This is a genomic window from Sphingobium sp. FG125 (assembly GCF_057809795.1).
This window is the reverse complement of record NZ_JBMDKQ010000002.1, coordinates 230,687-321,378: the sequence shown is the minus strand read 5'-3', so window position 1 is coordinate 321,378 and position 90,692 is coordinate 230,687. Positions and strand designations below refer to the sequence as shown.

63 protein-coding genes and 16 pseudogenes (1 of these 79 cut by a window edge) are annotated in these 90,692 nt (G+C 58.7%); 42 read left to right on the top strand and 37 right to left on the bottom strand.

The window, feature by feature from the left end:
• The 3 genes and pseudogenes from ACODSR_RS03165 to ACODSR_RS03155 form a co-directional block, all read right to left on the bottom strand.
• Nucleotides 1-245 (bottom strand): transposase zinc-binding domain-containing protein (locus ACODSR_RS03165; protein WP_489073644.1); only part of this gene is annotated, 245 nt, incomplete at its 3' end.
• 9 nt (nucleotides 246-254) lie between these two features.
• Nucleotides 255-1,124, bottom strand: a complete 870-nt coding sequence (locus ACODSR_RS03160; protein ID WP_489073642.1) for a tyrosine-type recombinase/integrase — start codon at nucleotides 1,122-1,124, stop codon at nucleotides 255-257.
• A 115-nt stretch (nucleotides 1,125-1,239) separates the two neighbouring features.
• A pseudogene (locus ACODSR_RS03155) lies at nucleotides 1,240-2,194 on the bottom strand (IS3 family transposase); the annotation flags it as partial.
• 371 nt (nucleotides 2,195-2,565) lie between these two features.
• Here ACODSR_RS03155 and ACODSR_RS03150 point away from each other — a divergent pair.
• The 9 genes and pseudogenes from ACODSR_RS03150 to ACODSR_RS03110 form a co-directional block, all read left to right on the top strand.
• Complete coding sequence (locus ACODSR_RS03150; RefSeq protein WP_489073640.1) at nucleotides 2,566-3,078, top strand: nuclear transport factor 2 family protein; 513 nt, start codon at nucleotides 2,566-2,568, stop codon at nucleotides 3,076-3,078.
• 112 nt (nucleotides 3,079-3,190) lie between these two features.
• Nucleotides 3,191-5,410, top strand: coding sequence for a TonB-dependent receptor (locus tag ACODSR_RS03145; protein ID WP_489073638.1), 2,220 nt, complete (start codon nucleotides 3,191-3,193; stop codon nucleotides 5,408-5,410).
• Nucleotides 5,411-5,569: 159 nt separating this feature from the next.
• Nucleotides 5,570-6,316: an NADPH-dependent F420 reductase gene (locus ACODSR_RS03140; RefSeq protein WP_489073636.1), complete on the top strand. Its 747-nt coding sequence runs from the start codon at nucleotides 5,570-5,572 to the stop codon at nucleotides 6,314-6,316.
• 175 nt (nucleotides 6,317-6,491) lie between these two features.
• Nucleotides 6,492-7,739 carry an MFS transporter gene (locus tag ACODSR_RS03135; RefSeq protein ID WP_489073634.1) on the top strand — a complete coding sequence of 416 codons (1,248 nt, stop codon included), beginning with the start codon at nucleotides 6,492-6,494 and terminating at the stop codon, nucleotides 7,737-7,739.
• Between the two features lie 69 nt (nucleotides 7,740-7,808).
• Nucleotides 7,809-9,734 (top strand): DUF3604 domain-containing protein, encoded by a 1,926-nt coding sequence (locus ACODSR_RS03130; RefSeq protein WP_489073632.1) that lies wholly within the window; start codon nucleotides 7,809-7,811, stop codon nucleotides 9,732-9,734.
• 53 nt (nucleotides 9,735-9,787) lie between these two features.
• Nucleotides 9,788-10,690: a peptidyl-prolyl cis-trans isomerase gene (locus ACODSR_RS03125; protein ID WP_489073630.1), complete on the top strand. Its 903-nt coding sequence runs from the start codon at nucleotides 9,788-9,790 to the stop codon at nucleotides 10,688-10,690.
• Nucleotides 10,687-11,679 carry a HupE/UreJ family protein gene (locus ACODSR_RS03120; protein ID WP_489073628.1) on the top strand — a complete coding sequence of 331 codons (993 nt, stop codon included), beginning with the start codon at nucleotides 10,687-10,689 and terminating at the stop codon, nucleotides 11,677-11,679. The genes ACODSR_RS03125 and ACODSR_RS03120 overlap by 4 nt, the downstream gene beginning before the upstream one ends.
• Before the next feature lie 256 nt (nucleotides 11,680-11,935).
• Nucleotides 11,936-12,867 (top strand): annotated as a pseudogene (locus tag ACODSR_RS03115) (IS5 family transposase).
• 54 nt (nucleotides 12,868-12,921) lie between these two features.
• Nucleotides 12,922-13,635 (top strand): annotated as a pseudogene (locus ACODSR_RS03110) (IS1 family transposase); the annotation flags it as partial.
• A 4-nt stretch (nucleotides 13,636-13,639) separates the two neighbouring features.
• Here ACODSR_RS03110 and ACODSR_RS03105 read toward each other — a convergent pair.
• From ACODSR_RS03105 to ACODSR_RS03080, 6 genes and pseudogenes are all read right to left on the bottom strand, one after another.
• Nucleotides 13,640-13,894, bottom strand: a pseudogene (locus ACODSR_RS03105) (ATP-binding protein); the annotation flags it as partial.
• Complete coding sequence (locus tag ACODSR_RS03100; RefSeq protein ID WP_489073627.1) at nucleotides 13,846-14,205, bottom strand: DUF1963 domain-containing protein; 360 nt, start codon at nucleotides 14,203-14,205, stop codon at nucleotides 13,846-13,848. The gene ACODSR_RS03100 and the pseudogene ACODSR_RS03105, both read right to left, overlap by 49 nt.
• Before the next feature lie 87 nt (nucleotides 14,206-14,292).
• On the bottom strand, nucleotides 14,293-15,129 hold the full coding sequence (locus ACODSR_RS03095) for an IS5 family transposase (RefSeq protein ID WP_489073625.1): 837 nt from the start codon (nucleotides 15,127-15,129) through the stop codon (nucleotides 14,293-14,295).
• Between the two features lie 193 nt (nucleotides 15,130-15,322).
• Nucleotides 15,323-18,466: an efflux RND transporter permease subunit gene (locus ACODSR_RS03090; RefSeq protein ID WP_489073623.1), complete on the bottom strand. Its 3,144-nt coding sequence runs from the start codon at nucleotides 18,464-18,466 to the stop codon at nucleotides 15,323-15,325.
• Entirely contained in the window at nucleotides 18,463-19,554 is a 1,092-nt protein-coding gene (locus ACODSR_RS03085; RefSeq protein ID WP_489073621.1) for an efflux RND transporter periplasmic adaptor subunit, read from the bottom strand. The genes ACODSR_RS03090 and ACODSR_RS03085 overlap by 4 nt, the downstream gene beginning before the upstream one ends.
• An 84-nt stretch (nucleotides 19,555-19,638) precedes the next feature.
• Nucleotides 19,639-20,256, bottom strand: coding sequence for a TetR/AcrR family transcriptional regulator (locus ACODSR_RS03080; protein WP_313923990.1), 618 nt, complete (start codon nucleotides 20,254-20,256; stop codon nucleotides 19,639-19,641).
• A 92-nt stretch (nucleotides 20,257-20,348) separates the two neighbouring features.
• On the opposite strand from ACODSR_RS03080, the gene ACODSR_RS03075 reads away from it, so the two are divergent.
• Nucleotides 20,349-21,800 (top strand): efflux transporter outer membrane subunit, encoded by a 1,452-nt coding sequence (locus ACODSR_RS03075; protein ID WP_489073619.1) that lies wholly within the window; start codon nucleotides 20,349-20,351, stop codon nucleotides 21,798-21,800.
• Between the two features lie 218 nt (nucleotides 21,801-22,018).
• Nucleotides 22,019-22,932: pseudogene (locus ACODSR_RS03070) on the top strand (IS630 family transposase); the annotation flags it as partial.
• Between the two features lie 255 nt (nucleotides 22,933-23,187).
• Here ACODSR_RS03070 and ACODSR_RS03065 read toward each other — a convergent pair.
• Nucleotides 23,188-24,209: pseudogene (locus tag ACODSR_RS03065) on the bottom strand (IS110 family RNA-guided transposase).
• Between the two features lie 73 nt (nucleotides 24,210-24,282).
• Here ACODSR_RS03065 and ACODSR_RS03060 point away from each other — a divergent pair.
• Nucleotides 24,283-24,432, top strand: a pseudogene (locus ACODSR_RS03060) (IS630 family transposase); the annotation flags it as partial.
• 640 nt (nucleotides 24,433-25,072) lie between these two features.
• Here the strand turns inward: ACODSR_RS03060 and ACODSR_RS03055 are convergent.
• The 4 genes from ACODSR_RS03055 to ACODSR_RS03040 are packed head-to-tail and all read right to left on the bottom strand — an operon-like array spanning nucleotide 25,073 to nucleotide 27,897.
• Nucleotides 25,073-25,537, bottom strand: a complete 465-nt coding sequence (locus tag ACODSR_RS03055; protein WP_489073617.1) for a MarR family winged helix-turn-helix transcriptional regulator — start codon at nucleotides 25,535-25,537, stop codon at nucleotides 25,073-25,075.
• A gap of 13 nt (nucleotides 25,538-25,550) precedes the next feature.
• On the bottom strand, nucleotides 25,551-26,741 hold the full coding sequence (locus tag ACODSR_RS03050) for an MFS transporter (RefSeq protein ID WP_489073615.1): 1,191 nt from the start codon (nucleotides 26,739-26,741) through the stop codon (nucleotides 25,551-25,553).
• Between the two features lie 43 nt (nucleotides 26,742-26,784).
• Nucleotides 26,785-27,243 carry a nuclear transport factor 2 family protein gene (locus tag ACODSR_RS03045; protein WP_489073664.1) on the bottom strand — a complete coding sequence of 153 codons (459 nt, stop codon included), beginning with the start codon at nucleotides 27,241-27,243 and terminating at the stop codon, nucleotides 26,785-26,787.
• 15 nt (nucleotides 27,244-27,258) lie between these two features.
• A complete protein-coding gene (locus tag ACODSR_RS03040) occupies nucleotides 27,259-27,897 on the bottom strand; it encodes an NAD(P)-dependent oxidoreductase (RefSeq protein ID WP_489073613.1) in 639 nt (212 codons plus the stop codon).
• A 131-nt stretch (nucleotides 27,898-28,028) separates the two neighbouring features.
• Here ACODSR_RS03040 and ACODSR_RS03035 point away from each other — a divergent pair, with 131 nt between their 5' ends.
• Nucleotides 28,029-28,484 carry a nuclear transport factor 2 family protein gene (locus ACODSR_RS03035; RefSeq protein ID WP_489073611.1) on the top strand — a complete coding sequence of 152 codons (456 nt, stop codon included), beginning with the start codon at nucleotides 28,029-28,031 and terminating at the stop codon, nucleotides 28,482-28,484.
• Between the two features lie 37 nt (nucleotides 28,485-28,521).
• On the opposite strand, the gene ACODSR_RS03030 is transcribed toward ACODSR_RS03035, so the two are convergent.
• The 3 genes and pseudogenes from ACODSR_RS03030 to ACODSR_RS03020 form a co-directional block, all read right to left on the bottom strand.
• Nucleotides 28,522-29,343, bottom strand: a complete 822-nt coding sequence (locus ACODSR_RS03030) for an SDR family NAD(P)-dependent oxidoreductase (RefSeq protein ID WP_489073609.1) — start codon at nucleotides 29,341-29,343, stop codon at nucleotides 28,522-28,524.
• Nucleotides 29,344-29,524: 181 nt separating this feature from the next.
• Nucleotides 29,525-30,367: pseudogene (locus ACODSR_RS03025) on the bottom strand (transposase); the annotation flags it as partial.
• A gap of 152 nt (nucleotides 30,368-30,519) precedes the next feature.
• Entirely contained in the window at nucleotides 30,520-31,410 is an 891-nt protein-coding gene (locus ACODSR_RS03020) for a LysR family transcriptional regulator (RefSeq protein WP_489073607.1), read from the bottom strand.
• A 417-nt stretch (nucleotides 31,411-31,827) separates the two neighbouring features.
• On the opposite strand from ACODSR_RS03020, the gene ACODSR_RS03015 reads away from it, so the two are divergent.
• The 6 genes and pseudogenes from ACODSR_RS03015 (at nucleotide 31,828) to tnpA (ending at nucleotide 39,867) form a co-directional block, all read left to right on the top strand.
• A complete protein-coding gene (locus ACODSR_RS03015; protein WP_489073605.1) occupies nucleotides 31,828-34,623 on the top strand; it encodes a TonB-dependent receptor domain-containing protein in 2,796 nt (931 codons plus the stop codon).
• 82 nt (nucleotides 34,624-34,705) lie between these two features.
• Nucleotides 34,706-35,272 carry a DUF3237 domain-containing protein gene (locus ACODSR_RS03010; protein WP_489073604.1) on the top strand — a complete coding sequence of 189 codons (567 nt, stop codon included), beginning with the start codon at nucleotides 34,706-34,708 and terminating at the stop codon, nucleotides 35,270-35,272.
• A gap of 183 nt (nucleotides 35,273-35,455) precedes the next feature.
• Nucleotides 35,456-36,772: a C4-dicarboxylate transporter DctA gene (dctA, locus tag ACODSR_RS03005; RefSeq protein WP_489073662.1), complete on the top strand. Its 1,317-nt coding sequence runs from the start codon at nucleotides 35,456-35,458 to the stop codon at nucleotides 36,770-36,772.
• 32 nt (nucleotides 36,773-36,804) lie between these two features.
• The gene (locus ACODSR_RS03000) at nucleotides 36,805-37,968 is read left to right on the top strand and encodes a mandelate racemase/muconate lactonizing enzyme family protein (protein ID WP_489073602.1); all 1,164 of its coding nucleotides are present in this window, start codon (nucleotides 36,805-36,807) and stop codon (nucleotides 37,966-37,968) included.
• A 144-nt stretch (nucleotides 37,969-38,112) separates the two neighbouring features.
• Entirely contained in the window at nucleotides 38,113-39,141 is a 1,029-nt protein-coding gene (locus ACODSR_RS02995; protein ID WP_489073600.1) for an alpha/beta hydrolase fold domain-containing protein, read from the top strand.
• A 264-nt stretch (nucleotides 39,142-39,405) separates the two neighbouring features.
• Nucleotides 39,406-39,867 (top strand): annotated as a pseudogene (gene tnpA / locus ACODSR_RS02990) (IS200/IS605 family transposase).
• A gap of 19 nt (nucleotides 39,868-39,886) precedes the next feature.
• On the opposite strand, the pseudogene ACODSR_RS02985 reads toward tnpA, so the two are convergent.
• Both ACODSR_RS02985 and ACODSR_RS02980 read right to left on the bottom strand, forming a co-directional pair.
• Nucleotides 39,887-40,800: pseudogene (locus tag ACODSR_RS02985) on the bottom strand (integrase core domain-containing protein).
• Between the two features lie 160 nt (nucleotides 40,801-40,960).
• A complete protein-coding gene (locus ACODSR_RS02980; protein ID WP_489073598.1) occupies nucleotides 40,961-41,584 on the bottom strand; it encodes a helix-turn-helix transcriptional regulator in 624 nt (207 codons plus the stop codon).
• A gap of 247 nt (nucleotides 41,585-41,831) precedes the next feature.
• On the opposite strand from ACODSR_RS02980, the gene ACODSR_RS02975 reads away from it, so the two are divergent.
• Genes ACODSR_RS02975 through ACODSR_RS02965 form a run of 3 tightly spaced genes read left to right on the top strand, consistent with a single transcriptional unit; the run spans nucleotide 41,832 to nucleotide 47,455 of the window.
• Nucleotides 41,832-42,944 (top strand): efflux RND transporter periplasmic adaptor subunit, encoded by a 1,113-nt coding sequence (locus ACODSR_RS02975; RefSeq protein ID WP_489073660.1) that lies wholly within the window; start codon nucleotides 41,832-41,834, stop codon nucleotides 42,942-42,944.
• 1 nt (nucleotide 42,945) lies between these two features.
• Complete coding sequence (locus tag ACODSR_RS02970) at nucleotides 42,946-46,059, top strand: efflux RND transporter permease subunit (protein WP_489073596.1); 3,114 nt, start codon at nucleotides 42,946-42,948, stop codon at nucleotides 46,057-46,059.
• Nucleotides 46,052-47,455, top strand: coding sequence for an efflux transporter outer membrane subunit (locus ACODSR_RS02965; protein ID WP_489073594.1), 1,404 nt, complete (start codon nucleotides 46,052-46,054; stop codon nucleotides 47,453-47,455). Before ACODSR_RS02970 ends, ACODSR_RS02965 begins: the two co-directional genes overlap by 8 nt.
• 207 nt (nucleotides 47,456-47,662) lie before the next feature.
• Here ACODSR_RS02965 and ACODSR_RS02960 read toward each other — a convergent pair whose 3' ends face one another.
• From ACODSR_RS02960 to ACODSR_RS02930, 7 genes and pseudogenes are all read right to left on the bottom strand, one after another.
• Nucleotides 47,663-48,286 (bottom strand): hypothetical protein, encoded by a 624-nt coding sequence (locus tag ACODSR_RS02960; protein WP_489073592.1) that lies wholly within the window; start codon nucleotides 48,284-48,286, stop codon nucleotides 47,663-47,665.
• Nucleotides 48,287-48,404: 118 nt separating this feature from the next.
• Nucleotides 48,405-49,328: pseudogene (locus ACODSR_RS02955) on the bottom strand (formylglycine-generating enzyme family protein); the annotation flags it as partial.
• Between the two features lie 39 nt (nucleotides 49,329-49,367).
• Complete coding sequence (locus ACODSR_RS02950) at nucleotides 49,368-51,674, bottom strand: arylsulfatase (RefSeq protein ID WP_489073590.1); 2,307 nt, start codon at nucleotides 51,672-51,674, stop codon at nucleotides 49,368-49,370.
• 37 nt (nucleotides 51,675-51,711) lie between these two features.
• On the bottom strand, nucleotides 51,712-52,935 hold the full coding sequence (locus ACODSR_RS02945) for a TonB-dependent receptor (RefSeq protein ID WP_489073588.1): 1,224 nt from the start codon (nucleotides 52,933-52,935) through the stop codon (nucleotides 51,712-51,714).
• On the bottom strand, nucleotides 52,872-54,095 hold the full coding sequence (locus ACODSR_RS02940; RefSeq protein WP_489073586.1) for a TonB-dependent receptor plug domain-containing protein: 1,224 nt from the start codon (nucleotides 54,093-54,095) through the stop codon (nucleotides 52,872-52,874). Before ACODSR_RS02940 ends, ACODSR_RS02945 begins: the two co-directional genes overlap by 64 nt.
• 481 nt (nucleotides 54,096-54,576) lie before the next feature.
• Nucleotides 54,577-54,792, bottom strand: a pseudogene (locus ACODSR_RS02935) (transposase); the annotation flags it as partial.
• A pseudogene (locus tag ACODSR_RS02930) lies at nucleotides 54,789-55,330 on the bottom strand (IS5 family transposase); the annotation flags it as partial. The pseudogenes ACODSR_RS02935 and ACODSR_RS02930, both read right to left, overlap by 4 nt.
• A 263-nt stretch (nucleotides 55,331-55,593) precedes the next feature.
• On the opposite strand from ACODSR_RS02930, the gene ACODSR_RS02925 reads away from it, so the two are divergent.
• Nucleotides 55,594-56,751 (top strand): acyl-CoA dehydrogenase family protein, encoded by a 1,158-nt coding sequence (locus tag ACODSR_RS02925; RefSeq protein WP_489073584.1) that lies wholly within the window; start codon nucleotides 55,594-55,596, stop codon nucleotides 56,749-56,751.
• A gap of 210 nt (nucleotides 56,752-56,961) precedes the next feature.
• Here ACODSR_RS02925 and ACODSR_RS02920 read toward each other — a convergent pair.
• The 6 genes and pseudogenes from ACODSR_RS02920 to ACODSR_RS02895 form a co-directional block, all read right to left on the bottom strand.
• Nucleotides 56,962-57,117, bottom strand: a pseudogene (locus ACODSR_RS02920) (integrase core domain-containing protein); the annotation flags it as partial.
• Between the two features lie 16 nt (nucleotides 57,118-57,133).
• Complete coding sequence (locus tag ACODSR_RS02915; protein WP_489073582.1) at nucleotides 57,134-57,919, bottom strand: enoyl-CoA hydratase/isomerase family protein; 786 nt, start codon at nucleotides 57,917-57,919, stop codon at nucleotides 57,134-57,136.
• Nucleotides 57,920-57,991: 72 nt separating this feature from the next.
• Nucleotides 57,992-58,876, bottom strand: a complete 885-nt coding sequence (locus tag ACODSR_RS02910) for an enoyl-CoA hydratase (RefSeq protein WP_489073580.1) — start codon at nucleotides 58,874-58,876, stop codon at nucleotides 57,992-57,994.
• Nucleotides 58,877-58,925: 49 nt separating this feature from the next.
• Entirely contained in the window at nucleotides 58,926-60,176 is a 1,251-nt protein-coding gene (locus ACODSR_RS02905; protein WP_489073578.1) for a CaiB/BaiF CoA transferase family protein, read from the bottom strand.
• Nucleotides 60,176-60,928, bottom strand: a complete 753-nt coding sequence (locus ACODSR_RS02900) for an SDR family NAD(P)-dependent oxidoreductase (RefSeq protein ID WP_489073576.1) — start codon at nucleotides 60,926-60,928, stop codon at nucleotides 60,176-60,178. The genes ACODSR_RS02905 and ACODSR_RS02900 overlap by 1 nt, the downstream gene beginning before the upstream one ends.
• A 72-nt stretch (nucleotides 60,929-61,000) precedes the next feature.
• Entirely contained in the window at nucleotides 61,001-62,143 is a 1,143-nt protein-coding gene (locus tag ACODSR_RS02895; protein WP_489073574.1) for an NADH:flavin oxidoreductase, read from the bottom strand.
• A 336-nt stretch (nucleotides 62,144-62,479) separates the two neighbouring features.
• Between ACODSR_RS02895 and ACODSR_RS02890 the strand changes: the two genes are divergently transcribed.
• A complete protein-coding gene (locus ACODSR_RS02890; protein WP_489073572.1) occupies nucleotides 62,480-63,481 on the top strand; it encodes a quinone oxidoreductase family protein in 1,002 nt (333 codons plus the stop codon).
• Nucleotides 63,482-63,657: 176 nt separating this feature from the next.
• Here ACODSR_RS02890 and ACODSR_RS02885 read toward each other — a convergent pair.
• Nucleotides 63,658-64,057, bottom strand: a pseudogene (locus ACODSR_RS02885) (IS5 family transposase); the annotation flags it as partial.
• On the opposite strand from ACODSR_RS02885, the gene ACODSR_RS02880 reads away from it, so the two are divergent.
• Nucleotides 63,996-64,199, top strand: coding sequence for a hypothetical protein (locus ACODSR_RS02880; RefSeq protein WP_489073668.1), 204 nt, complete (start codon nucleotides 63,996-63,998; stop codon nucleotides 64,197-64,199). The pseudogene ACODSR_RS02885 and the gene ACODSR_RS02880 sit on opposite strands and share 62 nt — an antisense overlap.
• Before the next feature lie 211 nt (nucleotides 64,200-64,410).
• On the opposite strand, the gene ACODSR_RS02875 is transcribed toward ACODSR_RS02880, so the two are convergent.
• A complete protein-coding gene (locus ACODSR_RS02875; RefSeq protein WP_489073570.1) occupies nucleotides 64,411-64,713 on the bottom strand; it encodes a DUF1330 domain-containing protein in 303 nt (100 codons plus the stop codon).
• A 362-nt stretch (nucleotides 64,714-65,075) separates the two neighbouring features.
• Between ACODSR_RS02875 and ACODSR_RS02870 the strand changes: the two genes are divergently transcribed.
• A complete protein-coding gene (locus ACODSR_RS02870; protein WP_489073568.1) occupies nucleotides 65,076-65,555 on the top strand; it encodes a MaoC/PaaZ C-terminal domain-containing protein in 480 nt (159 codons plus the stop codon).
• A 101-nt stretch (nucleotides 65,556-65,656) separates the two neighbouring features.
• On the opposite strand, the gene ACODSR_RS02865 is transcribed toward ACODSR_RS02870, so the two are convergent.
• Together ACODSR_RS02865 and ACODSR_RS02860 are read right to left on the bottom strand one after the other, a co-directional pair.
• Nucleotides 65,657-66,445 (bottom strand): SDR family NAD(P)-dependent oxidoreductase, encoded by a 789-nt coding sequence (locus ACODSR_RS02865; RefSeq protein WP_489073566.1) that lies wholly within the window; start codon nucleotides 66,443-66,445, stop codon nucleotides 65,657-65,659.
• Nucleotides 66,446-67,114: 669 nt separating this feature from the next.
• Nucleotides 67,115-68,137 (bottom strand): AraC family transcriptional regulator, encoded by a 1,023-nt coding sequence (locus ACODSR_RS02860; protein WP_489073564.1) that lies wholly within the window; start codon nucleotides 68,135-68,137, stop codon nucleotides 67,115-67,117.
• Between the two features lie 214 nt (nucleotides 68,138-68,351).
• On the opposite strand from ACODSR_RS02860, the pseudogene ACODSR_RS02855 reads away from it, so the two are divergent.
• A pseudogene (locus tag ACODSR_RS02855) lies at nucleotides 68,352-68,677 on the top strand (transposase); the annotation flags it as partial.
• Nucleotides 68,678-69,008: 331 nt separating this feature from the next.
• Here ACODSR_RS02855 and ACODSR_RS02850 read toward each other — a convergent pair.
• Nucleotides 69,009-69,998: an acyl-CoA dehydrogenase family protein gene (locus ACODSR_RS02850; protein ID WP_489073562.1), complete on the bottom strand. Its 990-nt coding sequence runs from the start codon at nucleotides 69,996-69,998 to the stop codon at nucleotides 69,009-69,011.
• 493 nt (nucleotides 69,999-70,491) lie between these two features.
• Between ACODSR_RS02850 and ACODSR_RS02845 the strand changes: the two genes are divergently transcribed.
• The 15 genes from ACODSR_RS02845 to ACODSR_RS02775 form a co-directional block, all read left to right on the top strand.
• Nucleotides 70,492-71,337, top strand: a complete 846-nt coding sequence (locus tag ACODSR_RS02845) for an IclR family transcriptional regulator (RefSeq protein ID WP_489073560.1) — start codon at nucleotides 70,492-70,494, stop codon at nucleotides 71,335-71,337.
• A 432-nt stretch (nucleotides 71,338-71,769) separates the two neighbouring features.
• Complete coding sequence (locus ACODSR_RS02840; protein WP_489073558.1) at nucleotides 71,770-75,258, top strand: indolepyruvate ferredoxin oxidoreductase family protein; 3,489 nt, start codon at nucleotides 71,770-71,772, stop codon at nucleotides 75,256-75,258.
• Nucleotides 75,259-75,801: 543 nt separating this feature from the next.
• Entirely contained in the window at nucleotides 75,802-76,602 is an 801-nt protein-coding gene (locus tag ACODSR_RS02835) for a crotonase/enoyl-CoA hydratase family protein (RefSeq protein WP_489073556.1), read from the top strand.
• An 11-nt stretch (nucleotides 76,603-76,613) separates the two neighbouring features.
• A complete protein-coding gene (locus tag ACODSR_RS02830) occupies nucleotides 76,614-77,804 on the top strand; it encodes an acyl-CoA dehydrogenase family protein (protein ID WP_489073554.1) in 1,191 nt (396 codons plus the stop codon).
• Entirely contained in the window at nucleotides 77,801-78,853 is a 1,053-nt protein-coding gene (locus ACODSR_RS02825; protein WP_489073552.1) for an acyl-CoA dehydrogenase family protein, read from the top strand. The genes ACODSR_RS02830 and ACODSR_RS02825 overlap by 4 nt, the downstream gene beginning before the upstream one ends.
• 128 nt (nucleotides 78,854-78,981) lie before the next feature.
• Complete coding sequence (locus tag ACODSR_RS02820; protein ID WP_489073550.1) at nucleotides 78,982-80,208, top strand: alpha/beta fold hydrolase; 1,227 nt, start codon at nucleotides 78,982-78,984, stop codon at nucleotides 80,206-80,208.
• Nucleotides 80,209-80,282: 74 nt separating this feature from the next.
• Nucleotides 80,283-80,591, top strand: coding sequence for an NIPSNAP family protein (locus ACODSR_RS02815; RefSeq protein ID WP_489073548.1), 309 nt, complete (start codon nucleotides 80,283-80,285; stop codon nucleotides 80,589-80,591).
• A 169-nt stretch (nucleotides 80,592-80,760) separates the two neighbouring features.
• The gene (locus ACODSR_RS02810) at nucleotides 80,761-82,026 is read left to right on the top strand and encodes an amidohydrolase family protein (protein ID WP_489073546.1); all 1,266 of its coding nucleotides are present in this window, start codon (nucleotides 80,761-80,763) and stop codon (nucleotides 82,024-82,026) included.
• A 164-nt stretch (nucleotides 82,027-82,190) separates the two neighbouring features.
• Nucleotides 82,191-82,997 carry an SDR family NAD(P)-dependent oxidoreductase gene (locus tag ACODSR_RS02805; RefSeq protein WP_489073544.1) on the top strand — a complete coding sequence of 269 codons (807 nt, stop codon included), beginning with the start codon at nucleotides 82,191-82,193 and terminating at the stop codon, nucleotides 82,995-82,997.
• Complete coding sequence (locus ACODSR_RS02800; RefSeq protein ID WP_489073542.1) at nucleotides 82,994-83,995, top strand: zinc-dependent alcohol dehydrogenase family protein; 1,002 nt, start codon at nucleotides 82,994-82,996, stop codon at nucleotides 83,993-83,995. Before ACODSR_RS02805 ends, ACODSR_RS02800 begins: the two co-directional genes overlap by 4 nt.
• A 235-nt stretch (nucleotides 83,996-84,230) precedes the next feature.
• Complete coding sequence (locus ACODSR_RS02795; RefSeq protein ID WP_489073658.1) at nucleotides 84,231-85,958, top strand: FAD-dependent oxidoreductase; 1,728 nt, start codon at nucleotides 84,231-84,233, stop codon at nucleotides 85,956-85,958.
• Between the two features lie 88 nt (nucleotides 85,959-86,046).
• Nucleotides 86,047-87,057, top strand: a complete 1,011-nt coding sequence (locus tag ACODSR_RS02790) for an amidohydrolase family protein (RefSeq protein ID WP_489073540.1) — start codon at nucleotides 86,047-86,049, stop codon at nucleotides 87,055-87,057.
• Nucleotides 87,058-87,680: 623 nt separating this feature from the next.
• Nucleotides 87,681-89,033 (top strand): amidohydrolase family protein, encoded by a 1,353-nt coding sequence (locus tag ACODSR_RS02785; RefSeq protein ID WP_489073538.1) that lies wholly within the window; start codon nucleotides 87,681-87,683, stop codon nucleotides 89,031-89,033.
• Nucleotides 89,034-89,258: 225 nt separating this feature from the next.
• Nucleotides 89,259-89,504 carry a hypothetical protein gene (locus ACODSR_RS02780; protein WP_489073536.1) on the top strand — a complete coding sequence of 82 codons (246 nt, stop codon included), beginning with the start codon at nucleotides 89,259-89,261 and terminating at the stop codon, nucleotides 89,502-89,504.
• A 286-nt stretch (nucleotides 89,505-89,790) separates the two neighbouring features.
• Nucleotides 89,791-90,692, top strand: partial view of an AMP-binding protein gene (locus ACODSR_RS02775; RefSeq protein WP_489073534.1) — the 5' portion only. The gene runs 709 nt beyond the window's last position; 902 of the gene's 1,611 nt are visible here — the first part of the coding sequence; its start codon is at nucleotides 89,791-89,793; its stop codon lies beyond the right edge, outside the window.

Sequence of the window (90,692 nt, the reverse complement as noted above, 5' to 3'; positions counted from 1 at the left end):
AGGGGCCAACGGGTCACTGCCAGCTCTCCATTACTGGATCTGCCCATAAGACAAGAGTTGTAAGCGACGCGGGCATGCTCGCAGTCCTCGCAGGCCTCGACGTGACCACCAAGCGCAGCAGTTCGGCAGAGCTCGATCGCCGACATGACGCGACGTTCCACGCGGCCAAGATGGCCGTCGTTGGCGTGGCGATAGGCATGACCATGGCGGCGGAAAATATCCGCCACCTCCAGATCGGAACGCATGGTCCCGGCTCAGGCGGGCGGCACCACCTCGAGCGTCAAACGGTCGAGCGGGCTCTGCGCCGCAGCGATCGTGGTCGTGGCAACCTGGGTATAGCGCGCTGTCGTCGAGAGACTGTTATGCCCCAACAACACCTGGATAATGCGGATATCGACACCGCTCTCGAGCAAATGGGTGGCAAAGCTGTGGCGCAGCGTGTGTACGCTGACCTTCTTGGTCAATCCCGCCGCCTTGGTGGCTGACCGGCACGCCGAATGGAGCACAGTCACGTCGATCGGCCTCTCGCCCCGACCAGGGAATAACCAGTCGGTCGGACGGGTCAGCCGCCAATACGTCCTCAGGATATCGAGCAACTGAGCCGAAAGCATCACTGTGCGATCCTTGGCACCCTTGCCGTGGCGAACCTGCAGCAGCATCCGGTCGCTGTCGATATCGCCAATCTTCAGGCTCACCGCTTCCGATACGCGCAGTCCCGCAGCATAGGCAGTGGTCAGCGCGGCACGGGACTTCAACGACAGCACCGCCTCAAGAAAGCGTACCACTTCGTCGGGACTTAAGATCGCGGGCAGCTTGCGAGGCGTGCGCGCATAGGCGATCCGCTCGGGTATCTCGCCCCGGTTCAGCGTCACCCCATAGAAAAAGCGCAATGCGCACACGGTCTGGTTCAGCGATGGCCAGGAAATCCCCTGCGACACGAGATAGACCTGAAATGCCCGGACATCCTCCAGCCCAAGCCGATCCGGTGAACGTCCAAAGTGACGACTGAACTTTGTGACGGCGTGAAGGTAAGAACGCTGGGTAGCCGGCGACAAGTTGCGCAACATCATGTCGTCGATCATACGACGGCGCAGCGGGCTAACCGCTGTTGTGGTATCAGCCATGGGGTGGTCTCCTGATCAGGGGTTGGTCTCAGCAACCAAACCTTCTCATCAGGAGGCCATTCCAGCCAATACCTACGAAGCTCCCGCGTCAGCGGGTTTGTTCAATCCCTATTGTCCACAGACCTTTAGAAAAGACACTTATGGCGATTTTTTCTCGGAGCAGCACGCTTGTGAAGGCCATGCTCGTGAATTGGCTGCCCTGATCGGTATTGAAAATCTCCGGTTTGCCGAAGCGCGCCAATGCTTCTTCCAGAGCCTCGACACAAAAATCGGCTTCCATCGTGATCGACACCCGCCAGGCCAGAACCTTGCGGCTGAACCAGTCCACGATGGCAACGAGATAGACAAAGCCCCTCGCCATCGGAATGTAACTGATGTCGGTCGCCCAGACTTGGTTGGGACGCACGATCGCCAGCTTGCGCAGCAAATAGGGATAGATCTTGTGCCCCAGCGCGGGCCCTTCGACAAGCTCAGGAGAGCCTTCGATGTGCTCGGGCGGCGGTAGATCGCCTCAATCGCTATCGTCTTCATCAGCGTGCCAACATGCTGGCGGCCGATCTTGAAGCCCTCCTGCCGGAGCAGGTCGCGCAGCATCCGGCTCCCGGCGAATGGAAACTCCAGGTGCAGTTCGTCGATCCGCCGCATGATGGCGAGATCGGCAGGCGGCACCGGTCTGGGCAGATAATAAATGCTGCCCCGGCTGATCCCCAGCTCCCGGGCTTGCCGCGCCAACGGCAGTGCGTGCGAACGGTCGATCATCGTTTTGCGCTCGGCAACAGTCCCGCCTTCCCGAGCGCCCCTGACAAAAAATCGTTCACCAACGTCAGTTCACCGATCTTGGCGTGCAGCGTCTTTACGTCGATCACTGGCTCGGCAGCCTCGCTCCGCGTCTCGCTCCCGAATACACCGGCAGCCCCTTCCAGAAGCTGCCCGCGCCATTGCGTGATCTGGTTCGGATGCACGTCAAACTGCTGCGCCAGCTCCGCCAGCGTCTTCTCGCCCTTCACGGCAGCCAATGCCACCTTCGCTTTGAATGCCGGGCTGTGATTCCGGCGTGGTCGTTTGCTCATCTCTACTCCTGTCACGCGGCCATCCTGGCCGCCGTCAGGCAGAAAATCCACTTATCCCGATGTGCAGTTTTGCCAGGCCACCTCTCTATGCTTTGCTACCTGATTGTACAAAGTCGAGCTAAGGTAAAAAAAAGGACGTCCGTTCTATTGACAGAATGCGCAGTCAAGAGGATGGTAAGGCGCAATGGAGCTAGCGTTGAAGCGAGCCAAGGACTGGGGAGAGGGCATGGCTGACAGAAGAAGTGGAGAAAATCTCCTCGCTCATGGCGATGTGCAAGTTCGCCTCATTAAATAGCGGCTCATTCGCCCGAAACTCAGATCCTCGTCATGGCAGAGGGCAAGGTGTGACTGTCTAACGAGGAGAGAGCTGAATGGACATGCTGGAGCGCCTGCTGGCCATCGAAGGTGTCAGGCAATGTAAGGCCAAATACGCCTATTGCGTCGATACCAAGGACTGGGATGGCTTTGGCTTGCTGTTCACCGATGATGCCGTGTTCGACGAAACCAACGCTATGACTGCGCTTCACCCCAAGACTGGCGAGTGGGTTCGCACAGGTAGTGAATTTAGCCTGGAACTGCTCCAGTCTGTCGAAAATGGGGTGGTTTGGCCCGTAATAGGGACGACGAATATCGTGGAAGTCGCTCGCGGGATGGCAGAGCAAAATCTCCTCGTGCACAAACTCTTCAACCCGACGATCGAAATTCTGACCGGGTCGACAGCCAAGGCCATATGGCCTTTCGAGGACGAAGTGTATTTCTCGGAGGGGCAGCCCATGAGATATATGAATGGCATGGGCCACTATCACGAAACCTACGAGAAAAAGGGTGATAACTGGCTCATAAAGACGATGAAGTTGACCAGAACGCTGGTACGCGCGCGCTGAGTAAGCGCGGTTTTGACTGAGGCGATATCTCATTGTTGGTCGCAGCAGGCCACCATGCCAATTTTAAGATTAATGAAGACTAATTAAGACAAGAAATAAAGGGAGGAATGTCATGAAGAAAATTGGACCGATTGCAATGGCGCTTGGAGGGCTGCTCGCTTCGACGAGCTACGCGCAGGCCCAGGTAGGCACGCCGGTTGCCAGATCAGCGACCGAAAATGCGGCGAACAACGGCGCGGCCGATATCATCGTCACCGCTCAGCGCAAATCAGAAAGACTGCAAGACACCCCGATTGCGGTGACTGCGGTAACGGCTGACACCGTCCAGAAGCTTGGCCTGAACAAGGTCTCCGATATCGCGGCAGTGACGCCAGGCGCGAATTTTACGGTCAGTGCCGGCTTCTTTTCACCCAATATTCGTGGACTTGGCGTGGCTTTCACGGCGGCGGGCCTGGAAAGCCCGGTCGCGATTTATGAAGATGGCGCGTATCTGACGAACACCATCACCGCGAACGAACTTCTCGATAATTTCGACATCAGCAGTATCCAGGTCCTTCGCGGTCCGCAGGGTACGCTATATGGCCGCAATGCATCAGGCGGCGTAATCATCATCAACAGCGCCGATCCCACGGACAAGTTCGAGGGGCGTGTGCGCGGCGAGGTCGGCAACATCGATCATCAGCAGTTGAACGCCATGATTAACGTGCCGCTGGGCGAGGATCTCGCCTTGCGCGCTACTGGCGGCTATAAACATAATGGTGGTTTCATCCGCAACCTGACCACGGGTGGCAAAAGCGGCTGGGAGAAAAACTATAACGTAAGGGCGAAGCTGCGCTGGTCTCCAGGATCTGCTGACATCGTGCTTGGAGGTCAATATTATGACCTCACCAATACCGTGACGCGGACAGGCACTTTGGGGCGCAACGACGATACTTGCCTGGGCTGCGTTCTCGCGCCGCCCGGCCTCATCAGCCCCTCGCTCGGTTTCTACGAGCAGGAAAATCAATCCTTTGCGCCGCCTGCCCACACAATATTTTACGGCACCAACCTCAAGATGGAATTCGACCTCGGCAGCTTCCAGTTGTCGAGCATGACGACATACCGCCGTCAAAAGACACGCCACAACTCCGGCGATTCTGATAACACGCCACTGTTCCTGTTCGAATATGTCGGAGCGGATGTCGGCGGCAAAACATTCTCGCAGGACCTTCAGGTGGCGTCGAAGCTGGGCGGTCGGTTTGAATATCTGTTTGGGGTGAGCTATCTGTACGATAAGCGTCATTTCAGGGCAGCTTTTCTGAGCGGCGACGTCCGTGACGACAGTACATCGAATGGCTTCCTGAACGTTGGGAGCACAAATTCTTACGCTGCCTTCCTGGAGGGCTATTATAAAGTTACCGACGAACTCAAGGTGACAGTTGGTGGGCGCTATACCTATGACGAGCGCGGCATGGAGGGAGCAGCGTTCGGTTTCCCCTGGGGTGTGAAACTGCGTACGAGCCAGCGTGCGTTCACGCCGCGTTTCGTGTTGGCCTGGGACAATGGGCCGACCAACATCTACTACAGCTTCACTCGCGGCTTCAAGGCGGGCGGCTTCCCAGATTCGCAGATTTCGCCGCCTGCAGTTGTGCAGCCTGAAAAGATCTCCAGCCATGAGATCGGCATCAAGCAATCGATGCTGGACAACCGGCTTAACTTGAACGCGGCTGCCTTCTATTTCAAGAACAAGGGCCTGCAGGCACAGACGATCCGTGACATCACTACGGGCGGTAGCGCCACCTCGAATGCACAGCTGGAAAACTATGGTGTCGAGGTTGAGGCGCAGATTCTTCCGATGGATGGGCTGAACTTCGGGATCACCGGCTCTTGGCAGCATCCGCGGTACAAGCCGTTTGATGGCGTCATAGGACTCGCATGTTATAATCCCAATGTGATTCCGACAATGATCGCTTGTGATCCCACCATGACAAACCTCACCGGCACGGCACCTCCGCAGGCTCCGACATGGTCAGGATCGTTCAGCGCCAATTATGAATTCGCTGTCGGATCTTGGTCTGCATCGCTCTCAAGTCTCGCGACCTACCGCTCCTCAATCAACTTCCAACCCGGTGCCGGCGGCAATTTGAGGTACGATCGAAGCGATTCTCTGTTTCTCGCGAATGCATCGGGTTACGTAAGTCCTCCGGGCATGGACCTGCGTATAGGCTTTTATGTGAACAATCTGTTCGACAAGAAATATGTCACACGCCGACAAACGCTCGTGAATTTTGGCACATCCTATAATGCCGGCCTGCCGCGGACATATGGCCTGCGTATGGAATATTCGTTCTGATAGCAGAATGAGCCTCCCTCATCCCCTGCGGCTTTCGCGAACCGTAGGGGATGAGGATGGGAACCATCTAAACCGGGTCGGCACCATATATTGATCCACGCCTGATACGCTCACCGCGCGATCGCAGAGGCAAATATTCAAGCGATAGGAAACAAGATCATGAAGATAGCCATTCTGGGTACAGGTAATATCGGAAAAACGCTCGTCCGCGAACTCACCAAAGCCGGTCATGAGATCAAGGTCGCGAACTCGCGTGGTCCAGAAACGATCGATAAACAGATGCTTGCCTCCGGTACCCGCGCAACGACGGCGCAAGAGGCGGTGAAGGACGTGGACGTCATCATCCTCTCAATCCCGTTCCAGCGCCTGTCGACGGTCAGGCCTGTTCTCGCCGGTGTGCCTGAAGACATAGTGGTGATCGACACCTCCAACTATTATCCCTCACGGGATAGCGCGATCGAAGCCGTCGAAGCGGGGCAGGTCGAAAGCCTTTGGGTGGTCGAGCAACTGGGCCGACCGATCGCCAAGGCATGGAACGCGATTGGTGCCCGCTCCTTCGCTGTCTATGGCAAGGTGCCCGGCAGTCCCGACCGCATCGCCATTCCCGTCGCCGCCGACCGGACGGTCGATCGGGACGTGACGATGCGCCTGGTCGATGAAACCGGTTTCGACCCGTACGACGCGGGGGCGATCGCAGACTCCTGGCGTCAACAGCCCGGATCGCCAGTCTATTGTACCGATCTAAAAATGGACGAGATGGCGAAGGCCCTGCCTACAGCCGAGAAAGCACGTCTTCCCATCCGTCGCGAATTGGTCGCCGCAGTGGCGCAGGACCGCTTTGGCGATGGGAAGAGCAATCCCGATACTGACCTTCTCGTCGCTCTGAACCGCCTGGTCTTCATGTAGACGTCGTGGCCGCCATGCTATGTGAGGCACGAATTGCCGGGTTGGCGGTCTCAGGGCGGCCGCCCCTCTATCGCTTCACCGTCGGGCGAGCATTGATCTTTTGGTAAAGCTATCCCGAGAGCTGCAACGCAAGCCTTTTAAACTTTGCGTAGCTGCCGACATAGAGAGGACTCCGATGCGCACGCGAACCGTTCGTTCATTCTCGGGATGGAGGGTGGTCCTGCCATGCTTTCTCGCGCAAACCCTCGCTGCTGGCTTCGCCTTCGGATCGTTCGGGCCATTGCTCGCCAGCACCGAGGCGCATTTCGGCGTGACGCGGGCTGTAGCGGCAACGGGCATGAGCCTGATCATGCTGGCAATCGGCGGCCTGTCTCCCTTTTTGGGAGGGCTGCTGCAAAAGATCCCGGTGCGCAGCGCGATGATCGGCGGCGCGGCGCTCAGCGCGCTTGGCTATCTGGGCCTTGCCCTTGTTCCGTCTTTTGGCCTCGCCCTGGTGATGTTCGCCCTGATTGGCACGGGTGTAAGCCTGTTGGCGGTACTGGGTCCGCTGACACTGATCAGTCGATGGTTCGCCTCAGGCCAGGGCAAGATTCTGAGCATCGTGAACCTGCCGATCGCACTGTTTTTGACGCCTTTCATCGTCGGCGAACTTCTGCCGGTATATGGGCGGTCTGCGGTTCTCGGCGGGATCGCAGCAATCTTCCTGCTATTGATTCCCGCCTTGTTGCTGATCGTGGAAAGCCCTGAACGGATTGGCGAGGTCCCTCTCTGGTCCAATATGGATCCAGGTGACACAGCCGCCCCGGAGGCTGTCAAGGATCGCCCCCTGTCGACGAGTGAAATCCTTACCAGCCCGCCCTTCTGGTTGCTGTCGATCGTGATCGGCGTGATTTCGGGGTCGGGCACGGCGTTCATGGTCCATATCGTACCCTTCGGCATGGCGCAGAATCTGACCCTTCAGGCGGCATCGGGTCTGCTTTCCGTCTATGCCTGTGCAGGAATTATTGGCACCTTGCTCTTTGGATGGATAGCGGACCGCATCGGGCCTCCTGCTGCACTCGCACTCACAACTTTAAGCCAGGCGCTGCTGTGGTGGGGACTGCCGCATGTGGCAGGCTTTCCATTGTTCGCGCTTGCGGCGCTGATTGGAATCTGCGTCGTCCCGGTAATGACGCTGCATGGCGCTGCTCTCAGCAAGCTGGTGGGACCTGCGAGCATCAGCCGGGCGATGGGGATCAGCTATGCAATCACTCTGCCCTTCATTTTCAGTTTCGCGCCGCTGATCGGCTTCCTGTTCGATTATACCGGGGGGTACAGGTTGCCCTTCCTGACGACTGCGGGCATCCTCGGTGTCGCCTGCCCGTGCTCCGTCATGATGATCTCCGCTATAAGCAGGCAAAAGCGTCTGGAGCGGGTCGTTTGATCACTGCTTTTCAGAACAGGCAGGCCCAATTGGTGACAGCCATGGTATGATCGGAGAGGATAAAAACTGATGGCGACGCTCGACATGATTCTAAGGCGGGGCAAAAGGGCGACTTTGGCGGTCGTGTCGGGCGGGCTGCTGCTTGCAGGTGGAAAGGCTTTGCTGGCCAAACCTACAGAAACGGCAACGTCTGTCCCGGCCGGCCCCGCCGCCTTGGCCTATTCGCCACCGGTGCGCTTTGCCAACGAAAGCACCAATCTCTACTGGGGCGACACCCACCTTCACACCAATTATTCCGCCGATGCTTTCGGCTTCGGCAACCTTACGGTCAGCCCGGACGAAGCCTATAGGCTGGCCAGGGGCGAAGAAGTGACTGCCACGAGCGGCCTTAGCGCAAAGCTGCGTCGTCCGCTCGATTTCCTGGTGGTGGCCGATCATGCGGAATATATCGGCGTTTTCCCGCGGCTGGCCAAGGGCGGCAGTACGGAAGGCGCTTGGGAACAAGGCAAACGCTGGAGTGATTTGCTGAAAGCCGGCGATGTAAATAAGGCGATGTACGAATTTTTCGATATTCTCCGGGCGGGCGGAGCAAGCTCGCCCGAGCCTCACGAACTGGTGAAGTCGATATGGCAGGGTGTCGTCAGGACTGCCGACCGGTTCAACGATCCGGGTCATTTCACTGCCCTGATCGGCTATGAATGGAGTTCGACGCCATCGGGCGACAATCTGCACCGCAACGTCATTTTCCGCGATGGCGCGGATAAGGTTTTGCAGGTTGTGCCCTTTTCGGCGCTGGACAGTACTGATCCGGAAAAATTATGGGCCTATCTCAAGGGCTATGAGCTGAAAACCGGCGGTCAGGTTCTCGCCATTCCCCATAATGGCAATCTCAGCAACGGGCGCATGTTCTTGCCGCAGACTTTTTCGGGCCAGCCGTTCACGGCCTCCTACGCGCGCGAACGGACGCGTTGGGAGCCGGTCTATGAGGTCACCCAGACCAAGGGCACCAGCGAAACGCATCCGACCTTGTCGCCGACCGACGAATTCGCCGGTTTCGAGCTTTGGGATACGACCAACGTGCAAGGGGCTGTGCGTAAGACACCGGCGATGCTGCAAACGGAATATGCCCGCAAGGCGCTGAAGGACGGGCTGCAACTGGAACAGAAGCTGGGTGCCAATCCGTTCAAGTTCGGCATGATCGGCAGCACCGATTCCCATAATGGTCTTTCGACGACGGCCGAGGATAATTTCTTCGGCAAAATGCCCCATTCCGAACCCTCCGCCGGCCGTTACGCTCTGCCTCTAGCTCAGGTCAAGCAGACGCAGTGGAACTGGCAGATCGGTGCCTCGGGGCTTGCGGCGGTGTGGGCGAAGGAGAATACACGCGCGTCGATTTTCGACGCGATCCGACGCCGGGAAGTCTATGCGACCACCGGTTCGCGCATTCAGTTGCGCGTCTTTGGTGGCTGGCACTTCTCGAAATCCGATGTGATGCGGCCCGACTATGTGCATGTCGGCTATCAAAAGGGCGTGCCGATGGGCGGCGACCTGACGCGGAGCCGCGGGGCGAAAGCACCGATCTTCATGATCGCCGCCGCCAAGGACCCTGACGACGCCAATCTCGACCGGGTCCAGGTGATCAAGGGCTGGGTCGACGCCAAGGGTGCGACGCACGAGAAAATATATGACGTCGCTGTATCGGGCGGCCGCAAGGTCGATCCGAAGACGGGCAAGGTGTCGGCTGTCGGCAGCACAGTGAACCTGGCCGACGCTTCTTATACGAACAGCATCGGCGCGCCCGAACTGGCGACGGTGTGGACCGATCCGGATTTCGACCCCAAGCAGCGCGCCTTCTATTATGTGCGGGTGCTGGAAATTCCCAAGCCGCGCTGGACGGCCTACGATGCGGCCTTCTTCAAGGTGAAGATGCCCGCTAATATCCCGATGGTCGTGCAGGACCGCGCCTTCAGCTCGCCGATCTGGTACAATCCATAAGTGCATCATTGGGCGGAAAGGAAATATCGCAGGCTTGGGGCAGGTACAGATGCATGAATGATATCGTCGCGCGCTGGCGGCGGGAACCGCTGGTCTGGTTCCTGCTCGCGGGCCTTTCGCTCTTTGGCCTGCATGCGCTGGTCAGTCCAGGTGAGGACGTTGCCGCTTCACGGGTGATCGAGGTCGACCGCGACGGACTTCTGCAATTCATGCAGCTGCGTGCGCGATCTTTCAATGAATCGGGCGCCCAAAGAATGCTTGATCAGATGGCGCCACAGGACGTGACCGCCATGGTGGACGACATAGTACGCGAAGAGGCGATGTATCGTGAAGGACTGCGGCTGGGCCTCGACAAGAATGACTATGTCATGCGGCGGCGGCTGGTTCAGTCGCTGGAATATCTGGCAGAGGGCGATCAGGGGCAGGCCGTTGCTCCCGACGAAGCCACGCTCAAGCGCTATTATGACGCCCATCTTGACCGCTATGTCGATGCGCCGTCGATCAGTTTTTCCCATATCTTCTTCAGCGCCGAAACGCATGGATGGGACGGAGCGCAGCGTCTGGCGGCGGGCGCCCTGGCTAAGCTGAACGCGGGTGGCGAAAAAGGACTTGTTCATTCCGCCGACCGCTTCCGTTATCTCTCCGATTATACCGAGCGCACTCCCGAGATTATCGAGAGCCATTTCGGTCAGGACTTTGCCGAGCGAATATTTGGAATGGCGCTGCTCGATGGGCGCTGGCAGGGTCCGTTGCGGTCGAAATACGGCTTTCATCTCGTGCGGATAGCCCGCAAGGATGTCGGTCGCCGCCTGCCTTTCGCGCGGGCGCGGGCCATGGTTGCAGAGGATGCGGCGAAGGATGCCAGGGCCGCCCGCCGCGAAGCCTTTGCCGGTGGCCTGATCGCCCAGTTCAAGGTGGACATCGACAGCGACGTGCAAAAGCGCATGGCCAAATGAGCGCGGCGCGCTTGTTGCTGGCCCTGGTGTGCTTGCTGGCCGGGGTGGCGCCGGCCCGTGCCCACGACGCTTTCCCGCTGCTGATCAATGTACGACAGACAGGCGACGCGCTGTATTCCGTGGTTCTCAGGTTGCCGCCATCCTTTCCCGATCGTTTCGCGCCGAGCGTGCGGATCGACAGGCACTGCAAGCGCATCGTCGGCCCGGGCGATGATGGCGGAGCCAATCTTTACCGATGCCCCCAGGGGCTGGGCGGGGAATTGGCGCTGATCTATCCCGGCTCGGCGCCTTCGGTGCCCGGGCTTGTCCGGATCAGCTGGGCGTCGGGCGAATCCCGATCCCTGCTGCTCAAGCCGGGCGAGACCAGGGTGGCGCTGCCGCAGCCCGAGAGCAGGGCGGGCGTTGCCGGGCAATATCTGCGCCTGGGTGTCGAACATATTCTGACGGGCTTTGATCATCTGCTGTTCCTGGTCTGCCTGCTGTGGCTTGCGGGCGGCTTCAAGCGCATCCTGCTGACGATCACGGGCTTTACCCTCGCCCATTCGGTGACGCTCGCCCTGTCGGCGTTAGGATGGGTCCAGGTAGCGGTGCCGCCGGTGGAAGCGGCCATCGCGCTGAGCATCGTCTTTCTGGCGGTCGAAATCTACAAGGGGCATCGCGATACGCTAAGCTGGCGTTATCCCATCGCGGTGTCGAGCAGCTTCGGCCTGCTCCATGGCTTTGGCTTTGCCGCGGTGCTGGGCCAGATCGGCCTGCCGCAAACCGAGCTTGTCACCGGTCTGCTGTTCTTCAATCTGGGCGTCGAGATCGGCCAGTTGATCTTCGTGATCGTCGCGATCGCGCTGTACCTGATCCTGCGCAAGGCCTGGGCGCATCTGCGCCTGCGGGCCGATGCGCCGCTCATCGTGCGCCATGCCAGCGCGGCGCTCGTCGGAACGCTCGCCTCCTACTGGCTGGCCGAACGGACGGTCGCGCTATTTAGCCCGTAAAATTCATCCGGGTTGGATGTTTAGCGCAAAGCTGACCGCTTGAACTGGGAGCAGGCGCACGGGATCATGCCCCTTGTGCGGGGTGATTTCCGATGATCGAAGCTTGAGGGGTATCGCTCCGGTGAGGGCCGCCTTGCGGTGATCGGCTGATATTTCGAGATGGCACCGGTGCAAGCGCTGTTGGTGTGGACGGGCTTTGTTGCGAAATTGCGCCTGGGGGATTCCTCAGGTGAATCGAGTGCTTTAGGGGGCGGCTATGCCCAAGCCAGCCTCACCAAAGTATCGCACGACAAACTGGAGCGCGTATAACGCGGCGCTGAAGGAGCGTGGTTCTCTGGATATTTGGTTTGATCCGGAGATGCAGTGGCTGTCGGCGCCATGCGGGCGCCCTGGTCGCCCGGCTCGTTTTTCTGAAAGCGCGATCGAACTGTGCCTGACACTGAAAGCGCTTTTCAACCTGCCGCTGCGGCAGGCGACGGGGCTGGTGGCGAGCCTGCTCAAGCTGGCTGATCTGGACTGGCCGGTGCCGGATTATACGACGTTGTGCCGGCGTCAGAAGACGCTGCCGGTGACGCTTGGCGGGCGTCCCAGCTCTGCCGGCCTGCATCTTCTGGTCGACAGCACTGGCATTAAGATGATGGGCGAAGGGGAATGGAAGACACGCAAGCACGGCGCTTCCTATCGTCGCCAGTGGCGCAAGGTGCATATCGGGATCGATGCAGAAACGCTTGATATCCGGGCCATTGAGGTCACCACCAACGCGATTGGCGATGCGCCTGTCCTCCCCGATCTGTTGGCGCAGATCCCAAAGGATGAGAAGATCAGCAGCGTTGGTGGGGACGGCGCATACGACACCAAGAAGTGCCATGCTGCTATCGCCAAACGCGAGGCGCAAGCCATCATTCCGGTCCGCCGCAACGGTCGACCATGGAAGGAGGATGGCCCCGGGACGGCTGCCCGCAATGAACGCTCCGTGCGATCAGACGGCTTGGACGCACCATCTGGAAGAAGTGGAGCGGCTACCATCGCCGCAGCCTCGTCGAAACGAAAATGCACTGCTTCAAGCTGCTTGGTCAGCGCGTCATGGCCCGCACCTTCGAGCGTCAGATAACCGAGCTCAAAGTCCGTGCTGCAATCCTCAATCGCTTCTCGCAAATCGGCACACCAAATACCGTCCGCGTCGCGTAGTAATCTCAAATAAATCCCGCAGCAAGCCTATCAGGAGTTATGCAACAAAGCCACGTGAAGGCATCACGCATTCAGGTCGATGAAATTTGGTCTTTTACCTACGCCAAGCAAAAGAACGTCGCCACAGCAAAGGATGCCCCGGAAGGCGCTGGCGACACTTGGACTTGGACCGCTCTAGATGCTGATAGCAAAATGATCGTGTCCTATCTGGTCGGCGACCGTTCCGGCGAAAGCGCAATGGACCTTATGGACGATCTGGCCGAGCGCCTCGCCAATCGCGTCCAACTTACCACCGATGGCCACAAGGCCTATTTGGAAGCCGTAGAGGGCGCGTTCGGGGCGGACGTGGACTTTGCCCAGCTCGTGAAGCTGTACGGCCCCACGATCAGCGCGCCGGGCCGCTACAGTCCAGCGGAATGCACTGGCGCGAAGAAAATCCGCATCGAAGGCAATCCTGACATTGCCCACGTCTCGACCAGCTATGTTGAGCGCCAGAACCTAACCATCCGCATGCACATGCGCCGGTTCACCCGCCTGACCAACGCCTTTTCAAAAAAGGTCGAGAACCACGAATATGCGGTTGCTCTGCACATGATGTATTACAACTTTGTCCGCATCCATAAGACACTACGCATGTCGCCTGCTATGGCCGCAGGCGTGTCGGACCGGCTTTGGGAGATTGCGGATATCGCGAAGCTGGTAGAGGAAGCGGAGGATGCCCCAAAAAAGCGCGGCCCGTATAAAAAGCAGGGTCAGATTTCAAACTGACCCACTACCCTTTCTCCTTTCTGGTTTTGGGCTGCTGAGCGGAGCTGTTCTTGAACCGGAAGCTGTCGTTGCCGGTCTCCAGAATGTGGCAGTGGTGGGTGAGCCGATCGAGGAGCGCGGTGGTCATCTTTGCATCGCCGAACACGGTGGCCCATTCACTGAAGCTGAGGTTGGTGGTGATAATGACGCTGGTGCGCTCGTAGACTTTGCTCAGCAGGTGGAACAGCAGGGCGCCGCCCGAGGCGCTGAACGGAAGATACTGCGCGCGACCTCAATTTCGGTAAGCACATGGCAAGAGCAGCGCTTGCCGATGAAAACAAGCAACGCACCCTTTTCTGGGAGGTGCGGTGGTCGCAGTCCGGTAATAGGCTCCGGCTCGATCGATGCGAGATCGATTTGCGCGAGAAAGGACAAAGGAAAGCCGTCGGTATCGTTTGACCATTCAAAGCCAGTTGGCACTGTCGGTTTCCCAGCAAGCCAAGATGTCTCTCCTTCCGAAGGTTCGAAAGGAGAGCGAAACAACAAGGCCCATGCCGGTACAGCCGTTTGTTCTCGGTCAAGGTTGAGCATAGTACCGATTCCATCCACTGCGTTTTCGTCTTTACGCCTCGCATCTAGCGCGACCGATATTTCATTCTGTAAGTGTCTGATTCGTAATTATTCGGTTTGATTTTCGGACCTTGCGATGCGTCGCGTAAAGAGTTGGATTGAGGCAATGAAGAGCCACGCCGATGCCGATGCGATGGTTTTGTCGAAGTCCTTGGCGATGCGTCGGTTTCGATTGAGCCATGCCAGCGTGCGTTCGACAACCCATCGGCGTGGCAGCACCTCGAAGCCTTTGGCGGTGTCTGACCGCTTGATGATTTCGATGGTCCCTTTCCCCATTCGCCGCAGAGCCTTCCTGAGCTTGTCGCCAGCATAGCCGCCGTCTGCGAATACGTGCCGCAGCCACGGGAAGCGCCGTATGATATCGCGCAGCACCATCGGCGCACCGTCACGGTCCTGAATGTCAGCCGTGTGGATCACGGCATGCACCAGATTTCCTTCGGTGTCGGTCAAGATATGGCGTTTACGGCCCTTGACCTTCTTGCCAGCGTCATAGCCGCAAGGACCGCCGCTTTCCGTGGTTTTGACGCTCTGGCTGTCGATCACTCCCGCCGATGGCGAGGCCTCGCGGCCAGCCATCTCGCGCGACGCCATAAGCAGAATGTGGTTCATCGTCAGCCACAGGCCGTTGTCGCGCCAGAGGTAAAACCAGCGTCGCACCGTCGAAACCGGCGGAAAGCATGGGGGCAACATCCGCCATGGCAGGCCGCCGCGCAGCAGGTATAACATCGCTTCGACAATTCGCCGCATCGGCCACTTGCGGGGGCGTCCCACATACGATGCCGGTGGCAACAGCGGTTCGAGCACCGACCACTCGGCATCCGTCAAATTGCTTGGCAAAATCAGCCCGCGTCGCGCATGAAGCTCGCGAGTGGTATCAGTCCACATCGTTGATCCTTGGTAGTTTCGCAAAACCCCTGAATCAACGACGGGCATAGCCGTCAAGCTAACCTGCTGATACCACTCACCTTAATTTCGGATCAGACACTCAGGCCGTTGAGTGACCGGCATTGGCGCTAAACCGACATTCCGCCAGATCCTCCGAACGACGTGAGTTGGTCGACGACAGACGGCCTCCCTCCTAGGCCGCCGCCGGGTTTTCGCCTTGCAGCGTACTGGAATGCTCTTCACGGGAGGGCGGATTGATCTTGAACCAGAGGGCATAGAGCGCGGGCAGGAACACCAAGGTCAGGATCGTGCCGCCGAGCGTCCCACCGATCAGCGTCACCGCCATCGATCCCCAGAAGACTGAACTGATGAGGGGCACAAATGCGAGCACCGCCGCCAGCGCGGTCAGCATTACCGGTCGGGACCGTTGCACAGTCGCCTCGACCACGGCGCGGTAGGGATCCATCCCTTCCTTCTCATGGTCGTGGATTTGGCCGATCAGGATGAGCGTATTGCGCATCAGGATGCCAGCAAGGGCGATCAGGCCCAAAATGGCGTTGAAGCCAAACGGTTGGCCGCTGATCAGCAACGTGGGGACGACTCCGATCAGCCCCAGAGGCGCGGTCAGCAGCACGATCGCCATGGCCGACAGGCTGCGGACCTGGAGGATGATGACGATCATCATCAGCACGATCATGATCGGGAAGATCGGCGCGAGCGCTGAATTGGCTTTTTCAGCCTCCTCGATCGAACCAGCCATGTCGATATGGTAACCGGACGGCAGTTCCTTGATGATCGGTTGAAGCTTTTCGAGCATCGCGGTCGAGACGTCCGGCGGCTGGAGACCATCCGCGATGTCGCCACGAACGGTGATCGTCGGCAACCGATCGCGACGCTGAAGGATCGGTTCCTCCATCCGCACTTCCAGTTTACCGATCTGGCTCACCGGCACGCGCTGGCCATTGGCACCTGTCAGCATATAGTCGCCGATCCGCGCCGGATCGAGCCGGTCGTCGCCGCTTGAGCGCGCCACCACATCGACGGTGCGGATATCCTCACGCGCCTGGCTTACTGTAGCGCCGGTCAGCAGGAACTGAAGCTGCTGCGCAACGTCGCTGGAAGTCAGGCCGAGCGCACGCAGCCGATCTTGGTCGAGAACGAAGTGCAGGGCGGGCGCACGGTCGCCCCAATCGGCATTCACGGTCCGCATCATCGGATCGTCCTGCATGATCTTCTGCGCTTTGGCTGCGATGGTGCGGACCGTCGCCACATCAGGTCCGCTCACCCGGAAGGCTACCGGGAAGGGCGAATAGGGACCAAAAACGAGCTGGGTCGCGCGCACCCGTGCCTGGGGAGCGAGGCCGTCGGCAGCAGCCTGGCGGAGCCGAACTTTCAAGGCATCGCGCGCTTCCTCGTCAGCGGTGAGGACGATGATCTTTGCAAAGGAAGGGTCGGGCAGTTCGGGCGACAGCGACATGAAGAAGCGCGGGGCGCCCTGGCCGACATAAGCGGTCACGATTCTGGCTTCGGGCTGTTTACGTAGCCAAGCCTCGACTTGCTTTGCGGCCTCGCTGGTGCGGGCGATCGCCGTTCCCTTGGGCATCTGCACCTCGACCAACACTTCGGGCCGATCGGACGCGGGGAAGAATTGCTTGTTGACGAACGGCATGCCGGCGCCCGCAATCAGGAACGCGCCTAGCGTCGCGAGTGCGACCAGTTTCTTGCGCCGCACCGCCCAGGCGATGACGCTGCGCACTTTCTCATAGCGCGGCGTTTGGTAGATTGCGGCATGTCCACCTTCCACCGGCTTGATATGCGGCAGCATCTTCACGCCCATATATGGCGTGAAGATCACCGCGACGAACCAGGAGGCGATCAGGGCGAAGCCAACGACCCAGAAGATGTTGCCGGCATATTCGCCGGCGGTCGATTGCGCGAACCCGACCGGCATTAACCCGATCACCGTCACCAGCGTTCCGGCCAGCATGGGCGAGGCGGTATGGCTCCAGGCGTAGGCGGACGCGCGGATGCGGTCGTAGCCCTCCTCCATCTTCACCACCATCATCTCAATGGCGATAATGGCATCATCAACCAGCAGGCCGAGCGCGAGGATCAGCGCGCCGAGCGTGATCCGGTCAAGAACGCGGCCGGTGGCCCACATGATGACGAGCACGATAGCCAGCGTCAGCGGCACCGCCGCCGCCACGACGATGCCGACCCGCCAGCCCAGGCTCACAAGACTGACGATCATCACGATCGCCAGCGCTTCCAGGAAAGTGTGCATGAACTGGTTGACCGCCTCGGAGATATTGACCGACTGATCGGTGACCGGGGTCAGGCTCATGCCGAGGGGTAGTTCGTCTGTGATCTTCTCAATTTCCGCCTTCAGCGATTTGCCAAGGTCAAGGCCGTTCCATCCCTCGCGCATGACGACGCCGAGCAGCAATGCAGGCTCGCCCTGGCTGCGGATCAGGAAGGCGGCGGGGTCTTCGTAACCACGCTCGACCTTGGCGATTTCGGACAGGCGCAGCGTGGCACCGTTTGCGACGATGGGAAGGTCACGGATCTTCGACAGGTCGTCGAATGCACCGTCGAGGCGCACGATCACCTGCTGTGCCTTGGTTTCGATCGAGCCTGCGGGCGTGATCATATTCTGCGCCGCCAGCGCAGTGAAGATGTCGCGTGGCGAGACGCCAAGCGTCGCCAGCCGCTCCTGGGCGAATTCGACATAGATGCGCTCAGGGCGCTCACCCACGATATTGATTTTGTTGACGCCAGGAACATGCAGTAGGCGCTGGCGCAAGGTCTCGGCTTCACGTGCGAGCAACCGCTGCGGCTCGCCCTTAGCCTTGAGGGCATAAAGGGCGAAGGTGACGTCACCATATTCGTCGTTCACGAATGGCCCGACCGCTCCGCGCGGCAGGTTAGGCGCTTCGTCCGACATCTTCTTGCGCGCTTGATAAAATTGGTCCGGCACGTCCTTGGGCGGCGTCGTGTCCCGCAAGGTCAATGTGGTGAAGGCCAGACCGGGCCGTGTAAAGGTTTCGCTGCGATCATACCAGCGCAGTTCCTGCAAACGCTTTTCCAGTGGCTCGGCGACCTGATCCTGCATCTCCTGAGCTGTCGCGCCGGGCCAGGCGGTGACGACCGTCATCACCTTGATGGTGAAGCCCGGATCCTCCGCCCGTCCCAACTTTAGGAACGCGACGGTGCCCGCCAGAATGATCGCGATCAGGAAGAACAAAGTGACTGATCGCTCGCGGACAGCCAGCGCGGATAGATTGAACCGGCTCGGCTTACCGGGCTCATTTCCGGGCAGATCGTGCTGCCCGCTCATCGGGCTGCACCTGCGGCTTGCGCAGCGATTCTAACCTGCTGACCCTGATGCAACATATGGGCGCCCATCGCGACGAAGCGGTCGCCAGACTTAAGTCCCGATGTCACATTTGCAGTCTCTTCACCAAGCGCCGAGACGCGAACCGGCCGCCACGCGACCGTTGGCTTGGTATCCCCGCTGACAATCCAGACGCCTGGACCTCGCCCGGTGTCGTGCAGTGCGCCAAGCGGCACTTGGGTCGCAACCTCTTCGCCTGGCGTAGCAAGGGTCACAGTTACAGTGGATCCGAGCGGCGCTCGAGCGACCGCGCCTGCAAGGACATAGCGGGCTTCGAACGTGCGCGAGGCTGGATTGGCGGAGTCAGCGAGCTGGCGCAGGGTGGCGCTGCCGGTCGCACCGTCGTAGGTGCGGGCCCGGGCGGCAGAGTTCAGTGCGGGACGCACCGTTTCGGGCAATTGCACCAGGGCTTCGCGCGGTCCTGACCGTGCTAATCGTATCACGGTCTGTCCGGCCGCAACCACCTGTCCAGGTTCTGCCAGCGTCTCGACGACTGTGCCGTCGGCATCGGCGAACAGGACACCATAGTTGGTTTCGTTACGCGCCACATTGGCCTGCGCCTGTGCTGCGGTGAGCTGAGCGCGCGCCGAATCGGCAGCTGCCTTGGCCTGGTCGTAAGCCGAGGCCGATACGGCGCCCGCGCCCACCAGATCGCGGTAACGCCTCTCATCGGCTGCAGTCTGCAATGCGCGCGCGCGGGCGGCTTCGACGGTGCCTTGTGACGCGCGGCTCGCGAGCGCGAGGTCGGCAAGGTCGATCCGCATCAGCGGCTGTCCGCGGCGAACGACCTGTCCGGCGTCAACCAGACGCTCGATCACCTTTCCGCCGACCCGAAAGCCCAGATCGCTCTGCACGCGTGCCGCAACGATGCCGGTAAACTCGCGTGTCGCAGCATTGGCCAGGCTTGAGGTGGTTACCCTGACGAGTGGTGGCTGTGTCCGTGGATCGGATTGGGTGCGGTCGCACCCGGCCAGTGCGATCGAAAGCAGGATGGGCAGGCCAAGGGCAAAATGAAGATAGCGATGGGACACGCACGATTCCTCCGAAGTATGGAGGATCGATAAGTGTCTAGTGACGATATTGTCAATAGGTCACACAATCTGATCTGGCCGGGTTTAGGGTGCTAGGCTGCGCAGGATGAGGCCCATAACCTCGCTTTGTGCGTCGGGAAGCAGGTCCAGATTCCGCTCGAGATGCAGTGGATCGATAAAGGGGGTCATCGCGTAGAATATCGATCGGCAGATTTCGTCAATCGGTGTCTTGCGTTCGAACTCCCCATTTTCGCGGCCATCCCGGATGATCTCCTCCAGCATCGCTTTGAGGGCATCGGCATAGACTTGCGTCGATGACCAGCGCTCCTTCGCCGATAGCGCCGCAATCTCAAAGATCTTTCGATCATCGAAAAACAGGGCGACGCTGAGCGCAGTAACGCTTTTGAACATACGACGGAGCCGGTCGGTCGCGCTGCCGCCTTCATCGATGGCGGCACGCGCCTCGCTGAGGATTTGCACGAGGCGGGCGCTACAGATGGCTTCGCCGATCGCCTGTTTCGATTCAAAGAAGCGATAGATATAGGCTTTCGAGAAGCCGATCTCGCGCGCCAGGTCAGAGACCGCGGTTTTGCCATAGCCGTAGCGCGCAAAACATTCATTCGCGGCTTCGACGATCTGGTCACGTACGCTGTGTTCGGCCGGCCCGCGGGTCGAGGCCGTTGGAGTGGATGGCTTCATCATGCTCGCTCCTTAAACGCTCCAGCCAGCATTGACAAATAGTGACCATAAGGAACATTAGTCATATATTGAACTCAATCTCTCGAGGCTTGAACATGCGACACCGTCGATCCGCATTCCTGTTGTCAGCTACGGCCGCGCTTCTGGGCGGCTGTGCTGTCGGGCCTCGCTACGTCGCGCCGGTTTCCTCGGCGCCGACTGCTTTTGTCGGCGCTCCCGCCGTCGATTCGCGAACTGCGGCAACGCAGATGGCGGACCTGGTCAATTGGTGGCGGGCGTTCGAAGACCCGCTGCTGACCAGTCTTGTCGAGCGCGCGCTCGCCCAGAATCTGGATCTGCAGCGGGCGAGCGCGCGCGTCGTTCAGGCGCGCGCCGCGCTGAAGAATGCCAACGCCGCGCTCCTGCCATCCGGGCAGGTGAACGGTCAGGGTGGCGAAACCTATCAGTCGCTGGAAACTCCGATCGGACGGATTGGCAGCGCATTCCCGCAATTCGAGCGTTCAACCGAAACCTATGAGCTTAATCTTGGCGCCAGTTGGGAAATTGACCTGTTCGGTGGCCGTGACGCCGCTCGCGACGCGGCCCGCGCGGATTGGCAGGCATCGGCGGCGGCAGCAGTCGCCGCACGCCTTGCAGTGGCTGCGCAGACTGCGGATACCTATATCGCCATCCGGACCTTGCAGGTGCGCCTCGACGTGGCGCGCGCGCAAACCGACACCCAGCAGAAACTCGTCGATCTGATCACCCTTCAATATCGCAAAGGCGTCGCGGCCGAGCTACAGGTTCGCCAGGCCGAAGGCGCGCTGGCGCAGGTGCGCGCCTCGATCCCGGCTTTGCAGAACGAACTCGACATGGCGATGAATGCCCTCGATGTGCTGATCGGCGTTCAGCCCGGCACAACGCGATCTGAACTGGCGACGCTCTCCCCGATACCGCTGTCCCCTGCTGTATCGACGGCGGGCGGGCCGGCAGCGCTTTTGCGGCGTCGGCCCGATATCATTGCGGCGGAACGGACGCTTGCCGCTTCCAACGCCCGGATCGGGGTCGCCGTCTCTGAATATTATCCCAAAATCTCGCTAAGCGGTCTGCTTGGCACGGCGACGACGGCGGCAGGTGGTCTGTTCACTGGCAATGCGACGCAAGCCAACGGCGTGTTGGGCTTGCGCTGGCGCCTGTTCGATTTTGGTCGTGTCGATGCGGAGATCAAGGCCGCCAAGGGCCGTAATGCAGAGGCGCTGGCTGCGTATCGCCTGACCGTCCTGCGTGCGTCGCAGGATGTTGAGGATGCCTTCTCGACATTGGTTCAGCAGGAAGCGCGGGCGGCAGCTTTGTCACAAGGTGAATTAGCACTTACGCGCGCACGGGCCTCCTCGTTTGCCGCTTACAAGGGTGGGGTGGTCAATTTGATCGAAGTGCTCGATGCGGATCGCAAGCTGCTCGAAACCCGAGATGGTGCGATCCAGGCTCGCGCCGCCGCAAGTCGCGGCGCGGTCACCTCGTTCCGCGCGCTGGGTGGCGGCTGGGACCCAGTTCCGGCGACGAACTGAAAGACTGCAAGATGATGGTGCGTCCGGGTGGGGGTGGGCTGTGACAATACATCATGAGCGCGCCGAAAGAACGGAGCGCCAAGCTGCGCATGACGGACGAGGCGGACGAACGCGCGGGCATGGAATGATACCAACCAGCGGTGAAGCTGACTCACGTCAGGGATTCCCAAACAGGCGAAAGTCTGAACCTATGGCGTCCTGCATTGGAGGGCGTGACCATGGGATCAGCGATTGGCTTGCGGGAGGATTTTAACGGAGCAGTCTTGAGGCGATTGGCGCGCGCGTCGAAGAGCGCGAACCAGGCCCGTCGTCTTTTGGCTTTGTCCGAGATTTACGACGGCGGCAGCCGGACCGCGGCGGCACGGATCGGCGGGGTGGGCTTGCAGATCGTGCGTGACTGGGTGGTTCGGTTCAACGCCCGCGGCCCCGACGGGCTGCTTGATGGCAAGGCTCCCAGCCAGCGATCGCGGCTCAATGATGCTCAGCGTCGGGCGCTTGTCGAGACGGTCGAGCGCGGACCGATCCCGGCGATACATGGCGTTGTTCGCTGGCGGCTGATCGATCTGGTTCAGTGGCTGCATGAGGAATTTGCGGTCTCGCTCGATGAGACCACCGTGGGGCGCGAGTTAAAGAAGCTGGGCTACGTCAAGCTTACTGCGCGGCCCCGCCATCATGCCCAGAATGAATATGCCATGGAGGACTTCAAAAAGGGGGTTTTGCTGCCGAGCTGGCAAAGGTCAAAGCAACCCTCCCGAAGGGCACACCGATAGAGATATGGTTCCAGGACGAAGCTCGCATTGGCCAGAAGAACAAGATCACGCGGCGCTGGGCCAGACGCGGGACGCGGCCATTGGCACCCAAGGACCAGAGAACGAAATCAACCTACATCTTCGGTGCGATCTGCCCGGAGCACGGCAAGGGCGCCGGTCTGGTTCTGCCCTTCTGCAATACCGAAACCATGTCCCTGCATCTGACCGAGATATCGCTCGCCGTCGCCCCCGGTGCTCACGCGGTCGTGCTGATGGATCAGGCGGGGTGGCACATGACTGGGAAGTTGGACGTGTCCGAGAATATCAGCATCATCGCGCTGCCGGCCAAATGCCCCGAGCTGAACCCGGTCGAGAACATCTGGCATCTGTGGACGCCCCTGCAAACGCAAGCGATATTTGATGGATATAGCACGTAGTCGGATGCTGCCATCTGTCTGGCCTTTACTGCAGCGATGGAGCTGCGGGCCTGTATGGGAGTTCGCGGACCGGAACCATATCAGTTCAGCGCACTCGTGGTGCATTGCCAGACCCTGGTTCTTCCAGCCCCGTCTCGCCGACTGCTGTGCCATACTCTCCTTCGACCGACTACGCCTCCGACGACCTCAGGCCCGCCAGGCTCACGCCATAGCTGCGACCGGAGCTTTGTAATTCTCTTGCTTGGTGAGCAGCGCCCATACGATGCGTGCCATTTTATTCGCAAGCGCGACCGTCACCAGCATTCGCGGCTTGCGAGCCAGCATCCCCTCCAGCCAGGAGCCCTTGGGAGCCCCTTTCTTGCTTGCCTGGAGGACGACGGCGCTGCTGCCGATGATAAGCAGGCGCCTGATCGTTCGCTCGCCCATTTTTGATGTGGCGCCGAGCTTCTGCCTGCCGCCTGTCGATTTCTGCAAAGGCGTGAGGCCGAGCCAGGCGGCAAAGTCACGGCCCTTGGTGAAGGTTTCAGCTGGTGGTGCCAGCGCGGCGATCGCGGTGGCCGTGATTGGCCCTATACCAGGAATGGTCATCAGCCTGCGCGCTATCTCATCTTCACGAGCGCGCGTTGCGATCTCCTTGTCAAGTTCGACGATCTTGGCAGCCAGATCAGCCAGCAAATCCAGCATCAATCGGAACATGCTGTGGGCAGCGTGCGGAAGTGAGCTTACCATTTCCTCTTGCTCAAGCAAATCCGCCAGCATCGCCCCTTGGGCGCTACCCATCCGTATTCTGTCAGATGCCCACGGATTGCATTGATGAGCTGGGTCCGCTGCCGCACCAGAAGGTCGCGAGCTCGAAAGACGAGACCTGCCGCCTGCTGCTCCTCGCTTTTAACGGCTACAAACCGCATGTTCGGTCTCTGAGCCGCTTCACAAATCGCCTCGGCATCGACCGCATCATTTTTATGACGCTTCACAAACGGCTTCACATATGCTGGCGGAATCAGCCGTACCTCGTGGCCTATATGCGCCAGTTCGCGCGCCCAATGATGAGCTCCGCCGCACGCTTCCAGCGCGACCACGCATCGAGGTTGAGCGGCGAAGAACGCCAGCAGCTTGCCGCGGCTGATCCGCTTGCTGAAAAGCGCGCGCCCGCGCTCATCTGCGCCGTGTGCGTGAAAAACTTGCTTGGCGATATCCAACCCAATTGTGCTAACTTCCGACACGGGCGCCTCCTCAAGTGGTGTTCAACACCTCCACTATGGCACATCGATGCCGCCGGGGGGGCGTCCACCCCATCAGTTCATGCGCGATAACTGGCTCTCCAACCGCATCTTCATATCCCACGACAGCATCATCGACCTCTGTTGCGACGCTTGGAACAAACTTATCGATCAGCCATGGCACATCATGACCATCGGGCGCCGCAAATGGGCCCGTCGGTCCTGATCAATGCAGGTCGGTATCAGGTGGCTATGGCAGATGCCGACAACACCTGTAACAAAGGTGTCGGTCGGCCTTGGCGCGACTTGATCTTGGAGTGTCGCAAATGGACCTATATTTTCTACGGCGGTCCAGAAAGAAGCTCATTTTCGACCATCTATATTCGAGAAGAGATCGGATGTCGGCTTCGGTTGTATCGCCCTCCCGCAACCAAACACATGAGTATCAAACCGTTCCGGATCATCCCGGAGCGGTTTTTTCATGCCTTTTTTGGCGGATTTGCGCCGTTTCTTAAGACCGCAACGAGGCTCATCGGATCGCGGCAAATCCCAGGACGTCGATGTGCATTTGGGGGTATTTTCTGGGGCAATCGGTAAGCGTGGCCTGAAGGCCGCGGTTCGGTCGGCTTCGGCGATTACCTAATTATCTGGCTGCCATTTCCACGGCATGAGTTCGTCACAGCGGGCAGCGAAGATTCCGCAAAAGTGGGCTTCTAAAATTCGCTAGTTTGGCAGGAGTGTTTGTGCCGGTGATCAGCCGTGATGGAGATCGGGTTGTTCCTTTGCTGGTGGGCGGCCGCGCTGTTTCGGCAAGGGCAGCGGGTTGATGGACGGTGCCATGATGGTTGGCGAACTCGTGCAATCAATCAGCTCTCGATTGAATCTTGCGCCCACCTGCGCGAAAGCCTTTCGAGCATTTCGCGAAGCACCAGACGTTCGCCGGCACTAAGGGTGGACCATGCTTGCTCCTCCGTCTTCCGGATTATCGGCAGCATGTGATCGTACAACGCTTGTCCCTTGGAGGTCAGGAAAAGCCTGCTTTGGCGCCTATCGGTGATATCTGCTTCGATGGTAGTCAGCCCGGCGTTTTCGAGTTGTCGAAGGGTGCGACTGGCAACTGATTTGTCGACCATCACAGCCCTGACAATGCCAGCTGCACTTGATCCAGGTGCCATCGCCAAAACGGTCAGGACCCGCCATTCAGTCAGCGTCAAATCGGCTAATGCTCGTACTCTCCGCGCGGCCAGGATAGTGAGGCGGTTTGCTGCTGACAGGAATCCGAAGCTCAGCGAAAAATCGGTAGGTAGGTCTGGCTCTGGCTTGGTCGTCATGCTCCTGGGTCCATCATCTTTCTTCGGTATTGCGATTCCCGTCCGACGTAACGAACAGCATTGCCGCGACCGATACCATCCATCCCGTCGCCATCGTCAAGACGAAAGGTCCCCACGCCCCGCCTGCGAGCATCGAGCGCCACAGCGGCGGATTGACAAAGGTGGCAAGGGCACCGGCCTGATTAACGAGCGCCGCGGCGGCACCATGGCGGGCTGGCCCCGCCGCCAGTGGTAATACCGCCATTACGATCGCGAGCGCCGCGCCCGAACATAGGATCCAGCTGCCCGCGACTACATAACGTGGTGCAAGCCCCAGTTCAGGCTGAAACGAGAATATGCCTGTTGCAAAACTGAACAGCGCGACGATTAGGAATAGGCGTAACGGCGACATGCCAGCCTTGCTCATCAGCGCGCCCGCGCCAAACGATCCCGGCAGCATCAGTAACGTCAGCAACGAGAATGCGCCGGCCGCCGCCGCTGGCGAGATGTGATGCACACGCACGAACCAGTCGGGGAATGTGATATTCGCGCCAAAGCCCATACTGATGACCATGAACGCGGCTAGGCCCAAGGCAACCAACGGCGGACTGACGCAGGCCGAGCCGAGGTCTGCAATTTGCCGCCCCAGCGTCGGCAGCTTCGGTGCGTCCAACTGGCGCGGCAGGAGACAGGCGAGCAGGCCGACACCGATCATCAACGCACCGAACAGTGCGAAGGGCAGCCGCCAGTCAGCCGATCCCGCACCGATGCTGCCCAAGCCCAGTCCAACAGCCGTGCCAATCGGCGCATAGGTCGCCCACAAAGTCAGCGCCTGCGTGCGCCTCGGACCATCGACCGTCGCCATCAACAGCGTCGGCGCGGCTGTATAGATGTGAACCACCGCGACGCCTTCGATCAGACGCGCCGCTTGCAACATCCACAAGCGATCCGCGACGAGATCAATCATGTTGGCGAATGCCCCGATCGCAGCGGCCACGATCAGCACGGTTCGCGCACCAAACCGCCCGACCACCAGGCTGCTCGGAATGGCCAGCAACACCGCCGGAACGGCGATCAGCGCGATCAACCAGCCGAACTGGCGATCGTCGATGCCGAAGCGCGACATGATGTCCGTGGCGAGCGGAATGATCCGGGCCACGGCTGCCGATGCACAGACGCCGAACAGATAGATGACGAAGATAGACGACCAACTGCCCGACTTCATGCGCTTCTTTCCTCCGCTTTAGTCCGGCCAAGCCACAGCCCCGTCATGACGGGGCGAAGCACAGCGCCCCGCGCCGTTCCTGGAACCGCCAGCCGCACGGGGTCAGTATGAGATCGTCCGTCGAAGTGCCGATTACCACATCCGCGTCGCGGGGCGGCAGTCCGCCATCGGCTGCGGGCTCACCTGTATAGAGCAGAATGTTGGCGGTCACATTTGCGCGATCAGGTGCGACGACGTCGACCATGATGTTCGAGACGAAATGGCGGAGCAGCTTGCCCGACCCGCCGGCAAAGGCAGCGCGGATCGCAGTGATCCCATCCAGGCGCATAGCACTGCGAGGCCCGATCAAAACCGCCTCTTCGACGAACAGGTCGAGTGCTCTATCGACTTGACCGCTGTCGATCAGTCCCGCGTAAGTCAGCAGGAGTCTTGTGCAGTCTCGTTCAATCAACAAACGCTGGACTGGGTTTATCGTGCTATCCGAAGTCGGGACGGGGGGCATCACTGGGGTAGGCGCTCAGTAGCCGACTGTGAAACGCTGCCGAATATGGGCGGGCCTTTCCAGCTCGTCCACCATGGCCACGGCGTAATCCTCATAGGAGATCGCGCTCGATCCATCGGGCCTGACGATCAGTTCGTCCAATCCCGTTCGAAATACGCCCGTCCGGCCGCCCGGCTCGGTGCCGTAGGATTCGTCGTTGGAGAACATCATCGCGGGCGACAGGAAGGTCCAGTCGAGATCGATCGCCTGTTTCAGCTCTGCGAAGAAGGCGATGCCGGCACGTGGCTCCTCCAAGAATTCGTCCGGGATCTGGCCACTGTCGATGACCTTGGTCTGCGTCCCCGGCAGGTATAGGCTCGCCGCGCCGCCGACCATCAGATAGCGTTTCACACCCGACCCCCGGACCGCGCCGAGCAGGTCGGCGGGATTCATCTTGAGAAACCGGATGGACACCATCACGGCGTCGTGACCGCGCAACAGGCTAACAAGTTCGTCCGGCTTGTCGATGTCGCCAGCGCATGGTGTGACGCGCGGATGGGGCGGCACCCTGTCCGGATTGCGGACGATCGCCGTGACCGCATGCCCGCGGTTCAGCAATTCGTGCAAAAGGCGTTTGCCGACAGGGCCTGTCGCGCCGAGCAGTGCAACTTTCAAAACGGCCTCTCCGTCTGGGCAGGATATCTAACCCTGCATCCGATGATATAGTTGTCAATGCAACTATATCTTGATAAGGTCAACTATCATTTTCCGCATTGTCCGACAGAACATTACGAAGGAGACCAAGCTTGTCCCGCGACATCATCACGACTATCGATCCGGCAGACCGACTGGCAGTGCAGGATTGCCTGGGCCATTATCTCGCCGCGTTGGATCGCGGCGATCTGGACGGCGTCATGGCGATGCTGGCCACACCTGATTGCCAGTTCATTGATACGCGCGGAAACATTCATAGCGGCCATGTGGAAATTCGCGCGATGCTGGCCGGCCTTATCGGTGACCCGGATTTCCGTGGCCGTCAGCACATTGTGACGCCCTTGTTCGCTAAGAGGGAGGGGCGCGGCATCATCGTTGAGTCCTATTGGATGGTGGTCAAGTGGACGTTTGCTGACAATAGGAAAGAGATTTTCTCGATCGGCCAGTCGCGCGATACGTTGGTGCATGGTGAGGGTGGCTGGAGGATCAGCGAACGCAGCCTGTCGTGGCGCACCGAGCAGCATGGGCCTTGGGTCGGCCTGGGATAGGCAACGATCGAGCGGGGGCAGGCACCATGCCACAAAGTCACCGGTCGGCCGAGCCGAGAGACGCGATGATCGCATCATGTCGCCGCCGATAGTCGGCCATCAGTTCGGGGTGGGTGATAGCCCAGAATCGCCCTTCGCGATAAGCCTCTATGGCGATCGCGGCGGCTTCGTCCGCCGGCATGCGCGGATATGCGAGGCGCGCCATAACGTCGCCTGATGGCGGCGGGGCAACCGGCGGGGGCGCCTTGCCGAGGCGCGCTGCATGGCGGACCTCGCTATCGCCAATATCCGTGTCGACCGGGCCAGGGCAGAAGGCGATGCACCCGACCTTGCTACCGTTTGCGACGAGTTCTGCCTGCAACGCCTCCGTAGCGCCGAGCGCCGCGAATTTTGAGGCGGCATAGGCGCTGGCGCCGACTTGGCCGGAAAATCCCATCATCGATAATGTGTTCATGATGTGCCCGCCATCTGCGTTTGACTGAAGGACGGGCAGGAACTCGTCGATGCCATGGATCATGCCCCAAAAATTTACATCCATGATCCAGCGCCGATCCTGATCGGTAAGATCGAGGAACGGTGCATATTTGCCAACGCCAGCATTGTTGCACAGCAGGTGGACTGTGCCGAAGGTTTCTACTGCATGCTGGCACAGCGCACGCACGGAATCCCGGTTGCCAACATCGACGATGCTGGTCGGCAGGCCCAACTCGTCGCCGGCCGCATTCAGCCGAGCGGCATCAATATCGGCGATCATCACGGTCATTCCTGCGTCGCGTAACCCCTTGGCCAGCGCCTTGCCGATGCCCAATGCGCCGCCCGTGACAACGGCGAAGCCCTGTTGTGCTGCGATATATTCCATTCGCCATACTCCTGCTGCTGACGCCAGCCAGCCTAACCAAAAGAAGTTGTTTATGCAACTATATCGCCATTGCTAAATACTAATTTTGAGGCGACGCTTTCTATCATATGCCGCTCACGCGAATGCTTGCACGGAATCCATGCAATCCCTGATGCGCGCTGGATGCCGACGATCTCGCAAATTCATGGCACCAGCAGCCGGGAACGCCACCCAGGACCTTGTCGCTCACGTTCACGCCCGGCTTGCCGCGATGGGCGATGAGCCGGGTCAGCTCGCGCACCACGCGATGCCCCAAGATCGAGGTATCCGGCATCGCCGCCAGGCCTCCTGGGTCACGTCATCGACCACATTGAGCACCCGGAACCGCCTTCCTGACGCCATCTGGTCGTGAAAAAAGTCCAGGCTCCAGCGTTGGTTCTGCAAGGCCAGCACCAGAGCAGGGGCCTTGGTGCCAAGGGCACGCTCGCGGCTGCATCGCCGTCTCACCGTCAAGCCTTCCAACTTGTAGAGCCGCTGGGTCTTCTTGCGGTTGATCATCACGCCATCCCGGCGCAGCAAGATATGCAAACGGCGATTGCCGAACAGGCGACGCTGGTTTGCCAGCCCGCGCAGCTTCTAGCGCAGAGCAGTGCATCGTCCCTGGTGGAACGATAGCGCACGCTCTTGCGATCGGCATCGATGACACGGCACGCCCGCCGTTCGCTCATCCCGTGGCACGCCTGGAGATGAGCGACAGCTTCCCGCTTTGCGACGGGCGGCAAAACTTTTTTGCCAGAAAATCCTTCAACGCAGCCTGATCCAGCATTGCATCGGCCAGAAGCCGCTTGAGCCTGGCGTTCTCGCTACCGAGTTCTCGCAGTCGCCTGGCCTCGGATACCTCCAGGCCTCCATACTTGCCCTTCCAGTTGTAGATCGTCGCTTCAGTCACCCCGTGCTGCCGGGCGAGATCAGCGGTCTTCGCGCCCGCTTCTGCCTCCTTCAGCACCCCAATGATCTGCTCTTCTGAAAACGTTGCACGCTTCATCGTCTGTCCTTCCTTCAGGCCAGACTCTAATCGCTCGTGGAGGAAAATCAGGGGGGTACGTCAGCGGCAGTGTCCACTTTGGGAGCGATGCCATGCACAATGCAGTTCCTCCATCATCGATACTCCTACCCGGCGTTGCAGTTGTGATCCCTCTATATTTCCCTGTAGTTCATAATTGCGGACCACAATGTTTCCGACACCTTCGACAGGACGCTTTTTGGTCTTGCTAGTGTAATGAAGATGCGCGTCCAGTATGTTTCGTCGGCAACATAAACGATCCTCGCCGACGCCAGCGCCGACGCCGCTAAAGATTGCGGCACCCAAGCCACCCCCCGCCCGTCGATCGCCATCGATAACAGAGCCGCGGCGAGCCTCGATTGTAGTACGACGGCAAGTGGCGGCGCCAACTGCCGTGATGCCCAGTCCGCGGCAAGAATTCTGCCTAGGCCAGATTCGGCACCATAGGCTAGATACGGGACATCGCCATCGTTCAGAGACCATCGTGGCTTGCCTGCCTCATTCGGCTCACATACCGGTACAAGCAGATCTTCTCCGATCTTCACCCTTATGAAATCCGTTGTGTCTAGCGACGTCCGCATGAGCGGATGATGATGCGACAGCAGGAACGCTGCCTCGCCGCGCCGCATCATCCTCTCGCATGCCTGAAGGCTGTCCGACTTTAGATTAATCGGCTCGTGGGGGGCGTGCTCGACAATCCAGTGTGGAAAGAAGCTGAACGATAGCGCGTGCGTGGCAGCGATCGTCAGAACCGAATCGGCTTGGTCCGCCACCTCAAGCGCTGCGACTCGTGCCCGATATATGTCGCGAACGGAAACCTGTACGTAACTATGGAACTGTTCGCCGGCAGGGCTTAGAACGGTTCCCGCCTTCGTTCGCGTAAACAGCGCCGTTCCCACCCATTGTTCAAGGGACCGGATACGTCGGCCGAACGCTGGTTGCGTAACGTTCCGCTGTTCCGCAGCGCGCGAGAAATTCCGCTCCTCCGCAAGCGCCACGAAATCTTCCAGCCAATCCAGTTGCATATCACCTGCCCTCGCTCGCCGCCGAATGATCGGCTGCACGACCATGGATCGTTATGCCGAAACGGCACAGACGGCAATAATATTGGCATTTGATCGCGGTTTGGATTCAACGGCATCATCAGGCGCGTAGATTGCAAAATATGATCCTCATGCGGTCAGGATGTAGTCCGGCAGATACGTCCGAGATAAAATCATTATTTCGGAAAAAGCATAAAGAAACCGCGGCTACAAAAATCAAAGCCGCCTACATTGGGGAGGACGATCATGAAGGCGTCAATTTTTCGATCCGTTTCGTTGTCAGCTCTGGCTATCGGTTGCGCCATAGTCAGCTGTCCGGCGACGGCGCAGGTCGCAGATCCAGCTGTCAGCCCGGAGCAGGCTGCACCGGACGCTCCCCCCCAGGCCGCAGACATCATCGTGACCGGATCACGGATCGCGCGCAAGGATTACACCGCGCAAAGCCCGATCGTGACTACCGATGCCGAGGACATCGCGGTCGCCGGAACATCCACGGTCGACAGCTATCTACGCCAGTTGCCGCAATTCCAGCCGGGATCGGGCGACTTCTCCAACAGCGCGTCGGGCGGAACGGTCGGCCAGGCCACATTGAACCTGCGCGGCCTCGGTGCACAGCGCAACCTGATCCTGATGGATGGCCGTCGGCTGCAGCCCTCCAATCCAGAAGGAGTGATCGACATCAACACCATTCCGACACTGGCGATCGGTAATGTCGAGGTGATCAGCGGTGGCGCATCGGCCACTTATGGTTCGGACGCGATGTCGGGGGTCGTCAATTTCAAGATTCGCACCGACTTGCGCGGCCTGGAACTGTTCGCCCAAGGCAATGTGACGGGCCGCGGCGATGGGGCCAGTCGCCAACTGGGCTTCGCTTATGGCACCAAATTTGCCGATGGACGCGGATCATTGCTGGTGTCGGGCGAATATGTCGATCGTGACGGTGTCGGTACGCTTGCGCGCAGATTTTCCCGCGGACAGGCGCTGAGCGGTTTCATTCCCCAGGGGCTGCTCGTTCCCGACGGCGGCAATCTGCCGTCGCAGGCCGTCGTCACATCGGTCTTTTCGGGCTACGGCGTTTCGGCTGCGGTGCCGCGCACGTCCTTCTTCGGTTTCAACAACGATGGCACGCTGTTCCGTCGCAATGCGCCAGCAGGGTCGTTCAATTATCGCGGCCCGACGACTGGTCCGTTCATTTCGACCCCGACATTGTTTGGCTATGATGGCAGCTATTATAATTTCATTCAGACACCGTTGGAGCGGTACACTGTGTTCGGTCGCGGCGAGTATGAAGTGAGCGACGGCGTCACCCTCTATGCCCAAGGCTCGTACGCGCACAGCAAGGCCCGCAACCAGGGGTCGGAACCTGTTCTGGCGACGCCATGGGATTTGAGAATTCCTGTCACCAACCCGTTCATTCCAGCTGATCTCGCCCGGGTGCTGGCGTCGCGTCCGCAGCCAAACGCGCCTATCACCTATTTCGGGCGCGTTTCGCAGGCCGGGCCGCGATCGTTCACCACCGAAACCGAGACTTGGCAGGCTCTCGTCGGATTGCGTGGCGAGATCGCGTCGCTGGGTTGGACATGGGATATATACGGATCGCATGGTGAAGCGAATACCAGCGATACAACCACCGCCGGCGCGGTCAGCGTCGGTGCATTGCGACGGCTCATCAATGCGGCAGATGGGGGCAGCGGTCTATGTGCAGGTGGCTATAATCCCTTTGGTCTGGAGGGATTGTCGTCCGCCTGCCTCGCTTATGTATCGCGCACGCCGATCAACCGGACCTCGATCAACCAGGATGTCGTGGAAGGCGTCTTGCAAGGCGGATTGTTCAATGTACCAGCGGGAGAGGTGCGCTTTGCGGCGTCCGCCAACTATCGGCGCAACGGCTATCTCTTTGTGCCCGATTCCGATGTCGCGGCAGGGGACATCACCAGCATTTCGGCAACCCAGCGCACCACGGGTTCGACGCGCGTGGCGGAAGGCGCGATAGAATTGTTGCTGCCAATTCTGGCGGATTTGCCATTCATTCGCGCGCTTAACGTCACGCTTGGCTATCGCTATTCCGATTATCGCCTGTCGGGCGGCGCGCACACGTACAAAGCGGATTTTGACTGGCGTGTCGCTGAACCGCTGATGTTTCGTGGCGGTTATCAGCGTGCCTTGCGTGCGCCCAATATCGGTGAATATTTCCTCGCCGGAAACCAGACGGTCTCGCAGATCGGAACACCGCCTGGTGGCGGTGATCCATGCGACGTCCGGTCCAATTTCCGGGCGCCGTCCAACGCCAACGCTGCCCAGGTCAGGTCGCTGTGCATCGCGACGGGGCTGAACGCCGCTTTGGCCGACAGTTTCCAGCAACCGACCACGGCAGCCGTCACGACCACCATAGGCAATGGGGCGCTAAAGCCGGAAAAGGCGGATACCTTTACGTTCGGGGCTGTCCTCACATCGCCTTTCAGTGCCGATGCGCTGCGGAATATTTCGCTGTCCGTAGATTATTATGACATCAAGATCGCCAACGCCATTGCCGTGCTAGGTGCCACGACGTCGTTGCAGAAATGCTTTAACGGCGATGGATCGAATAGCAGCTATTCTGCGTCGAACTACTTCTGCGGGCTGTTTCAACGCGATGGAACCGGGTTGTTTACGTCGGTGTCGCAGCCTTACCTCAATCTCGGCGGCTACAGGACAGCCGGGATCGACGTGCAATTGGACTGGCGGGTGCCGCTCGATTTTCTGAGCGTTGGTGGGCAGAGTGGCTCCATAACCTTGGCAAGCTATGCCAATTATCTCGATAAGTTTGAAATACAGACGCTGCCGGGTGGCCCGTTTCAGGAAAATGCCGGAACGATCAGCACTGCGACCAGCTTTCCACGCTGGAAACTGGTCAACAGCCTGACGATTGACGCTGGTCCATTCTCGGTGTCAGGGCGGTGGCGCTATATCGATGCGATGGCCGACGCGAGCACGATCACCAACCCTGCGACAACCATTCCAAACACGCCCAGCTATAATTATTTCGACCTGTCGCTGAAAATTGCACCAACCGATGAGTACGAGTTGCGTCTCGGGATCAACAACCTGACCGACAAGCGGCCGCCTGTCGTCGGCGGCACGTTGGGGGTGACTAATCCCGGCGTATATGACGTACTTGGGCGTAGCTTCTACGCTTCGGCAAAAGCGCGCTTCTGATGCAAGGCAGGTGGGCGGAGCAGGGGAAGGCGCAAAGCCAGCCTTTTGGCTTCGCCTGCTTGTAACCGGGAATGGATGTAGATTGGCGGATTCCCCAAACGTGACGCGGCGCGCCGCGATGATGGGGGTCGCTGCGGCGGTCGCAGCGCCCGCCACAGCGGCAGGACCGGATAGGAAGCCTACCATCGCCGATGCGCGGTCGCGTTTCCCCGAAACGGCGCCGGGCCTGGAACTGATTATGCAGTTGTTGGTGGAGGTCGCGGATGCAATCGACCTGGGCAGCGGCCCGGACGGGGTACGCCGGATGGTACCGATATCGGGTGGACGCTTTGAAGGTCGCGGATTGTCCGGCATTGTGATGCCTGGCGGTGCGGATCGCCAGCGCGTGCGCGCAGATGGCATCCGGCAACTCGATGCCCTTTACGAACTGAAAGCCGACGACGGTACGATCATGACCGTCCGTAATAGGGTCATGGTCGATGATAGTGTCGCGCGAAACGGCACGGGACGCTACGCCCGATCGGTCGTGACCGTCGCCGCGCCCGACGGCCCACACGCCTGGCTCAATCGAGGCATCATCATCGGCACCTTAACCAGCCTTCGTCCCAAGCAGCCCTTCGTTTACGTCAGGCTGTACCGGGTGACATGAGATGTGGCCGGTCGCATTCCGACTGAACGATGCCCTGATGCGCGATGATGATCGGCACCATTATGCCAAATGCGCATGAACTCTTTTGCCATTGGCATTTGATCCGGCCACACTTTGGTCACAGGCTATGACCCGTCAACGAGAAAATTCTTTAATTTAGCGAGAGAGAGCCGGAGAGAAGCTATGGTGCCGCGCCTGCTAGGTCAGTTATATATTCAGGTACTGATCGGCATAGCCATCGGCGCAATGGTCGGCGTCCTATTCCCACAAGTCGCGGTAGCGCTGCAACCGCTCGCGGATGCCTTCATCAAGCTAATCAAGATGCTGCTCGCGCCGATTATCTTCGGCACCGTGGTGCTCGGCATCGCCAAGATGGGCAACGTCAAGGAGGTCGGACGCATAGGCGTGCGCGCGCTGATCTATTTCGAGATCGTCTCCACCCTTGCGCTCGTCATCGGCCTCGTCGTCGTGAACCTGATGAAGCCGGGCGTCGGCATGAACATCGACGTATCGACGCTGGATGCCAGCGGCATAGCCAAATACCAGCCCGCTTCGCAGGAACAGCATGGGGTGGCCGATTTCTTCCTGAATATCATCCCGACGACGATGGCAGATGCCTTCGCCAAGGGTGCGATGTTGCAGATCATCCTGATAGCGGTCTTGATGGGCTATGCGCTGGTGTCGATCGGCAAGCGCGGCGAGCCGCTGACGGCGGTGATCGAGTCGCTCACGCAGACTTTGTTCCGCATCGTCGGCATGGTGATGAAGCTGGCGCCGATCGGTGCGGGCGCCGGCATTGCGTATACGATCGGCAAACACGGCCTCGGATCGCTATGGGGCCTTGGTCACCTTATGCTGGCGGTCTACCTGACCTCCGCCATCTTCGTCGTCGTCGTGATCGGCAGCATCGCGCGCTGGGCGGGCTTTCCGCTCTTTCAATTCTTCCGCTATTTCAAGAACGAACTGCTCGTCACCTTTGCGACCTGTTCGACCGAGGCCGTGCTGCCGCAGATGATGGTCAAGCTGGAGCGACTCGGCGTCGCCAAGCCCGTCGTCGGCCTCGTCCTGCCGACCGGCTATACCTTCAACGCCGACGGCACCTGCATCTACCTGACGATGGCGGCGATCTTCATCGCGCAGGCGACCAACACGCCGCTGACGCTGTGGCACCAGATCGTCATCCTCGGCGTGCTGCTGCTGACGTCGAAGGGGTCGGCTGGGGTCGCGGGCGGCGGGTTCGTCACGCTGGCGGCGACGCTGTCGACCTTCCCCGACATTCCTGCCGCCGGGCTGGTCCTCCTGCTCGGCGTCGACCGCTTCATGAACGAGGCGCGCGCCGTCACCAACCTGATCGGCAACGGTGTCGCCACGCTCGCGATCGCCAAGTGGGAGGGCGCGCTCGACGCCGACACCGTGAACGCGGTGATCGCGGAGCAAAAGGGGAAGCGACCGCGCAGCATCACCCTGCATCCGGTCGGTCGGGCGGACACCCATGACTGACCATTATCGACCTTCACTTCAGAGGAGCCTTTATGCGTATCGTTGACGTCTGCGAAATCACGCAGCCCATCTCGTCCCCCATCCGCAACGCCTATATCGACTTCAGCAAGATGACCGCCAGCCTGGTCGCGGTCGTCACCGACGTGGCGCGCGACGGCAAGCGCGTGGTCGGCTATGGCTTCAACTCGAACGGGCGCTATGGCCAGGGCGGCCTGATCCGCGAGCGGTTCCGCGACCGGATACTCGATGCGGCGCCCGAAAGCCTGTTCGACGACGCGCGCGACAATCTCGACCCGCACAAGATCTGGGCGGCGATGATGACCAACGAAAAGCCGGGCGGTCACGGTGAACGCTCGGTCGCGGTCGGCACGCTCGACATGGCGATCTGGGACGCGGTCGCCAAGATCGAGGGCAAGCCGCTGTTCCGCATGCTCGCCGAACGCCATGACCGCGAGGCCAATCCGCGCGTGTTCGTCTATGCGGCGGGCGGCTATTATTATCCCGGCAAGGACAATAGTGCACTGTGCGCCGAGATGCGTGGCTATCTGGATCGCGGCTACAACGTCGTGAAGATGAAGATCGGCGGCGCGTCGATCGAGGAGGACCGTGGCCGGATCGAAGCGGTGCTCAAAGAGATCGGCTCACAGGCGCAACTGGCGGTCGACGCCAATGGCCGCTTCGACCTCGAAACCGGCATCACCTATGCCAAGATGCTGCGTGAATATCCACTGTTCTGGTATGAGGAGATCGGCGACCCTCTCGATTATGCGTTGCAGGCGGCAATCTCGGAATATTACCCCGGCCCGATGGCGACCGGTGAGAATCTGTTCTCGCATCAGGATGCGCGCAACCTGCTCCGCCATGGCGGCATGCGCCCCGATCGCGACTGGCTGCAATTTGATTGCGCGCTGTCCTACGGACTGGTCGAATATCTGCGGACGCTCGACGTCCTTAAGCAGTTCGGCTGGTCGCCCACACGCTGTATCCCGCATGGCGGGCACCAGATGTCACTCAACATTGCGGCGGGCCTGGGCCTGGGCGGCAATGAGAGCTATCCTGATCTGTTTCAGCCCTATGGCGGGTTCCCGGACGGGGTGAAGGTGATCGACGGCCACATCACCATGCCCGAACTTCCCGGCATCGGGTTCGAGGGCAAGTCCGACCTTATCAAGGTTATGCGCGAATTGGCGGAATGAAAACGGAGCCACAGGGCGACGCTCTTTCGCCCTTGTTGGTGCCCTAATTCCGGGGCACGTCCGATGGCGCAACATGATAGAGCGCCAAAGCGCGACTGATGCTATCGAAGCTGGAATATCCTCCTATATTGAAAAGGATGAACGATGATGTCGACAGGATTGCGGATCGCAGGGGCTCTGCTTTTGGGTACGCTGGCAAGCGCTGACGTGTCGGCGCAATCGACCTTGCCTGGCTATACGGAAGGCGCGCAAATGATGCGGGTCGACGTGACGAGCGGACAGGTCGATACGATCGGCGCCGTGATCTATTCGCAGGTCAAGACGCAGCGCGCCATCCGCCAGCTAAGGATGACCGTGCTCGTCCCCCGCACCAACGACCTGAAGCCGGCGATCGTCTATTTCCCTGGCGGCGGCTTCACCTCGGCTGACTATGAGAAATATTCCGAGATGCGCACGGCGCTGGCGCGGGCCGGCTTCGTCGTGGCCGCGGCGGAATATCGCGTCGTGCCGGACAAATTCCCGGCGCTCGTCCAGGATGGCAAGGCCGCGATCCGGTATCTGCGCGAACATGCGGAGGAATATGGCATCGACCCTGCGCGGATCGGCGTGATCGGGGATTCGGCCGGGGGCTATGTCGCGCAGATGCTCGGTACGACTAATGGCGAGAAGGCTTTCGACAAGGGCGATTTCCTCGACAAACCCTCGGATGTACAGGCGGCGGTGACGCTCTACGGCATCTCCGATCTCCGCAGCATCGGTGAAGGCTTTCCCGACGCCGTGCAAAAGGTTCACCAGTCGCCCTCCGTCACGGAGGCATTGCTGGTGAACGGCCCGGCGTTCGGAAAATTTCCCGGTGCGGCGATCAGCAGCGACCCTGAAAAGGCGCTCGCGGCAAGCTCTATGGGACACGTCCAGGGCAAGAAACCGCCCTTCCTCATTATGCACGGCACGGCCGATACGCTGGTGTCCCCGGCCCAAAGCGCGCACCTTTACGAGGCGCTTAAGGCGGGTGGAAACAAGGTCGACTATATTCTGGTCGAAGGCGCGGGACACGGTGATCTCTACTGGTATCAATCGTCGGTTATTGAACGGGTAGTAAGCTGGTTCAGGCAAACCCTTGGAGAGCCGATCAAGGCCCCAGCCAGGTCAGGGATGCCCGACGCCAAATTATAGGGTCGCCGGTAATCCTTTTCGTATCGGGGACCGGCAAGAAGATATTTGCCAACGTACTGAACAACACCAGCTGAGTGTGCTCCAGCCGCTCGCTCAGGGCACGAATGATCGACTATCAAGATGGAGCTACCGTGCATGTTTAGAGTCCTCCATAAGGAGAAGCCCCTCCGACTTCAGTCCCGGACTCGGCCAGTAGCCTGCTATCCTCGGAAAAAGTGAACAGCCCGAAGGGCGATAGTTCACTTTTTCCGAGGATAGCAGGCTATGGGCTATAGCAGCGGTTGTCACACAACATTTCATTATCGCTATCACCTCGCTGGGCACCGAAACGCAGTTCAGCGCAGCTAAAAATCGGTTCAAGGTGTTGCATGGCGACGTGCATCTGCGGGTTCGCGAGATGATCCGACAGGTCTGTGCCGAAATGGGCGTGACGATCGTCCACGGCGTGCTTTCGCGCGATCACGTCCACATGTTCGCCGAGATACCCCCGCACGTCTCGGTCAGCGACTTCGTGCGCCGGGCCAAGCCTGTCCTGAGCCTGTCGAAGGGGGGTGGTCATCGCGCAAAACCCAGCAGGAGTTCGAGCATATCCGCAAGCGCTACTGGGGCCAACGCTTCTGCCCGCGCGGCTACTTCTCGATTACATCCAGCAACATCACCGATGACACTATCCTGCGTTACCTGGACAAACATGGCCACAAAAACGGCGTCAGCCCCTCGCCATGATCCTAACGGCGTCAGCCGGTCAGTCATTCAGTCCCGGCATTTGATGGTGGGGAGATTGAATAAACCGTTCCGGCTCATTTCCCCGGATTCTGCAGATACATTCGTAGGGTGTGAGGCCGCGAAGGGTCTTGAGGCGTCGGCCAAAATTGTATGCACCAACGAAGTCGTGGAGGTGGGCGGTCAGTTGGGCATAGCTGTCATAATGATAGCGTTTTACCGTTGTCTTCTTGATGGTACGGTTCATCCGCTCGACCTGGCCGTTGGTCCAGGGGTGCCTGGGCTTGGTGGTGCGGTGGTCGATGTCGCTGATGGCGCATGCATATTCGAAGGCATGAGCGCGGAAGAGCTCGCCATTGACGGTGGCTTCCTTGATGAGCGACACGGCCGAACCGCCGGCGCCAGGCGTCGTGAAGTGGATGCCATTATCGGTCAGTACGGTGTGGATTTTGTAGGGTACGGCATCGATGAGCCGGCGCAGGAAGTCGCGCGCGGTCGCGGTCTTCGCCTTCTCGTGCAGAATCGACAAAGGCGAACTTGCTGGTCCGGTCGATTGCCACGAACATATATAGCCTGCCCTGCTCGGTACGAACCTTGGCGATATCGATGTGAAAGAAGCCGATCGGGTAGCCGGGAGATGTCGTGGCGCTGCAAGTAACGATGCAGCGACGAGCATGTCAGGTGCGGGACCGTTGCCTGCAGAGCGTACAGGCCATCGTCCAGCGGCAGCAGCGTGTGTCCGCGGAAGGCGACGACGATCGCCTCCTCCTCGATCGTGAGAACGGTCGAGCGCGGTTCCTTCGGACTGGCCTTGCGATCCTCAGGAGTTTGGCGTTGCCGCCACCTGGCCAGAGCCCTCAGCCTCTCTTGACTATCTTGTATTGCTCGACGGAATGCCGCTGTCGTGCGGGCGCTCCCGTGGAGAACCTGGCCCATAGTGCATCCTTCCATTCCAGGCCGAATAATGCACCATCAAATCCCAGGACCAAACATCTAGGTGCTCACATAACCCGTGAACAGGTCCAGCTTGGAAAGACCTGCGTAAGTCATTTTGCGTGCGCGATCGCATAATCTGCGATGCTGTCCGGCGTCGACATCATCCAGACCCATGCTCAGCAGAAAGATCAAGCTCGCGAATGACGTAAGTGCATCTGCGACCACCTTGGATGATATGTTCTGCGCGATGGATCGAGACCGAGGAACCTAGTGCGGTTCCGAACATTTCCAGCTCGGCGCTGCAGAAACGACCGCACGCCGCTGCAACTGGACTGATCGGACAATGGTTCTCGATCAACAGGAATGACCCGTCCTCCTCCTCACACCAATCAGCCATATAGCCTTCTTTCGAGCGCAATACGGCCAACGCGGCTACCCGTTCGGCAAGCGGGTTCTTGCCTTCCATCTCCTTGAGATAGCGATGCTGTGTCTCACTCTCGCGAACATTGATGATCGTGTCGAGCGCGGACTCGCCCATATGCGTGCGGATGATATCGAGCAGCTGCTCCGTCAGGCTCGCACAGGTGTCAGGAAACCGCGAATGAGACGCCGCGGTCAACTCCCAATATTGTTGCGGTCGACCAACTCCTTTGGCCTCGCTTGTCGCAACGACGAGATTCTGTTCGGCCAGACGCATAAGCTGCTGACGCGCTGCTTCGCCAGTGATGCCGAGCTTTTTGCCAATCGCCGCAGAAGAAAGGCGACCGTGCAATTTCAGCGCCATCAGTACGCGATCGCCAGGCGTACGCGTGGACCAACCGGAATATTCCAACTCAGAGCTTGACATATCAGACGGATTCGTTTTCAAAGCCATAACTTGGAAAATAACAAAACGGACCCGCATACGCAAGTGCGGCCTAAAAATGCCAAAAGGGAAGCGTGACCATGCGCCTGAACTGCTCCGCGATATCGCAACCCGTTGCCAGCGCGTTTGTCGATGGAGCAGGCGCATGACTGTGCCCCTACACGACATGCCTCCTCGGCTTTCGGCCTCGCGCTCGCAAGCGCGGACAATTGCCCTTACGGTTGTCGTCCTGGCGGTGATATTGAGCGCGCTGTTTCTTTGGCGCATGATAAAAAACGGCCAGGGCGAAGGCTGGCAGCAACAAGCCGTCCCGGTTGCTGCTGTCGTGGTCGCACCACGCGACGTACCCTCGTCGCTGAACGCGGTTGGTACGCTCACGGCGGTTCGTGAAGTGACGCTTTCCAGCGAGGTTGCGGGCCGTGTATCGGACATCCATTTCGCCGCCGGGTCCAGCGTGCGGGCCGGTGCGCTCCTCGTCCAGCTGTTCGATGGTCCCGAGCGCGCTGATCGGGAGGCCGCAAAGGCCAAGGCGAGGTTCAGTGGCATACAGGTCGCCCGATCGGAACAACTTGCCTCGTCAGGGGCGGAGCCTCGCGAGTTGCTGGAACAGCGGCGCGCCGAACGCGACCAGGCCACAGCTGCCGTGCGGCAAATAGATGCCCGCCTGATCCAGAAGCAGGTGCGCGCGCCCTTCTCCGGCGAGATTGGCATCCGCCGCGTCAATCTGGGGCAGTTCATCAATCCCGGTGATCCCGTCGCGACGCTGACGGCGCTAGATTGGCTCTATGTCGAGTTCGCTCTTCCCCAGCAGGAATTGGCGCGACTGAAGCGTGGGTCGATGGTGTCCGTGATCAGCGACGCTTTCCCCGACCGCATTTTTACAGCCCGCGTCAACGTCGTGGAGCCAAAGATTGGCGAGGACACCCGCAATGTCACCGTGCAGGCACTTCTGCCGAATGGCGATCATGCGCTGCGCTCCGGCATGTATGTGACAGCTGGACTGGCGCTTCCACCCCTGCAAGGCGCGCTGGTCGTGCCGACAACGGCCATCCAGACATCGGCGCAGGGCGACAGCGTGATCGTCGTGCGCGGCAAGACCGCCCTAACCGGCGGCAAGGCGGAGATCGTGCCGGTTCAGACCGGCCGCCGAATCGGCAACGATGTCGTGATCGACAAGGGCCTCAAGCCCGGCGACGTGGTCGTGTCGGAAGGGCAATTGCGTGTACAACCTGGTGCCGAGGTCAAGGTCGCGCGCATCGTTCGGACAGGAGGCCGCTGACATGGCTCTCACCGACATCTTCATACGCCGTCCGATCCTGTCCATTGTCGTCAGCCTGATGATTCTGCTCGCCGGCATCAGTGCGACGTTCAGCCTGCCGATCCGCCAGTATCCTGGCATGGAAAGCGCTACGATTACCGTCGACACGGCATTTCCCGGTGCCTCGCAAGACGTGATGCACGGCTTTGTCACCACACCGATTTCGCAAGCGATTGCTACCGCAAACGGCATCGAATATCTCGCTTCCACGTCCAGCCAGGGCAGGAGCCAGATCAAGGCTAAGCTGATCCTTAACGCGAATGCCGACCGTTCTATGACGGAGGTCCTCGCGAAGGTCCAGCAGGTAAAGTATCGGCTGCCCGCCGGAGTCACCGATCCGGTGATCTCGAAAATCACCGATGGCGCATCAGCCATCCAATACGTCGCCTTCGCCAGTGACACGCTTACACCATCTCAGATGACCGATTTCGCCACGCGGGTCGCCCAGCCTCTCATTACCTCCGTTCCGGGTGTCGCCTCGGCCCAGATCACCGGCGGCGCTCCGCTGGCGATGCGTATCTGGGTGGATCCGGTGAAACTCGCCGCGCGCGGACTCACGGCAAGCGACCTGGCCAACGCGCTTCGGGCGAACAACGTCCAGGCGGCTCCAGGCCAGCTCAAGGGCGAAAGCACCGCGATCAACATTACCGCAGGCACCGATCTGCGTAACGTCGATGCCTTCCGCCAGATGGTGCTTAAGACGGGCCGGGATAGCGTTGTACGGATCGGTGACGTCGCGACCGTCGAGTTGGGTGGCCAAAACTACGATGGCAGCTCGCTCGCATCGGGCCACCCCGGCGTTACGATCGCTATCTCGCCCACGCCGGACGGTAATCCGCTCGAAATCGTGCGCGCGGTAAAGGCGCTGATTCCCGACATCCAGCGCGTCGCGCCGCCGAGTCTCAAGGTTTCGAGCGTGTTCGACGCCGCGCAGTTCGTCGACGCCTCGATCGATCAGGTCGTGCATACGTTGATCGAGGCGATCGTGATCGTGATCTTCGTGATTTTTCTGTTCCTGGGCAGTTTCAGGGCCGTGATCATTCCCGTCGTGACAATCCCCTTGTCGCTGCTCGGCACGGCGGCGTTGATGTTGGTATTCGGCTTTTCGCTCAACCTGCTCACGCTGCTAGCCATGGTGCTGGCGATTGGTCTCGTGGTCGACGACGCCATTGTCGTAGTGGAGAATATCCACCGCCATATCGAAGATGGCCTGTCGCCGCTGGACGCAGCGCTGATCGGTGCACGCGAAATCGTCGGCCCGGTGGTAGCCATGACCATCACGCTCGCCGCCGTTTATGCCCCGATCGGTCTGATGGGAGGCCTGACCGGGGCTTTGTTCCGTGAATTTGCATTCACGCTCGCGGGGTCGGTGATCGTGTCGGGTGTGATCGCACTTACCCTGTCACCGATGATGAGCGCTATTCTGCTTAAATCGAAAATGGGTGAGGGGAAACTTGCCCAGGTGGTCGAACATACCATGCTCCGCACCACCAAAGCCTATGTCCGGCTTCTTGACCGGACCTTGGCGGCGCGCACGGCAGTGCTGATCGTAGGGATCACGGTCCTTGCGATGATCGGCGTGCTGTTTGTCGGTTCCAAGAGCGAGTTGGCGCCCCAGGAGGACATGGGATATGTTTTCGTCCAGACCAAGGCACCGCAATATGCCAACGCCAGCTATACAGCCCGATTCAGCGCCGAAGTCGATAAGATATTTCACCAGTTCCCCGAATATCGTGCCAGTTTCTTCGACATTGGCGGCGACAACAATGCCAATGGCGGCTTTGGCGGCATCGTGATGAAGGACTGGGCCGAACGCAGCCGCGATGGCGACCAGATCCAGGCGGAACTGGCGGGCCGCACGGGCGCGATCACCGGCGTCTACGCGACCGCCTTTCAGGACAGCCCGCTTCCCGCCGGCAGCGGTGGTCTGCCGGTCCAGATGGTCATCCGCTCGGCCGACGATTTCCCCGCAATCTATCAGACCCTCGAAGGGATCAAGGGCGCGGCATGGGGCAGCGGCCTGTTCGCCTTCGTCGACAGCGACCTCGCCTTCGACAGCCCAGAGGCGCGAATCAGCATCGATCAGGCCAAGGCCGGCGAGATAGGCGTGACCATGGCCGAGATCGCCGACACGCTGGCCGTGCTGGTCGGCGAAAATTACGTCAACCGCTTCAACTGGCATGATCGCTCCTACGACGTCATCGCCCAGGTGCCGCAGGACAGGCGCATCACCCCGGACAGTCTCGGCGAATTCTACGTGAAGGCCGCTTCCGGCAAGCTCGTCCCGCTATCGACGGTGGCCAGGGTCGAAATCCGGCCACAGCCCAATCGGCTGCCGCAGTTCAATCAGATGAACTCGGCCACGCTTTCGGCGGTGCTGCTGCCCGGCGTGACGATGGGCCAGGCGGTCGATTTTCTCAAAAGCCAGCCCCTGCCGCCGGGAACCAGAGTCGACTGGCTGTCGAACAGTCGACAATATGTGCAAGAAGGCAACCAACTCACCATATCCTTCTCTTTCGCGCTGATCGTGATCTTCCTGGTGCTCGCGGCACAGTTTGAAAGCTTCCGCGATCCGCTTGTGATCCTCGTCACGGTGCCGCTGGCGGTCTGCGGTGCTCTGATACCGCTCTATCTGGGTTTCACTACGCTCAATATTTATACGCAAATCGGCCTCGTCACGCTCATCGGCCTTATTTCGAAGCATGGCATCCTCATGGTGTCGTTCGCCAACGAGATGCAGCACCAGGAGGGCTGGAGCCGGGCAGAGGCGATCCGCCATGCCGCCGCCGTGCGTATGCGGCCCATCCTCATGACGACCGCCGCCATGGTCGCGGGCCTCGTGCCACTGTTGTTCGCGTCCGGGGCAGGCGCGAACAGCCGCTTTGCGATCGGCATCGTCGTGGTGATGGGCATGCTGGTCGGCACTTTGTTCACGCTGTTTGTGCTGCCGACCGTCTACACATTGCTCGCCGCCGACCATCGCCCTAAACCCGAAAATGGGTCAGGAACCGGGCCGGACAGTCCGTCATCACCCACCAACCAGCCCTCAGCCGAAGGAGGCCTGGCACATGCGTAATTTCAAGCTGTTGTGCCTCATCGCCCCGCTGCTTGCTTCTGCCTGCGCCGTCGGGCCAGATTATGAACGGCCAAAAACCGTTCCAACTGCGGCAAAGCCGTTCGCGACGAAGGGGCCGGGTTTTGATCCGATGGCCCAACTGCCCGACAACTGGTGGCACCTTTACCACGATCCCGCGCTGGACGCTTTGGTCGAGAGGGCGCTTGTCGCCAATACCGATTTGCGCGTCGCTGCTGCGAACCTGGCGCGTGCGCGGGCGGTGCTGGGCGAAGCCCGAACCGCGCGGTTACCGTCCACCAACCTCAACGGCGGCGTTGCTTATGGCGATGGCGTCCAGGGGGCGGGACAAACGGGCATAGCGGGCAATCAGGGCGACGCGCAGTGGTCCCAATCGGGTGGACTGTCCGTCGCGTGGGAGGTCGATATGTTCGGCCGGGTCAGCCGGGCCATCGCGGCCGCGCAGGCGGATACGCAAGCGGTCGAAGCGGCGCGCGACGCGGTGCGGGTCACGGTTGTCGCCGAAACGACGCGTGCCTATGTCAATGCGTGTGCCTATGCCTATGCGACCGATGTTGCGCGGCAATCCGCCAGGACAAGCAGCGACAATTTGCAACTCGTTACCGCGCAGGAACAGGCCGGATCGGTTGGCAAGCTCAATGTGGAACGGGCGGCAGCGGCAGCGGCGACGGCGCGAGCGGCGATACCGGCCTTTGAAGGGCAGCGCCAGGTCGCACTGTTTGAACTGGCTGCCCTGATCGGCACGACACCTGGCGATATCCCCAAGGCTGCGCGGTCCTGTGCGCAGGCCCCTGAACCTGCGGCCAGCCTGCCGGTCGGGGATGGTGCTGCGCTACTCCGTCGCCGCCCGGATCTGCGTCAGGCGGAACGCCAGCTCGCGGCCGATACGGCGCGAATTGGCGTGGCGATGGCGGACCTGTACCCTAAGGTCAGTCTTGGCGGGTCTGGCAATTTCTTCCGCAACGATATGGTGCGGGGCGGAGACTCCTTGTCCTTCTCATTGGGACCACTCATCTCCTGGAGCTTTCCCAACGTCGCAGTCGCGCGTGCGCGTATCCGTCAGGCGCAAGCGCAGGGTGACGCTTCGTTGGCGGCGTTCGACGGGCGCGTGCTCAATGCTCTCAAGGAGGTCGAGCAGGCTTTGACAATAGTGGCCACCGAGCAGGATCGGCTTGGGTCACTGGGTGAGGCGCAGATGCGCGCCAGCGAGGCGTATAGGTTCGCAGATCTTCGCTATCGTGCAGGATCCATCGGCTATCTCGACGTGCTCCTGGCCCAGGCTGACGTGCTTTCGGTCCGCAGCGCCTATACCGCTTCCTTACAGCGGGTAGCATCCGCCCGGGTGGACCTGTTCAAGGCGCTGGGTGGTGGATGGTAGAAATTAGAAACGGAGCAGGTGCCGCGGAGTGTCTGATCCAAATTAAGATGAGTAGTATCAGCAGTTTAGCTTGACGGCTATGCCTATCGCTCCTTCATGGGTTTTGCGAAAATACCAAGGATCAACATAAGCGTGGCGGGAATGGCGGGAAGATCGCGGAGCACACTGAATAATTATGGATCAGGCACTAAAAAATTCCTATTCTATTCACGAAATATATTGAATAGCTTCGCATTTAAATGATTGAACAAGCAATCGCAATATTTCATCGAAATACTCTACATCGTTTAATTTTGTCTTTATGCTTTTTCGGTCAAAGTCCGCAATCGCATCTAATGCAAAACGCGCTAATATTCGTCTTCGTGTAAGCCATAATTCGTCGTTCATGATAGGTACATGATTGCGTAGAGCATTCATAATGATCTCTGTAACCGGTGCTGTATCTGCAACGGCCGGAAAGATAGTTTCAAATTTATCATACCTTACTAAAAACTGCACAAACCGCGCATAAGTGCGAATATTATTTACGTCTTTCTGATAAAATATCGGGGAATAAATTGATTCAATCAATTGAGGCAATGAAGCACATGCCACATTTATACCCCTATGTCGAAAATACTCCTCACGCTGTACATCAAATTCCGGCCGCCTCATCTGAAAAATCGCTTTAATTAGACCATCTTTATCTTTGAAATGATATTGAGCCGCATAAACATTTTTATAACCTGCATTCTCACTAATCGTTCGAAGAGAAGCGCCCGATATTCCTACGGCCCCGAAATGACGCTCGGCTGAGATAAGCAAAGCATGTTTAGACTTTGACAGGTCCACTTCAATAGCACTCCGATCATTACAGCATTGCAGATCCTAGGAACCGAATGCCGGCTAAAGTAGCCTCATTTTACCGAGCAGGCTATCGACCGGCATGTTCGTCAGGGCGTGCTAGATCTCAAGATTTTACGCAGCGAAATCCAATGTGTGACGTGGAAGTATCGATTGTCTGCGGATGCCTCGCCGCAGGCCGGTATCGTCGGCAGTAGTTTTCTGCACACAGATGCGAGCCGCCTTTCAAGACTTTGCGTGGAAATGCTGCTCCCGGATCATTGCTGTCGTGAGAGCCGCTTTCCAAGCCACCTCGCGGATTCCGTAAGATGCAGCAAGCCGACGAACTTTTGTCTATAGACTTGCGATCAGAGTACCAGTCGCTGGTCCATTCCCATGCGTTGCCGATCATATCATAAAGACCGTATCCGTTCGCGGCATAGGTGCCGACTGGAGAGGTGCGTTCGTACCCATCGACCAGGGTATTTTCACCAGGGAAATTCCCCTGCCAGAAATTGGCCAACATTCGACCCTTGGGAGCCAGTTCATCGCCCCAAGCGAAGGCGGCGCGATCGAGGCCACCGCGCGCCGCGAATTCCCATTCGGCTTCGGTTGGCAACCGCTTTCCCGCCCACGCTGCATAAGCTTCGGCATCTGCATAGGCGATATGGACAACCGGGTGCTCAAGCAATTTGGTAAAGCTGCTCTGCGGCCCCTGTGGATTGCGCCAACTTGTCCCTAACGAAAACGACCACCATTGGAACGAGTCGTGCGCGCCAATCTGCCGCTCGGGCTTGATAAACAGCGACGATCCCGGCTGCAGAAGCGCGGGATCGGCATGCGGGTAGAGTTCTGCGCTGGGCGGAGTTTCTGCGAGCGTTACATGCCCTGTCGCTTCAACGAACTGCATGAACTGTCGATTGGTGACCGGAGTCTCGTCGATCCAGAATCCATCGACCTCCACTTTATGCGCCGGCGCCTCCTCGGGATAATGTTCATCAGAACCCATCCAGAAGACGCCGCCTTCCAACCTCAGCATATGGCTTTCGCTTTCATTTCGTCCGCTTGGTGGACACTCCCGTTCGCCTGATCAAGGTTCGATGCTGACGACGACCCGGTCGAGCACGCCCCCTGACAGCGGGAAGCCGTTATCTTCGGGATAAGCGTTGCTGACGGGCCCGCTGACATCCTTGCCGATCCCGAACCCGGAGACCGACGTGAGATTGGTCGTCCTTTTTGCGATCGTGCCGCTCCCGACATTGACGTCATCATAATAGAGCGAGGCCACCCCACCATTCGCGTCTGTCCGCTTGAAGCGCACTTCAAGCCTTTTAACGCCAGATCCTAAAATGCTATTTGCTACAACCTTTGTGCGCGTCACACCCAGATCGCTCTGCTCAAATGTGAGACGACCTTCCTTGATATACAAGGTGTACCCTCCAAATGCATCGCCATCCGCGATCAATACTCCAGACTCCCTGCCGGTTGTCGGAGCCACCAAGGCCGCAATTTTGAACGAGCCGGAACCGATTTGCGGACCGTCGGCACGTATCAGATGGGCTTGCCCGGCATAATATACATATTCAGGCCGCGTTTCGCGCCGCGTTTTGTAGGCAGGTATGGATGATGCCTTCGTTGAGAATGAACCCAGGAGGGAAGCGTTCACGAGCGGGAGCACGCCATATTTCCCGGCTTCACTCCACCACCTGTCCTTCAGGTCCTGAAGCTTCGTGGGATAACGTGATGCAAGGTCGTCCACGGCCGTAAAGTCTACGTTCAAATTGTACAGGTGCCACTTGTCCGAGGAGAAATCCTGACCTGGAACATGTTCCGATACGGCCTTCCATCCGTCGTGCCAAATTGCTCGCTGGCCCAACAATTCAAAATATTGTGTGTGGCGCGACGCTCCGACCGATGGATCGGTTAAAGATGCCTTGAAGCTCGCCCCGGCGACAGGCATTTGCGGTATCCCCCGATACTCTGTCGGCGCCGTGATTTTGGTGATATCGAGAATTGTGGGAGTGACATCGATCACATCAACGAACTGGCTGCGTACTTCCCCGCCCTTTATCATCTTGGGGTAGGAAATGATCAGAGGTGTTCTCGTGCCGCCATCCCACACGGTCGTCTTGTAAAACTGGAACGGCGTATTGCTGACCTGCGCCCAGCCGCTCGGATAATTCATGTATGTGGTCTTGGACCCGAACTCGTTTATGCGTCCGATCATGTCGTCGGCCGCTTCCGGGACTCGATTAAGGCTGGCCGCTTCGTTGAGCGTTCCGCTATCGTGCCCCTCGATGCTTCCGCCATTGTCCGACAACAAGACGATAACCGTATTGTCAAACTGCCCCGACTTTTTGAGGAAATCGACCAGCCGACCGACCTGCTCGTCGGTATGTTCCATAAACGCGGCATATGTCGCTTGAAACCGTGCGTTTACTTCCTTTTCGACGGGGGTAAGTTCGGACCATGGCTTTACGCCGGGATTGCGTGGAGCAAGTTTCGCATCTTTCGGGATAATACCCAGTTCTTTCTGCCGGGTAAATCGTTCCGCGCGGATAGCATCCCAGCCTTTCGTGTAAACATTCTTATATTTTTCGATGTACGAAGCCGGAACCTGATGTGGAGAATGGGTTGCGCCGAAAGAAACGTACAGGAAAAATGGTCGGTCTGGCGAGGCGGCTGTCGTGGATGCAACATAGCCTATCGCTTTGTCCACAAGGTCTTCGGACACATGATAATTGCTTTTATGCTCAATATCCATTGGAGTGTTGTCGACGACAATATCCGGATAATATTGATCTGTCATTCCATCCAGGAAGCCGTAGAACTGATTGAAACCGCGCTGGACCGGCCAATGTTCGCGGCTGGAGGTCTGCGACAGCGGCGCCAGGTGCCATTTGCCCACGGCGAAGGTGCGATACCCGCTGGATTGCAGCATCTCGGCAACGGTCGCCGCCTGATGGCTGATCCGTCCCTGGCCATGAGGAAAGCCGCTGAGCATATTAACGACGTTCGCAACGCCCACGCTGTGGGAGTTGCGACCCGTCAACAGCGCCGCCCTGGTCGGCGAACAGATCGCTTTGCTGTTAAAGTTGTTGTAGCGTAATCCCTGTTTGGCCAACGCATCCATTGAAGGAGTTTTTATTTCTGATCCGAAAGATCCAATATCTGAAAAACCTGTATCATCCAGCACGATGTAAACCACGTTCGGGCTACCCGCCGCAGGCGTAGGTTCTTCATCATAGTGCTTTACAGACTCTGCGTCAGTAAGACCAAGTTCCGAACCAGACGCCCGATATTCTTTCGAAATTTGAGCGAGAGTTGGCCTAGGCATCGCGAGCCAAGATAGCGCGACGGCGATGGCAATGGCGCTAACGCGTGACTGAGTGGACATAGGACTCCCTCTTTGAATACGATGCCTGGACTGAGCGTCAGCCGCCGAAGCGGAATGTCACACGAGCCATAATTTCGCGACCTCGGCTGACTGAGGCAACGGTATCGCCAATGAAGCCTCCCGCGGTGCCTGTGCCTCCACCTGTGAAAATATTCGTATTGCTTCTCACGAAATAATATTCATCGGTGAGGTTCCTTCCAAGAAGTGCAAGCTCCCACCTGTCATTTTCATCCGACAGCCTGAGGCTCGCATCAAATAATTGGTAGCTTCCCTGAACACTTTTGGGTGCATTGTCGGAAGATGTGAAGTATTTAGACGTAAAAGTCATGTCGCCGGATAGAGCAATCTTTAGACCTCCGGCAATTGGAAATTCATAGTCCAATCCAGTAGATCCGCTCCACTTTGGCGCGCGGAAGAGTGTCTGGCCTGCAAGCTGCTGAGACTGGGCAGCGCCTGCTGCGTTGACATTGCTCGTGCAACCAAGAGCAGGCGTTTGACCGACAAAACAGGGTGACAGATAATCACCAATTTTCGCATCGTTGTACGCCAGCGCGCCGCGAACCGTCAGCCCTTCGACGGGTGCGCGATAGTTGAAATCGAATTCAGCGCCCTTCGTCGTAACGCTTGCAGCATTACGGACTGTTTGGAACGTGATGTTATTGACCGGCGATAGGACACCGATCGTCACCTGAAGGCCTTGGACCTTATAGCGGTAGAGAGCGAAGTTCGTACGCAGCGCACCATCCAGCAGAGATGCCTTGAGGCCTGCTTCCAAGCCCTTGATTTTCTCCTCTGCGAAGCTTTGGTCTTCACGGAAGCTGCCAGCGCCAGAATTGAAGCCACCCGACAGGAAGCCCCGCTTGTAGGAGGCAAAGACATTGAGGTCGCGTGTGGGCATGTAGGATAAAGTGACTTCGGGAGAGAAGTTATTAAACTTCCTCTTGGTCACTGCTGTCGGGATCGGCACTGGCTGCGGTTGCCCCTGCCTGACATCGACAAGTTCCTTTTCCTCATGCGAATATCGACCGCCCGCCGAAAGGCTGAACTCGGGGGTGATGTCCCACATCCCCTGTCCGAAAACAGACCATGCCTTACCTTCTTGGCGAAGGAAGTACTTATTATTGTAGGCGGGCGCGAGCGCGTTTCTGTAGGTCACTGATCCGGTTTCGGCATAGCCTTCGCTATAGTGAAGACCCGTCAGGAAATTAAGTGGTCCATCAAAAGAGCTGGATAGTCTAATTTCCTGCGACAGATCTCGCACCCGATAGCGGTTGAGCTGGCAAGCACGGGGGGAGGGCCGGCAGGAATGTAGCTGGACGTATAGTTGCTGCGATTCCAGAAGCTATTTTTATAATATCCACTGACCGAGGCGAGAGATATTTCGTCGGTCAAATCATAGTTGAACTCGAGCGACGCAAGCGTCTGCATCGATCTGCTTCGGGTGGAACCATCGCCAAATTCCGGCTCGACCAGGCCAAAATTCTGGCCGATTTCGCCGACCGAGACTTTATCATTAGGCTTACAGTCGTCGATCCCGCCGCCAAATGGTGATCCAAGGGGACAATCGACATATTGGACATTCGCCGCCGCGTCATCACCGCGAGACTTATTGTGGCTAAGCTTGAAACGTGCGTTGAAGCGGTCGCTTGGTTCCCACTTAAAGGTTATCCGTCCAGCATATTCCCTATTGTAAGGGCCGTAGCCGCGGTCTGGCTTCAAAAATGCGCCATCCGGAACGGTATTCTCGACCCATCCGCGCATGGTTGAATAGTAGCCGGCTACACGAACACCCAAAGTGTCTGTCAGCGGGCCTGATATAAAGCCTTCACCACGCCATTCGTGAGCGTTCGCTTCGCAACCAAGGCTGAGCTTGCCTTTCAGGCTCGACGTGGGATCGGCGCTGCGCATCGAGATGATTCCGCCGGGACTGTTTTTCCGGAAAAACAAGGCCTGAGGACCTTTGAGGACCTCGACTTGCGCCAGATCCATCGTTGCAAGGCGGCGAACCGCTGCCCGCGCAACTTGCACGCCGTCGACATTGAAGGACACTGCCTGGTCAGCAAAAGGGTTGGGTTCAGAGCTGCTGATGCCACGAAGAGCGATTATGCCGCCCTGGATGGTGCCGCCGCCCTCACCACTCAGCAATTGGGGGACCGCGCGGGCGATGGCATCCAGGCCGTTGATGCCTCGCCGCTCCATTTCTTGCGCTCCGATCGCACTTAAGACGACCGGTGCCTCGAGCGACGTTTCCTCTCGCTTTCTGGCGGTAACTATTATGTCTCCTTCGGCCCCACCTCGATTAAGCGCACTCGTCTGTGGGGAAGCATCGTTCGTGGTCTGAGCGAGGCCTGGATTCGAACACGATAGCCCCCAAAAGCTTGTGACCGTAGCAAAAAACAACTTACTATTCCGCAGTTTCATCGCATCCTCCCTGGCATCGCCTTCGCGGTTATTTGGACCCACGCTGTAACGATCAGCACTTGTTAAAACGTCTGCCTTAAACTTACAAGCAGATGGACGATCCGCGTCTAGTGATAGCCGCGAGCATGTGCTGCAGGATGCTAGGGTAGGCAAACCGGTCAATCGCTATGCAAAGGACCTCAGGTTGCGCATAAACCCCTGACTTCATAACGATAAATTCACGGAATAGCTTGTTGTGGGTCTGATGAATGCTAGGCTTGGCTTGCAAAACCGTGAGTGTTGCATGCATTTGGATACACAAGCTTTTGCAAGTGGGGACAATTGACTAGCATTACTTTGGTACTTTGGGTTCGACGGAACGTGCGAGGAGTTTTTTGCAGTGCGGGCATCGTAGCGGGGGGGAGGGGGGCGGTCGTGCGAAGAAGTCAAGGATTGCCTGCCTAGTTGCTGGCATGTTCGGTTGCGGCGTCGGTCCTGAGACTCTTTTTTTCCGTCCCGCAGCTTGGAGGCGGCGGGACTGGAGGAAGGTGTAGGCGATCACTGTTATCAAGCAATGTCGGTGCAGCCCTGTCCAGGATCGCCCTTCGAAATGGTCGAGGCCGAGTTCCTCTTTGAGCTGCTGGTGGGCTTGCTCACAAATCCACCGGGCCTTGACTGCGGCAGAAAGCGCTTTGAGCGAGGTATCTGCGGGCACGGTAATCGCCGTATGATATCGCGCAGCACCATCAGCGTACCGTCCCGGTCCTGAATGTTAGCCGTGTGGATGATAGCATACACCAGATCTCCTTCGGTGCCGTCAAGATATGGCGTTTGCGGTCCTTGACGTTCTTGCCGACGTCATAGTCACAAGGCCCGTCGCTTTCCGTGGTCTTGACGCTCTGGCTGTCGATCACTCCCGCCGATCGCGAGGCCTTGCGGCCAGCCATCTCGCGCGACGCCATAAGCATAATGTGGTTCATCTTCAGGCACAGGCCGTTGTCGCGCCAGAGGTAAAACCAGCGCCGCATCGTCGAGACCGGCGGAAAGCATGGGGGCAATATCGGCCATGGCAAGCCGCCACGCAGTAGGCATAATATCGCTTCGATAATTCGCCGCATAGGCCACTTGCGGAAGCGTCCCACGGGCGATGCCGGTGGCAACAACGGTTCGAGCACCGACCACTCGGCATCCGTCAAATTGCTTGGTGAAATCAGCCCGCGTCGCGCATGAAGCTCGCAAGTGGTATCGGTCCACATCGTCGATACTTGGCAGTTTCGCAAAACCCCTTGAATCAAAGACAGGCATAGCCGTCAAGCTAACCGGTTGTGTCCCACGGGGTGGTGTAGGCACCGTCGATCCACGGCAGAATCGGGTTCGGGTCAGGCAGCCAGATCTGGCAGGCTGACAATGGGGTTATAGCTCACCGCGCCATTTGCTTCTGTAGACTGGTAGCATTTCTTCCCAGGTTGGCGGCAGCTGCAGGTGACTCGATCTAGAAGGGACATATGGTGAGATTCATATGATAAGCCTTCTCGACAGATTTTCTCCTGCGCGGATACCTGAAGAGGCAGAGCGTCTGCGCTCTCAGATAAAGGCATTTGTAGCCGAGCATCTTGGAGACCGCCCCGCAGATGTTCGGGCGCGCAGCTGGTCTGGCTTTGATGCTAGTTTCAGCAGGGCGCTAGCCGCGCAAGGATGGGTCGGCATTACTTTGCCAGAGCGATATGGGGGCGGCGGCCGCGACGCCTTTTCGCGCTATGTGCTGGTTGAGGAATTGCTGGCGGCAGGCGCTCCGGTTGCCGCGCATTGGATTGGTGACCGACAGTCCGGTCCGCTCCTGCTTCATTACGGGACGGAGGAGCAGCGCCAGCACTACTTACCCCGCATGTGCCGCGGCGAGATATTCTTCTGCATCGGAATGAGTGAGCCGAGCGCAGGATCGGACCTCGCCAGCGTTCGAACGAGGGCGGTACCGCATGATGACGGCTTTCTGCTAAACGGATCGAAAATCTGGACCACTTACGCCCATAAATCCCACTACATGATTGCGCTGCTTCGCACGTCCGGCGGACTTGAAGACCGGCAGAAAGGGCTGTCACAGTTCATAATTGATCTAAGCCTGCCAGGCATTGAAGTGCGGCCAATCGTAGATATTGCGGGAGAATCTCACTTCAACGAAGTGTTCTTCACCGACGTGAAGCTAGCGAAGGATGCGCTAATAGGGACAGAAGGAGACGGTTGGGCGCAAGTGAATGCAGAGTTGGCGTTCGAACGCAGCGGGCCGGAACGGATTTACTCGAGTATCGTGCTGCTCGATCGCTGGATTAAACATCTCCAGCAACTGCCGGCCGATGCAGCGAATGCGGCGCGCGTTGGCCGCTTCATGGGCTATATGGCCGTGCTTCGCCAAATGTCGATTTCTATCACCGCGCGCCTTGTCGCGGGCGAGATGCCGGTGACCGAAGCGGCGCTGATCAAAGATATCGGAACTGAGCTTGAACAGGAAATCCCTGTCGTAGTCAGCCAAGCGCTGGCTGAAAATCCGGAAATACCTGCGGAGCCGGAGCTCCTTCGCACACTCGCATTTGTGGCACAGGTCAGCCCGTCCTATTCGCTGCGTGGGGGAACGCGCGAGATTCTGCGCGGTATGGTCGCGCGCGGGTTGGGCTTGCGCTGATTAGCGCTCATTATGGGTCGGTTGGGCCGCCCGGAACGGCTCTTGCGGCACGAGGTGGTCGGCACGGCAGATTCGGGGTGCCGTTAGCAGACTGTAAACCGGGTGGCCGCGTCCGATTTGGTTCAGGCTGTTTGAGGTGGTCCCGCCTTCTTGGACAGTGCAGCGGCTGAGTTAAGCTAATCCCAGTTATCGTTCATGCCGCCACTCTGGTCACCAGATCATGGGGGACATGCCCCCATCATCTGAAGCATCGATCCGCCCGAAGGCCTCTGCGGGGGGTCGCCCTGCCAACCCTGAGTGCGGTCGCTGCGTGTTGTAATAGGCAATCCGCCGCGCAACGCCAGCACGTAGCTGCGATCCGGTTTCTTACAGCTGAGTCATTCTAAGCTGTTTTGTGCTTTGCGCCCGCGAGTCTTTCGATTGTTTCGCGCACCTCTTCACCGGCGAGCGTTTCCATTTCATAGGCCAGCGACAATTCAAAAGCAGCGCCGTAAAGGTCGCGCGTGATGCGCGCGAACGCGCGCTTTGTTCCGCGAACGCCACCACGTGGCAGCGCTGCGATCTGTCTCGCCAGCGCCATGGCAGCGGGCAGGGCATCCTCTGGGCTTTCAACGATATCGCTGACCAGGCCCATCGCATGGGCCTCGGCAGCGGTGATGGTGTCGCCTGTCAAAAGATACCGCTTCGCGCGCATCACGCCCATGCCTTGCGACCAGCCAAGTACGCCGCCATCACCCGCCACAAGGCCCAGTTTTACGTGTGGATCGGCAATCTTCGCGTCCTTCCATGCCACGATGATATCGCTACAAGTGACAACTGACGCACCCAGGCCGATTGCGGCACCTTGAACGGCCGTTATCACCGGAATGGGCATGTTTACGATTTCGTTGACGATGCTTAGTGCCTCGCGCCGGAGCCGCTCTCGAACTTCAAGCGAGCGATTTGCCACAAGTACGGCATCGAGATCTCCACCTGCTGAGAACGACTTGCCCTCTGACGAGATTACCAGCGCCGCGGGTTGCTGATCCTGAGCGACCTGGGCGAGTGCGCGGGGAAATTCCGAATGTAATGCATCGTCGAACCGGTTATGCGCATCTGGCTTGATGAGCCGGATATGCGCCACGGAATCCTCGACGTTCACTGTGAGGCAGGAAAATTCTGATGGCATCTAAGGCCTCCAATGTGGCACCGCGTAGAACTTCAAGCAAAGGTTGGATTGGTCGTCGCGCGAACTTCCGGCCTATTTATCTTTTGCGTTTTCGCGACTGGCTGCGGCCATCGCTCGCCCGTCGAGGCCGCCGATGACGCTGCCCGATGTGAGCACGTTTTGCGCATGAGCGAGTTGATGCATGTGGAATACCCCATCCATCGCGGTCCGCTTGCCGCGAAGGTCCTCGATCATGTTGAACGCCTGTTTTGCCAATGCCATTCCAAAGCGAGGCTTCTTGGCCAGATCGGCGGCTATTTCCGTGACGGTGTGTTCGAGTTTGTCGCGCGGGACGACTTCATTCACCATTCCGAAGCTATAGGCCCGCTGGGCTGGCATCCGGCGTCCCAAAAGCAGAAATTCGCGTGCGACACGCGACGGCAGCTCATAGGCGTGAGCGAAATATTCCACGCCTGGGACACCCATGAACATCACGGGATCCTGGAAATACGCATCCTCGGATGCGACGATCAGATCGCACACCCAGGCCAGCATCAGGCCGCCAGAAATGCAGGCGCCTTGGACCATGGCGATCATCGGCTTGGGAATGGCCTGCCAGCGGCGGCAAAGACCCAGATAGGCGTCCTGCTCGAGAACCCACTGGAGTTCCGGACCTTCCTTGTTCGAGTGATCGTACCACAAGTCGGCGCGGGTACGCTCCATATGCTTGTCGCGGGCGGGCGTACCGATGTCATGGCCGGCGGAGAAGTTCTTGCCTTCGCCCTTGAGCACTATGACCTTTACGCCATCGTCGTCGACGGCACGGCGGAACGCGGCATCGAGCTTGTCCAGCAAGCGGAAGTTCTGCGAATTATGGTAGCGTGGTCGGTTCAGGCTGATCCATGCGACGCTGTCGCGAACATCGTAGAGAATATAGTCTTCGACGCTTTCCTGAGTCTCGTCCGCCGGATTGGTCATGTCGCGCGCCTTTCAACAATATGATGCGAATTCACCAGCTTTCGCTGGATCAAAATGTTTTACGACCGATCAGCTTGCTGGTCTGCAGAGCATCCACTGCCTCATCCGTGAGGCCAAGCCACTCTGACAGCACTTCGGCACTGTGCTCACCAAGTCGCGGAGGGCGACGTCGATATTGGGCAGGGGTTTCCGATAGCCTTCCCGGATAAGCCACGGTCGGGATACTGACGCTGTCTTCGCTGGCAAAATGACGGACCAGGCTGTGTTCGTCGACAAAGGGATCGGCAAACACGTCCTTGATTGTGTTTACAGGCCCACACGGCACGCCTGCCCGATCAAGCGAGGTCGTAAGCTCCGCCACCGTTATCGTGTTCATCGCTTCCTGCAGCAAAGGTTCGAGAACCGAGCGGTTCAGCACGCGATCGCTATTCGTTGCAAAACGCGGATCGATCCCAAGATCGGGTCTGCCCACGGCTTCGCACAAGGATCGATATTGCGCGTTGTTGCCCGCTGCGACGACAAAATGGCCGTCGGCAACCTGAAAGGCACGGTATGGCACGACCGTGGGATGCGCGTTACCCATCCGGCCAGGCGTAGCTCCGCTCACCAGATGGGTCATGCCCTGATTGGCCAGCATGGCGATTTGCGTATCGAGCAGCGAGCAGTCGATATGCTGCCCCTTGCCCGTCTGTTCGGCGTGTCGCAGCGCGACCAATATGGATACAGCCGCATACATACCTGTCGACAGGTCGGTGATGGCGACGCCGACTTTCAGCGGTGGACCATCGGCATCGCCGGTGATGCTCATCAGGCCGCCCATCGCCTGCGCCACGAAATCATAGCCACCCCGTGCGGCATATGGCCCATCCTGCCCAAATCCAGTGATCGAGCAATAAACCAGGCGCGGGTTGATCTCGATCAGCGCGGCGAAATCGAGACCGTATTTGCGCAGGCCGCCGACCTTGAAGTTTTCGACCACGACATCGGCGTCGCTTGCAAGCTGCCGGACGAGCGCCGCGCCTTCGGGCGAAGCCAGATCGATTGCCAACGATCGCTTGTTTCGGTTGCAACTGAGGTAATAGGCGCTCTCACCTGGGCCTTCTTCGCCGACTTCGGTTTCGAGATAGGGCGGACCCCATGTCCTGGTATCGTCTCCGCTGACCTGCGTTTCGATTTTGACGACATCGGCACCGAAATCAGCAAGGATCTGTGTGCACCATGGACCGGCGAGAACCCGTGAAAGATCGAGGACCTTTATGCCGGCTAGAGGCAAAGCCGATGGTGTAGCCGCAGAGGACATCACGCACCCCCATCCAGATAGATGCGCTGCCCGTTTACATAGCTGGCCGCATCCGAGACGAGGAACATCACCGCGTCGGCAACGTCTTCGGGACTGCTGACCCGCCCGAACGGCGAAGTTGCATTCAGTTCGCTAATGTCTTCCACACCCCATGCCTTGCTGAGATTCTGCCCCATGCGCGTATCGGTCAGGCCGGGCGCGACGATGTTCACATGGATGCCGTATTTGTGAACCTCCTTCGCCATCACCACCGCCAGCGCTTCCGCCGCCGCCTTGGCCATCGTGTATGGCGCGGTATTCGGGCGCTGGGTCTTCGTCGCGGCACTCGATATCATGATGATGTCGCCGCGCGAACAGGTGCGCATGCTCGGAATGACAAGCTGTGACAGGCGATGAGGAGCCATGGCGTGGATGCGTAACAGCAATTCCACTTCAGCGGCGTCGGTATGCAGAACCGGGTTGCCGCGACTGGAGATACCGGCGTTGTTTACCAATATGCTGATTGGTCCAAGGTCATTGACGATCCGCTCAATGATCGCAGGCATGCTGTCGAAGTCATCGACCGAGGCCATATAGAAGCGCGCACGCCGCCCTTTCGCGACGATCGCATCAACGACGTCGCTGGCATCCGACTTGTCGATGATCGCGATATCCGCGCCTGCATCAGACAGCGCCGCCGCGATAGCAGCACCGATCCCGCGGCTTGCGCCGGTGACCAGCGCGACGCGTCCCGCAAGTTCCTGCTTTACCATTTCAACCATAAAAACTCCTTGGCCTGCCACAGTCGTTCCAGCAGACCACCGTCGGGCTCCGAAACCCGGCGCTCAATAAAGACGATCAAGAGTGGCGGGATCGAATGGGTCGGGTTGCTCTTGTCGAGACAGGCGCTGTGGCCATCTTGGATCACCGATGAGTACCCGCCCGGCGGCGACCAAGTCAAATTCTCCACGTTCGAAACGCGCCACAAGCAGGCCGATATTGTCCGTTGTCGCAACGCCTTTGTCGCCGTCAAACATCCCCTTGTTCACGCCAATGCCCCCGACTGCCATCGACATCTTGCCGGTCACCTTCTTTGCCCATCCCGCCAGGTTCATCTGGGAGTCGGGGTAGGCTGCTTTGTCGAAATAACGCACGCTCGCATCGAACACGTCGACGCCGGCTTCTGCCAGAGGGCAAAGCACTTCGGCCAGTTCTTCGGGGTTTTGGGCCAGGCGCGCGCGGAAGTCCTGTTGTTTCCAGTCCGAAAACCTGAAGAAAATCGGCAGATCCGGTCCAATCGCCGCGCGGATGCGGCGGACCAGTTCTTTGGGGAAGGCGCTGCGGCGGGTGCGATCACCACCCCAGCGATCGTCACGCAGATTGGTTTCTTCCCACAGGAAATTGTCGATGAGATAGCCGTGGCCGCCATGGATGGCGATGCCGTCGAAACCGATCGCGACAGCATTGGCGGCGCAGCGGACGAAGGCGTCGAGTACCGCTTCGATGTCATCCTCGGTCATCGGTGCGCCGACCTTGGGATCTGACGGAATCTTGCTCGCCAGGATCGATGTCATCCTTCCGAGCGGCCCCCATATGCCAGATGGCGTCATCACCGGCACATCGGGGAACGGGCCAGTGCCGGGCAGCCGCATGGCACCTTGGTGCCAGAGTTGCGGGATGATCTTTGCACCATGTGCATGAACACCATCGACGACCGCCTTCCAGCCGTCCAGCGCGGCTTCGCCATGCAGGACGGGGATATGGTCTTCACCCAGACCAGCATCCCCCAGCGCAGCGGGATGATCCACGCCGACCGCTTCCGTGATGATCAGGCCGACACCACCTGCGGCGCGGCGCGCGTAATATTCCGCCACGTTCGCGCCGGGCACGCCGTTCGGACTGAAGCCTCTGGTCATCGGCGACATGGCGATCCGATTGGGAAGGGTCACGCCACGGATGGTCAGCGGGTCGAATAGCCTGTTCGTCAAAATCCACGTCCTTTGTTCACGACCGGACGGGCACGTGATGCCGTCGGAACTCGGGAGTCGCTACATGCGCGCCGTTTGCCGGTGCAACACAAATCTCCCGGCGTGCCTGTAGGTTCAATTCAGATGAGACTTACAGCAAATTCAAACTGAACACGCTCAATCGCGTTGGTGCGCGGATTCCAAACATCGCAATAGTCTTGCCTTGTCGGCAACTGCATGAGTTCTGGTCCGCATCATCTCAGGTGCTGGCATGCGTGCCGCAAGCTGACTAAATATCGCGTGGATCAGGGATATAGTCTCCCTTGTCGCCAACGCATATGATGGGAATAGAGGATTATGATGCGCGCCTGGCTTATTGATGCTGCGGATGGTGGACAAAGCTTGAGGATAGTTGAGCGTGCAAAGCCGGTTTGCAGCGGCAGTGATGTGTTGGTTCGGATCACGGCAGCAGGGATTGTCCCGCTGGACGGGGCTATTATACGGGGAGAGAATGAAGCGACGTTTCCCCCAGCCGCGTTCCCGCTGACCCCTGGGAACCAAGGGGCCGGCGTTGTCGAAGATCCAGGGTCTTCGTCATTCGCGGTCGGGCAGCGCGTGATGTTTGGCGCATTCCCCTACGGCTTCATGCGAGACGGAAGCTGGGCTGAATACGTCGCAGTCGATGCGAGCCATTTGGCCGCAACCCCTGACGCGCTGTCCGACGGGGCTGCGGCGCAGGCCGTCGTCGCCTATCCTACCGCCTATTTTGCCTTGAAGGAGGCGGGCATGGCTCAAGGCAAGACGGTGCTGGCGACAGGAATTGGCGGGTCGGTCGGCAATGCGGCGTATCAGCTTGCGAAAGCGATGGGTGCCAATCTGGTCATTTCCACTGCCGGATCGACGGACAAGGCTCAAAAGGCGGCTGAGAAGGGCTTCGACAATGTCATCGATCTGTCTCAGGAAGCAATTTCCGACGGTGTGCGGCGACTGACGAACGGCGCTGGCGTTGACATCGTCATCGATTCGCTGGGCGGACAGGTTCTGGCCGATGCCCTGCAGGCATTGGCGCGATACGGGCGTGTCATTTCGCTCGGCTTCTCGGCAGGGCGGCAATCGACGATCACGCTTGCGGATCTGATTCTGGTTCGTGGAAGCGTGCAAGGATATGGTGCGTACACCAATTCGCCAGAAGAGTGGCAGGAAGCTTGGTCATATGTCGAAGGATTGATCCAAAAGGGTGTGATAGCCCCGATTTTCGACAAGAGTTTTCCGTTTGAGAATGCGGCAGAAGGCTTGCGTTACCTCAAGGAAGAGCGTCCATTCGGCGCAGTCGTTCTCGGTTTCGTGGACAAAGGTTGACATTAGGTTCGCTGGTTTATTCGACGCTGACTTTTGGAGGTAGCGTTGGGCGAGCGGATCGGGTTGTCGGATGCGGAATGGGCACTCATCGGCCCGCTGTTACCTCCTGAGCATGGTCGCAGCTGCCGGTCCGCGTAGGATAACCGACAGTATTTCGAAGGGATGATGTGGATCGCCCTGACATCCGAGGTGTTGCCGGGCGTCAGGACGAGGCGGAGGTGCCGTCCGAGGACATCGACAAGAGCGTGGATTTTCGTTGTCCTGCCGCGACGCGAGATGCCAATGGCATTGGCCCGCCCCCCCCTTTTTTGCGCCACCAGCAGAGCGGGGAGCCTTGATATAGCTGCTATCGATCTGACCCGTTTCCGCGATCCAGCCTTCCTCTGTCAGTGCTGTTAGGATGCGCGTCCAGATGCCTCGGCGGCTCCACCTGTTCCATCGATTATAGACCGTCGTCGAAGGGCCATATTCCGAAGGGCAATCCGCCCAGCGGCCACCGCATTTGAGCATGTGGATGATGCCTGAGATCACCCGCCGGTCATCGACGCGCCGCGCTCCGGGCTGGATCTTCTGCAAGTGCGGCTCGATCGCCGCCCAAGCTTTATCCGACAACCAGAACAACGAACGCGACATCTCAAAGGGCCTCCTGCTTCAGCGCAGCCTCCCTGAATCAATGTGCGCCCAGATTTTCAAGATGCTGATTGGGTTTGGAGCCTAGATATGCATTTTAAGCATGTAACGTAGAAGATCGCCCTCGGCGGGAAGGGGATCAAACCTCCCCCGACGAGGGCCTTTTCGGTCATTCACGCCGTTGGATCGTGGCTAAATTACAAGGCTGTCCCCGCTATATTCTGGCACCGGGCGGACGTCCTTCCGATGTAGGGCCTCGGTAACGCCAGAGACCGACGAAATCCTGGGGCCGCTCATCATCAGCCAGTAAATCCTTCGAGAGCCAGAATCGCGTGCGTCGTGCAGGACTGCTGGCGAAAGGGTTTGGCGACATTGTAGCCCTCGGACTCATACCATTCCTGAAGCTTGGCCTTGCTCTCGAACTTCAGCAGCACGATGTGCTGCCCAACAGCCTGACCTTCGAGCAAAGTCGGTGCGTCATCAATAACGAGCACCTCGATCTGGAAACCTTCCATGCTCGCGTAGCCGGCTTCACCATATTTCTGAAAGCCTTCGGCCTCGTTTATGTCCATGAGAGCGAGAAAATAGCCTGGTGTAGTCATATGCATCATTCCCTCTTCAGAAATCCATTGTACGCACGGGCACCTGGAACAGCGGGTGATCCGCCCGCTTGGCAATCCGAATGCATCCATCACTGGCACGCAGCACGTTCGAACCCCATCCGTGCGGTCTCGTTCGGATGCCCTCGCCGTCTTTAATACACACAAGGCAGAGACGCTGATTGTTCCTGGATGATCTACGGCGCTTTCATGGCTGCACGGAAGTGCGCACGTTCGACTGCGGCTATTGTGGCCGCGAAGAACATGATAAATAGCGAATCCCGTAGGCAGAAGGCCTGTCGAGCAGGCAGATTCATTCGACGGTGAGACTGCCGGCCAGACCTAAGATGTTTCAACATGAGGTTATGACTGATTTGGTGCTGCGCTTAACGCCCGACATTCCGGCGGCTTCATTCGACGATCTCCACGCGGGGCAACGGTTCAGTATCGGATCGATCCTGATGACCAGGGACGCCGCGATCGATTTTGCATCGCGATATGATCCGCAGCCCTTTCACCTGAACGATGAAGGAGGGGCGGCCAACCCTGTTTTCAATCGGCTGTCCGCGAGTGGCTGGCATACGGCCGTGATGATGCAGATGCTCGTTTCCGAGTTTACTCAAAAACTCGGCCTGCATGGCTTGGCGGGGGGGGGAGTAGAGGCGCTTCGGTGGATTACGCCAGTCTTTCCGCCGGAGGAGCTTCTGGTCGATCTGGAATTTGTAACGGTCAGATCGTCGAAAACCAAACCGGAACGGGGCATAGCGGTGATGCGCGTGATCGCAATGAGAGACGGGCGCGAGCCGGTGACCGAGTTTGTCATCACCGGCATCTTCTTGCGATGATAGCCCGAAGACGGCGTTACCGCAGAACGAAATCTATATAGATGTACTGGACTGGTGCCCGGCGGGTCCATCCAGCCGGGCGCCAGTCGATGCCGTAAGGTTTATGCCCCGCTGGTCGGATCAGTTCCGTCGATGGCGGGGCGCTCCGCGGTCGTCGGGAAGCGGGTGAGTTGATTTCCACCGCTGACCTGCAAATTCAGGCCCGTGACAAAGCTTTCGCCACACAGCCACAATGCAGCTTCCGCAAAATCATCGGGTTCGCCGATGCGGCCCAGCGGGATTTCCCGCAGATACGCTTCTTCCATGCCACTTACCTGATAGAGCGGTGCAGCCATTTCGGACCGGATCGCTCCCGGCAGGATCGAGTTCACCTTGATACCGCGCGGGCCATATTCCAGTGCGGCATAACGCACCAGGCAATCGACCGCTGCTTTCGAACAGGCATAGGGATAGACCCACTCCATTGTGTGGGTCACCGCCATGGAGGAAAACAGGACGATGGATCCCCCGTTTTTCATGGCTGCCGCGACATTGCGCACGACGTAGACGCTGCCGAAGTAATTCACTTCCATCGCAGAAACCATGGCCGCATCCGGCGTGTTGGCGATCGTGCCGCCGTACGGAAGCGCTGCGGCGTTGACGCAGATGTCGATCCGGCCATATTCCTTCAGGGCGCGCTGCACGATCGCTTGCACATCCTCTTCCTTGGAAACGTCGCATTTCTGCGCCACGCCGCCTGTCTCATCGGCAAGCTTCAGCAACAGATCTTCACGTCGGGCACCGACTACGACCTTGGCACCTTCCTTGGCAAAACGCTTGGCGATTGCCCAGCCTGTTCCCGCTTCGGCGGACGCGCCGAGAATGATCGCTACCTTGCCCTCTAGACGCATTATCTTATCTCCAACATTCGGTTCCCGCTCTGTTTTCAGTCAGGAAACAGCATTAAAACTAACAAAGCATATCGTCTGTCATGTTCGACAATCGATCGCCGTCGCGAGATGCCGACAATGCCAAATCTGTGACATCGAGTACCACGGACGGATCCGATTTGCCGATTGTCGCGTAGTTTTAGACAAGTGACTGTGCGATTGAAATCTCGGAGCGCTGTCGGTCTGCATGCATTGCCGCTGGAGACTAAGAGTTTGTCTCGAAATGCGCCTCCGGCGCATCCGCACCGGCCCACACCCCCACCTGGCCTCCCACAGAGTGTATCCTGAATGGGAGGTCGGGTGGGGGTGAGGGCTGGTGCGGCAACCGAAATGCGCTCTTCCGCGCATTTCGAGACAGCCTCTAACACATGGCTCTTGCAGAGATCGTTGAAAGCAGTCCTATCCCGGTGATCCAGGGAGTTGCCCGCTGGCAACTGATCGATCTGGCGCGGTGGCTCCATGACTTGGCCGACATGCGGAAGCGAAGATCGCCAAGAACTCGTCGGCTAATGTTGCCAAGGACTATTCCACAAACGCTCGCACCGCCCATAGCGGAGTACGCGCCGATAGGCGGCGCCCAAGGTCGTGGTAAGATAACAACGACCCTGAACTTGCCGTCATCGCACAAGTTCATGCAGATGCATGCATGGGGTCTGGCGACAAATATCCATTATCGTTCATATGTGCATCTTCAAGCTGAATTTGCGCTGCTCGATATTCGCGCGGAGGGCATCCATAAGTCCGTCTGAACATGCGACTAAAATGTGCAGCACTCTTAAACCCAGACATATAAGCAATCTCATGTATCGGATAATCGCGCGTACTCTTCATAACAAGCCAATCACGCGCTTTTGGCAGACGGTTCTGCCACAGAAATTCCGAAAACGACGTGTTGTTCGCTTTCAGTACATAGCAAAGATATCGCGGCGAAATACCACAACTGGCCGCAACCTTTTCATAACTTAGTTCAGGGTCAGTTAGGTTCATCAATATATAATTCTCGATATCCATTAATCGACGATCAACGAGACTTTGTCTACGTGAGCCCTCGACATTTATGGAACGCAAATTTTCAGCGATCGCTTCAAGCAGACTTTCGGCGAGAGGCTTGGCTGCCTCCCTGCTGATACGCTCACCGTTTTCGACAAGAATATCGATCAGGCGATTCACCAACTCACCGCCTAACCTGTTCAGGCTGAGCGCGTCAGTAAACTGATCGGCACGCTGCAAATGACTCAGGAACATATCTGGCGGTACTACTGCCTGGAAACTCTCGAAAGGCAAATCGCCTTCACCCTGCAGAGTTGCGAAAAACGGCACGTTCGAGTCGAGAATGCCGAGTTCACCTGCGCGAATAGTGCAGGCACCCTGAGCTCGAACGATTTTCAGGGAGCCACTGCGAACAAACCAAATGATTCGGAAGCCGACTTTATTATCGCGAATATTCTTTGAAGAGCGGCGCAGTGACATGCGGGTGCCCGATTTGAGCCGCGACAACGAGATCGGATAATACAACGCCTTGTGCAAGGTGACGTCCGAGAAATCACCCTCAACCTCAAGTTCGCCATCGAAAAATTCGCTGCGCGACAACTCATCCCAAGACTTGCGCGCCATCTGCGGACTGAGACCATCGCTTGTGTAGAGTTGATGCACTTTCTCTCTCCTAGAATGTCCATGCAGGTTTGCCTGCTTATGTATTCCCGTCAGCTTCAGCCTCGCTTTAGGTGGACTTGCCGACGGAGCACCAAAATTGCGGCTACGGTCAACACCTGTTCGGCTACAAACCAACTTTCTGGAATGACTATTCCTCAATTGGAATGACGTGTCAACGGTGGCCAGGTTTCAAACTGGAATAATCCCCGTGTACGACGTACGTGTGAAGGCCATCCTCGATCGCTCTATCGAAGTCGACTGACCCTACCTCTGGATGGAGGGGCCTACATAAAGGTCCGGCGGGCCGACCGCATCGTCTTGGTCGCCGTCATCATCGCCGTTGGCGTCAACAGTGACGGCCGGCGCGAAGCTCTCAGCATGGCGATCGGCCATTCCGAAGCCGAGGTCTTCTGGACCGACTTCCTGCGCAGCCTTGCCCGCCGCAGTTTGCGCGGCGTGAAGCTGGTCATCTCCGATGCCCACGAAGGCATCGAAGCATCCGTCGCCAAAGCGTTCAGCGCAACCTGGCAACGCTGCCGCCGGGTCGTGTGAATGCCATCATCACGTTGCCTGCCATGGCAGCATGATCAACCCGGCTTAGAGTTTGTCTCGAAATGCGCCTCCGGCGCATCCGCACCAGCCCTCACCCCCACCCGACCTCCCACAGAGTGTATCCTGAATGGGAGGTCGGGTGGGGGTGAGGGCTGGTGCGGCAACCGAAATGCGCTCTTCCGCGCATTTCGAGACAGCCTCTAAGCCGAAAATCGCTTAAGACTACGCCAGCGCACCTACACCATCGGGTGGGACGCCATCTGCCCTTTCGTAGATGCGGAAAAACTGATCACTAAGAAATAGCTTTGGCTGGATGCGGTCAAAACGAAGCGTGTTTGCGCAGAAAATCGACGCTTGTAGGTCCGGAATGCGCAAGCCTTTCGCGCCCCACCTGAGCAGACAGGGTATCGCCCGAACCGTAGGCCATCTGCCAGCGCCTGAGGCGGCGCACAAAAAGGGAAAGGTTGTGCTCCCAAGTGATTCCTATGGCGCCGTGTGCGGCGTGGGCCACGTTAGCGGCGATTGTTGCCGATTCGTTCGCAATTGTCTTCGCTATTGCCGCTTTTACCGCGGTAGGTCCGGGCATGGCCTCAGACAGACCCAGGCTCGCCGCGACATTTGCGATGGCGACTCGTTCGGCAAAGACGCTGATCTGCTGTTGGATAGCCTGGAATTTTGCCAATGCACGGCCGAATTGCTGGCGTTCGTTTACGTACGTGACTGTCATGTCCAGCATATGCGCCATCGCGCCTGCCATTGACGCCGCCGTTATCACCGCCGCCCAATTGAACAGCGTATCTTGTGGAAGCTTGAATTCAAGCAGGGGATCGACCGTTTCATCAAGGGCCGCTTCCATAAATCCGAATCCATCGGCTTTGCTATGCGGAACGTCCTGCGGAACGAGGGCGCGCAGTTCGATGTTTTCGCCCTGCTGAACAAGCGCGTGCGTTGCGCCTTGCGCAACTGGCGGCACAAGCGAGCGTAATCGCCCACTCGGCCCGGTAGGCCAAAGCAGGATCCCGGTTTCGACTGGCAGCCCCTCTGGCGCCAAAGCGCGAGCCACGAGCGTATCGCCGAAAGGCGCCGGCAACAGATGACGACCGCAGGCAATGAGCAGGGGAGCCATGTGGGTGGGAGTGAGGCCGAATCCGTCGCGTTCCTCCGGCACCAAGGCGTCAAGGAAGCCTGACGCGAGTATGTCGTTCCAGACGGAATGGTGAGCGGTTCCGTTTTCCAACTGCCTGACGCGCTCTAACGGCGAGATCTCTTCAAGCAGCCGGGTAAACGGCGCGATGAGTTCGTTGTCCATGTCCATAATTCTCTTCGCTCCAAGCTACATGCAGTCTTGCTTCTCAGGATTTCCCTCTGCCACCTAACGACAGGAAAGGGGTCACTCGGAGTTTGGACGGGTTCCCGCAGGAGGTTCAGGCGGCGTGATACCCATCCGGCCCAGAGTGGCAACTGTTCGGCTGAATTCGGTGTTAGGGCCTAATCCATAGCGCGCGCGGGTCTCGACAGGATGGTGCGCGTCCTGATATGATAAGAAACATTGACCTTTCCGCGCAGACGTTTCGGCATGCGCCGGGATCCGCGTGGGCAAAGATCGATCGAAAAGACTGGTCACTTGGAACTCCCATTGCGCAAGCTCATTTAAGAGGATCGGTTGCGACCTGCGTCATCCAGCGATGCACTCCCAATGGTCTACGCAAGCCATGACACTGTTTAGCGAGTTGCGGCACCACGTTATTCATATAGATTCAATTCCTGAATATATGGCCCATGGGGCAAGACAAGGCATGTAAATGACGGCATCGGTATCTCAATCACGGGCAAACGGAGCGCAACCGAGCGAGCTTGCAACCGATTCGAATGTCAGCCTTTTGGCCGAAGAACCCAATGCACAGCGGATCGGGGCCGTATCGATGACCTTGGCAATTCTTCGTTTGCTGGCTGCGGCGCGGCTTCCGATGGGTGTAAATGCAATTGCTCGTGAACTCTCTTTGCCACCGAGTTCCTGTTTCAGAATTCTAAAACAACTTCAGAATGAAGACTTTGCCGATTTTGACCCTGAGTTGAAGCTCTACTCCCTAGGGAACGGAGCCATCGCCATTGCGCAAGGCGCGCTTGACCCCGCCAAGGCGTTCACTCTTCTTCGTCGCCGGATGGAACAGATTTCGATCGAGCATAGTGTTACGCTCGGTCTGTGGCGCCGCATATCCGACTCCCGCATTTCACTGACGGGTTCAGTCCAATGCAACAGCCGCATGCGCATTCAGATGTCGATCGGGCAGCGGCTTCCTATGCTTATGGGGGCCGTGGGGCGAGCGATCGCAGCCGAGCTGGATATGCCGGAAAGAGATCTCAAGCGGGAGTTTGATTTGCTGCGTTGGCAGGTGCCGATTTCATTCGATGAATATTGCGCTCAACTGGCGGACGCGCGGACCCGCGGATATGCGATTGACAGGAACAATTTCGCCAAGGGTGTTACGACAGTTTCCGTGGCCATACGGGACATGAACGGCACGGTGAGCCATGGTCTTTCCGGTATCATGTTTTCCGATGAAGATGATCACGCGAAAGTGGAGGCGGTTGGTAATGACCTGCTGAAGGTGAAACGCTGGGCCTGCTCGCGACTCCTGACTGTTTAGGGCATTTTCCGACTAATATGGGTCACCATGACCGCCCTTCGCGCCGTCGCCATAGGCCAGTGCCGCGACCAGCGTCGGACGAAACGCCTCGAAACCAACGATCCAGCCCAGCCCTCCAGCGGATCGCCATGGGCCGACAGCCGCTTCAGATGGTCCTATAATTCAAACAATACCGTCTGACGCAATGAATCAAACTACGGTCAGCTTGGCGAGGTTATTTCTTTTGGGGGGCGCGCCTTGCCGGTCGGCTGCAGCATGGCCAGGCAATGGAGCTGAATATCGGGCAGGCTCAAATCGCGGAGCATGTGTAGACAAGTAACCTGGCTATCTGGGTGCTATGTCATAACATGATACTTGCCCGTGGAGCGGGCGGTAATCGCTTCGCGGCCACCAGGCCCACATGGAGCGGTCCTACAGGACGAAGGTGAGCTCTTGACCAAAACCGTTACCACGCTTGATGACAAGTATGTGCAGCCCTCGGGCCGAGTGTTCATGTCGTCGAATCAAGCCCTTGTGAGGCTGCCGCTCGATCAGGCGAGGCGCGATCGAGCGGCCGGCCTGGTGACGTCCGGGTATATATCGGGATATCGCGGTTCACCGCTCGGCGTCTACGACGCGGCGCTCTGGGGAGTGCCAGAACTGCTAGCAGAGCACGATATCCGCTTCGAGCCTGGCCTCAACGAGGAACTTGCGGCCACCGCCATTCGAGGGACTCAGGAGCTCGAATGGTTTGGCAAGTCCCGATTCCAAGGGGTGTTCGGCCTGTGGTATGGCAAGGGCGTCGGTGTCGATCGCGCGTGTGAGGCGCTGAAGCTTGGCAATATGGAAGGCACCTCCGCACATGGTGGATATCTTGTTGTCGCGGGTGACGATCATGGCGGCAAGTCTTCGGCCACTGCCCATCAGTCCGAGCATACCTTGATCGCGGGCTTTATTCCGGTTCTTTATCCTTCCAACACCGCTGAGATACTCGAATATGGCCTATATGGCTGGGCGCTGTCGCGGTACAGTGGCCTGTATGTAGGGCTTAAATGCATAACCGACACGCTTGATCTGAGCGCGTCGGTTGAGTTGCCCGACCCGCACCGACTGTTTGTGCGGCCTGATTGGAAGCTTCCGCCTGAAGGGCTGCACCTGCGGCGCAATCTTTCACCTTTGATGATGGAGGACTGGGTCGTCAACAAGCGGCTACCCGCCGCCGAAGCGTGGGTAAGGGCCAATCCGCTCGATCGTGTCGCGATCGATTCACCGCGCCGCACGCTCGGGATTGTGGCAGCCGGGAAGGCCTATCTCGATGTTCGGCAAGCGCTGTTCGATCTGGGTCTGGACGATGCGCGTTGCCTTGAGATGGGCATCCGCCTTTATAAGCCGGCGATGATCTGGCCGCTTGAGCCCGAAGGCGCAAAGACTTTCGCACGCGGGCATCGCGCCCTGCTGATCGTCGAAGAAAAGCGCCCTGTTGTCGAAGATCAGCTGGCGCGGCTTCTCTACGGGATTGCCGCCGACGATCGCCCCGACCTGATGGGCAAGCGTGACCTGACGGGCCAAACGATCCTTCCATCGGTTGGCGAACTGACGCCGGCGCTGGTTCGCAAGGCGATTTGGGCGGCGCTGAAGCAGATTGACTTGGCAAACGACGACGTCCAGCAGCGCTTCGCCCATTTCCACGACATGGAAGGTCGGGCCTTGACGGTAGGCGGGTCGAAGTATCGCCCTGCCTTTTATTGTTCGGGCTGCCCCCACAACACGAGTACGAAGATTCCCGACGGAAGCATTGCTGTTGCCGCGGTTGGGTGTCACGGACTGGCCGCCTACGTCATGCCCGAACGGCGGACCATGCAGCCTGTCGGGATGGGCGCAGACGGCATGCCATGGGTGTCCGTGGCTCCCTTGGTTGATCGGCAGCACATCTTCCAGAACATGGGTGATGGCACCTATTCGCACTCCGGGATATTGGCGATCCGCGCTGCGGTTGCGTCAAAGGTCAACATGACCTTTAAGATCCTCTATAACGACGCGGTTGCCATGACTGGCGGCCAGCCGGTCGAAATGCATCTTGGGCCCGATGACGTCGTCAAGCAACTGCTTGCCGAGCAGGTGAAGCCTGTGATCTTTGTATCTGACGATCCCGATAAATTCGCGAGCCGGATGCCCGCGGGCGTCGCGGTCCATCATCGAGATGAACTGGATACCATTCAGCGGACCCTGCGCGAGCTGGATGGCGTTTCGGCAATCGTCTATGAGCAAACCTGTGCGACGGAAAAGCGCCGCCGCCGCAAGCGTGGTTTGCTTGAAGATCCGGACAAGCGCGTATTCATAAACCCGGACGTGTGCGAGGGTTGCGGAGACTGTTCAACCCAATCAAATTGTATCTCGATCACGCCATTGGAGACCGAATTCGGGCGCAAGCGTCATATCGATCAGTCGACGTGCAACAAGGATTATAGCTGCATAAAGGGCTTCTGCCCGTCGTTTGTAACGGTCACGGGCGCGAAAATCGCGACCCGCAGCGTTGGCGATCCTACTGTCCTGAACAAGATGATCGACGATCTGCCGCTGCCCGATGTGGTGGCGATCGGAGAGGCAGGCCATAATCTGCTGGTTGCCGGGATCGGTGGCACGGGCGTTTTGACCGTGGGCGCGCTTCTGGGCATGGCAGCGCATCTTGAAGGCAAAGGCTGCACCGTCCTCGACGTGACGGGAATGGCGCAAAAGGGCGGTGCCGTTACTGGCCATATCCGGACTGGACCCCGGCCCGACAGTATCTTTACCTCGCGTCTGGGCATAGGTTCGGCCGATCTGATCCTGGCCTGTGATATGATCGTCGCCAGCGGGGCCGATGTCTTGAAGACCGTCAAGCCAGGCAGGACGGTGGCGGTCGTGAATAGCGACGTGACCCCGACCGGTGAGTTCCAGACCAATCGCAAGATGGATCTCGGCGGCGATCAGCTCGAGGAGACAATCCGCGACGCTTTGGGCGGGGGCAAGTTCCTGCCCGTCCACGGGACGCGGCTTGCCACTGATCTGACAGGCGATAGCATCGCGACTAACGTGTTCATGATGGGTTATGCATCGCAGCAGGGGCTGCTCCCGGTTTCCGTGGCATCGATTGAAGAAGCGATCCGGCTCAACGGCACCTTCGTAAAAGGCAATTTGCGGACATTCGCGCTTGGTCGGCTTGCCGCGCACGCGCCAGAGGCGCTGTCGCGGGTTCTTGCCGGGAAAACCAAGCAGGTTCCGCTCGACACACTCGATCAACTGCTCGAAAGCCGGGTTCGGTTGCTGACCGACTTTCAGGATGCCTCCTACGCAGCCGAATATGTCGATTTCGTGCGAGAGATAGAGCGCGCGGTCAGTGCCAAGAACCTCGATGGCGGTGAGCTGCTCGTTCGGGAAGTGGCTCTGACACTCGCTCGCCTGATGACGTACAAGGACGAGTATGAGGTTGCCCGCCTGCATGCCGACCCCAAATTCTTGGCGCTGCTGCGTGAACAGTTCGATGGGGACTTCAAGATAAAGTTCCACCTTGCGCCACCGATGTTGCCGGGCCGTGATGCATCGGGTCGGCCCAAGAAGCGTGAATTCGGCGGCTGGATGCTGCCGGTGTTTCGCGTCTTGCAGCATTTCAAGAAGCTGCGCGGGACTCCTTTCGATCCGTTCGGCTACACGGCCGAACGGCGCATGGAGCGCCGTCAGATCGCCGATTATAAGGCATTGGCTCGCCAGCTTGTGGAGCAAGTGCAACAGTCGAAGCTGTCGATTGCGATCGAACTTGCTGGCGCGGCTTATGATATCCGGGGTTACGGTCCGGTAAAAGACGCATCGGTTGAGGAATATGAAGCGCGCCGCGCCGCGCTGCTCGCTGCTTTGGAAGCGCCTGCTCAGGCAGCGGGGGTGCGGGCTCTAGTGCCGGTCGTCTGATAACCCCGCCACGCGGCAGGTCTGCCGCGTGGCGGCTACATCCTTAGCGGTCAAGCCATTCGACGACCTCGTCGAGTGACGCGAGCGAAATCCGTTGGATGAGTGGGCTTCGTCGGCAAAACTGAACGATGGATCAGGCACAGCCAGAATGTTCGTCGGCGGCATCGCTGATGAGTTCGCATTTTTGCTGTGTCAAATGAATGTTCGCTATTTTTTGGGGCGGGTCGGCCCGGCGTTGAGGGGCCCGCCACCGTCTCCAGTCTGCCAGCGCGTCGCGGCAACTGACAAACCGGTTCAGTCGGTTCGCAGTGAGAGGCACCAAAACTAAAGGGTCGCTATGGCAAGCGTCATCAGGGCTTTTGACCTTGCACGAAGGGTAAATTGACTAACAGCCGAATGGCGATGCGTTTGCATTTTGGATGACATACAGCGCTGTTTGCCCATCACCGGTCAAATGGCCGTTTTGAAGCCGAAAGATGATATGACGCTCCACGATCTAGCATTCCGGGCCGCGACGCTGCGCATTCTTAGTGAGTTGCCAAAATGACAGATGCCATAATCTGCGAGGAACAGGGTGGGATAGTCACTTTGACGCTGAATCGGCCCGATCAGCGCAACCCAATCTCGGATCCCGAGGTGATCGAAGCACTGATTTCTCATATCGAAGCTGCCGATCGGGATATTGCGGTGCGGGTCGTCATTCTCACGGGCCGTGGAAAGGCGTTCTCCACCGGCGGTAACATCGATGCGATGAAGCTCGGGGGCGGACTGAACGATCCCCTTGGCGCGAACACGCGACGCAACTACCGCAACGGGATTCAGCGGTTGCCGCTGTTGTTCCAATCGCTAGAGGTTCCCGTCATCGCGGCCGTCAATGGGCCTGCAATCGGAGCGGGGTGCGACCTTGCCTGCATGTGCGATATTCGTATTGCTGGCGAAAGTGCGAAGTTTGCGGAGAGTTTCGTGAAACTTGGGATCGTGCCGGGCGATGGTGGCGCATGGCTGCTGCCTCGAGTGGTGGGCTTTTCCAAGGCTACTGAAATGGCTCTTACGGGGGATTTATTGAGCGCCACGGAAGCGTTGGCCTGCGGTCTTGTTTCCCAGGTGGTGCCGGACGACATGCTGATGGGGCAGGCCAGATCGGTGGCTTCGCGTATTGCCGCCAATCCGCCACACGCTGTGCGAATGACCAAGCGTTTGCTGCGCCAGGGGCAGACGGACAGCCTCTCCGGCATACTCGAAGCGTCTGCGGCCGCGCAGGCCTTGTGTCATAGTACCGAGGATCATGCCGAAGCAGTCTCAGCTTTTCTCGAGAAGCGATCGCCGCGGTTTACAGGCAAGTAAAGGATGGTCGCGTGAGCAAGGATCAGGGCATCACACAACTGCGCGAAGAACTGCGCGGGTGGCTGGCCGATAATGTTCCGCCGGACTGGCGTGATCGCCAGTCCGGCGACGATGTCGAGGGGTTTCTAGCTTCTCAGCGAGAGTGGCTTAGCAAGTTGGTGGCCGGCGGATATGCTACGCCGCACTGGCCGAAGGAATGGCCCGGCGGTGGCCGCTTGCTGGGCGAGCAGGTTGCGATTTTCGAGGAAATTGCGCGCGCGGACGCACCACGGATGAGCCTTTTCTTCGTGTCGCTTTACCATGCTGCAATGACATTGATGGAATGCGGAACGGAAGAGCAGAAGGCACGCCATCTGCCCGCAATTCTCAAAGGCGAGATCTGGTGTCAGGGCTTTTCCGAGCCGAACGCCGGGTCAGATCTGGCATCTCTGCGTTGCAAGGCCGAGCGCCGTGGCGACCATTATGTCGTCAGCGGCCAGAAGACATGGTCGACGATGGGGCAATTCGCCGACTGGTGCCTGCTGCTCGTGCGCACCGATTCGAGCGGTCCGAAACAGGCCGGAATCACGTTCCTGTTGATGGACATGAAGTCCAAGGGTGTCGAATGCCGACCGATCAAGCAGATCACGGGTGACGAGGAATTCGCCGAGATATTCCTTGATTCCGTTGAAATTCCTGTCGAAAATCGCGTTGGCAAAGAAAATGAAGGTTGGCGCGTGGCTCAGGCCACATTGTCATCGGAACGCGGCCTGACGGCTGTCGAACTGACCGAGCGCTTGGCCCGTTCACTCTGGCGTCTGGTTAGCCTGGTCACGGCAGAGGGTCTGGAAACAGACCGGCTCGATGATGAGGCACGGCGTCAGATTGTCGACATAGCATCGCGGATCGAGGGGCTGCGCGCGCTGATCTCGTCGCTGACAGTGCGCCGCATCGCCGGCATGGAAGCCGTCGGAGACGCATCGATCATCAAGCTTGGGTATGCACGCATCTTGCGCGACTTCACGGCACTTGGCCTGCGGCTGCGCGGCATGTCCGCCATGCGGGAGATGAACTATGTTCTGGGGGCCGGATATGAAACCAGCAACTGGATGTTCGACTTCATGAATTCCTATCAGTGGAACATCGCCGGAGGATCAAACGAGATCCAGCGTAACATCGTTTCAGAGCGTGTTCTGATGATGCCGCGGGAGAAACTGGCATGACATCCGAAAACATGCCGGTTGAATTGATCGAGCCCGAAGAACTGCGCAGCAGCGCAGCGCGTTTGCTAGCAGACAAGGTCGATCGTCGTGCTCCCTGGAGCGAAGATGACACGGCCCAGTCGCCCGATGACCTTTATGGCGAGATGGCCAATCTCGGGTGGTTCATGCTCACGGTTCCGACCGAGAATGGCGGGCTGGGCCAGAGCTTTGCGGCACTCGCTCCGATATATGAAGAAATGGGCAGGGCGCTATCGCCGCTTCAGATTTCGCAGACCATGGCGGCTGTCGATATATTGGTTGCCGATGGAGGGACGGATGCCAAGGCTTTGCTCGATCGGATAGCCGAAGGGTCGGCGCGGGTCATCGTGCTCGAAGGCGATCAGTCGATGCAGACCGTCCCGGAAGCTTGTAAAGCCACTACGGCACTTTTACTGCCCAGCGACGCGCACGCACAGATTCTCATAATCGACATGGCGCAACCGGGCGTCATCGTGGAGAACGCTCTGACCTGGGACCGCAGCAGGCGCTATGGCGACGTGTATCTGACGGGCGTTGCTTCGGTTGCGCTGTCGCTCACCGTCGAAGAGGCATCTCGCGTCGTACGCGGGCATGACGATCTCGCCATTGCGTGGGATTCAGTCGGAGGCGGCCGTCAGGCACTCGACGAGGCTGTCGAATATATGGGGACACGCCAGCAGTTCGGCCGGCCGATCGGATCGTTTCAGGCGTTGAAGCACCGCGCTGCCGACTTGAAGGTGAATCTGGAGATCGCACGGGCACTGACCGAGCACGCAACAGCGGCCTTCTCGGCTCGTCGTGATGACTGGAGTACGCTCGCCGGACAGGCCAGACTGCTGGCGGTGGATGCGTTTCGGGCCATCGCCGAGGAATCGGTACAGTTTCACGGAGGCATAGGCTTTACCTGGGAGCATGATGCACACATCTTTCTGAAGCGCGCATTGATGAACGAAATGATTGGCGGTCCACCTGAGAAGATACGCGATCGTGTGGCTTCCAGCATCATGTCCCGGGCGCTTGCCCGGCAATAGTCGCGAATGAATCGCATACCCGACCAGCCCTGTCGAAGCGCTTTGGTTCAAAAGGTCGGGTGAGATATTTCAGGTGAAGACTGGCCGCAACTCTGGTCACGCCCGCGATGGGACTACGGAGATGGTTCATGGCTGTTACTAAGTTTCAGGGGTTTGCCGGACTCACTTTACGTGGCGACCTGACGGGAGATGCCGATGCGCCCCCTGTGCTGCTGTTGCATGGGGCGGCACAAAGTCGCTTGTACTGGGAAGGCGCCGCTGCAGCTCTTGTGCAGGCTGGTCGCCAGGTCCTGAACCTCGACTTGCGCGGACATGGACAAAGCGATTGGTCTCAAGACGGTCGCTACGATATCGACGCATTCGTGGCGGATTTGCGCGCAGTCCTCGCCCAGATGTCTGCCCGTCCGGTCATCGTTGCAACGTCTCTAAGCGGCTGGGTGGCGACGCTCGCCTTGGGCGAAGACGGTGGCCAGCTTGCATCCGGCCTCGTGCTCGTCAACGCGCCACCTGAACTCGACGAAGCTGCGGGCAAGGTCATTGTCGATGCCATGCAGCGGCGTGTAGCAAAAATGGTGCAGAAGCCCGATTGGGATGTCCGTGTCATGACAGCCATCGACCCGGCGGACGTGACGCCTCGGTTAAATCAAGCTGCGGGCAAGCTGGCTCTCCCGGTCTTGTTCGTGCGCGGCGCAGAGAATGCGGTGATCGATCAGGGCTCTGCCGAAGCGTTCGTGCGCTGCATAGCCAATGCCGAATATGTCGAAATCGAACGCGACGATTCTGGCGTGCCTACCGAACAGTCCGACGCGTTCAACGCCGTCCTGCTGGACTTCATCGAGCGTCGAGCGCCGCGTACGCCAGGCGAATATCGCGCCGGATCGGACCCGCGCACCCTACGCGACGCACTGGGATGTTTTGCAACAGGGATCACCATCGTTACTGCTATGGGTGTCGATGGCCAGCCGATCGGCCTTACCGCCAACTCGTTCACTTCGGTATCGCTCGACCCGCCGCTGCTGCTCGTATGTATCGCCCGAAGCGCGGGAAGTGCGGCGGCGCTTGAAGCGGCAGGTCATTTTGCGGTTAATGTGCTTCAGATCGGCCAGCAGCCCGCCTCCAACAAATTTGCCAGCCGGGTTGGCGATCGGTTTGCCGACACCCCGTGGAAGACCGGCAGTACGGGCGTCCCTATCCTGACTGGCTCGTTAGGCATTTTCGAGTGTTCTCGACATGCTGTGCACGATGGAGGTGACCATCTTATCCTGGTGGGACGCGTCGTTAGCGCAACCTTCGAGCCCAGTCGGGACCCGCTGCTTTATTTCAGAGGTAAGTACCGTCGGCTTCATTTCGCGTGATTGGGCCGACGTTTGACTGCAGAACCCTACAAGTTTGGCACAATCTTCGCGATGGTACAGTTTGAGGACAATCTATGACCTACATCGTTCATACCCGAGTTGATCTGAAATTTGGTCAAAATGCAGGCTTCAATAAAGTGCTCGAACATTTGAAACTGTTTTTGAGCAAACATGGTTGGACCCTGATTTATGGGTTGCAGCCTGTCATCGGCAAGTTGACCGAGGTTGTCCATATTTGGGAGGTGGAGACCTTGGACGCCGTGCCGGAAGGGCTTGCCGCTGTCTTTTCCGATCCTGTTCTTGGCGAGCAGCTGGCACTGCTGCCCGATTTTATGAACACTGAAACGCTGCAGGTCATGGTCAAGACGCCCTACAGCCCTTGATCGTCTGGAGTGCGCGCGAAGACAATTGCGTTTGCAAGGCAGGGTACGACCGGCGCGTTCGTGGTGGTTACAATAGAAAATAACGAAGGGTGAGTCGTTGACTCGTGGACGCGCCATTTTTAGCGCGTCGACGGAAAAGCCCCCCCCTTTTAGGTCAACAGGAGTATTTATGGTTGCGTCTACGGATCGTAATGCTTGGCGCCTGCAGAGCGTGGGTCCCACCTCGTGGGGTGATCGCCTGGTTACGGGCAGCAAGGACAAATATTTCATCGTCAGTGCGGACAGCCATGCGAATGAGCCGCTCGACTTTCTCACATCGCGAGTCACCGATCCGCAATATAAGGATCGTCTTCCTCATGTGAAGGTTGATGCCGATGGTGTGCAGTGGCTTCACACCGACGGCTGGGCTCCTCAACGCGTTAGCGTGCCTTCGAACCGTCGTGACCTGCTGCCTGAGCAGGAATCGTTCGAGAGCTTCGAAGTGCTGGCACCATATACCGATCGCATGGAAGATCAGGATGTGCTTCGCAGTGCGTCCGGGCGCAGCGTGGCGCAGCGTCTTGAGCATAATGCGGGTGAAGGCGTCGACGCCGAGGTCGTGTTTCCGCAAAAGGGCATCCTTGGCTTTGCGACGCCAGACCCGGTTTTCGCGGGCGTTATGACCCGCGCGTGGAACCGCTGGGCCCTCGATACCTTCAAGGATGAATTCCATCGCATTATGCCGATGGCGCTCATCGCTGCCGGCGACGTTGAGAATGCGATAAAGGAAGTTCAGTGGGCCGCCAGCAACGGTTTTCACGGCTTCATGGTCTCGAACCGCCCGATCTTCACCACGCTTGATCAACCGCGCAGCCGTGTCGAATATAACGACAAGATGTTTGAGCCGCTCTGGGCTGCAATCGAAGAAACCGGGCTTCCGCTGGTTTTCCACGTTGGTAATGGCGAAGATCCGCGCGCTGTTGGCGGCAAGGGCGGCGCGATCATCAATTTCCATGCTGCCATGGGTTCGGGTATCGACCCGCTGGTGACGTTGATTGCCTCGGGCGTGTTCGAGCGTTTCCCGAACCTGCGTGCGGGCGTGATTGAAGCGGGCACTGGTTGGGTTCCCTGGGTACTCAATTCGATGGATCACTCCTATCGCGCGCACCACATGTGGGTGCGGCCCGTGATACCTGAGCTTCCAAGCCACTATTTCCGCAAAAACTGCTTCGTCTCGTCGCTCGAGCACCCCGGCATGCTCGAAATCCTGATGAACATGGGCCTTGAAGACAATATTCTCTGGTCCAGCGACTATCCGCATCACGAGGGGTCCTATCCTCACTCAAAGCTCAGCATCGAGCGTGAGATGCAGGGGCTGACGGACACCCAGCGGGCGAAGGTCCTTGGTGAGAATGCAGTACGGCTCTTCAAGATTGACAAGAGCAAATTTGCCTAAATCAAACAGGCGCGGAAGGTAACTTCCGCGCCTGTGTTGCCTCCCGCGCATACATGCAAATTTTATCTGCATGTCTTCTGATAGTCGCTGCCATTATCCTGATTGAGCCGGGGAACCGGCTACACATTAGTGGGCAGTTGCTGAACCGCTGATGGAGAATTGATTTGGGTCTGCTGGATGGAAAGATTGCGATCGTGCTTGGTGCATCCCAGCGCGGTGGCTCAGGCTGGACGGTGGCAGAAACGCTTGCCGCCGAAGGTGCGCATGTGTTTGTCGCAGCGCGGCGGCTTGAAAAGGTTCAGGAACTGGCGGACGAGATTGGCGGGACTGCCCTGCGATGCGACGCGAGCAACGAGCAGGAAGTGGCAGATTTCGTGGCCGCGGCAGCAGCGATGACGGGACATATTGATGTTGTGGTTGCAGCCGTGGGGCTCGGATCGATGGGCTCGATCGATGAGACCTCTCAGGCAATGCTGAACGAAGCGATGGCCGTCAACTTCTACGGCCCTTTTCAGTTCGTGCGATATGCGGCGCGGCATATGAAGGAAGGCGGCTCGGTCACCCTCTTTTCCAGCATCGCGTCGACCGATGTCCTGCCGGGCAGCGTTGCCTATTCGGTTGCGAAGGGAGCGCTCAACACGTTCACCCGTTACGCTGCCGTCGAATATGCGCCGCGCGGCATTCGCGTGAATGCGCTCAAGGCGGGAATGCTCGAAGGACCGCAGGCGCGCCGCTGGCGCAAGTCCAGCATGTTCGACACTTTCCTGAAGGAAATCCCGCTTGGTGCACCGGTCGAACCCGCTGAACTCGGACGCATGATTGTCTGGCTGGCGACCGATGCACGCTCGATCACAGGCGAGACAATCCATGTCGACGGCGGTAGCCATCTACGACGTCAACCCTTCCCGGATGAAATGGCGGGGGAAGGGTTGGCGTCCATGGGTCGCCGCCGTTCGGAGGATGTCCATTGAAGGTTATCGAACTAGCGAAACCGGCGACCATCGAGTCGCTGCGGCTGGTCGAACGTGATGTTCCCAGGCCGGGCATAGGTGAGGTTCTGATAAAGGTAAGCGCCAGTTCGCTTAATTTTCACGACTATCTTGTGGTGACCGGTGTTCTGCCTGCGGCGGAGGGCAGGGTGCCATTGTCCGACGGCGTGGGAGAGGTGATAGAAACCGGCGAGGGCGTTAGCCGGGTCAGCACCGGCGACCGCGTGATGGGATGCTTCTTTCCGAACTGGTTAGACGGGCCCGCCACAACCGAAAAGACCGCCCAGATGCGCGGCGATCACGTAGATGGCTTTGCCGCGGAGTATGTCGTGGTCAGCGCCGAAGGGATAACGCTTGTTCCTGCCGGGTTGACCGATGTCGAGGCAGCGACCCTGCCGTGCGCGGCGGTGACGGCATGGCGCGCTCTGTTCGTGGAGGCGGCGACCAAGCCAGGAGATACGGTGGTCGTTCAGGGCACCGGCGGAGTTTCCATTTTTGTATTGCAGTTTGCCCGCATGGCTGGCGCAAATGTGATCGCGCTTTCATCGACGCCGGAAAAGCTGGAGCGGCTGAAGTCTCTTGGGGCTTCCCATGTCGTGAATTATGCCGAGCAGCCGGAGTGGGGATCGGCCGTGCTGGCATTGACAGGGGGACGCGGTGCCGATCTCGTGACTGAGGTTGTGGGCGGCGATCTCACGCAAACGCTCAAGGCACAGAAGTTCGGTGGCCAAACTTCTTTGATCGGTGCCCTCAGCCGCAAGCCAATCAGCTATGCCTCGATGTTCGCAATTGTCGGCAATCGTTCGGTGACGGGCATGACCGTTGGCTGTCGCTCCGACCAGGAGAACATGACAAAGGCGATTGCCGCCAACGGTTTGTGTCCGGTGGTCGATCGTGTCTTTTCTTTCCAAGAGATCGTTGAGGCATTCCGCTATCAGGAAGCCAAGTCTCATTTCGGCAAGATTGGACTGTCCTGGTGACACGCGGCGGTGTTCACGGAAAGTTTCTTCGAGCAATGGTGGCCGCCGATGAGGCGATCGGCGCTGTCCCGCTGGATAGGCTCGTTTTCTTGCTGAACTTCGGACCCGTGGAGCAAGAGCAGCAGGTAACTTGGCAGCAAGCGCCGAGCGCCGGCAAGTAGCGAGAGTGGGTTCGGGCATTCGAAGAAGGCACCGGGTCGGAAACAAGGCCTGCCTTAGACATGAAAGAGGATCAATGACTGAGCGTTACGATGTGATCGTGGTGGGATCGGGCGGAGCCGGGCTAATGGCAGCGCTGCGCGCTAAGGATCACGGACTGAGCGTCCTGATCGTTGAGAAAGCGAGCAAATATGGGGGGACCACGGCCACTTCCGGCGGCGTGATCTGGCTTCCTCATCATGGTATTTCAGGAGATGACACGCGCGAAGAGTCGCTCAAATATCTGACGTTCGTATCGGAGGGTCCGGTGCGACGCGAACGGATCGAAGCGCTGGTAGATGGGAGCCAACCCCTCCTTGATTACTTCCGGTCGCTGAATATTCCTTTCAACGTCATGCCTTGGTCGGATTATTTTCCCGAGGCACCCGGCGCACGCAGTGATCGGTCGATCGTCTTTCCGATGTATGACGGGAAACGCCTTGGCTCATATTTTATGCAGATGCGCGAGCAGTTCACCCGTTTCAAGCTGCTGAACCGCTACACTATGGACTTTGCCGAGGCGGGCGTGATTTCCGTGCGTGGCAAAGGCTGGCTAGTCAAACTGGCAAAGGTACTGGGTCGCTACTGGCTGGATGTCGGCACGCGCCTCAAGACGCGCCGGGATCGCAATTTGTCGCTTGGCGGCGCACTTGTCGCGCCTCTTGTCGAACGGCTGATCGACCGGAAGGTCGAAATCAGGCTCGATACAAGCGTCGAAGAACTGATCACCAGCGATGGCAAGGTCGTCGGCGTGAGCGTGAGCAGGTTTGGTCGGCGTTATGACATCGCGGCTAGCCAGGCAGTTATCGTATGCGCGGGCGGTTTTGAATGGAGCCAGGAACTGCGTGACAAATTCCTGACTGTTCCGGGGTCAACCCGTTGGTCATGTACGCCACCGAATGCGAACGACGGGCGGGTGCTCAAGGCAGGCCTTGCTATCGGCGCAGCGACCGAGTTTACCGAGACAGGCTGGATGGTTCCCACGATGTTCATGCCGATCAAGGGCGTGTCGAATTTCGAGGAAATCCATCAGGCGGTATTCGATGTCGGACGCCCTCATGGCTTTCTCGTCAATCGTAACGGCGATCGTTTCGCGAACGAGGCTGCGGGATATGATCGGCTTGGCAACGCCATGCTGAGCGATCAGTTGAAGACCGGGGCCAACGCACCCTGCTGGTTGATCTTCGACGCCACCTTCCGCCAGAAATTCACCGCAGGCGGGTTTATGCCCACCGCGATCATGCCCGACCGTGCCATCCCGCCTGACTGGTGGGATCACTATATCTTCAAGGCAGATAGCGTCACCGCGCTTGCTGCAAAGATCGACGTCGATGCAGCGAGGCTCAACCGGGCCGTCGCGAATATGAATGAATATGCCCGGACAGGCGTGGATGTCGAATTTGGTCGTGGCAATGACGAATATGATCGGACGTTTGGCGATCCGTCGGTGAAGCCCAATCCTTGCCTTGGCCCAATCGACAAGGCTCCGTTCTACGCCGTGTCGATCAACATGGGCGATCTGGGAACCAAGGGAGGGCTGAAGGCCGACTCCTCGGGCAGGGTGCTGGATGAGCAGGATCGTCCGATTCCGGGACTCTATGCGGCTGGCAACGCGTCTGGCAGCCCATTCGGCAACTGCTATCCGGGTGCCGGCGCGACGATCGGCCCGGCCATGGTTTATGGCTTCATCGCCGCAAACGACATCGCTGCGCGCGCGGCAACCCCAGAGCTTGGCCACAATAGCGATATGCCGCCCCAGCCGTAGATTTGATCAAGGGTTTGCCGATTGGGTTGCTCATTTATTGATCTGACTGTTGCGCGAGACAAAGCCATTTTGAGGAAGAGGAAGTAAAGTGAACCGTAAACAATGGCGCGATCAGGTGGTTGAAGCGGCAATCGAGCCGGAGCTCCCAATCGTCGATTCGCATCACCATTTGTGGACGCCAAGCCCTTTTCCGGCTTGGGAGACGTACGGTCCAGTTGAACTCATAGACGACGTGGCAAATTCCGGCCACAATATCGTCGCCACGATTTATACCGACTCTCATTACAATTATCGTGATCATGGCCCCGAACACCTGCGCTTGGTCGGCGAAACGGAATATGCCGAGGAGGTACGGCTCGAGGGACTTCGGATCGGCGGCAAGGCGGCTGGTATCTGCGCTGCCATCAGCGGGCACGCTGACCTGCTGCAGGGCGAAAAGGTCGGCGAAGTCCTGGACGCTCACATCGCCGCCTCACCGGTTTTTCGTGGCATTCGCTATATGACCGCCTTTGATAGCGCACTTCCCCCGGTATATGGGGCAACCGAGCCTGAGATCATGGCCCGGCCAGAATTCCGAAAGGGATTTGCAGAACTTGTCCGCCGTGATCTCACGTTCGACGCGTGGATGTTCTTTCCGCAGCTTCCCGAACTTGTCGAACTGGCGCAGGAATTTCCCGAAGCCAGGATCGTCCTTGATCACACAGGTGGCTGCATTGGCGTCGGCCCTTATGCTGAGCGCCGGGATGAGAGTTTCGCCCAATGGAAAGCGAACATGGGCGCGCTTGCCGCAATGCCAAACGTCTCGGTAAAGCTCGGAGCGTTGAACATGGCGTTGACCGGGATGGTGCCGGTCGACGACGAAAAGCCATTCACCTCCGAACAGACTGCTTTGCGGCAGCGAGATCACATCTTGACGACAATCGACCTGTTCGGGTCGGAACGATGTATGTTCGAAAGCAACTTCCCAGTGGACATGCACTATATATCGTACACGGTCCTATGGAATGCGTTCAAAACTATCACCCATGATCTCTCCGCGCAGGAACGAACGAACCTGTTTAGCGAGACCGCCAAGCGGGTCTATCAAATCGCCGATTGAAGAATGGCGGGACGGGCAAGAGCCACCGATCCAGTGGCAATGAATCGGATCGGCGATCATCGTGGATTTTGAGGGCGCGATCGTGCGCATTCCCCTTGGAGCCTCGCCTGGGTTGCTACAGCGCTGTTTGTGAGCGCGCAGCCGATCAGCTTCGCTATCGAAGAGCCATGCCGATGGGCGCATGGGTTCTGATCAATGCGCGTTGACATGACAGACGTCTCGACAATGGCGATGCCTTCATTACTCGATCTTTTGAAGTGAATAGACTTGTCTACAAGTGAAGTGAAGTCCGGCCCTGCCTGCTAACATCTTTGCGCATCTGGTTTGACGTTCTGAGCAGCGTTATAATGATAATGAGAGAAAGGTCCGAAATTTGCAGGAGATTTGGCCCGTATCCCGATCAATGACATCCGCAAATGCAAATGTTTCAAAGGCGTGGCGGAGGAAGGTGGCGTGATGGGGCGCAGTACTATCTGCGGCATGGGTCGGAGAAAAGTGCCAAGCTGAAGGACCCAAACCACGAGATGAGGTTTCAACGAGTGGCAGGCGCACTCGATCAAGCTTATTCTTAACGCAAAGAATTTGAACCGCAGAGGCGGCATAACAAAGGATTGGAGATGAATATGAGCGAGCGCGTTATCTTTACCGGGGCCAGGTTGTTCGACGGTACGGGCTCGGTTCAGGATGGTATGACGGTGGTGGTGCAAGCCGACCGTATTGTCGATGTTTGCGAGGATGGAGGCGGGCCGCGCGACGGTCGGGTCATTCCGTTGGCAGGCAAGACCCTCATGCCCGGCATGACGGTTGGTCATTGGCATGGCGAGTATGTAAGCATCGGCCCGCCACTTTTCTACGCAGGCCGCAGCGGTACGTTTCTCGGCACAGAGAAGCCACCGGCTATTCTGGCCTTGCAGGCGGCGGCGGCATTGCGGACGGCTCTCACATCCGGCGTCACGCGGGTCGTGTCGGCTGCGGCCGCGCACGACGTTGATGCGCAGCTTCAGGCGGCGCTCGATCAAGGGTTGATCGACGGTGCGCGCATCACCCCGTGCAGCCGCCACATCGTTACCACCGGCGACGGCGAGGATCGCGGCTTGTGGTGGCAGCATGAGGAAAAGTACATCAACGGCATACGCCGTTTGGGTGCCAACGTTTTCGTGGATGGCGCGGACCAGGTAGCGAAAGCGGTGCGTCAGGAAATTCTTCGCGGTGCCGAAATAATTAAGCTCCTTCCTTCGGGTGGACATGGGTTCCACTATAACGAGGATGGCCGTAATCTCAGCCACGCCGAGTTGCGTGCAGCGATCGAAACCGCGCACGATCGCGGTGTGCGCGTGCGTGCACATGCAACTGGCAAAGCCATGATCATGGAGTGCCTCGATCTTGGCCTCGATATCGTCGATCATGGTGACTTCCTCGACGAGGAAGTGATCGACCGGATGGCAAAGCAGGGCACCTTCTTTGTGCCAAGCCTAGCATTCTCGAAAATGATGACTGGTTTTGCTACGGATGAACCAAGCCCGACGATCGATCCCATCATGACGGCATGGGCAAACATGAAGATCATGCTGCCCAAAGCCAATGCCGCTGGCGTTAAGCTGGTCCCTGGCGATGACTATGGCTCTCTGGGCATGGAGCATGAAGTGGGCATCTACGGAACCGAGCTGGAGATCTATGTGAAGGAATTCGGCATTCCGGCCGCCGACGTTCTGTGCTGGGCAACCAGGAACGGGGCGGAACTGGCGCTCGAAGGTGACGAGACCGGCACGATCGAGGTCGGCAAGCGCGCAGACCTGATCGTGGTGAACGGTGACCCGGTTGCCGACATTTCGGTCCTGACCGACCCGTTACGCAATCTCGACGTTGTGATGACGGGCGGCAGGTTCTTCAAGGACCGCCTGGACGGTAGCACCGAGCGAGCTGCTGTCCGTGGGTTGATGGTGCACCGGGGGTCGATCGAAATGGCGGCAGAATAACTGGATGGTAGCGCGAAGTAGGGTGTTACGATTAATGATGAGGTTGAAGCACCCTATCCGCTTGAGGCCAGTTTTATCGTTATGGTCGCGTCCACAGTCGTCGCAGACGATCAGGGGCGTGTGTTGGCCCAATTCGTCGGCACGCCACCCAGCGATTGGATTTGCAGCCAGTTCTGCTCCCGCATGCGCGGACAGGAGTGCCATCGCTGATTGAGGCAGAAGACCATGAGTGACGCAAAAGGAGTGATATCCACAGCGAAGCCTGTGCCGGATTGCGCAATCATTCCGACGCCAATGGACAGCGGCCAGAATGCCGGCAACGATGCTGGTGTTTTGCGAAAGGAAACAGATGAGGACGATGAAGCCAACGCTTTTGCTTCGACCGATTCTCCTGCCGCATATCCGCCTCCCAATTTCATCTTTTGCACCGAATGGCTCAGGCCTGCCGGCTTTCTGAATGCCGTTATTTGAGGTTGGAGCGCTGCTGTTCTGGGTGCAACTCGGCCTAGCTGCGCGCGCACATGGACAGGCGGTCATGCGCAATTTTCGCAGCGCGACAATTCGTCGGACATCCAAGGATAAGACCGCTGCTCCACGACTTGCTATGCTTGCAGTATACGGCGCTCGCGCAGTGCGCATTCAACCGACAGGCCTTGGTCCGTCGGCTTGCCATTGCTCTGCGAGATGTGCCGTCAAAGTTGGGCCTCCCGTTCCTTAGGACTGCCGGTAAGCGCCAAGTTGAATTTTGGAGAATGTGATGACGGTGAACTACACCTTGGGCGATCCTGACACCCCGCTTCACGCTTTGCAGCGTGCAGTCCACGACAAGCCTGACGGGATTTTCGCGGATCTTTCCGGAGAGAAGTTCACCTTCCGGGAATTGGATCGCGCCTCGACCCGGCTTGCTCATTCGCTCGCGGATCTGGGTGTGGTAAAGGGCCAAACGGTTGTCAGCCTGTTGGAAACCCATCTCGACGTTTTTACCATCTGGTTCGCGGTCAACAAGATCGGTGCGATCTGGGTTCCGCTGAACCTGTCGTATCGGCATGAATTCCTGCGTCACCAGGTCAACGACTCTGCCGCCAAGATCGTCATTTGCGATAATAAGTATCTGGAATATATATCGGAGATCGCCCCAGGTCTCAATGATGTGGAGCTGGTGCTATGCCGTGACTGGGTCGATGAAACGATCGAGGGGCTTCGTGTCGAGCCGTTCGACAGGTTTCGCGGGACCGACGAAACCGACATCCCTATCTCGGTGGTGCCAGGCGACCTCGCGCTTCTTGTCTACACGTCCGGGACAACTGGCCCGTCAAAGGGCTGCATGCTCAGCCATAACCTGTTCTGTATGCTGGGGCGGCAGCACATTGATGCGGTGCCGCAGGGGCCCAACGACCGGACCTGGACCTGCCTTCCGCTGTTTCACATGTCGGCACTCAACGTTGTTATGGGCGGGCTTCTAGCCCAGACCGGTGTTGCACTGGCAGCGCGCTTCTCTCTTTCGAACTTCTGGAAGGAGATCGAACTCACACGTCCAACCAGTGCCATCCTCATGGCGTCCATTTTCCCGCTCGTGGCGAAAGCGCCCGATAGCGAGGAAATGAAGCGGTGTTATGGGCAACTTCAAGTGGTTCAGGGCGTTCCAATCTCTCCGGAGGT

What these genes read in the sequence shown, in the direction of transcription:
- ACODSR_RS03020 (WP_489073607.1), bottom strand. Translation starts at nt 31,410, where the DNA reads ATGCAACTGGATTGGCTGGAAGATTTCGTGGCGCTTGCGGAGGAGCGG.
- ACODSR_RS03030 (WP_489073609.1), bottom strand. Translation starts at nt 29,343, where the DNA reads ATGGAATATATCGCAGCACAACAGGGCTTCGCCGTTGTCACGGGCGGC.
- ACODSR_RS02980 (WP_489073598.1), bottom strand. Translation starts at nt 41,584, where the DNA reads ATGGCGCTGAAATTGCACGGTCGCCTTTCTTCTGCGGCGATTGGCAAA.
- ACODSR_RS02815 (WP_489073548.1), top strand. Translation starts at nt 80,283, where the DNA reads ATGACCTACATCGTTCATACCCGAGTTGATCTGAAATTTGGTCAAAAT.
- ACODSR_RS02835 (WP_489073556.1), top strand. Translation starts at nt 75,802, where the DNA reads ATGACAGATGCCATAATCTGCGAGGAACAGGGTGGGATAGTCACTTTG.
- ACODSR_RS02890 (WP_489073572.1), top strand. Translation starts at nt 62,480, where the DNA reads ATGATGCGCGCCTGGCTTATTGATGCTGCGGATGGTGGACAAAGCTTG.
- ACODSR_RS02940 (WP_489073586.1), bottom strand. Translation starts at nt 54,095, where the DNA reads ATGAAACTGCGGAATAGTAAGTTGTTTTTTGCTACGGTCACAAGCTTT.
- ACODSR_RS03095 (WP_489073625.1), bottom strand. Translation starts at nt 15,129, where the DNA reads ATGTGGACTGATACCACTCGCGAGCTTCATGCGCGACGCGGGCTGATT.
- ACODSR_RS02880 (WP_489073668.1), top strand. Translation starts at nt 63,996, where the DNA reads ATGATGCCTGAGATCACCCGCCGGTCATCGACGCGCCGCGCTCCGGGC.
- ACODSR_RS03055 (WP_489073617.1), bottom strand. Translation starts at nt 25,537, where the DNA reads ATGACGACCAAGCCAGAGCCAGACCTACCTACCGATTTTTCGCTGAGC.
- ACODSR_RS03075 (WP_489073619.1), top strand. Translation starts at nt 20,349, where the DNA reads ATGCGACACCGTCGATCCGCATTCCTGTTGTCAGCTACGGCCGCGCTT.
- ACODSR_RS02780 (WP_489073536.1), top strand. Translation starts at nt 89,259, where the DNA reads ATGAGTGACGCAAAAGGAGTGATATCCACAGCGAAGCCTGTGCCGGAT.
- ACODSR_RS02975 (WP_489073660.1), top strand. Translation starts at nt 41,832, where the DNA reads ATGCCTCCTCGGCTTTCGGCCTCGCGCTCGCAAGCGCGGACAATTGCC.
- ACODSR_RS02785 (WP_489073538.1), top strand. Translation starts at nt 87,681, where the DNA reads ATGAGCGAGCGCGTTATCTTTACCGGGGCCAGGTTGTTCGACGGTACG.
- ACODSR_RS02870 (WP_489073568.1), top strand. Translation starts at nt 65,076, where the DNA reads ATGACTGATTTGGTGCTGCGCTTAACGCCCGACATTCCGGCGGCTTCA.
- ACODSR_RS03120 (WP_489073628.1), top strand. Translation starts at nt 10,687, where the DNA reads ATGAGCGCGGCGCGCTTGTTGCTGGCCCTGGTGTGCTTGCTGGCCGGG.
- ACODSR_RS02810 (WP_489073546.1), top strand. Translation starts at nt 80,761, where the DNA reads ATGGTTGCGTCTACGGATCGTAATGCTTGGCGCCTGCAGAGCGTGGGT.
- ACODSR_RS03145 (WP_489073638.1), top strand. Translation starts at nt 3,191, where the DNA reads ATGAAGAAAATTGGACCGATTGCAATGGCGCTTGGAGGGCTGCTCGCT.
- ACODSR_RS02850 (WP_489073562.1), bottom strand. Translation starts at nt 69,998, where the DNA reads ATGGACAACGAACTCATCGCGCCGTTTACCCGGCTGCTTGAAGAGATC.
- ACODSR_RS03135 (WP_489073634.1), top strand. Translation starts at nt 6,492, where the DNA reads ATGCGCACGCGAACCGTTCGTTCATTCTCGGGATGGAGGGTGGTCCTG.
- ACODSR_RS03140 (WP_489073636.1), top strand. Translation starts at nt 5,570, where the DNA reads ATGAAGATAGCCATTCTGGGTACAGGTAATATCGGAAAAACGCTCGTC.
- ACODSR_RS02825 (WP_489073552.1), top strand. Translation starts at nt 77,801, where the DNA reads ATGACATCCGAAAACATGCCGGTTGAATTGATCGAGCCCGAAGAACTG.
- ACODSR_RS03045 (WP_489073664.1), bottom strand. Translation starts at nt 27,243, where the DNA reads ATGCCCCCCGTCCCGACTTCGGATAGCACGATAAACCCAGTCCAGCGT.
- ACODSR_RS02875 (WP_489073570.1), bottom strand. Translation starts at nt 64,713, where the DNA reads ATGACTACACCAGGCTATTTTCTCGCTCTCATGGACATAAACGAGGCC.
- ACODSR_RS03100 (WP_489073627.1), bottom strand. Translation starts at nt 14,205, where the DNA reads ATGCTCAACCTTGACCGAGAACAAACGGCTGTACCGGCATGGGCCTTG.
- ACODSR_RS03150 (WP_489073640.1), top strand. Translation starts at nt 2,566, where the DNA reads ATGGACATGCTGGAGCGCCTGCTGGCCATCGAAGGTGTCAGGCAATGT.
- ACODSR_RS03080 (WP_313923990.1), bottom strand. Translation starts at nt 20,256, where the DNA reads ATGATGAAGCCATCCACTCCAACGGCCTCGACCCGCGGGCCGGCCGAA.
- ACODSR_RS02905 (WP_489073578.1), bottom strand. Translation starts at nt 60,176, where the DNA reads ATGTCCTCTGCGGCTACACCATCGGCTTTGCCTCTAGCCGGCATAAAG.
- ACODSR_RS03090 (WP_489073623.1), bottom strand. Translation starts at nt 18,466, where the DNA reads ATGAGCGGGCAGCACGATCTGCCCGGAAATGAGCCCGGTAAGCCGAGC.
- ACODSR_RS02995 (WP_489073600.1), top strand. Translation starts at nt 38,113, where the DNA reads ATGATGTCGACAGGATTGCGGATCGCAGGGGCTCTGCTTTTGGGTACG.
- ACODSR_RS02865 (WP_489073566.1), bottom strand. Translation starts at nt 66,445, where the DNA reads ATGCGTCTAGAGGGCAAGGTAGCGATCATTCTCGGCGCGTCCGCCGAA.
- ACODSR_RS02820 (WP_489073550.1), top strand. Translation starts at nt 78,982, where the DNA reads ATGGCTGTTACTAAGTTTCAGGGGTTTGCCGGACTCACTTTACGTGGC.
- ACODSR_RS02795 (WP_489073658.1), top strand. Translation starts at nt 84,231, where the DNA reads ATGACTGAGCGTTACGATGTGATCGTGGTGGGATCGGGCGGAGCCGGG.
- ACODSR_RS02915 (WP_489073582.1), bottom strand. Translation starts at nt 57,919, where the DNA reads ATGCCATCAGAATTTTCCTGCCTCACAGTGAACGTCGAGGATTCCGTG.
- ACODSR_RS03130 (WP_489073632.1), top strand. Translation starts at nt 7,809, where the DNA reads ATGGCGACGCTCGACATGATTCTAAGGCGGGGCAAAAGGGCGACTTTG.
- ACODSR_RS02970 (WP_489073596.1), top strand. Translation starts at nt 42,946, where the DNA reads ATGGCTCTCACCGACATCTTCATACGCCGTCCGATCCTGTCCATTGTC.
- ACODSR_RS03000 (WP_489073602.1), top strand. Translation starts at nt 36,805, where the DNA reads ATGCGTATCGTTGACGTCTGCGAAATCACGCAGCCCATCTCGTCCCCC.
- ACODSR_RS02925 (WP_489073584.1), top strand. Translation starts at nt 55,594, where the DNA reads ATGATAAGCCTTCTCGACAGATTTTCTCCTGCGCGGATACCTGAAGAG.
- ACODSR_RS02950 (WP_489073590.1), bottom strand. Translation starts at nt 51,674, where the DNA reads ATGTCCACTCAGTCACGCGTTAGCGCCATTGCCATCGCCGTCGCGCTA.
- ACODSR_RS02910 (WP_489073580.1), bottom strand. Translation starts at nt 58,876, where the DNA reads ATGACCAATCCGGCGGACGAGACTCAGGAAAGCGTCGAAGACTATATT.
- ACODSR_RS03125 (WP_489073630.1), top strand. Translation starts at nt 9,788, where the DNA reads ATGAATGATATCGTCGCGCGCTGGCGGCGGGAACCGCTGGTCTGGTTC.
- ACODSR_RS02965 (WP_489073594.1), top strand. Translation starts at nt 46,052, where the DNA reads ATGCGTAATTTCAAGCTGTTGTGCCTCATCGCCCCGCTGCTTGCTTCT.
- ACODSR_RS02900 (WP_489073576.1), bottom strand. Translation starts at nt 60,928, where the DNA reads ATGGTAAAGCAGGAACTTGCGGGACGCGTCGCGCTGGTCACCGGCGCA.
- ACODSR_RS02845 (WP_489073560.1), top strand. Translation starts at nt 70,492, where the DNA reads ATGACGGCATCGGTATCTCAATCACGGGCAAACGGAGCGCAACCGAGC.
- ACODSR_RS03160 (WP_489073642.1), bottom strand. Translation starts at nt 1,124, where the DNA reads ATGGCTGATACCACAACAGCGGTTAGCCCGCTGCGCCGTCGTATGATC.
- dctA (WP_489073662.1), top strand. Translation starts at nt 35,456, where the DNA reads ATGGTGCCGCGCCTGCTAGGTCAGTTATATATTCAGGTACTGATCGGC.
- ACODSR_RS03050 (WP_489073615.1), bottom strand. Translation starts at nt 26,741, where the DNA reads ATGAAGTCGGGCAGTTGGTCGTCTATCTTCGTCATCTATCTGTTCGGC.